Genomic DNA, 111854 nt, shown 5'->3' with positions numbered 1-111854 from the left:
GACGATCTTCGGCGATCAATTGACCCAGACTTGGTGAAAGCTGCCCATCCGGATCAGAAATGCGTTCATACACCAAAGCCAGACCCTTGTCTGTCGGTGCGGTGCCGAAAACCCTACAGACAGGCATGGACTCTGGGCTGTCCTGATGGCGGACCATCAGAAAAAAGGCTTCGTCAAACTCACGCATAAAACCCTTGAAAGCGGTCGCTCGGCGAAACGCCCGGTCATACCACTTGTCGGTTACAAGCCTAGAACCAGCAACCATCGTATGCGGCTGCGGAATCTTTAACAGTAACCCCTTGTCAAAGGGGTGTTCATACACGAATTGCCTGTTTCCCTTCGCTATGACGGGACTATTTCCAAGTTCGAGCAGATTGGGGGTTTGTTGGCAGTTCATTTTTTCTGTCTAAGTGGATTCCAGACCAAAGCAAGTCGATAATTCGCCGTTGACTATGTTTCGTTGTCCGCTGAAAGCGACTTGGACCATTACGCTTGAATTACAACTGCTCAGACGCGCTTATCTTTAGTGTTACCGTGAACCAATGGAGTCACTGCTGTATTCATCGTGTGCCATTGATTTCAGTTCAGGGATCTAGGCCTCGACCACGCCGATGATCCGGTCGATCAACGCCACGGCTTGCGCCCGGCCCTAGGGTTGCGAAAACAGCTCTGGCAGGTTTTCCACCGCGCTCTCACGGTTCAGTGTTGCGAAAAGCGAGTGTTCACGAAGCGGAGTCTGTCAGTGTTCAACCGGCAGGCCTGAAAAGGGCAAGCCCTGGGCAAAGTCTTGCGATCACCAATTCACTGTCTCAGAGCGATAGGTGTGGTTGCTGGTCTCCAGCAGGATCAATATCCGTAAAACTGCCCCAGCCAGTTCGTTATGAATATTGCAAAGTTCCCGACGAACGCACAGATCTCGCCATCATTTCATGGGATCAATTGCCTAGACAAATCTTTCTGCGCATAAGAACCTGTGCCCAAACATAAACAGGGAGAAGATTGATGAAACTGATTACTGGCTCAGCTCTGGCCTTGCTTTTCTCAACAACCTCGGTGCTGGCTGCGGGCGACGGGACCTGCGCCAATGGTAAGACCCTCACAGAGGGCACCCTAACAATTGCGACAGGTAATCCGGCCTACTATCCTTGGGTTATGAATGACGCGCCCGAAAGCGGCGAAGGGTTCGAAGCCGCCGTTGCTTATGCCATCGCCGAGAAAATGGGTTTCGGCCAGGACAATGTCACTTGGGTCCGCACCAGTTTTGACGAGGCGATTCAGCCTGGCGCGAAGAACTTTGATTTTAACATGCAGCAATACTCGATTACCCCAGAGCGGGAGGAAATGGTTGACTTCAGCCTGCCATACTACACCTCGGCCATGGCAGTGCTGACCACGCAGAACGTTGTTGATTCCGGTGCCGAAGCGACGTTGGACGGCCTCAAGGCTTTGAAATGGGGGGCTGTTGCCACGACAACTGCAATCCCGATGCTCAACGATGTGATCCAGCCTTCGGGCGAACCGCTGCTTTACAACGACAATGCCGATGTAAACGCTGCCATCATGGCAGGTCAGATTGATGCGGCACTCTATGACTTGCCAACGGCTCTCTACCTGTCGGCGGTCGTGGTCGAAAACGGTGCGCTATTGGGCCAGTTCCCTCCGGGACAATCCGAAAGCCCAGACCAGTTTGGCCTATTGATGGAAGAAGGAAACGCGTTGAAGGAGTGCGTCAACGCCGCCATCACAGAGTTGACCGAAAGCGGCGAGCTTGCGGCGATAGAAGCGAAATGGCTGGCTGAGGCTACGGGCGTTCCGGTCATCGAGTAGATGGAAGAAACGTCATTGCAAGAAGACTCGGTTAAGCACTCTGCCAAGACGCCCACACGTCGCGAAATTTATGAAGCCGAAGTAAGGCGACGCTCAAATCGCATCGCGCTGATCTCAACGGTCAGCGTGGTTCTCTCCATCGTAGTCCTAGTCCCGCTCGCCCCAGGGTGGGAGGCCGTACAGCGCTCGTTCTTCAACGGCAGGGTCTTTGCCGAAACGTTTCCCGGATTGCTCGAAGCCTTTCTTATGAACGTGATGATTTTCGCTTGGTCTGCGCCGCTGATCGCGATCACAGGCCTTGCCATCGCGCTGTGTCGGGACACGCGTACGCCTGCGCTTTTCCCGCTGCGGCTATTCGGCATTGCCTATACTGACATTTTTCGCGGCTTGCCGGTTGTTCTTGTCATCTACATCATCGGATTTGGCGTGCCCGGCTTGGGCCTGCCAAGGCCTTGGAACAGCCCTTATATCTGGGGCACGCTGGCTCTGGTTCTGGTCTATTCGGCCTATGTGGCCGAGGTTATCCGCTCGGGTATTGACTCAATCCACCAGTCGCAACGATCCGCCGCGGCCTCGCTAGGGTTGAGCAATCAGGACACCATGCGCTTTGTTGTCCTGCCGCAGGCCATTCGAAACGTCGTTCCCGCCAATATGAACCTGTTCATTGCCTTGCAGAAGGACGTGGCGCTTTTGTCCTTTATTGGCCCGGTTGAGGTCTTCAGACAGGCAGGCGTATATAAGTCGCTCTATGCCAATTTCACACCTTATGTGGGTGCCGCGCTGATCTTTCTGGCATTGACCATACCTGCTACGCGATATGCGGATTACCTTATGAACAAGCAGAACAGGGCGCGCACATGACGGCGAAGTTATCCTTACGTGGGGTGCGCAAGCGGTTCGATGATCACGAAGTATGCAAAGGCATTGATCTGGATGTGGCTGAGGGCGAGATGGTGTGCCTGATCGGCGCTTCAGGCTCTGGCAAGTCCACACTTCTGCGTTGCATGAACCTTCTTGAACCTGTCGACGATGGGACGATATGGCTGGACGGGAAGGACATTTCTGAGCCGGGGCTGGACCCCCAACCCGTGCGTCAGCAAATCGGCATCGTTTTCCAGAGCTATAACCTCTTTCCTCATATGACAGCTGCAGAGAATGTAATGCTGGCCCCTCGTCGCGTTCGTGGGCTGAGCAGAGAAGACCTGCGCCCGCGTGTGACCCGGCTTTTCACACGTTTTGGACTAGGCAACCGGATGGAGCACTATCCAGACCAACTTTCAGGCGGTCAGCAACAGCGCGTCGCAATCATTCGTGCATTGGCGATGGAGCCGCAGATCATGCTGTTCGACGAAATTACAAGCGCGCTGGACCCTGAGCTGGTTGGCGAGGTTTTGGATGTGCTGAGGGACTTGCGAAAGCAGGGCATGACCATGGTGCTTGCCACCCACGAAATGGGTTTCGCACGGGAATTGGCAGACAAAGTGTGTTTCCTCGATGCCGGCCGCATCTTGGAACAAGGCCCGCCCGAGGTGCTTTTTTCCCAACCACGCGAACCGCGCACTAAGGCCTTCCTGTCGCGCGTGTTGTGATATCGAATGGTCTTGCGGAGGCATGTAAAGGGAACATGTTCAGTGTGGTAGCCGCAGACCAATTCGATTTTCACCTGCGTTTCCACCCCAAGTCTAACGCGTGGTAGGTGGCAACACCTATCTGAATTAATCAGTCCTTATCGCTGCGCCGCGAAGGTAAAGCAACTATTGGGGACTTCGGTTTCAAAACCCTGGTAGAAACAGTTTCGCGCTTGTTTTCTGGTTCCACGATGCCGCGGCCGGTGACCGCAAGCAACGCGACACCGACATGCGGTTTTATCGGCACCGGTCATTGCCCCTAGTTGCTGTAATAATTGTTGGCGTAGCTGCCGTATGAATAGCCATAGTGTTTGGCACTGCGCGCGTTGATCTGGCCCAGAACAAGACCAGTCAGGCGCTGGTTGTCGGTGTGGAACAGCCGCATGGCCTCGGTAACATCTTGTTCCGAGGTAGCGTTCCACTTAACCGTCAGCAACACCGCATCTGCATTTCGCGCAATCAGGCGAGCGTCAGATACCAACAGCGTCGGCGGCGTATCGATCAAAATGATGTCGTAAATCTTACGCATCTCCTCCAGAAAGAGCCGGAACCGTTCCGAAGCGATTAAGTCCGCTGCATTCGCCGAAGTCTTCTCGCCTGCCAATACGTCGCAACCCAACAGGGGATCATTAAAGATCGCCTCTTGCGCACTTACATCACCTGCCAGAACCGAAACGATCCCCTTCTTCGGCGCCGCCTTTAACTGCGCAGTCATGGTCAGGCGGCGGATGTCACCTTCAACCAGCAGCACCTTTTTGCCGATGCCGACAAAGTTCTGTGCCAGTGCCATCGAATTTGTCGTCTTGCCTTCCTCTGGCAACGAAGATGTCATCACAACAACCTGCGGAGGACGGTCAACATTGGACAACATCAGCGACGTGCGTAAGTTGCGCACTGCCTCAGCAGTGGCGGAAGAAGGCTTGCTGACCAGATATTCCAGAACATTGCGGCGCCCGCGCACGGGGAATACCGGGATTTGACCCAAAACACTGTATCCGGTCTTACGTTCCAGCTCGTGCGCCGAGCGATAGCCCTTGCGCCTTGTCTCGTTCAGCAAAACAATGGCGGCACCGAGAACAACGCCAATAATGGCTGAGAAAGCAAGGATCAGTGATTTCTGCGGTTCCGAAGGATCGCTGGGGACCACGGCGCGGGACAGTTGACGGCTGTCCGCTTTCTGAATTCCTTCCTGCGCTGCGGTCTCTTTCAGGCGTGCCAGGAAATATTCATACAGCAACCGGACCGCTTCTGCCTCGCGTCCCAGCTGCTGCAGCATGATCAAGTCAGCATTTTGTAGCGCGATACGTTCGCCCAGCTCTTTAGATGATTGCGTCAAAGCCTGAACTTGCTGGGTCGCGCGCCTAACTTCTAGTTCTGAGCGCGCAAGCAGGCGCGCAAAAGCGGAATCGAAGGCGGCTTCACCTGTGTTGGATTCGTTGATCTGCGAGAATAAACGTTTCAACTGCGGGTCTTGACTGGCTTCGACCTGGGCAGCACGGGTATCAGCGGAATCAAGTGCTTCATACCGCGCCTGAGCAGTATCTCGACTAGCTTCAGCCGAGATGCGGCGTTCGCGAATATCCTTAAGCTGAACTTCCTGCAGCTGAAGCGCCTCGGGCGAGATCAACGCTGTCGTTGCATTGAATTCATTGAACTGCCCTTCGGCAGTTTCCAACTCAACCTGCAACTCAGCCACACGCTCAGTCAGCCACGCGGTGGCCTGTTCGGTGGCTTCGAATTTCACTTCGATTTGGTTCAGGACGTAAAGCTCGACAATAGTGTCTGCTATCAAGGCTGATTTGCGCGCCCGTTCGGTCTCGACCGTGACCGTGAAGACCAAACTTTGCCGCACGTTGCTCACTGAAACCTTTCGGAGCAAGGCCGAAATCACACCGTCCCGAGTTTGCTGCTCGGCCAGATCCGCATGGATCTGTTCACGCCCATCTCCGAGCCCCATAACGGATTTGATAAACTGCTTTACCGCGTCTAGCGCAGATACTGGTTGAAGCGCGGTGTTAAACTCGGGGTCCGATACAAGATCCAGCTTGTCTACAACCTTGCCCATCAGGCCACGCGATTGAAGAACTTGAAGTTCTGAATTGACCTCAACCGTGTCTCCGGCCAATCCGCCCACTACACTTTGCAGATCAACAACGCTGGCTTGTTCGGTTTCCAAAATGACAACTGCCGTGGACCGGTACAGCGGAACAGAGGCTATAAAAGCGTAGTACGCGCCGCACACAATTGCAGCTGCTGCGCAAAGGACGATAATCCACTTGTCGCGCCAAAAAATGCCCGACAATTCACCAAGGTTGATCGTTTTTTCTTCCGACGTGTCACTTATCGGGGAACGGCCGGATATACCCACCGCATCGTGTATCGGAGTCTGCTTCATTTCGAGCTAAAAGTCCCTGATGTCAAATGTTCGCAAAGCGCGCGCGTTTTCGCTCTCTATATCTCTGCGAAGCATAAATAAAGGTGCCAAAACGCTTTACATCCCACCCTTACAAACATGGCTGAAACTGACGTCTGGGGGATGCAGAATTTAGGCTTCTCGTCCTTCAACAGAGGGCGCAAGGATCATAGTGCAGCCGTCCAAACCCTGTAACGTCCCTGCCCTGTTACCTCTCGGATCAAACCCCGGCTCATGAAGCGGTCGATATTGCGTTGCACCGCAGCACGAGAGGCTTGCGTCAAGTCTTCGGCAAGTGGTGCAGACACCATGGGCCATGCGGTCAGCGCGTCAATCAAACGCGGTGGTGTGCGTCCGCTCAAGTCATTTGTCGCCTCGCGGGCGCGCTGATCCCAGGCACTGACACGGTCCAGATGCAACAAGGCGGCCAGGATCGCCTGCCCCGCCCCCCTGATCCAGGCCGATAGTTTTTCCTGCGGCTCACCAACACCGCGTAGCGCACCCGGACCCGATAGCGCCAGCGGCATGAAGAACGCCCCACCTCGGCCCATCGACGCGGCATGACGGGCCGCAATGATCGCGGCTTCGGTGTCCTGGCCTACGCCTTCCGACAGGGCGCGCCAGGCGTGAAAGCCAATAGCGGCTTGTGTAACAGGATGCAGGCCTTCCGCGTTTTGCATAACCTCGGCCAGATCGGCGATAGCCTCTGGCGTCTCTTCGATGCCTTGTGCCATGCGATCTAGAAATGCAGTCAGGCCATTGGCCCAGCCGCCCTCGGCCGGTCCGGGCCCAGAAGTCAGGCGGCGCACGGCCCAGCCTGCCCGGAACATAGCCTGGACATCATCGCCGGTCGCACCGATCCGCAACCCGACCCAGAGAGCAAGCCGGTCGACACCAATTCGATCCCCGGTCCACCAGCCCAAATCCGACACATCCATCAGCGCCAGTCGATGTCCCCACCCGTTCGGCCCTGCACGCAAACGTTCGTCCAGCGCTCCGAACGTGACTGCCAGTTCGGCTAATTCACAAGACAACTCGGCCTGCGCCGCGCGCCAATCCCTTGGATCGAACAACAGGCGACGATCAACCACCGGACCAGGCGGCAAAAATTCGTCCGACGCCATACCTTCATCCGGTGGGAGGAACCAAAGATCATCATCCTCGGGCGGGTCGGTATCATAGATGCTGGGTGGGCCGACTGAATCGTCGTCCTCGTCCGGGTCCGGCATCACAGGTTTAATTGTCATGACCGCTATATTTCGGACATTTCGCGGGGTTCACAAGACGTATTCCGCCCTGACCCCGGTCAACCCGCGAATGTTGTGGTCAGAATGTCCAGTTGCGGCTCCAGATCGGTCTGTTCACTGCTGCCGATCAGCATATAGCCGTATCCATCTTGCGCCCATGTCGCTGTCGCGACGCCACTTATCGCCGCAAGTTTGACATCCTTCGCCGGAGCGCCCTCGCCCTGCCGGATCACGCAAAACGCCAAAGGCTGACCCTGACTGTCCGCAAAAACGACCTGAATCAGAGGTTTTCCTTTAAACGACAAAACCTGAGCGCGTTTCAACTCCAACCCGGGCAAAGCCTCAAGCGCGCCCTGGTTCAGAGACCGGCCGAGCTGTGCTTCGGCCTGTGCGAACTGCGCATCAAGCGCACCTCGAGAATTGTCCAGCGATGCAATCGTGTCGGGCGAATAAAGCGACTGATAGATCGCCGCCTGCTCGGCCCATCCCATTGGCTCGGGGCGTGTGGCCCAGAATGTTGCAGATACAGCCACGACAGCCACTGACGCCGCAACTGCCATCATTCGCCAAAGACCGCCCGAGGTATTGGCCGTATCAACCGGGGCCGTTTCCGGCAATTCGATCTGCGGCGCATCAGTAGGAATATTTTCGAACACCGACTGAACCACCGGTGCCAGCGGGTCCAGCGTCATCAGGCGCTGTTCCAGCGCAAGATCGGTTTCAATCGCCGCTTCGATTGCGGCGGCATCGGCCGCATCCGCATTGCCTTCCAGATACGCCTTTAGCGTTTCGTCGGAAAACTTCATTTGCCACTCCGTCGAACGGCGTCTGCCGCATCATGCTGCATCACGTTTTTCAGTTTCTGCCGGGCGTTGGACAGCCGGCTCATGATAGTCCCGATTGGCACTTCCAGCAACGCGGCGGCTTCGCGGTAGCTGTATCCTTCAACGAACACAAGCATAACTGTCTCCCGCTGCGCTTCTGGCAACTGCATCACTTGTGTAAACACCTCAGCGGCGAAAATATTCGTTTCTGAATCCGGTCCAGCCGAAATTAATTCGGCTTCTGGTGTAACGGACAGCGCCTGCGCTTTACGCACCGAACGTGCCCGAACCTCATTCAGCCAGATGGAACGGCAGATCGTCATCAGCCAACTGTCCAGCCGGTCATACGATGTGACCTGATGATGACGCTCCAACGCGCGCAAACACGTCGATTGCAATAAATCATCGGCAACATCCGACGCCCCCGAAAGTGCAAGACCAAACCGCCAGACCCGTTTGGAATGCGTCTGGATTGCGCCGCGCACGGCCTGTTCGGAGGAAATATCGGGACTCATCGAATAAATCGCGACCTGTGTGTGTTTGTCATTCACGGACCGGGCCCGCGAGGTCAGGACTGACATAACCCGAGGAGGAAAGAAATGAAACTTCTGTTGAAGGCAGTCACGATTGCGTCGGCAATTGTTGCAACCCCGGTTCTGGCGCAAACTTGGACGCTGGACCCTGAAGGCTCGCATCTGGCCTATGGTTCGATCAAAAAAGACACCGTGGGTGAGGTAAACTCTTTCACAGGTCTCTCCGGTCAGGTTGGACCCGACGGGAAAGCCGATATTGAAATTGACCTGTCATCGGTGGAAACCAATATCGACATTCGCAATGAACGGATGATCGAATACGTGTTCCAAAAAGCGGGTACAGCATCACTGACGGCACAGTTCGACATGGCAGAGCTATCGGCCCTGAGCGTTGGCAAAACCACGACCGTCGACGTCGAAGCGATGCTTTCGCTGGCAGGCGCAGATGTTGAATTCGATGCCGAGATGTTTGCGGCGCGCCTGTCTGAAACTGCAGTCATGGTTTCAACAAATGACATGGTGTTCATAAGCACAAAGGACGCAGGCGTGGATGCAGGCATAGACAAGCTGATGGAGTTGGCCGACCTGCCGGGTATCACCCGGACCGTACCTGTCACAGCACGCCTGATTTTCAATCTGGACGACAAAAAAGCCGAAGCTGAACCCGCTGCTGCGGTAGCAACCGCAGCCGTTTCCGTTGAGGGTGATGTCAAAGCTGGCAAGAAAGTCTTTCGCAAATGCAGTGCATGCCACAAGCTGGACGAAGACCGTCATACAGTGGGGCCGTCGCTTTACGGCATCATCGGTGCCACGGCTGGTCAGGCCGAAGGATTTAGGTTCTCAAAACAACTGCAAGAGTCCGGTATCGTCTGGACACCGGAAACCCTGACCACCTTTTTGGCGGATCCTAAGGGCACAGTTCCAGGCAACAAGATGCAATTTCGCGGCTTGAAAAAAGAAGCCGATATCTTGAATGTCATTGCCTATTTGCAAGCCGAAACACAGGGATGAACCTGATCCCCGAGCAAAAGCGGGTTCCCTTTACGCGCACTGCCGCGTTATCCCTTGTCTCATCTCAGACAAGGGAGACGCAGCATGGGCGACATGGTTGAACTGACATTGGATGATATCCGGAACCTTAGCCTTTCCATCTTGGCCAAATCGGGATTTGGTCCGGAACATGCGGCAGCAATTGCCGATACATTGACAACTTGTCAGGTCGACGATTGCCAATCTCATGGGCTGTTTCGCCTGTTCATGTGCAACGACACCATGAAAGCGGGCAAGATTGACGGGCATGTGGCCCCGGTCGTTGCGCCTTCCGACAATGCCATTGTTCGCGTCGACGCGCGGGGGGGGATGTCGTTGCTGGCGTTCCGCGAAGCGTTGCCTGTACTGATCGAAAAGACCCGCACCCACGGTATCGCGGCAATGGCAATCAACAGATGTTTTCACTTTTCGGCGCTCTGGCCCGAGGTGGAACAATTATCCTCCAATGGTCTGGCTGCCATGGCGATGGTGCCCAGCCACAGCTGGGTCGCACCAGCCGGAGGAACACGGGGTAGTTTGGGTACGAACCCCTTGGCATTCAGCTGGCCGCGTTTGGGAAAAGATCCATTCACGTTTGATTTTGCAACCAGCGCCTTTGCCCGCGGTGAGATTGAACTTTATCGCCGGGCGGGGAAACCCCTGCCCGAAGGCGTCGCCATAGACAAATATGGAAATCCGACCACTGATCCGCAGACCGCGATGGAGGGCGCGATGCTCACCTTCGGCAGTTACAAGGGCTCGGCCTTGTCGATCATGATCGAGTTGTTGGCCGGTCCGTTGATCGACGACCTGACCAGCCTGGAAAGCATGGAATTTGCGGAAGGCCAAGGCGGAGCGCCCTATCATGGCGAGGTCATTCTGGCGTTTGACGCCGCACAGTTCAGCGGTGGTCGTGCCGCAGCAAATGATGAGCGCGCCGAACGCTTGTTTGACGACATCGTCGATCAAGGCGCGCGTCTGCCGTCGCAAAGACGTTTCGAGGCGCGAGCGCGCAACACGACCCGCGGTTACGTTGAGATCGCAAAATCCCTGCACGACGATTTGCTGGTTTTGGCCGAACAGGCTTAACGACTTCGATCTTCTCTTTCCCTTGGCGGTACGGCTGGCTAAGAAGTTCCTCCCAAGTGAATTCAGGAGGCCCCTTTGGACCGCATCGCCCGCACCATCGCCACCGAAATCAACGCCCGTCCCGAACAGGTCGGTGCAGCGGTCAAATTGTTGGACGAAGGGGCCACGGTTCCGTTCGTGGCGCGGTACCGCAAAGAGGCGACGGGTGGGTTGGATGACACGCAGCTTCGAACTCTGTCGGAGCGCCTGACTTATTTGCGCGAATTGGAAGCGCGGCGCGAGACCATCCTGAGCTCGATCAAGGATCAGGGCAAGTTGACGGATGATCTGACGAAATCCATTGCACGAGCGGACACCAAAGCGCAATTGGAAGACATCTACCTGCCCTACAAACCCAAGCGTCGCACCAAAGCGATGATCGCACGCGAAAACGGCTTAGAGCCTCTTGCCGACGCAATTCTGCAAGACCGTTCAGCTGATCCCGAAGGGCTGGCAAAAAGTTACATCGGCGATGCGGTTCCCACGACAAAAGATGCGTTGAATGGCGCGCGGGACATAATCACTGAACGGCTGACCGAAAACGCCGCACTCCTGGGTGAATTGCGCGGCTTCATGCAGCGCGAGGCGTTGCTGTCCGCAAAAGTGATCGAGGGAAAACAGCAAGAGGGTGCAAAGTTCAGTGACTACTTCGATCACTCGGAGCTTTGGTCAAAGACCCCATCGCATCGCGCGCTGGCAATGTTGCGGGCATCGAAAGAGGGTATCGTAACGCTGGACATCGCCCCCGAACCCGAGGCTGGCGCTGCTCGCGCCGAAGCCATGGTGGCCGCTCATCTTCAAACGCGCAGCGATGCGCCGGGCGACAAATGGCTGCGAAAGGTTGCCGGCTGGACCTGGCGGGTAAAGCTGTCCCTTTCAATGATGGTCGAACTGATGTCCGAATTGCGCAGCCGCGCCCAGGACGAGGCAATTCTTGTTTTCTCTCGCAATCTCAAGGACTTACTGTTCTCAGCCCCTGCCGGAGCACGAGCCACATTGGGCTTGGACCCAGGGATTCGCACAGGCGTTAAAGCCGCTGTTGTTGATGGCACGGGAAAGGTGATTGCGACGGACACCCTGCACCCATTCCAACCCAAAAATGATTTGCGCGGATCACAGGCGGCGATCCTGAACCTGATCTCAACTCACAAGATTGAACTCATCGCAATCGGCAACGGCACGGCGAGCCGCGAAACCGAAAAAATGGTTGCTGACACCCTGAAGCTGTTACCGAAAACCGTCAAAGCCCCAACCAAGGTTGTAGTTTCCGAGGCCGGAGCTTCGGTCTATTCGGCATCAGAATTAGCGGCGCGTGAATTCCCGGATCTGGATGTATCGCTGCGGGGCGCTGTTTCGATTGCCCGGCGCTTACAGGATCCTTTGGCAGAGCTGGTAAAGATCGAACCGAAGTCCATCGGCGTCGGACAATACCAGCACGATGTTGACCAGCATCGCCTGTCACAGTCGCTGGCGTCGGTGATTGAGGATGTGGTGAATGCTGTGGGCGTAGATCTGAACACGGCTTCTGCCCCCCTCCTCTCACATGTTTCAGGTCTTGGGCCCGGGCTTGCAGAAGCCATTGTCACGCATCGTGATCTGAACGGGGCATTCCAGTCCCGCAGTCAGTTGCTGAGTGTCGCGCGCCTTGGACCGCGCGCTTACGAGCAATGCGCAGGCTTTTTGCGAATTCGGGACGGTGTGGAGCCTTTGGATGCGTCCTCGGTGCATCCAGAAGCCTACGATGTTGCGAAACGGATCGTATCCGCCTGTGGCCGGGATATCCGCCAAATCATGGGACATGATGGAGCGTTGAAGGGACTGCGTGTCGAACAGTTTGTGGATGAAGATTTTGGTCTTCCGACTGTACGGGACATTTTCTCAGAGTTGGAAAAGCCTGGTCGTGATCCACGCCCCAGTTTTGTTACTGCATCATTTACCGATGGGGTCGAAGAGATTACTGATCTGAAACCCGGAATGGCGCTGGAGGGGACGGTCACCAACGTCGCCGCGTTCGGCGCCTTTGTCGATGTCGGCGTTCATCAGGACGGTCTTGTCCATGTCAGTCAGCTTGCAGATCGATTTGTTAAAGACCCGCACGAGGTTGTAAAAACGGGTCAGGTGGTTAAGGTTACAGTTGTCGAGGTGGACGCGCAGCGCAAGCGCATTGGTCTGACCATGCGTAGGGATGGCGGGGCTTCGTCGCGTCAAAGAGACGTTGCTAAGGGCTCAGACAAACACTCCCGCCGCGCAAAAGAAAATAAAGCGCAATACGCAAAATCCAGCAATAATGCGCATCACAGCGCGCTTGGTGACGCTCTAAAATCAGCGTTAAAAAGACAGTAGTCTAATAAGGGCTATTCTGAGTCACCGATTATGTAAATGCGTCTGGTTCCAGTTCCTCCCAGAATTCAAAAATCTTTGTAGCGTTCAAGCCTGATCGCCACCCGTGAGCTCGGAAATGTTCTCGGTCGAGATCATTATCCAGGCCAGACAAGAACAATCGCTTGTCGGCGTCGCGTTGCGTTGGGTTTCGCCGCGAAACCAACTCCTCGACAATTTCCAACCGCCGTGCACGTTTGGTCCGCTCTGCAGCCCTCGCTTCATATTCCTTGTCCTGTAGCTCCAGTTCGGCAGCTCTGCGTTTTGCAGCTTCGATAACCGCTGGTTCAGGATCAACTGGCATTTCTTTTTCCGGCACCTGATAGTTGTCCCTCAAGGCAGCGGACAGAAAACCCAGGGTCGACTTTACGCCATCCTTTCCCTGGACGTAGTTCAGCTTTTCCCGAACGTAGTCCGCGCCGTGCTCGGATATCCACTGACGCGCCAACCTGTCAGATACGCCCTGCTTACGCAGTGTTTTGTAAATCGTCAGATTGCGAACGCCATCTTCGTCATCAATCTCGAACATAGCTTTTTGCGGGTTCCCCTTAATCAAGAACCTAATATCTGTGACTGTGCGTCCCTTTTTTTGAAACTCCGGCTCAATGAGAATGTCTGAGCTTTTATTCACTTCAGCGACGGCTGGCTTGATGATCTTGGCGTTAAGATGTTTGAAGCTGCCATAATAGTCACTCCCGTCGACGCCCATAAGCTTTCTGAAGACGTCCAACGCCAGCCACCCCGTCGAACCTGTCCGCACAAACCGATAGCAGTTCTCATAGAGCGCTAAGCCATGCCCAGAACTGAAATTTCGTTGGATCTGAACATTTATCAGGGCATAAATTTTCGGATCATAAAGTTTCTGTGCCAGAGCTGGTGAGTAGGCATATTCGCAAATACCATTTTTAAGCTTTGCAAAACTCAACAAGGACGAAACACCCCATTCTTGGCGCCCCTGCTCGTCCAACATATCCCATTCAGCAACCGTTTCGGCCAACGCGCGCAGGCTTGCACGCAGGGTGTCAAAGTCGTTTGAATTGTAACCCACCATCATCGCCAGTGTTCGAGCGTCAATTGTATGGGTTTGCGCGGACGTCAGCGCATCATACGCGTTCAGCAGCAACACGTTCGACAACTTGCGTTGTAGCAGTGTCAACTTGCCGCTGATGTGAATCGCCGCGACGTTCTTCTTAACGGTCTCACGGCGCAACGCGCCTGTGAGACTATCCATATCTGTCTGTGTATCCGGCATGATTCTGCCTGGCTGCTCGTTTGCTTATTAGTTGCATGATAGGTACCTGAGTTGCAAACTAATTTGGGTGCCCAAATTCAGGATGGGTGTAATCCTGTGAACGGGTACCTTTCTTAACGGGGCCTAGAGTTATCCACAGAAACGCGTGATCTGAGATTCTCTCGAAGCGAAGGGAACGGAAAGTTCCTCGCACTGGCCCCCTATTTAGAGCCGTTTTCAGCGCGATTTGCACCGTCCTGAGAATCGGCTCCCAGAAAACCGTAGTCTGGTACTACAGGACCTGCAATTGGGCACCTATGGACCTGCAAATAGGTACCCTAGATCCTGTAAGTGGTTACCTTTTGGTATCTAACGAATTGTATTTATTATGTTTTCCAGACCTAAAGATTCTAAATATTACAAATAAACTAAACGATTTGTTGCGTTCTTTTCCATTAATTCTTCGAGTTTCGTGGCGAAACCAGCTGATAGCAGCAATTTCTGTGGAAAAACCGACGCTGAGGATAGCCACCCGTGCAAATGTTCGCTACATTCCGCCATATACGCTGGCAAAGCGAACATTATATGAGGCACCGACAGTGAATAAAACCAACCAACCTCCCCTGCCCCCTTACCTTAATCTCGATCCGGAAAGTGCCGCAGCCAAGTTACCTGATCCTATCGGAACTTCACGATTCGCCAAAGCAGCGACGTTCTGCGCTAAAGGCCGGGAAGATTTAGCTCGGAGAGGTTATGCGCCGGACGGCGAGAAACGGTTACGTCGTTTCTCCATCTGGGAGATCACTAAGTACCTAATTCCGGTAGCGCCTGCTCACCTGAGACGGGTTCTCAAAGCTAACCCAGACCTTCCTCAGGGAGAAGGAGAAGCAGGATCCAAATGGTTTACTCTTGAAGAAGTACTAACCCTCCGGAAGCACTTTGCTGCGGAAGGTGTTAGCACCAAGGAGTACTTACCATATCGCCCTGATGGCCTGCCTGCCAAAGTGGTCTCAGTAGCGAACTTCAAAGGGGGTGTCGGTAAAACGTCAACCGCAGCACACCTGGCTATGTCTGCAGCGCTGGATGGGTACAAAGTTCTTGTCGTCGATTTGGACAGCCAGGGATCAATGACATCAATTCTCGGCGGAAGAGTAACAGACGAGTGGCAAACCGTGTTTCCTCTTATAGCCAAGGATTACGCGAAGGCTGTTCAAGAAGAGAACCGCGTCAGACAGGTCGGTGGCCAGGCCGAAATTCCCTTGGATGAGACGCTGCAGGAAGCGTTAAAGACAACGCCAAGTGACGTTATTCAGAAAACACATTGGCCTAATATCGACCTCATCGGTGCTCAATTGAATTTATACTGGGCTGAGTTCCAGATCCCAGTGTGGCGCATGGGGCTCAGAAGTTGGCCTTTGTGGGATGGTCTTACAAATTTTCTGGAGGATGAGGGTGTCCTCAACGATTATGACATCGTTTTCGTTGATACCCCTCCTGCACTTGGGTACCTAACAATTAACGCTTTGGCTGCTGCGGACATTCTTCTGGTCCCGCTAGGTGCGTCTTTCCTTGAGTTCGACTCAACGGGCAGGTTCTTCGACATGCTCTACACGACTTTTGCAAGCATAGAAGATGGAGAAAACGCTGCACAACGGGCGGCTGGGTTACCAGAGTTGAAGTTCGAATGGGATGTAGTGCGGGCAATTATCACACGATTTGATGCGAGCCAGCAAACGGATATGGCCAACGTCATTCAGGCGTACTTCGGAGACTTCATGAATGCCTACCGGCAAGACTTCACCGCTTTGGTCGGTCAGGCTGGCGAACAGGTAAACGGGATTTACGAGGCCGACTACCGCGATTTTAACCGCGAGACCTATGTTCGTGGGCGCGAAACTTTTGATCGCACCTATGCCGAGTTCAAAGAAGTTCTCATAGGCTGCTGGTGGCGTGATGCCCAAGTGGGAGGAGAGTCGAATGGCTAAACGTAGAAGACTTGCTGTTCCAAAAACAGAAGAATTGGAAGAGTTGGAGGCGGGTTTCGCGGCGAAACCTTCATTGAACCCGTTTGAAGGTACAACATCGGCACCACCGATTGCTCAGGTGGCCGCTGAAGCTGCCAGCTTAAGCGGAATGACAACAGTCACGGATCGGGTCGAATTGGCCAAAGATCAAAACGACGCTGCACGCTGGCGGGACGCACAGGATGCTGGTTTGGTGGCCGAAATGCTGCCAATTGACTTGATTGATGCCGAGTATATCCGCCGCGATAGGATGGTCGAAGACGAAGAAGCTATGGCTGAACTCCTAGAATCTCTTCGAAATAACGGGCTTCGAACACCCATTGAGGTGACGCGTGAAGGCGACGGCTTTGGTCTTATCTCTGGGTTCAGGCGTTTGGATGCATTTCGTCGACTGGCCAAGACCGATAGTCAGTTCGCGTCCATTCCGGCCTTCGTACGGGGAATAGGGTCGGGGCAGGGGGCATACGTCTCGATGGTTGAGGAAAATGAGCTGCGCTCCAACCTCAGTCCCTATGAGCGCGGGCGCATAGCAGTATTGGCGGTAGGGCAGGGCATATTCGAGTCAACGGAAGCCGCAGTCGACGTTCTATTTGCGGCAGCCTCAAAGGCCAAAAGATCGAAAGTTCGCAGCTTTGCTATGGTCCATGAAGCGCTTGGTGATTTGCTGAAACATCCTGTTGCGCTTTCAGAAAAAGCGGGTTTGAAAATCGCGTCTGCGCTACGCGGAGGTGCTCAGACTAGACTTCGCCAGGCTCTTGCAGAAGCCGATGTAATGGACCCAAAGACTGAATGGGACGTTCTTGAAAACGCGATGAACTCGTCCCCATCGCCTGCGACCAAGAAAGCCCGTGGAGGGCGTCCGCAGCAAGTCAAACCGTTGATCCCGGTTAAGTTGGCCGGAGGCGGTACCATTCAGGCCGAGCTGTCACCAGATGAAGTTCGTATTCGGGTTCGTTTACCGGGAGTTTCTGAAGAGGATGCTCAGGAACTGATCGAACAAGTCGCGCGTCACCTCGGCTAATCTTGTTGCGAAACCGAGAACAGCAGCGGTTGTTGTCGGTTTTCACTCATAGTTTCCTTGTAGACCGGGTAGAACAGCTTCATGGATATCTATGTTGTGCGCAAAAGTACCATTTAATGATCATTGCGATTTTGGAGTGCATACTTTACAAGGTTTGGCGCAAGCTGTTGAATAGGCCAGCGCCAGCCTAATTCTTGACACCAGGCTCAGACGCAAGCTTTGGCCATTGGCGCTCGGGAATTCAGAGAGAAAATAGCCGTGGGTGTATTTCCGCTGAAAGTCAGTTCATGATTTCCGTCAAGAGTGCGCAGGGACCGGAAGACGTTTTCGGCATTGTCAATTTGTTTGGTTGATCTCCGTTAGTCAAAAATTAGGACGTGAAGAAACCGGCCTGTATGTCGCGCCTGAAAGACTACTGCTCCCTCGCGAGATTAACGTCACGCAATCTGGCCCTGCCATCGCTTCGCCCTCAGTAAAACGGATCTTAAGTATCTCCTCTTCGAACGTGGCCTGTCAGTAAATCGCGAAACAATTCAGAAAACGGCAAATCACCTTGGCCACCATTTTCCAGTTCCATCCGGCGAAAGAGGTCCGGAGCGGTCGACAAATGGTATCTCGATGAAGTGGTCATCCTGATCCGTGGCGGGAACTAATAGCTCTTGCAAACGGTGAGAGCAAAAGGGGATGTACTCGATGCCCCCGTTGATCAAAGCTGAAACGCGAGAAGTCAATGAACTGCTTCAAATCACCCGGTCATGCCCAGAGGTGTCTTGCCGCTCACGAACAACTCAATACAGTATTTAGCCTCCGCCGCTACCGTCCCTCCAGCATCTCCTACTGCTACGCGAGGACAGATGCGCTCGGCCTCTGGGATATAGATGCATCGAAAAGGCCGCCTGAATGAATTGGCTTCTAGCTTCGCAAAATTCGTTGCATATGAAACAAAGCCGTCTTATAGTTTCGTATGCAACTAGACTCCTTTTTCCCGTATCGTCTCGCCGTGGCATCTGAGGCGTTCTCAAGAAAGCTGACTGAAGTTTACCAGCGCGAGTTTGGGTTATCGCGGGAGGAGTGGCGCCTGCTATTTCTGCTTGCCAACGCCAAAAACCTGACTTCTCTTGAACTTACCCAACGCACTACTCTGGATAAGGTCCAGGTCAGTAGGGCGGCGCAGAGGCTTGACGATAAAGGTCTGATAACCCGCGCGATCTCCGAAGAAGATCGTCGGATCAGGGTCTATCACTGTACGCCGGAAGGTCTCCGACAGTTCGAAAAGCTACTGCCACAAGTCGATGCTTGCGCGCAGGGGATGCTAAATTCTATGTCAGCCGAGGATCGAGCTGCACTTGATCGAGGCGTTACTGCGCTTCTCAAAGCCGCAACGGAAACATAGTAACCCTTCAGGCTCCGCCAAGGCCGTTCTGGCGCACTTTAATCCATCCTGAGTGCGGGGTGTAACCTTCCGATGCGGGCCACATTTTACTGTCTTAAGTGCGCCGGATGAGCGCCCTAGTCATGTCATGGGGCGTCGGGCTGGTTTTCTGGTCGGGCAGCGTCAAATGCAGGATGCGCCAGAGCGCGCTCCTCAATCTCAAGAAGCCGGGGAAATGGGTTCATGTCGACGCCCCAGCGATGTGCGTTGTACAGCTGTGCGACAAGGCAGATATCGGCCAGGTCCGGTCTTTCGCCAAAACTGAAGGTGGAGTTCTCAGCCAAAAGCGCCTGGTAGGCATGGAATCCTTCGGTCATCCAATGCCGGAACCACTCGATACCGTCCTCGGCCGTAAGCCCGTAGCGAGTCTTCAGATGCGTGGTCACCTTAAGATTGTTAACCGGATGAATGTCCATTGCGATCGTATGGGCGGCAGCCTGGACCTGAGCGCGTTTGAACGGATCTGCCGGTAGGAGCGGGGGGTCGGGTATGGTGGCGTCAAGATAGTCGATGATCGCAAGCGATTGGGTAAGCACACGGCCATCCTTGAGGGCCAGCGTAGGAACGCCCTTGCCGGGATTCAGCGCGACGTAATCCTGTGCGCGCTGTTCTCCGGCAACAAGGTCGACGGGGATCGTTTCGTAGGAAACACCTTTGAGATTCAGCACGATCCGGACCCGGTAAGAGGTCGTTGAACGCCAATAGCTGTATAGTTTCATAACGCTTTTGTTCTATTGTTGACCGGTTCAGGTCCAGTAGAAGGTCGGTCCCCACGCCGGAAAATCATCCGGCGCGGGCAGCCAGTCAGGCGGTTTTGTTGAGCTCTTTCGCGTGCAACCAATCGGCGTGTTTCGGAGCTTTCTTGGTTTTTGACCAATCCTCCAACATCAGCCATTTTACTTCGTCCATGCGTTTCAGCATCACTTCTTCTTCCGGATCTGGGCAGGCCAATTCGATACGATGGCCGGAGGGATCGAAAAAGTAGATGGAATGGAAAATCGAATGGTCGGTCACGCCGAGCACTTCGACACCGTTTGCCTCCAGATGGTCTTTGAACTGAATCAGCGTTTCGCGATCTTTTACCTTAAAAGCGATGTGCTGCACCCAGATGGGGGTATTCGGGTCCCGGCCCATCTCTGGCTTGGTCGGCAACTCAAAAAACGCGAGCACATTTCCGTCGCCGGCATCCAGAAACAGATGCATGTAGGGGTCGGGTTCATGCGTCGAAGGGACATGATCCTCGGCGATGGCCAGGATGAAGTCCATATTCAGCATCTTTCCATACCATTCGACCGTCTCTTTCGCGTCTTTGCAGCGGTAAGCAACGTGGTGGATCTTCTCTATTTTCATCGGTTTCTCCTTTCCGAGGCAGCAGTTTTTGGCGTCGGGGCGGCGCACGGGGCAGCCGTTCACATAAGCCCCACCAACCAGAGCGAAAGCGAGGGGACCAAGATGAGCAACGTCAGCCGCAGGATGTCCGCGATCCAGAAGGGCAGCACGCCGCGGAAGATGGTCCCGAGTGAGACATCCTGCAGTACACCCTTCAGCACGAATACATTCATGCCCACTGGCGGTGTAATCAAACTGATTTCTGTGGCCACGACGACGACAATTGCAAACCAGATCAACGCGTTTTCCGGATCGAGAAGCAGTTCGTTTGCAAACTCAAGCTCGAACATCAACGGGTAGAAGACCGGCACCGTCAGAAGGATCATCGACAGACTTTCCAGAACGCAGCCAAGCACCATGTACGTTGCGATGATAAACAAGATCACAGCCCAGACTGGTAACTCATTATCGATGATAAAACCCGACAGTGCGTCCGGCAAACCGGCATAGTTGATGAAGTTAGTGAAAAGTTCTGCGCCGATGATGACAGCAAAGATCATTGCCGTCGCTCGGATCGAATCCAGTGTGGCCGTGAAAAAGCCGCGCCATGTCATTGTCCTGAGGGCCAATGCAATCAGCACGGCTGCGCCTGCGCCCATCCCGGCGGCCTCGGTCGGAGTGAAGAAGCCACCATAAATGCCGACCATGATGAAAAGGAAGAGGCCCAACACGCAAAAGACACCCACGACGTCGGACCGGCTCATCGGTTCGGTGTTCTCTTCCTCCGGAGCCAGAGCGGGGTTGATCCGTACGGCCACCATAACCGCGCCAAGATAGAGCAGGACGCCAATGATGCCGGGCACGATTCCAGCGATGAAGAGCTTGGCGATATTGGTTTCGGTAAGCAGGCCATAAATGATCAGGATCACCGAGGGAGGGATCAGAATACCCAGCGTACCACCAGCGGCGATGGAACCTGTCGCCAGCCGATCATCATAACCAAAACGGCGCATGGAAGGCATTGCCACTTTTGACATCGTCGCTGCCGTGGCCAGCGACGAGCCGCAGACCGCAGAAAAGCCTCCGCAGGAAAAGACCGAGGCCATGGCTAGCCCGCCGCGCAATCTGCCAAAAAGCCGATCAGCACCTGCAAACAGGCCGTGAGCTACGCCTGAACCGGCCAATACGTTCCCCATGAAGATGAACAGAGGGATGACCGAAAGGGAATAAGACAAAGAAGTGTCAAAGGCCACTTGACCTGTCATAGCCCAGGCCGGTTCCCAGCCGCGCATGAAGGCGAAACCGAAGCCACCAACGGCCGCCATTGCGAATGCAATGGGTACGCGCAGCAGAATGAGACCCAGAAGGATCGCAAAGCCGATCAGAGATTCAATCATGGCGCGCTCTCCAGGTGGTCTTTGTCAGTCTCGTGCTCGACGGGTGGCTGCAATCCACGCAGAAAAGCGATGAATGCCGAAACCATGCATGAAACGCCGGCCAGGTAACCGAATGGCGCCAACGGAATCTCTAGCGCATTGGTCACCGCGCCATCATGGGCCGCCTTGGCCGCATGGGTGAAAAGACGCCAGGCGAAGGTGGCCAGCAGCGCCGCGGAAAACAGGCCCGCAAAGGCCGACATGAGACGTTGGGCCTTACGTCCAAGCGCAAGATTCAGCAGGTCTACTTCGACATGCTCGCGGCGTTCTGTTGTAAGTGGCAGAGCCAGAAAAACTAGTGCTGCCAGCAGAATTTCAGTGAGTTCGAAGGCGCCGGAAAGCGGCGCGTTGAACAGGTAGCGGCCAACCACATCCACACAAGTGATGAGGACGATGCTGAACAGGATCAGCGCAGCTCCGACACCCAGCGATCTGTCGAGCAGCAATCCGATGTCCAGCCCCTCTTCGGGGGGCTGGTCGGGGAAACGATGGCGAAGCCGCTCCATTGATCAGAAGTCCACGCCAGCTTGCTTGCGCATTTCTTCCAGTGCTGCCGCCCCGTCATAGCCGTCCGCCGAGATGGCTTCGGACCACGCTGTTTCGGCATCTGCTGCCTGGGATTTGATCGCATCAACGACTTCGGCTGGCGCTTCGTAGATTTCGATCCCGGCCTTTTCGGCCGCGGCGCTGCCTTTCTCGTCTGCACCAACCCAAGCTTCGCCAACTAGTGTGGCAAAGGCTTCGCCGGAAATCGCCTCGATGGCCGCCTGATCCTCTTCAGAGATCTCGTTCCATTTGTCTTCGTTCATGACCATGAACCAAGTGGTGTTGTAGATGCCGCCGGGGACTTGCATCGTGTACTTGACGTCTTCGGTCAGCTTGAACGCAGCCAGAGCATCGTACGGGAACGTCACGCCGTCGATCACACCGCGCGAGAGCTTTTCATAAACCTCACCCGAAGACATGAAGAGCGTTGTGGAGCCGAGACCGGACATCAGATCCGAGATATAGCCGCCGGGTACGCGGATCTTCAGGCCTGCGAAATCGTCCGTTGTCTCGATCTTGCGGACATTGTTGTGCAACATGCCTGGGCCGTGCACAAAAAGCCCGAGAAGCTTGGTGCCTTCATGTTCTTTCTGCGCCTCCAGTGGGCCGGAATAGACATTCCAGAACGCCTTAGACCCGGCAACAGCGTCGTCACCGATGAACGAAAACTGCCCGATCCGCGAGCGGGTGAAACGGTCGTCGGTGGTGAATGAATGAAGGCCGTAGGTGATGTCGGCAATACCTTCGGCAGCCATGTCGTAATGCGCCGGAGGCGGGCCCATGGGCTTTGCAAGAACACGTACAGTTACGCGACCATCGGTGACTTCTTCCACCTGTTTGGCCCAGGGTTTGATCGCGTCAACCACGATTGGGTGGCGTGGCGGCAGCCAACTTGAAAGCGCCAGCTTGGTTTCGGCCGCGGCCGTTGTCGCGATGGACATTGCAACGGTTGCAATGCCGGCGAGCAGCATGGTGTTGCCCTTTAGTTTGATGTTCATGGTTTCCTCCCTTGGATTACGTGATGTCTGCGGTCCTCAGCGCCTGGCTCAGGACGTCGCGGTCGCCGATATGGTTGGCCAAAATCAGAATTAAACGCGCGTTGATCGCATCGCTTTCTTCCTTGCTCTTGCCCTCGTGGGTGGCCAAAAGTTCGGCGTAGAAATCGTCAGTTCCGTCAATATTGGGGGTCAGGATCAGGTCGTTCATTGGTTTGCCTCCTTGCCAATGGCACGGTGCAAGGCCGCGCGCATAAGGGGCTCGTTGAATTCTGCTCGACGGGCCGCGACATGCTGGTCGGGGCGGATCAGGTAGACTGCAGAAGTGGCTTCGCCGAGGTAGCGTTTCTTGAGTTGACCAGTCGGGTCGTCGCGGGTCGAGAGCGCCAGCCGACGCGCGACGACCCCATCTTCTTCCAGAACGTCCGGTGCTTCTGTATCGATTGTCAAAAGAATGAACTTGTCGCCAAGTTTAGAGAGCAGGAATTCGTCGCCTAAAGGCGCATCAGGGCAGGGAGCCCCTGGCTGGGTCCGCTCGGGACCGCCCGCAAGTGCATCGGCTGAATTGAGCCGTGATCCACTGTAAACACAAGGGACCGAAAGCCTGCCCGAATTCACCATCGGTCGCGCGAATTCATAGGTTCCGCTCAGGCTTAGGACCGCATCGCGGAAAATCTGGCTGGTTTCAGATTTCGGTGTGATGAAATCGGTAGAGCGGGTGGAGTTCAGGATGTTCTCATCCGCGCCATGGATGCGTTCGTCGTTGTAAGTTTCAAGCAGGCTTTCCGGCGCTTTGCCTTGAATTACCAACCCTAGTTTCCAGCCGAGGTTGTCGACATCCTGCATACCGGAATTGGCACCGCGCGCACCAAAGGGCGAGACCTGGTGTGCCGCATCGCCAGCAAAAACCACCCGACCAGAACGGAAGCTTTCCATTCGTTTGCATTGGAATGTGTAGATCGAGGACCAGACCATTTCATAGTCCACGTCCCCCAGCATCGCATCCAACCGTCGGCGGATATTCTCTTCTTTCAGTTCTTCCTTTCGGTCCACATCCCAGCCAATCTGAAAATCGATCCGCCAGACATCGTCAGGCTGCTTGTGCAAAAGGGCAGAGGCACCCGAACCGTGTGTTGGCTCGAACCAGAACCAGCGTTCGGTGGGAAAATTCAGATCGCCTTTCAGTTTGATATCGGCGATCAGAAAGCTGTCCTCGAAGACGCGGCCGCTGAAATCAAGTCCGAGCATCCCGCGCAGCGGTGAATTTGCACCATCACAACCGATCAGCCAATCGGCTTCCAGCGTATAGGGTCCGTCTGGTGTCATCACCGTCAAAACGACGTGATCGTCGAGCACCTGGACCTTGTCGACACGGTTTTTACCGCGCAACTGGATCGGGGCACCCTCGTCTTGCAACTCGCGCAGGCGGTCGATCATATACTGTTCGAAATAAGGTTGTTGAAGGTTGATGAAGGCGGGGTATTTATGCCCGTCCTCCGGCAGCAGATTGAATTCGAACACTTTATCGTCGCGGTGGAAAACCTTGCCGAGATTCCAGACGACTCCCTTGTCGAGCATCGGCTCACCACAGCCATAGCGATCCGCGACTTCCAGGCACCGCTTTGCGAAACAGATGGCCCGGCTGCCCATACCGATACCTTCATGGTCATCAAGAACCACGACAGGAACATCCTGACGACCGAGGTCAAGCGCGGTGGCGATCCCGATCGGGCCCCCGCCCATGACTACGACCGGGTAGCGTACCGGCGCGTCCAGATCCTGATCCGGCGACTTTTCGTATGGATAGCTTTTGTAAGCCAGCTTGTAACGGTCATCGAACATCGAAGAATCCCCTCCCTTCAGGCGTTCAACCCTGCAGTTGCTCCCACATTTCCAAGTCGCGTTGCGCCGTCCAGATGCGCGGCGTGTCGATGCCGCGCGCCTCGTCATAAGCGCGCGCTACGTTGAACGGCAGGCAGTGTTCGTAGATGGCGTAGTCCGCGAATTTCGGGTCGCAGGCGTCCCGAACAGCGTCCCAGGCCTCTTTCAGAGTTCCACCGCGCGCCGCAATTTTCGCCGCGGGAAGATAGGTGCTCTCGACGAAGTCCCGGGTGGACTCGATTGCCGCCTCAACCATGTCTTTGCCGATCAGCGCATCCCCGCGACCCGGTGCAATGGCGTCAACATCGAATGCAGCGATATTGTCGAGCGTGCCGCCCCAATCGTTGAAATGACCGTCACCGCAGTAGCAGGCCGAATGGTATTCGACGATGTCACCGGTAAACATGACATTCTGGTCAGGGACATGAATGACAATGTCACCTGCAGTGTGGGCACGTCCGAGATGCATCAGGTCAACGCGCCGGTTGCCAAGATAAACGCTCATGCGATCCCTGAAGGTGGTCGTGGGCCAAGTAAGCCCCGGAATGCTTTCATGGCCTTCGAACAGGCGCGGGAAGCGCTGAAATTCACTGTCCCAGTCTTCCTGACCACGCTCAACAACCTGTACCCGGGTTGTTTCGGACATTAGTATTTGATCCGCACCGTAGGCCGAAGCGCCAAGAACACGAACTGCGTGATAGTGGGTCAGCGCCAGGTGCGTGATCGGTTTGTCGGTTACCTCACGGACTTTCTCGATCACCTTGTTTGCCAGCCGTGGCGTTGCCTGCGCTTCGACGATCATTACGGCGTCATCACCGATGATCACCCCGGAATTGGGATCTCCTTCGGCAGTAAAGGCCCATAACCCTTCACCCACCTCGGTGAAGCTGATCGTTTTTTCAACCAAATCTCCCTGAGATGCGAATGCCTTAGCCATTGTGTTCTCCCAAAGTAATTTGCTTGCGACTCATGTCGTTTCATTTGCAACGACTATCGTTACAAATGAAACTAATGTCAATGCTGTTTCGTTTTGGAGCCATCGGTTTGAACGCCTCACTCAGAGAACAATCGAGTAGGGTTTCGCGAAGTATCTGGCCGAAAAACACGTTTTTTAGTTCGAGGTTCTTTGGAAGCCAGTACGCGCCTGGCCATTATCGAGTTTGCCAGTACGTCGAGATGGCTGAGTAGTCAGTTCTTTCCCAGTTACCCAAGGGTCTCGTGACCTGAAGATCTTCGTCGGGCAAAACCGGAATAGAAACGCCGGTGGAAATTCTACATGTTTGCACAATGTGAGTCAGAGGCTACCTCAGGGTGTCAAAGGTCTGCGTCCACCCGCATCCAGAACCCAGCAGTTGGTGCCTTCAAACACGGCAGCTGTAAGGGCGTGGCCATAGCCTGCTCCTGTATCCAGATTGATACGGTTGCCGTGATGTTCCGGCTCGGCCACATGGGTGTGGCCGTGAACCACCAGCCAGGGGTGAGGGGCCTTGAAGTCCAGAAACTCGTCGCGGATCCAAATCATGTCGTCTGGGTCCTGCTGGTTCAGCGGAACGCCGGGCCGGATGCCAGCGTGAACAAATAGCAGATTGTCCTCCAAATGGCGGGGCAGCAGCCCTAGCAGAAAGTTGATATGGGCCTGCGGAACCGCCGCTTTGGCGCGGGCGTGGATCTGAAAGATGCGGTCGTCCTCGACCACGTCGACCCCATAAGACTTCAACGTTTCGACCCCGCCGATCCGTGGATGCAGCCAATGATATCCAACGAGCAGCCGTGCGTCATTGCGAGGGTATTCCTCCAGAAACATGCCGCACATCTGGTCGTGATTGCCGCGCAGGAAGATCCAGTTACGGCCTTCCATCTTTCCCTGATTCAGTAAGTCCAGAACCCCACGGCTGTCGGGGCCCCGGTCTGTATAATCACCGATAAAGATAATTCTTGCGTCCGGGCCGCCATCCTGTTCGATCCGCGCCAGCGCATCCTGCAGCATTTCGAGCTGCCCATGTATATCTCCGATGGCATATATGGGATCGGGCATCGCGTTCTTTCCGGTTCAGAGGCTGATCTTCGGACTATCTGGCCCAGTCGATCCTGAAATCTTCGCGGAAGGCGAAACGGACCAGGTGCGCCTCGATCACTTTTTGCCATCGGGCCAAATCACCACGCGGTCCCGTTTCAGCTTCGATTGACAGGCGTTCTGCTGTGGCCGTCAACGTAACCCGATCTCCGTCGGGAAACGCAACACGGCCCTGATTGTCATCGAATGAGACCTCAGCTTTGTGGGACCAGTGTTTACACAATTGCTTCAGGTACTTGCTGGCGGCATCGGTCTGGGCAGTGCCCGTCACGCTCTGATCCGGGAGCAAAGCCAAGGCAGCATCCGCCGCTGCGCGGACGGTCTTTGCGAACAGGACGACGTCAATATTGGTGGCCAGAAAAGTAACGCCCAGATCCAGACACTTGCGCTGCATTGCCGGATCCATCGTCAGAATACCTGCCGCCTTGCCCGATGCGACGATCCGTTTTAGCGCGTTCAGAACAGCAGCCTCGACCTCGGGGTGGGCGGCGTTGCCGATATGCCCCATGTCGGCGGCCAGATCCGAGGGGCCTATGAACACCCCGTCTACGCCAGAAGTCAGAATATCGTCCAGCGCGTCCAGCCCGGTGCGATTTTCCACTTGTACCAACAGGCAGATCTGATCGTCCGCGGTTTTCAGATAGTCAGGGATTGCAGCAAAGTGCGAAGCGCGCGCCAGCGCCGAGCCGACACCGCGCACCCCATGCGGCGGGTATTGCACGGCGCGCACCAGATTGTGCGCCTGATCGCCGCTTTCGACCATCGGAACCAGAATATTCTGAACGCCGGCATCCAGATACTGCTTGATCATCCAGGTCTCGCCAATCGGGAGGCGCGCGACGGGTACGCTGCCAGAGCTTTCGATCACGCGCACCTGTTCCAAAACTGTGCGCAGGTCGTTCGGCGCGTGCTCCCCATCGACCAGCAGCCAGTCGAACCGAGCGGTTGCGGCGATTTCCGCAGCGTAGGCATCGGCCATTCCAACCCAACAGCCTATCTGAGGCTGCCCGGCGGCCAGCGCGGCCTTGAACGTATTCTTTGGCGCAGGCATCAGGGCGCTCCTTCAGGCAAAGTTGATATCGACCGATCCGAACGGGCCGAAATCCGCGTGGATTTCTGTGCCCGAGGGGCATTCGACGGGGCGGATGAAGCTGCCCGACAGGATCACCTGACCGGGTTCGATACTTTGGCCGTATTGCGCCATACGTCGGGCCAGCCAGACTACGCTTTCCACTGGGTCATTCAGCACGCCTGCGCCCAGACCGGTCTCTTCGACCTCGCCATTGCGGAATGTCAACGCGCCGACCCAGCGAAGGTCGAACGCATCACAGGCGTGACGCTCGTTACCCAAAACAATGCCCGCATTGGCGGCATTGTCACTGATGGTGTCAAAGACAGTGCGTGTATTGCCGGTTTCGGGGTCTACTCTCTGAATTCGGGTGTCGAGAATTTCGATAGATGGGGCGACGTAATGTGTGGCTGCGAGTATATCCTCGCGGGTGACATGTTCACCGCCCACTGCCGACTTCAAGACAAAGGCGATTTCTGCTTCGATCCGAGGCTGGATGAAACGGCCTGCAGGCACAGTACTGCCGTTGTCGAACGCCATGTCATCAAACAGAATTCCGCTGTCGGGGATGTCGATGTTCAACGCATATTGCATAGCCTTCGAGGTCAGCCCGATTTTCCAGCCAATCACTTTGCGGCCTTCGCTCAGCTTTTGTCGATAGATCGCGTTCTGTACCCCATAAGCGTCATCCATCCCCATTTCGGGGTGGCGCAGGGTAAGCAGTCCGATCTGTTCGCGCGTGCGCTCGGCCTGCAGCAAGTCCATGGCGGCGCGGGCGTGATCTTCGGGCGTCATACCTGCTCATCCTCAACGGTGTTGCGCAGGGTGCCGATCCCGTTGACCGAAACCTCGACGACGTCGCCCGGAGCCAGATACCTTGGCGGATCAAACCGCGCGCCTGCGCCGGTGGGCGTTCCGGTGACGATAATGTCGCCGGGCTGCAGCGTCATGAAGGTCGAGATGTATTCGATTTCGCGCCGGATCGGAAACATCATGCGGTTCAGCGTGTCGTCCTGGCGTAGTTCGCCATTCACGTGGGTCTGTATGCGGGCATCGTCCAGTTGTGCCGCATCAGTGAACGGCACCAGCCACGGGCCAATGGCCCCCGAGTTGTCCCAGTTCTTGCCCTGCGTGACATTAAACTTGGCGTGCCGTACCCAGTCACGGATCGTGCCTTCGTTGCACAGTGTCAGCGCTGCAATGTGGTCATAGGCATCTTCCTGCGAAATCCGACGCCCGGCCTTTCCGATCACTATGGCCACCTCGCCCTCGTAATCCAGCGTGTGGTTTTCCGGCGGACGGATCAGCGGGCGGTTGTGACCGGTGAAACCGCTCGCAAAGCGCGGGAACAGCGACATGTATTTCGGCTGTGTGCTGCCATCCTTGTATTCCGCATTGCGGTCGGGAAAGTTCACTCCGACACAAAGGATGCGGCGGACATCCGGCATTACCATTTCATACGTGAACTCCGCGTGGGTCACTTCGCGCCCCTCTGATGCCCCGGCCAGTTTGTCAAAGTCGCCTGCGGCGATCACCTCATAGAGGCTGGCCTGATCAGGGAAAGCGTCGTTCAGTGCGATTGCGCCGTCATCGGTTATGGCACCGAAATAGGTTGCTCCTTTGGCGGTGTAAGTTGCAAAACGCATCAGGCCTCCTCGGCGGCGTCAATGCCACCCATGCAAAGATATTTCAGTTCCATGAAATCATCGAGCCCGTGGCGCGATCCCTCGCGGCCCAAGCCGGACATCTTAACGCCGCCAAATGGCGCTTCGGCGGTCGAGATCAGGCCGGTATTGATCCCGACCATGCCATATTCCAGCGCCTCAGACACGCGCCAGACGCGGGCCATATCACGAGAATAGAAATATGAGGCGAGGCCGAATTCAGTGTTGTTGGCCGCCGCGACGACCTCAGCTTCCGCGTCGAATTTGAACAGGGGTGCAACTGGGCCAAAGGTTTCTTCTGTGGCCACGGCCATCTCCGATGTTACGCTGGTCAGAATTGTGGGTTCAAAGAAGGTGCCGCCCAATTCGTGGGCCTTGCCGCCAAGGGTTACAGTTGCGCCTTTGGTCGTGGCGTCAGCGATATGTTCGGTCACTTTTTCCACGGCGGCCTGATCGATCAGGGGACCAAAAATGATGCCTTCGTCAAACCCGTTTCCAGTTGGCAGGGTCGCCACCTTCGCGGCCAGCTTTTCGGCAAAGGCGTCATACACACCGGCCTGCACATAAATGCGGTTGGCGCAGACGCAGGTCTGACCGTTATTGCGGAACTTGGCAATAACGGCGCCTTCGACGGCGGCATCCAGATCCGCATCGTCGAACACGATGAACGGCGCGTTGCCGCCCAGCTCCAACCCTAGTTTCTTGATCGTAGGAGCACATTGCGCATAAAGCAGTGCGCCGATTTCGGTCGATCCAGTAAAGGTCAGCTTCTGTACGATCTTGCTGGAGGTCATCTCTCCGCCGATCCCGCGCGCTGATCCGGTTAGGACCGAGAACAGACCGTCCGGAAGACCCGCCCGCTCGGCCAGAATGGCGAGCGCGATGGCCGAGAAGGGCGTCTGGCTGGCAGGTTTCAGAACCATCGAACAGCCTGCGGCAAGGGCCGGGCCGGCCTTGCGGGTAATCATCGCATTGGGGAAGTTCCAAGGCGTGATCGCGGCCACGACTCCGATGGGCTGTTTTATGGTGACGATCCGCTTGTCCGGCGCATGACCGGGCGTCACGTCGCCATAAGCTCGGCGCGCCTCTTCGGCGAACCATTCGATGAAACTGGCCCCATAAGCGATCTCACCTTTGGCTTCGGTCAGTGGTTTGCCCTGTTCGGCGGTTAGTATGGCGCCCAGATCGTCCTGATTTTCCATCATCAGGTCATACCAGCGCCGCAGAATCTGACTACGCTCTTTTGCTGCGCGCGCGGCCCACGCCTTTTGAGCGGTTTGCGCTTCGGCGATGGCGGTGGCGGTTTCTTCAGCTCCCAGATTGGGGACTTTGCCAATCACTGCACCCGTGGCCGGATTGGTGACGTCGATCGTGTCTGTAACGTCGGTAATACTAATCCATTTGGTTCCCACTTTAGCTGCCTGAGCTAGCAAAGAAGGATCGTTGAGACAAAGCTCTGTCATTCCGGTGGTTCCTGTGTTTCGGTCTTAGACCGAAAAGCTAATATTTGCCTGTCCTGTTCCGGAGCTTCCGAAATAGGGCGTGTAAATATCGATTTCGCCTTGGTAGCTGCCCCAGCCCAGAGCTCCGAACAGCAGCGCCGTGTCGTTCATCGCGCATTCGCCGGTACACTTCTTGGCGTAGTCGGGCAGGAGTTCGAGGAATTCTTCAAATCGTCCTTGCTCCCACAGCTCCAGTACACGCAAGTCCATCTGACGGTTGAACTCGCCATTGACCGCATTCAACCCATCGACTGAGCGTTCGTTTGGAGTGAAATCGTGACTAAGTGAGCCCGACGCCAGGATCGAGACATTACGATCCGAACGCCGGATGCCTTCTGCGATGGCCTCGCCCCAGACACGGTTTTCGGCAATTGAGGAAAACTGGTTGACCGCCACCGGCAGCACCCGAGCATTGACGCCGTCGTTGATGAAATGCATCGGCAGCAGCGTACCGTATTCCATGCCCAGATCGGGCTGTGCATGCCCCAGTGCGCGTTCGCCGCGTTCCTTCATCACGTCCAGAATGCTGTTCGCAAGCTCTGGGTCACCGCGATAATCGAATTCCATATCTGCCAGCATATGCGGCAGCTCGTGGCTGATAAACCGGCCTTTGTGGTGTTGCTTGGCGTTCAGGTGAAAGCCCTGATTGGTGATCCAATGCGTGTCGAAAATGATGAACGTATCAACGCTGCGGTCAATCGCGTCCTGACGCAGGCGCGCGTATCCATCAATAGCAGGTTGCCGGATGCCTTTGTACTTGGGCATTGTGTGGGACATCCAGATGCTGGGCACATGCGTGATCTTGGCCGCTTGTACAATCTTTCCCATAACAATTCCTCCTTATTAAAGGTGTCGTCTAACCGCCTCGAAGGGAGAATTGGCGGTTGGACGACATTTGGTCAGACCCAAAGCGGGTTTTCTGAACCATAGGTGTTTGCGCGTATCCTAACTTAGTTCGATGTGCGGCCCACTGTTGGGATACCGTAGCTTCTGAGTTATTTGCCCAGCTGTACGATCTTGTGTTGGCCAGTAGCAAATCCGACGTGTTTCTGCTCCATGTAGAACTCGAACGACCAGTCGCCGCCGTCACGACCGATGCCAGAGGCCTTAACGCCGCCAAAAGGTGTCGGCAGGTGGCGGACGTTTTCCGAGTTCACCCAGATCATTCCAGCTTCGAGCTTGTCTGTAAAACGCAACGCGCGGGTCAGATCGTTGGTCCAAACGTAACCGGTTAGTCCATAAGGCGTGTCATTGGCGATCTGCAACGCTTCTTCCTCGGTCGAAAAGGGGATGGAGGTGAGAACCGGGCCGAAGATCTCCTCGCGCGCGATGCGCATCTGGTTTGTGGCATTGGTGAACAGGGTCGGGCGAACGAAGTAACCCTCGTCACCCACTTTGACGCCGCCGGCTGCCACGGTCGCACCATCCTCTTTGGCGATGTCGAAATAACTGGTTACCTTGTTATAGTGTTCTTTGGTCACAAGAGGGCCGATCTCGGTCGCCGGGTCCAGCGGGTGGCCGACCTTGATGTTGTTTACGCGTTCAATCAGTTTGGCCTCGAACTCTTCCTTGATCGTGTCATGGACCAGCAGGCGTGAAGAAGAGGTGCAGCGCTCGCCGTTGATTGAGTAGATCATGAAGATCACCGCATCCAGCGCCCGTTCCAGATCGGCGTCATCAAAAACGATGACCGGGTTCTTGCCGCCAAGTTCCAGATGCATACGCTTGAGCGTATCGGCACCCTGTTTGGTGATGACCGACCCGGTGCGGCTTTCGCCGACAAAAGCGATGGCCTTGATCAGGGGGTGCTCGGTTAGCGCCTTGCCCACATCAGGGCCAAATCCGTTGACCGTATTCAGCACTCCTTTGGGCAAGCCGGCCTCTTCGGCGATTTCTACGAGCAGGCGCGCAGTAAGGGGGCTGTCCTCGGCCGGTTTATGGACCACAGTGCAACCGGCGGCCAGTGCCGGAGCTATTTTCCAAGTCGACAGCATGAACGGTGTGTTCCAGGGGGTGATCACACCCACCGGGCCGATCGGCACGCGGGTGGTTATATTCATCAGCGTAGGCGACTTCAGATGCTGGCCATCGCGGGCCTGGACCACCTGATCGGCGAAATAGCGGAAGTTCTCGGCCCCGCGCAGTGCTGCTTTGGACATGAACCGCAAGGTTTGTCCTGTATCCCAGCATTCGCACAGGGCGATTTCCTCGGCGCGCGCCTCGATGGCTTCGGCTACGTTCAATAGGATGCGGCGACGCTGGGTTGCGGGCATGTCGCGCCAGTCGGCGAACGCGGCATGGGCGGCCTTGGCCGCAGTATCGATGTCATCGGCGGTACCATGCGCGACATCGCAAATCACTGATTTGTCTACCGGCGAGGTGGACTGGAACACGCCTGCACCGCCATCCCGATCCTCACCTGCGATGCGGTTCTTGATGCCCGTCTTTTTGAACCGCGCCAAGAATCCCGCTAGTTTCTCGATATTTGTGTCCAGTGCACTCATGCTTCAGGTCTCCTGCGTGGTCGCGCTCAAGTGTTCTCGGATCGTGCCGGTCTTGGGCGATAGATCTGGGTCGATGTCGCGCATCTCAAGCGAAAGCGCGATCGAGTATTGTGACAAGGCGGGTGCCAGATAAGCTTTGACTGCCGCAAAAATGCGCTGCGTGGCATCCTGCTTGACGTCATCGGGGCGGCCGCCACGCAGGCGTATCGAGATATCAATAAAGCTATGGTCTGGGTTGCCGTCGGCGATCGCATAGTGGTCAGCACGCATTGCGCGAACACGAATGCCTGGCAGGGGGAAGGTGTCAATCTCCGCCGCCGTCGCGCGAATGCACTCGCACAAGCCAGTCATGTCGACACGGTCGTCCAGATTGCTGGAATATTCGACGTGAAAATGCGGCATGCTTCCTCCTTTATTGTTAACATGTTTAGTAAATTGCGTTGCGCCCGTCAAGAGCTTGCTTTGTTAATCTTTGCAATTCCCGAATTGGGGCTCTAGAAGTCGGGCATGAACACTCAAAGCCACACCCAGAGCACGTCTCGATCCCTTCCGATTGCTTTGCTGCGCGCGCGCGAAACCGTTATGGCCCCGATCCGGGATATGCTGCAGGGCATTCAGCTGACTGAACAAAAATGGCGCATCCTGCGTGTTTTGGACGAATTGGGCGAAGTCGAACAAAGTGCCATCGCCAACGAGGCGTGTCTGCTGTTGCCTAGCCTGACGCGCATTCTGCGCACGATGGAGGCCGAAGGCCAGATCACCCGCCGTCAGGACAACCAGGACAAGCGTCGAACCATGGTGAAGATCACGGATGACGGGCGCCGGATTCTTGAGGATAACCTCGCGACCTCATTGGCGATCGCCAATAATATCGAGGCGCAGATGGGGCGCGAAAAACTGAGCCACCTGCTAGACCTGCTTGAGGAGTTGCAGGCCGTAAAAGTCTGACCCCGGCCTCTAAAGCCAGAGTCAGAACTGCGATCAAAGACTTGCCAAGCCGGTGTCGAGGGCCGACAGGATCTTGGAAACATCGTCAGATGTGATGATCAGAGGCGGCGACAGGATGATGTTGTTGCCCGATACACGGACCATCACGCCATCTTCATAGGCCGCCTTCTGAACCTGCAAAGGCAGATGCTTGGCGATTGGTGCTTTGGTGGCACGGTCTGACACCAGTTCCAGCGCGCACATCAGACCCTCGCCGCCGCGTACATCGCCAATCGCATCGTATTTCTCAGCCAGCTTTTTCAGACCGGCGAACAATTCATCCCCACGAGCGGACGCATTTTCCCAAACCCTTAGGCGGTTGATTTCCGACAGGGCCGCCAAAGCTGCTGCCGCGCCGACCGGGTGGCCGGAATAGGTATAACCCTGATCAACTGACGCCTTGCCTGTGGTGTCACTTTCAAACACCTCGGCGACTGCGCCCGAGATCATGGCCGCACCAAACGGGAAGTAACCATTGGTGATTGCCTTGGCGGTGGTCATGATGTCGGGCTGCACGCCCCAATGCCGCGCGCCACTTTCGCTGCCAGTCCGGCCAAAGGCGGTGATGATCTCGTCCGATATCAGAAGAATGCCGTGTTTCGAGCAGACGTCGCGCACCATGGGCATGAAACTTTTGTGCGGTGGGATCACACCACCGGCGCCAAGAACGGGTTCCATTATGAAAGCGGCGACGGTGTTCGCGCCCTGGAACGTTGTTTCTGCTTCCAGCGCTTGGACGCAGAGCTGCGCCAGACGTTCGGGGTCGGTCTCATCAAACGGGTTTCGGTAGGTCCACGGAGCGGGCACATGGAAACATCCTGGCATCATCGGCTCATAAGCCGCTCGGAACTTCTGGTTTCCATTTACCGAGGCGGCGGCGAAATGGGTGCCGTGATAGCCTTGTTTCAGGCTGATGAATTTAGTGCGCCCCTCTTGACCACGTACTTTGTGATACTGCCGCGCCAGTTTCAGCGCGATCTCAACAGAATCTGAACCACCCGAAGTAAAGAACGCACGGGTCAGCCCATCGGGGGCAAAAAACTGTGCCAACTCGTATGAAAGCTCAATTGCCTTGTCATTGCTGGTGCCGCGAAAGGTCGAGTAATAGGGCAGGGCGTTCATCTGATCGGCGATGGCCTGTTTCACCGGATCACAGGAATAGCCCAGATTGACGTTCCAAAGACCACCTACGGCGTCGATAGCCTTGTGCCCGTCAATATCGACGATGCTGACCCCTTCGCCTCCGGTCAGGATTGTGGGCGGGTTCTTCTGGCTGTCGGCAGGGTGCGCCATTGGATGCCAGAAATGTCGAGCGTTATTTTCCTTCAGAAAGTTGGAATCTTTCATTTCGGGGTTCTCCGGGTATTGAGTCCACTGCCTTTCACGGGTGGAATTCGGTTGGAAATGTCTCGGGTATCTGGCCGCCAAAATTTGCGGTCAGCTCATGCGTTAATGTGTGAAGCGAACTGAGGATTGCGGGCAGCCGTTCACGCGTGGCACGACTTTCGGGAACGGCAATCGCTATTGTTCCGATTGCGATTTGGTCAATGCCGAAGATGGGCGAGGCAAAGCCATAAACGCCATCCTCGTAGCTGCCATTGCTGTTGGCCCATCCTGCGCAACCGACCAGCTTGACGCGTTCGCGAATTGTATCCGGGTCGGTAAGGGTCTGGTCCGTATAGCGGGTAAGCGGATCAGAACCGAGACGGTCGAAAAGAAAAGTCGGGCCAAAGCTAAGCATGCACAGGCCCGATGCCGTAGCATTTATCGGGATGATCTCGGTCGGATCCAGGCTAACTCGCACGCTATGTTGCATTGCCTCGACCACAAGGGCGGTTTTTAGCGTGTCTTTTTCAAGGAGGGATAAGTGCAGGCTTTCTCCAACGGCTTGCATTGCGGATCGCATCTGTGAACGGGCACCCTCCAAGCCAGGCTTGGCAATCTCGCGCAGCGCCGCCAAGCGCAGCGCCGCGGGCCCAATCATGTAGGACTTGGACATCGGATTCTGCTCGATCAATCCAAATTCTTCCAACGCCCGCAGATGCCTGAGTGTGGTTGCCTTGTTGGCTCCTGAAAGCCGAGAAAGTTGGCTCAGGCCGATCTCTGGCCGCGAGTTCGAAAAGTATTCTAACATTTTCAGGGCGTTAAGGGCGGTCCCCATTCTTCATACCTCCTTAGGCACACCATATACTTGACAGATACAATTTAACAAAGCAAGATATTTATTGTTAACACGGTTCAATAAATGAACCACGCACTGGGAGGTGTCAATGAAGAAATTTCTAGCAACCGCCGCCTTTGTAGCTTCTGCAACAGCTGCACTGGCCGAGTATCCCGAAAAGCCGGTTTCCTTTGTGGTTCCGTGGCCTCCGGGCGATCTGGAAGATGTTCTGACGCGGATGATCGCGGACGAATTCCAGGCGATGTACGGTGTTCCTGCGGCCGTGGTGAACAAGCCCGGCGGCGGTGGTGGCCCGTTTCCCGGTGCCGTAGAAGTGGCCACCGCCCCAGCGGACGGCTACACAATCGGATCGTTCGTAATTGGTGTGCCGGTTATTGGGCCGGAAATAGGCATCCCAGAACTTAACCCGAACCCGTTTGACCCCATCGGTATCTTTCTGACCTATCCTTTCGTGATTGCAGCAAGCAAAGACGCGCCTTTTTCGAACTGGGAGGAGCTCGTGGCGCATGGCAAAGAAAACGACCTGGCGCTCGGACATTTTGGTTCGGTCTTGCCCCCAACTCAGGTGACTTTTGCAGCGGCGGTCAGCAGCGGTTTCGACTTCGCTAGCGAAGCTGCATTTGACGCGTTGGATTGCAATACATTGGCCTCAGGCGATGTGGATGTAATCAACACCACGCTTCAACTTGTGCTGCCCTGTCTAGATCAGGTGAATGTTCTGGCCAGCATCGGCGGCGAACGAATTTCACTGGTGCCGGACACACCTACGATCGTCGAACTTAACCCGGACCTGCCGCTGGCGCTTTGGAACGGTTTGTTCGTTCACAAGGACACACCCCCTGAAGCCCGCGAAAAGATCACTGCCGCCGCGCAAAAGGCACTGCAATCAGACAAGGCCAAGGCACTGGCTGAAGAAACCGGAGCGCTGATCTACTGGCAGGACCCGGATGCGTCCAACGCGCAGATTGAAACTGACAAAGCGTCCTTCGCAAAAATCGAAGAGATTTTGGGCGAATAAGGCTCAAAAAGGGGCGCGAGACACAGTTTCGCGCTCTTTTTTCTGGGTGGGAGGAAGACGATGATCGCTAAGACACTACAGGACATGTTCAAAAGATATCGCCGTCCGGGCGATGTTGTTTTCGCAGTGCTGTTTTTAGCCTTCGCGGTTTTTCTCTTATCCCAGCTGGGTGATCAGACCAAGGTTGTCAAAAGGACCAAATGGTTCGCGCAACCGGGTCTGTGGCCTACGATTGCTGTCTGGTGCATGGTGGTGTTCGGGTTTCTACATTGGCTCAGTTCAGCCTTGTCCGACCGGATCAGCGGGCGCTGGACCGAGGTCGGGTTTTGGGCCCGGTCGTTCGAATATGTCGTTTATTTTCTGATTTATGTCCTGTTGGTGCCACAGCTTGGCTATCTGCCGTCGACGATGCTGTTCGCGGTCTTTTTGACCCTGCGGGCTGGGTTCCGGGGGTCAGGCGCGGTCGGCATAGCAGCGTTGTTCGGCTTCGTGGTTACGATCGTCTTCCGCGGCTTTCTTCAGGTCAAAATCCCTGCCGGAGCAATCTATGAATATCTTCCCGATTCCGTGCGCGCCTTTGCGCTGACCTACCTGTAAGGAGGGCGTCATGGAAACGCTTCTGTCCGGAGTTTCTATCCTGCTGCAATGGCAGGTCATTGTCGCCCTGCTGATCGGTTCGATCGGTGGCGTCATCATCGGTGCTTTGCCCGGCGTGGGTGCTGCGGTCGCCATCGCAATCCTTTTGCCGGCCACTTTTGCCTTTGAACCAATCGTGGGTCTGACCCTGTTGTTGGGCATCTATGGCTCGTCCATGTATGGCGGAGCCATTCCGGCGATCCTGATCAACACGCCGGGCACTGCCGTCAATGCGCTGACCACGTATGATGGTTATCCCATGACGAAACGAGGACAGGGGCATCGCGCTCTGGCGTTGGCCTATTCGGCGTCATTCTTTGGCGGCGTCTTTGCGATCATCTGCCTGATGGTGTTGTCCCCCGTGCTGGCCCTGGTCGCCCCACATTTCGGAAGTCGCGAGATTTTTCTGGCCGCGCTGTTGGGTATCGTTCTGGTGGTACTGGCCCATCGGGGGCAGATCTTTGCAGCCGGGATGCTGGCGGCCTTCGGCGTTTTTCTGAATACTGTGGGACTGGAGCCGGTGAAATATACCCGCCGGTTCACCTTTGATCAAAGCTGGCTGGCGTCAGGCATTGATCTTATCGTTGTCGTGCTGGGCCTGTTCGCGATCAGTCAGGCATTTCTGCTGTTGCTGGAAAAAAACCACGCGCCGGGCGACACGCATGTAAACGGCAACATGTTTTCTGGTCTGAAAGAGCTGTTGGGCATCAAGCGTATCGCCACGGTATCGTCCAGCATTGGTGTGCTCATGGGAATGGTGCCCGGCACCGGCGAATTCACATCGCAGTTCCTGTCCTACACCTATGCCCAAAAAACCTCGAAAGAGCCGGAGAAATTTGGTGACGGATCGCCCGAAGGGCTGGTGGCGTCCGAGGCGGCGAACAACGCCGTCCCAGGGGCTGCGATGATCCCACTTTTGGCGCTTGGTATCCCGGGGGAAGCACTGACCGCGATGATGCTCTCGGTGTTTTATGTTCACAACGTGATCCCCGGGCCGCAGCTGTTCGAGACCCAGATGGATTTCGTTATGGCGTTGTACATGGCGCTGATCCTGCTGAACGTGATCGTTCTGGTGTTCCTGCTGTTCTCGACCAATTTGCTGCTCAAGATCATTCAGATACCGACACGGTTCCTTGGGGTAATGATTCTGATCCTGGCGTTTGTCGGGGTGTACAGCCTGCGCAACTCGATCACAGATTGCGCGATTGCCGCCGGGTTCGGGGTGTTCGGCCTGATACTCAAACGGCTGGACCTGCCGATTGTTCCAATCATTCTGGGCATGGTTCTGGGCGGTATCATGGAGACCAAGCTGCGCAGCGCCATGGCGCGGGTAAAATCGCCATTGGATTTCATCGACCGCCCCATCGCGGCCATTCTTTTCGGGCTGATTGTGCTGATTGTGATCCTGCACTTCCGCACGTTGTACTTCGAATTCAAGAACAAACTACGACCAGAACCCAATTTGCCTGCAGTGGATTCTGACCATCCGAACCAGCAAGGATAAGCGACACATGGATCAAATTTCCATCGATGCCCTGCGCAACGAATCTGTATCTGCTCGTACGCATCTGATTGACGGACAATGGCAAGCTTCGGCCGGGGGCGAAAACCTGGATGTGATCTCTCCCATAGATGGCTGCGTGTTGACCCAAATCGCCGCCGGTACTCCCGAGGATATGGAGCGGGCCATCGCGGCTGCCCGCGCAGCGTTCGAGGACGGCCGTTGGTCGCGTCAGGCCCCTGCCGCGCGTAAGAAGGTGCTGTTGAAACTGGCTGATCTGATCGAAAAACACGCGCTGGAGCTGGCAGTTCTAGGGGTGCGGGACAACGGCACGGAAATCAATATGGCCATGAAGGCCGAGCCGATGTCGGCGGCAGGCACATTCCGCTACTACGGCGAGGCAATTGACAAAATCTATGGCCAGATCGCACCCACGGCGGAAAACGTTCTGGGGCTTGTACATCACGCGCCGGTAGGTGTTGTGGGCGCGATTGTGCCTTGGAACATGCCGATGATGATCGGCGCGTGGAAAGTCGCGCCTGCGCTGGCGGCTGGCAATTCGGTGGTTCTGAAACCGGCGGAATCGGCGTCTTTGAGCCTTCTGCGTCTGGCGGAACTGGCGCTTGAGGCAGGTGTGCCGGACGGTGTTCTGAACGTGGTCACCGGCAAGGGCAGTGTCGTGGGAGAAACGCTGGCACTTTCGATGGATGTAGACGTCATGGTTTTCACCGGGTCCGGTGCGACGGGTCGGCGGCTGCTGGAATACTCGGCGCGCTCGAACCTGAAGCGGTGCTACCTGGAATTGGGCGGCAAATCGCCCAATATCGTCTTTAACGATGCCCCCGATTTGGCGCAGGCAGCCAAGGTCTCTGCCGCAGGTATCTTCCGTAATTCAGGACAGATTTGCGTCGCAGGATCGCGCCTGCTGGTGCAGGAAGATATCCACGAAGACTTCGTTGCCGAGATTGTTAAACACGCACAGGAATTCCGCGTTGGAGATCCGTTGGATCTGAACACCCAGATCGGTGCAGTGCACTCGTTGCCGGAACTGGAAAGCAATCTGGGTTTCGTTGCCAGGGCCGAAACAGAGGGTGCAGAGCGCCGCACCGGCGGCGAGCGTATCTTGCTCGAAACCGGAGGCTACTACATGTCGCCCACGGTGATGAACGGGGTCAAACCCACCGACAATCTGTTCCGCAACGAGGTATTTGGCCCGGTTCTGGCCGTCACCCCGTTCAAAGATGAGGACGAGGCCATGCGCCTTGCTAATGACAGCGACTATGGTCTGGCTGCTGGCGTCTGGACCGCGAACCTGAGCCGAGCTCATCGTATGGTGGCGGGCATCCGTTCGGGCGTCATTCACGTCAATACCTACGGCGGCGCGGACGGCACAGTGCCTTTGGGTGGTGTAAAGCAGTCGGGCAATGGCCACGACAAGTCGCTGCACGCAATGGAGAAATACTTCGATCTGAAAACGGCCTGGTTTCAGCTGTAAGACAAAGACCTGGGAGGAGAAGAAAACCATGGGCAAAAAAACGATTTTGCTGATCGGCACCTATGACACAAAAGACCCCGAGATGCGGTACATCGAAGAATGCATCAAGGCGCAGGGTGGCAATGTGCTGACCATGGATGTCTCGGTTCTTGGAGACCCGTCTGCTGCTACAGACATTTCCAAACACGATGTGGCCGCGGCCGGTGGCATGACCATAGAAGAGGTGATTGCGCTCGGCGACGAAAACAAGGCTTTTCGTGTGATGTCGCAGGGCGCAGCAGCAGTTGTGGCACAGGTCTACGCCGAAGGCAGGTTCGACGCGATGCTGGCAACTGGGGGCACGATGGGTACTGATCTGGCGCTGGATTGCGCGCAGGCTTTGCCGATGGGTGTGCCAAAATACATCGTCTCGACCGTCAGCTTCTCACCGTTGATCCCACCGCATCGTTTGGCACCGGATATTCAGATGATCCTGTGGGCAGGCGGGCTTTATGGTATGAACTCGGTTTGCCGTTCATCGCTGAGCCAGGCGGCAGGCGCTGTGTTGGGTGCTGCCCGGGCCGTACAGTGCCCCCTGCGTGATCGCCCGATGATCGGAATGACCTCGTTGGGTTCATCCTGTCTGCGATACATGAAAACTCTGAAACCCGCGTTGGAAGAACGGGGTTACGAAGTGGCTGTGTTCCATTCAACGGGCATGGGCGGCATGGCCTTCGAGAAACTTGCGGGTGAGGGTGCGTTCTGCTGTGTAATGGATTTCTGCATGCAAGAATTCGCCAACATGCTGGCAGGGTCATTGGTGTCTTCGGGACAGGACAGGCTGACAAATGCCGGGCGTGCGGGTGTGCCACAGATGGTGGCACCGGGCGCGCTGGATCTTTTGGATTTTGCCGGTTGGCAGGACATCCCCGATCAATATGCTGATCGCCCGTTCCATGAACATAACCGCCTGATCAAAAGCGCGGTATTCAACGCAGAAGAGCGACGAGCGACCATCCGGGAAATCGCAAACCGCTTGTCAGCGTCCGCCGCTCCGGCACATTTTTTTCTGCCCCTTGAAGGCATTGAGGAATGGGACCGAGTCGGAGGAGACGCCTACGATTCCGAGGCGCGTGAAGCCATGATAGATGAAGCTCGCCTTGTCATGCCGGCCGTAACGCCGGTGACCGAAGTCACGGCTCATATCAACGACGTGGCATTCGTTGACGCAGTTTTGGACCAGTTCGACACATGGGTTGCTGAAGGTGTGGTTGAAAAAGGCAACGTTCCCGAAGCTGTTTGACCAAGGCGGACGGCGGCTTTTCTGGAAGTTACCGGCAAACTATGACTCGACATGGTTTTGTGGCGTAAAATTTTATTGGGGATCTACTGTTCGAATACAGGGTGGTCGCTGGTGAAGATGAGCAGTTGGGCCCGGACAAAGTACAACCCAGGAACTGGCCTTAGCATAACACAGTATTAAAGCCGCGCCGATCGCTGTTGCACTAGTTAAGTGGTGAGAGGGTCAGCCATGCCGCCAAATCGCGCCCAGTCTCGAACTGTACGGCAGGAAAATTTGGTGTTTCCATAACTGATCCTCCGTTCCGCCGGGCCTTCCCAGAACGATAACCAGACGTTGGCTGAAACACTTTATCAAAACATGCTGCGCTGCCTCCGAGGTCAGCAAGGAGCCTAGGGCCACAGCCAGTATCGATGTCTGCGATGTGCAGATAGCGGCTATGTCAAAGCTGCGGCATCTGAACTGCAGCACAGAACAGTATTGGCTATGCTGGGAATTATTCTGACGATTGCATTTAAATACGAACGTATTTAAATGTCGCTTTGAGGGATCATGGACCCTGTCAGAATATGGAAAAACGATGATGCAAACGACTGACCAAGAAAAATACCGCTCCGACAAAATCAATGAAGGGCGAAGGAAGTTCTTTGAAAACACTCTGCCATTTGCGGCCGCGGCAGCAGGAATTACTGCGCTACCAACCGGCGCTTCTGCTGATACCCCCAACGCCTCAATTGATCGAAAACTGATCGAGCCATTGCCTTGGCAGGCAGGTTACGGCTTTGTCACAGGCAACGTGGTGTCGGGACCGCACCGCTCATTCTACATGGCAGGACAAGGTCCGACCGATGAGAATGGAGAAGTGCAGCACCCGAACAGCATCGCCGGTCAAATTAATCAGACGCTCGACAACATGGAAAAAGCGCTGTCAGCGGCCGGCATGGATTGGAGCAATCTAGTAACCTTGAATGTTTTTACCACGGACATGCAGGGGTTCTTTGAGGTTTTTGAGGAGACGATCCATCAACGCGTGACGGTTGATGGCGGTGCGCGGTTTGGAGGCGCTCTGCTACAAATCTCTGGCTTTGCATTCCCGGGCATGAAGGTTGAACTTGTCGGTCATGCGGTGGGCGCCTAAGGGTTTCCAGATCCAAGAGAGCAATCCGACCGGGGCAAGTTCGCCCCCGGTCTTTTTGTCCATCTTCTTGATGATATCCGCCTGCATTTCTGGTGACATCAATATCCCCAAAACGTTATGAAGCGGGTGTTTCTGGAGGCAATCATAAATGGCAAGGCATCAAAAACTAAACAAGGATATGCTACTGGATGCGGCCGAAAAGCTGATCTTGGAGAAAGGCTCTCATGCGCTTTCTATTGCCAATGTGGCGCAGATGGCTGGTGTTTCCAAGGGCGGTATTCAATCTAATTTCGGAACACGAGACAAGCTGATCTCAGATCTGCTGGAGCGTTGGGAAGCAACACTTCAAGAAGCAGTACAGCGAGTTCGGGCAGCGTCACCCGCCTCTACGAGCGAAGTCGAAATCCAAGTTCAGGCAACTCGATTGGCGTATGAGAACAAGCCCAAACATCACAGCGCTATGATGATCCTTGTCACGCAAAGCAATGACCTCAGGGCGCGATCACGTGATTGGTTCGACGGAAAACTTGCTATGGTTAAAACGAGCGAGGAACTCGGAAAAGGTCCAGAAGTCGCTTTGCTGATCAATCAAGCGTTAATAGCAATTAGGTCGCTGGGTTTTGTGTCGCTTGCCGATAAGGAATGGGATCAGCTGTTCAAAACGATAGACAAAAGTTAATTCTGTCGCCTCAAAACCGGCACATGTTTGTTGCGTATCTTGCTGTCCACGACGAGTAACCGCACGGGCACAATATTGGTCAACGACAAATGCCCTGTTTGATCGTCTGGATGTAATTACGTCTGAAGGTCGGTGAATTCAACGAGGCCAGGCTGGCAGACACCTCAACCCGACGTTGACCGGAGCACCTAAACTCAAAGTGCTGCACCGCCTCCGAGCTCGGCTTCAAGCCCGATATTTCCGATGCTGCACCACGCAAAAATGGCGGTTTCGCAGCAGAAGAGCACATGCCCGGACTAGTTCACGATCCTGATAATAAAACGGCCATCATCGCGTCATTTAGCAACACTTTTAAAACGTCATCATTGTCTGCCGATAGAGCGTCGGCGTCCACTGAAACACGACCAACGAACGTTCCTGAGACGATGCTGAGTAACATCCCAGCCTTTTGATCAGCGTCGTTGCCGCCGATCAAAGCAGCAAGTTGCTTGACCATCGGGTTACCGAGCTTGTTGCGAATAACGTCGTGCGCTTCCTCGGAGCCGGAAGACTTGATAGCGATGACCATAGGATCAAAGTCATCGTTTGGATCAGCTTTTCCCAAAGCGATGTCGGCCAAGGTCGCAACCATCTCATTTGGTGACAAACCGCTAAGGGGGGCAAGATCAATGCATTCTTCCATGACAGCTTCGAATAAGCCGATCTTCGAGCCAAAGTAACGATTGATGAGCGCAGCATTGCACCCGGCATCTGACGCGATATTGCGTGTGCTTGCCGCCTCATACCCTATCCGCTGAAATTCTGTTCGCGCTGCATCAAGCAGAGCGTCTTTGGTTGCGGCTGGGTTGCGCTTCTTCGCGCTGGACTTGGTTGGTTGGTCTATTTCAATACTCAAGTAATCACCCGTTGACTTACCGTTGCGCGTCATTGTAATCACCCGATTACAACTAAAGCCCGCCAATTCCAAGTGAGCCAGCAAGATGTCAGATGAGATAAAAATTATCGATCATAGTGATCGTGTTGAAAGCCTGTTTGCCCCTTACCGCGACATTATTGGCGACGATTACCCAGCGTATCGGGGGCACGTGTATCGTGTGATCACCTATACCATGCATTTTCTCGAAGGTGATGAAGAGGCAAGACCCTTGGTCGAGACCGCATTTGTCTATCACGACATCGGCCTTTGGACAGAAAACGAGCTTGCCTATTTGGAGCCGTCAGAAGAGCATGCCTTAGCAGACAACGATAAATTTGGCTGGGGGTTCGACCCTCACTTACTGCGGGACGCGATTCACTGGCATCACAAGGTTTTCCCCTATCGCGGGCCAAATCAGCGTATCATAGAAGCCGTTCGTAAGGGCGATTGGATCGATGCAACCGATGGCAAAATTCGGAAAGGTTTGAGCAAGGCTCAGGTTAAGGCCGTGCAAGATGCAATCCCGAACTATGATTTCGGCAACGTACTCCAGAGGCTTGCGGGTGATCTCGGCGGAAACAAACTGAGTGGCAACCTGCGTGTCTTGAGGCGCGTGTTTAAGTGGTAGTTGGGCGTGGGCGGCCGTGATGAAAAAGACCAAAGATCGCTTCACATAAAACCGCCACCGCGTAATTCATTGTTTGGCACAGCAGGAGCGTTTTCGTCAGAGTTGCGGTGCACATAGCAAAGAGCGGGGACTGGCTTGGGGGCTCAAAAAAATTTTGGAGAATTTAAAAGAAGATCTGAGATGTCATTCGCACTTCGATGACGGACTACTTGCCTGCGATCTTCTTGCAAATTCGTATGATGTCGTCTGCCTCATGTTGAGTAAGGCCAATTTGGGAAAAGACTTCAGATGAAATTCCGCAGCTTTTTATCCAGATGCTGCGCCCCGTTTCAGTTAGAGTGACAATCTTTTGACGCTCGTTCCCGTCCCGAGTTTCACGCCGCAACAGGTCTTTTTCTTCGAGGCGCCGCAGTAACGGCGTCATCGTCGCTCCGGAAACGTCAAGCCGTTTCGCCAAAGTAGAAATGGAAACACCATCTTCTTCGGATAATGCCATCAAGACCAAGTACTGGGTGTAGGTTAGCCCCTGGGCCTTTAGAAGCATCTGATAATGCTGCTCTATTTTATGCGAGGCGGCGTAGACCGCGAAACACAATTGATTGTCCAGCCGAACATCTCCGCCGGTCTCTGACTTTTTCGTCTTGGACAAGGTGGCCACTCTCATTGGTTTGATCTTGTTGACTTTAGCACATGAAGTTTTTACTTGCAAATAGTTAGGTAGCTAAGCAATAGCTAGCTAATAAAGCAAAAGGAGGATGCAATGATCAAACGCAGCGTATTGACTATAGGGTTATGTTTGACGGCGACGGATGTTGTTGCTGAAGAAGGCTTCGACTTTGAGAAGGGTTTCGCCGCCTTCGAAAACTTGTTTGGTGTGACTGAGGGTAAACGTCGCAACCACACCAAAGGATTTTGCGTTGAGGGCACGTTTGCGCCGGTAGATCAGGCAATCAAGGCATATTCCAATAGTCCTTTGTTCACTACTGAATCTTCGGTTATTGCGCGAGTGTCGCATAAAGGTGGAAAGTCAGACCCGGCCGACAACAAATACGGGCTACTTGGGTTATCGATGGAGATCACGACGCCGGATGATGACCTGCACGTGATTGCAATGAACACCGAACACTTCTTTCCGGTGCCGACGAGCGAAGCGTTCATCGAACTTTTGCGTGCCAAGGCCGCAGGAGCGGAAGCAACCAAGGCGTTTGCGGCGGCCAATCCTTCATTGAAAGCCTACAGCGAATATCATGGCGCGTTGGACAAGTCGCTTCGACCCCATGAGGGTACAACCTACTACAGCGTGAATTCTTTCATTCTTGTGAACGATGCGGGGCAAGAGACTGCGATGCGGTTCTATTTCCGACCATCGGGGCAACAGGGTATCGTTGTTGACACCCACCCCGACTTCTTCATCGAAAACATGCAAACCAATATCGCCAATGGTGGCGTGTCTTGGGATATGGTTATCGTTCTGGCCAACACTGATGACAATGTAGTAGATCCCTCTGTTCAGTGGACCGGCGATCACATAGAAATTGTTGTGGCGCGTTTCACGGCGAATGCTGCGATGACCGAAGTCGACGGGGGCTGTGACGAGATCAACTTTGACCCGCTGATCTTGAGCGAAGGCTTTGCTCCGTCCGATGATCCTATGTTGCAAGCGCGATCGTTGATCTACGCACATGGTGTGGGAACGCGGTTGTCTGAAAAAGATTAACTTCGGATCCGCTAATCCAGTGGATCAATTGATTTCCTGTGATGCCCTGCGCTGCCGGAAATACGTATTCTCAATGAGCAAAATGCATGGGCAATACAGCCTCTTTAAGAGGGTTTTCCCTGCCTGCTCGATAACTGACCAAGGAGCAACTCATGTCACAGGCAGTAAAGCTGATCGACGCATTGAATGGAACGTTTGGCCGTCACTATGGCTACCGCGCGTCACACGCAAAGGGGTTTACAGCACAGGGACGATTCTGTCCTGCTGCGAAAGAGTCGAGAGTTCAGATCCCGATGTTGAAAAATGAATGCAAGGTTACGGCGCGTTTTTCCGTTGGAGGTGGAAAGCCGGGCATCAGTGACAAAAGCCCCACGGTGCGTGGGATCGGACTGGAGATCAGAAAAGGATCGGAAGCTTGGGTTCTGACGCTAATTTCCAACCCAGTCTTCTTTGCCAACTCTGCTGCACAATTCCGGACTTTTCTTGCTGCGCGTATTCCTGATCCGGACACCGGTGTTCCGGATCCTAAGTTGGTAGAAGTCTTTAATGAGGCAAATCCCAATACTGTGCCGCATCAACAATATCTTAAGTCTGTTGCGCCCTGCCGCTGTTATTCGTCCGAATGCTACCATTCTGGTCATGCCTATCGGTTTGATTTGATTGGAAAGGATATCTTTGCCCGAATTCTGCTGGAGCCAGAGAGTGGGCGATTGGGATTGACCAAGGAAGAGGTGGAAATCCTCGCGGATGACTTTCTGCATGACAGGTTCCTGGAAAAGCTCTGCGATGGACCCGCCCGCTGGTCGTTGAAGTTGGTGATCGCGAACGACTCTGACAACGTGTCTGATCCGACTGTGCCGTGGGGTGGGGCACATACCACAGTTGATCTTGGGACAATTCAGGTTGAGCTACCGGATGATCGCGCAGAAAGCACCAAAAAGGTGTTCGACCCATCCCGCATGCCGGAAGGAGTTCGAGCGCCCCTGGATGGCGTTTTTTCCTTGCGAAGTGGAGCCTACGCGGAATCTGCGGCGAGGCGATCCGTCTAAGGGGCCGGTTGGGCTCCTCAGGTGGGCTGGCGTCTCCAATAATAGGTATTGACAATACCTATTATTGGAGACAAAACAGGAGCCTGAAATGGAGTAGATTCTGATGTCAGCTGCAACGGTTTCCAAACCACAGATGTTTGAAATTTCCGTCGAAGAAATAGGGATACTGGTTTGCAGGTTTTATGTGCAGGTAAGAGCACATCCCGACTTGGGACCTGTGTTCAATGAGGTCATTCAGGATTGGCAGGCTCATGAAGAAAAGATCGCTTCGTTTTGGCGCGGTGCGATCCTAAGGGAACCTGGATATTCCGGAAATCCGATGCAGGTACATTTGGCGAATTCGGATGTTCTTCCTGAGCATTTCCCCATTTGGCTCGACCTGTTTGAGAAAACCGCGCATCAGGTTTTGCAGCCAGATACCGCCCAAGCTTTTACACATTTGGCCAACCGGATTGGTAAAGGTTTGACCTTTGGGATCGAAAACTTTCGTCGCGAGGCGGGTGCCCCTCCGGTGTTGTCATGACCATTTCGTTGTATTCAAAAGCGCAGGTCATTCCCGAGCCGCCGATCCAAGTCGTGAAGCGTTGGTTGCGAGCGGGGTGGCGCGATTTCAAAGCGAACCTTGTTTATTCCCTATGTTATGGCGTCGCGCTTGTTCTGTTGGGATGGGTGTGTGTTGCGGGCCTTGTATTCAGTGGTCAAGGTTGGGTTCTGCTGCCACTTTTGGCTGGTGGCATGCTTGTTGGGCCCATTGCAACCGTTGGTTTGTATTCGATCGCGAACGGTGACACTGGACCAGGCGTCGCGAAAGGTCAGATTGCTCTGGTCGGCGCGATCCTCATGGTGTTTGCCCTGACTTGGATACGTGCCGCGACAATCATGTTCGCCATCGTATATGGTCTGCGCCCGTTCTCTGGCTTCGCTGATACTCTACTGCTGATGATCAGCACACCGTCGGGCTGGGCTTTGTTGATCTCTGGATCTTTGATCGGCGGATTGTTTGCGTCCTTGGGGTTCGCTGTCTCAGCCTTTTCGCTACCGATGCTCGTAGATCGCAAGATCGATGGCTTCTCAGCGATGGGGCTGAGTTTTAATGCCACCACTCACAATTTTCGACTTTGCCTGTGTTGGGGCGGTGTGATTACCGCGCTGACTTTGTTGGGGGTTTTAACAGGTCTGATAGGACTGGCCGTAGTTTTCCCTTTGCTGGGATACTCAACCTGGCATGCCTATGCCGAGCTTTTCCCTGGAGACGCGAAATGACAGAAGCCCTTCCGAAAGGCGTGGTGCACTATGCGACTTCACAATTCACGCACGACACTCTGCCAGAAAAATTGCGCAAGGATCACAGCACGAAAGCCGGTGTCTGGGGTCAGTTGGCCGTGCAATCGGGCCAACTCTTGCTGCGTCGGAACAACAAAGATGACTTGGTGTTGGCTGCGGGCGAAACGGCGGTCTTTGCGCCTCAGGAAACTCACTCCGTGAACCCCATCGGGGAGGTCACATTCGAAGTGCGTTTTCACCGGCAGGAGAGTCCAGATGCCGAATAATAATACCGTCGAAAACGTTTTGGTCCTGTGTGCCCTTGCCATTGTTTTGGTCGGCGGAGTGGCCATTCTTGGTTGGGGTGTACCTCTTGCCTATGTGCTCCATGGTTGGATGATTGCCATCTTCGCCGGTTGGGGGTTGCTCTGGATGATCACCCGAATGAGCGAAGAAGTCCGGGACATCCCGCTTGAGTATAACGACCAGGTCACGCGTTACGGTGTAATAGCTGCGCTATTTTGGGCCTTGGTCGGTTTTACCGTTGGAGACATTCTGGCTTGGCAGCTTGCCTTTCCGGCATTGAACGGGGATGTGTTCTGGTCGAATTTTGGCCGGTTGCGTCCGGTACATACGTCTGCGGTAATCTTTGGATTCGGCGGCAACGCACTAATCGCGACTTCATTTTACGTGGTGCAGCGCACCTCACGGGCAAGACTGGCCAGTGAAACACTGCCTTGGATGGTGTTTTGGGGCTATAACCTTTTCATGGTCCTTGCGGCGACCGGCTACCCCTTGGGGATTACCCAATCCAAGGAATATGCGGAACCGGAATGGTATGCGGATCTTTTGTTGCTGGTTGTATGGGTAGGGTACCTCGCGCTTTATCTAAAGACCCTCTCGCGCCGGGCAGAGCCGCATATCTATGTGGCCAACTGGTACTATCTGGCTTTCATCGTCGTGATCGCGATGCTGCACACGGTGAACAACCTCTCGGTCCCCGTCTCCATCGCATACCCCAAAAGTTACTCGCTTTTTTCGGGAACACAGGATGCCATGACGCAGTGGTGGTACGGGCATAACGCAGTTGGATTCCTGCTTACGGCAGGGTTCTTGGGGATGCTCTATTACTTCCTGCCCAAATCTGTGAACCGGCCGATCTATTCGTACCGCATGTCGATTGTGGGGTTCTGGGGGATCACTTTTCTGTACCTCTGGGCCGGATCGCATCACCTGCACTATACGGCCCTGCCTGACTGGGTTCAGTATCTTGGCATGACCATGTCGATCATTCTGCTGGTCCCCAGCTGGGCCTCTGTGTTCAACGGCATCCTTACGATCAACGGGGCTTGGGATAAAGTCCGGACGGACCCGGCGGTCCGGTTCATGATGGTCGCAATTTTGTTCTATGGGCTGTCGACATTTGAAGGTTCGTTTATGGCGATCCGCCCGGTAAACTCGCTAAGCCACTATACCGACTGGACGGTTGGGCACGTTCATGCCGGCGCCTTGGGTTGGGTTGCCTTCATCACCTTTGGTGCCCTGTACAAATTGGTGCCCTGGATATGGAAGCGGGAAGGCGTATATTCCTTGCGGCTGGAAGCCTGGCACTTCTGGCTCGCCCTGAGCGGAACGCTGATTTACGTCGGCGCGATGTGGAACAGCGGCATCACGCAATCGCTGATGTGGCAGACCTATGATGCGGACGGCGCTTTCCTCTATTCCTTCCTCGACAGCGTGATCGCGATGCATCCCTACTATGTCGCCCGCGCGATAGGAGGGCTGTTGTATCTGATCGGAGCCTGCATCGGTGCATACAACATCTACATGACTGTGAGCGGGCCGAAGATCGCCCAAACCCGGGAAGCTGGACCTTTGATCCAGCAGCCGGCGGAGTAAGTCCCGATGAGCACTCAGCACCAAAAACTCGAACGCCATTCACTTGGGTTTGCAATGGCAATCCTGATGGTTGCATCGATCGGTGGCATTGTCGAAATCGCGCCGTTGTTCACGATCGAAAACACGGTGGAAAAGGTCGAAGGCATGCGGCCTTACACGCCGCTGGAACTTGCCGGGCGCGATATCTATGTGCGCGAGGGCTGCTATGCCTGCCACAGTCAGATGATCCGAACCCTACGGTCGGACATCGAACGCTATGGGCACTATAGTCTGGCTGCCGAAAGCATGTATGACCATCCGTTTCAATGGGGTTCGAAACGTACAGGGCCGGACTTGGCGCGCATTGGCGGCAAATACTCCGATGCATGGCATGTAGCGCATCTGGAAGCGCCGCGAGAGCTGGTCGAGGGGTCTATCATGCCGGGCTATGGTTTTTTGTCCGAGACGCGCCTTGCGACTGGGCATTTACCTGCCTCGCTGACAGCGCTCAGCCGGGCTGGTGTGCCTTATACGAACGCCCAGATCCAAAACGCCGAAATGGACGCCGCGTGGCAGGCGGATGCTGAGCAGTACTTTGAAGGGGAGTTGCAGGCAAGTTACGGGGAAAATGTTCAGGTTCGGGATTATGACGGGCAACCGGGCAAGCTGACGGAAATGGATGCCCTTGTGGCCTATCTTCAGGTTCTCGGCACATTAGCCGATCTGGACTCGTTGAACCTTGAGGAGGTCCAACGATGACACATGATACAGTTCTCGTCTTCTCCAAGACTTGGGGCGCAATCTACCTGCTGGTCGTCTTTTTAGCTGCAGCGATTTGGACTTATTGGCCCTCGCGTCGGAAAGTTTACGACGATGCCGCCCAATCCCCATTGGACAGTCGGGAGGATCAGCCGTGGCGATGAAGGAAAAGGATCCCGTTTCCGGCACCGATCTGACAGGCCATGAATGGGACGGCATCAAAGAGCTGGACACACCCGTTCCCTGGGCTGCCCGATGGGCGCTTTGGATCAGTATTTTCGTAGCAGCGCTGTATTGGGTGTTTTACCCATCTTTCCCGAGTGTGCGTGACTACGCGAAGGGAATGCTTGGCTATTCCTCGCGCGCCGAAGTTACGACGGCACTTTTGCAAGCTGATGCAGATCGAGAGGTAACGTTCGCGCCCTTCGCACTCGGGGATATTGAGGAACTGGCCGCAGACCCCGCGCTTGAGGCGCGGTATAGCGCGTCGATTTCCAAGCTTTACGCCGACAATTGTGCCGCTTGTCACCGGAATGACCTTATAGGGCAGGTCGGCTTTCCCAATCTGGCGGATGGTCATTGGCTTTGGTCAGGCTCTCCGGAAGAGATAGAGGCGACTATTCTATATGGGATCAATGCGCAGCATGACGATACACGGATCGCACAGATGCTTGCCTTTGGTGCGGATGGGATGATCGATAAGCAGCAGGTCAAGGAGGTCACGGAATTTGTCTTGTCTCTGTCTGGACGACAGCATGATGCGGCGGTGGCCGAAAATGGGAGATTGGTTTTCGAAGAAAATTGCGCGGCGTGTCACGGTGATGACGGCCGCGGGGGCTATAAAATCGGCGCGCCGGATTTGGGTGATGAAAGTTGGATCTATGGGGGCGACCGGGACGCTATCTATCACAGCATCTATTTTGGTCGACAAGGTGTGATGCCGGCGTGGGACGGACGCTTGAGTGACGCTCAGATCCGAATGCTGACATTGTACTTACTCTGGAATTCAGAAGATGCACCAAGCTGAAGAAAACCTAAGATTCCGCAGGGCAATGTACCTGATGATCCTGCTCCTGGTGATTGGGTACATCGGATTCAAGGCATGGCATCTTTCCATGGCATTCGAGGCATGGGACGGGCAGGCGATTGAAGGTATACTGCCGGGCGCAGCTAAATGAAAATCGTGATTTTATACGATTTCAATTTGCGTATTAATGATCTGAAGCCAGTGCATGGCTAACTTCTAGCGCCCGGATCAAGTTTTTCATTCCGCGATTTCCTTCTAATACATCCTGCAATGTCTTGCTATCCAAGGCAGCAAAGAACGCCTCCTGAGCTTCGTTCAGAATTGGTAGCAACCCACAAGCGGGCGTCATCACACAACAGCCACCGTCTTCCTTCATGCATTCCACCAAAGGGGTTCCGCGTTCGGATTTACGCAGCAGGCCGCCAATCGATATCGCATCAGGAGGTAAGGCCATACGCATGCCCCCGTTACGTCCACGCACCGATTCTACATAGCCCTCGTGTGTGAGCCACTGGGAGATCTTGGCCAGGTGATTGAAGGGTAAGTTCTGCATCGCCGCGATTTCACGGGTCGACATTAACCCTTCTTCATGGGTGGCGAGGTGGATCAGGATGCGCAAGGCATAGTCGGAGAACTTTGTAATTTGCATAGCTATATCTCCCATAAAAAATAAGCTTTGAAAATGCCTATTTTGTTGACATCTTTTTCCAACAATTTTAATAGGTATTATAGATGCCTAATAAAGGAGATGGCTCATGCAGCCTGTTGTACTTTTGATCTCGTTGATCCTGATGGCTGCGCTGTCACTTGTCTTCTGGTTGGCTGCGCGTGCCTCGAACGGGCCGGAACCCGGACCTAAGTCGAACTCGAAACGTGCAGGCTTGATCTGGGCAATGATGATTGTTGGAGTAGTCGTGGCAGTCGGCTCATTACGACCATGGCCGCATGCTTTGGCCAGTACAGACGACGCCATCACCGTTTCTATCACTAGTGGGCAGTGGTGGTGGGATATCGACATAGTTGAGATCCCTGCTGGAACGCCCATCAATTTTAGCGCCACGACCGAAGATGTTACCCACGGATTGGGGATTTACACTTCAGACCTACGCCTTCTGACGCAGGTCCAGGTGATCCCCGGTTACACAACCGAAGTTTCTTACACGTTCGATGAACCCGGCACTTACCAAGTCCTGTGCATGGAGTTCTGCGGGGTGGCGCATCAGGACATGGTCAACGAATTCGAAGTCGTCGCGGTGGAGGAATAAATGAGCGCTGTATCTGAACTTGTCGCGGACAAATCAAACGCCACTGAACCCCAGGCCGGGGCAGTTAAGCTTACCATGATCCTCTCTGGCGCGGTCTTTGCCTTGATGATGGTCTTTGGCTTGATCATGCGCGCGGCACAGGGCCAATGGATCGAAGTGGATCCGGCTTTGTTTTACCAGTTGCTGACGGCCCATGGCGCAGGGATGGTAGGAACGGCCGCACTGTCTGGCGCTGCGATCATGTGGTACTTTTGCGGACGTCACATTGTTCTGACGGCTGGAATATTCTGGGCTTTCCTTGCGCTATTTCTATTGGGCGTCGCCTTAATCCTGAGTTCGATTTTTATTGGTGGATATGGTGGCGCATGGACATTCCTGTATCCGCTACCCGCAATTTCCGGCGGAGCGTGGGAGGCGGGTGCAGCGGCTGCGTTTTTGCTTGGATATGTTTCGATCGGCGTTGGCTTTCTGTTGTACTATCTGGAGCTCGGTCGCCAGATTCATGCCCGCTATGGTAGCCTTGTACGAGCGCTGGGCTGGAACTTAATCCTTGGGCGCGAGGACAAAAACCCTCCACCACCAACGATCGTCGCAGCAGCTGCGGTGACTATTTTCAACTCGATCGGTATCATACTTGGTGCGGCAGTATTGGTGGCGAGCCTTGTCCACCTGCTGGTGCCAGGATTTGAAGTAAACGCGCTTTTGGCCAAGAACCTGATCTACTTCTTTGGCCACGTTTTCATCAATGCTTCGATCTATATGGCGGTGACCGCGGTTTATGAAATCCTGCCGGAATACACCGGCAAGCCTTGGAAATCGAACCGTCTTTTTGCGATAGCCTGGAATGCCGTACTGATTTTCGTAATGGCCGTTTACTGGCACCATCTGCTGCAAGATGTTGTCATGCCACCATGGATGCTGGTGGTTGGACAATTGGTCTCGTACTTCAGCGGCATTCCCCTCATCGCGGTCACGGCGTTCTCTACATTCCTGTACGTGCGCGGCTCGAAAATGACCTGGGATCTGACGTCCTCGCTATTGGTTTTGTCTGTGGCAGGCTGGTCTGTAGGGTCGATCCCCGCGTCTATCGACGGGATGATCAGCGTGAACAAGGTGATGCACAATACAATGTGGGTCCCGGGGCATTTCCACACCTACCTGCTGTTGGGCGAAGTGGCGATGGCTTTTGGTTTCATGGCCTGGCTGGTCCGTGGCAAAACCATCGCCCAGATGAGCGGGCTGGACCGTGTTGCATTTGTGACCTACCTCGCGGGTGCCGCAGGTTTTGTGACGGTGTTTCTGTTCTCTGGCGCGGCTTCGATCCCCCGTCGCTGGGCAGTGCACTATGAAGAATGGCTGCCCCATGACCGTATCGGTACTTTGTTCAGTGTGCTGATTGTGCTGGCAACATTGGCTTTTGTTCTGCGCTTTGTTTTGCGTCTTGGTCGAAGTAACCACTGATGTTGGTTCGTGTTCTCCCTTCGGTTCTGGTCGCGAGCATCGGTCTGGGAACTCTTTGGCATGCCACAGACAGAGGGCAGGCTTTCACCAGCGAAGCCGCACGGAGATTGGATGTGGTACGCGCACCACGTCCAGTTCCCGCCCTGCAATTGGAAGATATGTCAAGTCAGTTGGTGCCCCTGTTGCCGCAAGGCGACGAGGTGGTTCTGGTCGAGTTCATCTACACTGTGTGTGGCGACATTTGTCAGGTTGCAGCGGCGGATTTTGCCACGATCAGGGATCAATTGGAGGTGCGTGAAGTGCCCGTCCGGATGATCTCGGTCAGCTTTGATCCCGAGCGGGACACGCCGGAGCAGATGGCGATTTACGGAGAAGCCCACGAGGTGGATGGCAATATGTGGACTGTCGCCCGCCCGATGTCAGAAGACCTGCCGTTGTTGTTGGAATTGTTCGACGTAACAGTCATTCCCGATGAATGGGGCGGATTTCAGCACAATGCGGCAATCCATATGATTGACGGCGATGGACGCTTTTCGGCGGTGTTTGACACCGATGCGATCGACGCCGTTCTGGCCCATTTGGAGGAGCGCAGCTCATGAAGTTGCTTGGCCTTGCCTTACTCGCGGCGGCCGAGGCCGTTGCTCTTCGGTATGCGGTTATTGAAAGCCCGATCCGGCATGTCTTGGTGCAAATGCCATTGCTGGTTCTTGCCGGGGTTTTGTTGGTCTGGAACAGGCAAATTCGGCAAGACTTGGCGGTTCCATTGCTGTTTGTTGCCTTGACGGTCTTTCTATTCTGGATGCTGCCCCGAAACGTCGATTGGGCGCTGACATTACCGGGTGAAACGGTCAAATACCTGAGCTTGCCGCTAATGCTGGGCGTACCCCTGAGACTATCATGGCCCTGGTTGGGTCCGGTCCTGCGGGGGTTCCTGAAGGCGAATGCGCTGTCGATGTTGGGTGTGCTGGGCTTTCTGTACACGCACGCGCCGATCAGGATTTGCAATTCTTATCTGCTTTCCGCTCAGCAGGATCTGGGCACGGCCTTTCTCTACCTCGGTGCTGGTCTGGCCTGTCTCTGGGCCATCCCAATCCTGTTTGGAAATTCATGTAGCCGCAGGTCGAATTCGACCGGCTACGCAAGCTGTGGGGTGTAAAGTGCAATGACCTATGCTGATTCAGTCATCGGATTCGCGGAACTGGCGCAAAAGAAAGGCGCCAGCCTACGGTCTGATCCCATTGCATTTCTGATCCTCGCCTTGAAAGCTGGGGCCTTTGTCGGTGCCGGTATCTTGCTGATTTTTTCTGTTGGGCAGGGCGCGGAACCATCTATCCGTCCCATCGTCATGGGGGCTAGCTTCGGCATAGCCCTGACACTAGTGGTCTTTGCCGGGGCTGAGCTGTTCACGGGCCACACCATGTACATGACGCACGGATTGCTTGCCAAAAGTACTGCGTGGTCGGACGTGCTGCGGTGCTGGTTCGTTAGTTGGGCAGGAAATCTGATCGGGGCCATATTGCTGGCATTGCTATTCGTCGCGGGCGGCGGTGGACTTATCTTGGCAGCAGGCGAAGACGCTTTGATTTACAAGGTGGCCACCAAGAAGATGCACGGCACCGAGTTGGAACTGTTCGCCAAAGCGATCCTTTGCAATTGGCTGGTTTGTCTCGCCTTGTGGTGTTCGGCACGCGCAAATGACGACGTTACCAAATGCATCGTCATCTTCTGGTGCCTGTATGCCTTTATCGCTGCGGGGTTTGAACACAGCGTTGCTAACATGACCGTGTTTTCACTGGCGCTGCTCTCAGATCACCCCGACGGCGTCACCTTGGCCGGAGCCGCCCACAATTTGACGTATGTCACCTTGGGCAACGCATTCGCCGGCGCCGGGATCATGGGCTACGGCTACTGGCGAGCGGCGTCTAAGCCCACGGTTAAGGATGTCGCGACGCCCGCGTCAACCAAACATCCTGTCTAATGAGGGCGTGATCATGAGCGTGACACAACCTGTCAAAAACTCTGTCTCTACGAACCGACAGTCCCATGCCGAGCATCTTTTTGAGGCCGCTCGCATTGCAATGATTGCGATTATCTATTTTTGGATGGGCGCTGCAATTAGCGGTAACTTGATAGCGGCTCCGGCCAAGTTCCAAGCCCCGTCATTGACATTGCCGGTCGCCTTGGACGTTGGGCGGATGCAGTTCATGTGGATTGGCGTATTCGAAGCGTTTTGCGCGCTGTTGATTGCAGTTCTTCTTCTGTCATTCCGACAGAAACCGTCGTTGCCATTAATTTCCGCGCTATGCGTGTTCGGATTTCAAAGGCTTTGGCTCCTACCTTTGCTGAACGCGCGGACGCTTTTGATCATCGCGGGTCAACCAGTCGAGGACAGTTCATTGCATCTGCTCTACGTCGCGTCTGAATTTCTGAAGATCGGTTTTCTTTTTTGGGCAGGCATTCGGGAAATGAGAGGCCTGTTCCGAAAAACAAGACCGACCGCAGTTTCGGTCCAAGTCTGAACTCTCAACTATCTGCAATCAAAAGGAAGGGATGATCTCATGAGAGGTGTTCTTGTGGTTATCACATTAGTGCTGGCGGGTGCTCAAAGCGTTGCCGCAGAAGGCGACGCAGCGGCAGGCGAAAAAGTCTTCAAAAAATGTGCCGCATGTCATGCAGTTGACGAAGGTAAGAAAAAAGTGGGCCCAACGATGTTTGGTGTTTGGGGCCGAGAAGCTGGCGCTGTTGAAGGTTACAAATACTCGACAGCGATCGGGGAAGCCGGATTTGTTTGGGATGAAGAACACTTATCCGGGTTTCTCGCGTCTCCCAAAAAATACCTGCCGGGCACGAAAATGTCCTTCCCCGGTATAAAGAAACCGGAGCAAATCTCAGACTTGCTGGCCTATTTGGAATCCCTGCAGTGACAGACCAACGGCGTTTCTTTGATGGCGACTTACATGCTTGCCCTCAAAGAAACGCTAAATTGCCTTCTCCGTGGTTTGGTTGGTCAGGCTCTAAGCTTTTCCGTTCAAATACCGCGACATTTCCGGGGCAGCCATAAGGGTCTGAATGAAAGTCCCGAAATGTTCAAGCGATCCCGCACGCGGATCACTATCGCGCCATGTCAGTCTGATAGAACGGCCAAACACCCCGTCCGCAATGGGATGTATTGTTGCAAGGCCGCCGAAACGGTCGGGGCCGCTCACAGACAATGCCGGAAAAAGCGCGCAACCCTCTCCCAGCGCGACCATTTGCCGGAGCATCTCAAGACTGCTGGCCACTCTTTGTCCTGGTCGGTCAATCCGGTCGCAAAACGCAACGGTTTGATCCCGTAGACAGTGTTCCTGAGAAAGAAGAACGAGCTGTGATGATAAAACCTTGGACCAGCGAACCGTTTCATTGGGTTTGAGATCCAGATCTTTGGGACAGGCAAAAACAAATGGTTCATTAAACAGCGGAAGCGAACTTAGTGCAGGCTGTTTCGGGTCGGTTGCGATCAGCGCGGCGTCCAGCGCCCGATTGGTAAGCATCTCTTCTAGAACATGCGTGGGTTCTTCGAACAGTGACAGTCTTAACTTGGGATAAGCCGATTTGAGAGACTTTAAGATGAGCGGGAGCAGGTATGGCCCAAGCGTTGGAAGCACTCCAAATTTTAGTTCACCTTCCAGATTGTCACTCAGGCTCAGCGACAATTCCAACAGTTCTCGAGCCTCTGTCAGAAGGGTTTCTGCTTTTTGTAGAACTATCCGGCCATTTTGGGTCAAAGAGACATGCCGTCCCTGACGTTCGAAAATCGAGAATCCAAGTCGGGCCTCTAGCTTCAATACCTGTTGACTGATTGCAGGTTGTGAAACCCCACAGATATCAGCCGCCCGGCCAAAATGACCTTCTTCGGCAATGCTCTGAATGTACTCAAGATCTCTGAGTGAAAGACCGGCGACTGAGGTTCTTCTGACCATGCATCACCTCTGATTATCCATCGGATAATTTATATAAGTTGGAGTAAATTGGCCGTTTTCGGTTTTGTCCTGCCAATACCAACTCAGGAGATTGACATGACGAGCAAACCGAAGCTGACCACTGCGTTTGGCGCGCCAGTGCCCAACAACCAAAACACTCTGACTGCGGGGCCGCGCGGCCCTGCGCTGCTTCAGGATGTTTGGTTCCTCGAGAAGATGGCTCATTTCGATCGCGAAGTGATCCCCGAACGCCGGATGCATGCCAAGGGGTCCGGCGCTTACGGCACACTCACTGTGACCCGCGACATCACCCGCTATACACGCGCCAAATTGTTCTCTGATGTTGGCAAGAAGACTGATCTCTTCCTGCGTTTCTCGACCGTTGCAGGAGAACGCGGCGCAGCGGATGCGGAACGGGACATCCGAGGCTTTGCGGTAAAGTTCTACACCGAAGAGGGCAATTGGGACCTGGTTGGGAATAATACTCCAGTGTTTTTCCTTCGCGATCCGCTGAAGTTTCCCGATCTTAATCATGCCGTCAAACGTGACCCGCGAACGAACATGCGTAGTGCGGATAACAATTGGGACTTCTGGACCAGCCTTCCGGAAGCTTTGCTGCAGGTAACGATTGTCATGTCTGATAGGGGGATTCCTGCAACCTACCGACACATGCACGGCTTTGGTAGCCACACATTCAGCTTTATCAACTCGGGTAACGAACGTTCTTGGGTCAAGTTCCATTTCAAAACCCAGCAAGGGGTCAAAAACCTCACCGACGAGGAAGCTGCGCAGATCATTTCCGGCGATCGTGAAAGCCATCAGCGTGATCTTTATGACGCTATCGAAGACGGCGATTTTCCTAAATGGACGCTCTATGTCCAAGTCATGCCCGAGAAGGATGCGGGGACTTATCACCTCAACCCATTCGATCTGACCAAGGTTTGGCCGCATGGGGACTATCCGCTGATTGAGGTTGGCGAACTGGAATTGAACCGGAACCCCGAGAACTACTTTGCCGAGGTGGAACAGGCGGCCTTCGCACCCTCGACAATCGTGCCTGGCATCAGCTTTTCGCCGGACAAGATGTTGCAGGGGCGTCTGTTTTCCTATGGCGACACTCAGCGGTATCGGTTGGGTGTCAATCATTCCCAGATCCCGGTCAATGCGCCTCGCTGCCCGTATCATTCCTATCATCGTGATGGAGCGATGAGAGTCGACGGCAATGCCGGATCTCGGATTGGCTATGAACCCAACATGCATGGAGAATGGTCCGAGCAACCGGATTTCTCTGAACCACCTTTGTCCATCGAAGGTGCTGCGGATCACTGGAACCACCGCGAGGATGATGACTATTTCTCGCAGCCCGGTGATTTGTTCCGCCTGATGACACCGGAGCAGCAAAAAGTGCTGTTCGAAAACACCGCGCGCGCGATTGGAGCTGCAAGGAAGGAAATCCAGATCCGCCACATATCGAATTGCCTCAAGGCAGATCCCGCGTATGGCGCCGGCGTCGCAAAGGCACTTGGTTTGAGCATCGAGCGTGACCCTCCTGAGTAAAATCAATTGGCAAGTTCCCGACCTTCGGGAACTTGCGCGATGCCGTGTGGCGTTCATGAACGAACGACGCATAGCGGTTTTGGGTTTCCTGTCGCTGTGGTAGCCAAAGCCGGGTTCTTGCGACCGCCAATGGCGGGTTTTGTTCCGATGTCTGGGCACCATGGCCCGTTCAGACAATGCAGCGACCTGCTGTGTCTTCACTTTGACCGACAGTTACGGGGCCGCTTTTGACCGATACTGCGCCTCGCGTCAGAAGGCCGCCAATCTCTGATCCCAACTGCAGTTCAGAAACCTGGCCAAGGTGATGCGCAACGATCTGCCCCGCCTGATCCAACAGGACAAGGCTTGGTGTGCCGCGCATACCAAAGCGAGACATCGTGTTTGGCAATGGTCCTGCGCCCTGTTTGTCCACGCCAACAGGGAAGGTGATGCGATATTCATGTAAGAAAGCCTTCAGAGACACCGGCGTCATAGCATCGTGATGCTCGAAAACAGTGTGCAGGCCAGTCACGGCTACTTTTTCTTCAGGAAATATCTTCTGAATCGACTGTGCCAAGGGAATGCCGTGCAGGACGCATCCTGGGCATAACATTTGAAATGCCTCAAGGACGACAACCCGTCCTTTTAAGCCTTCTAAAGTCAGGGGTGTGTCTGTGTTAAACCATTCCGACACGTCTAGTTCAGGTGATTGCATTTTCCTCGTCCTCTTTAGCAAGCAGCTGCCTTGGGATCGGCGGCTGCAGGATCGAAATTCAGTGAAGTTTGCCCGGCAGGCTCAGGTTGCCAGAAGCGACGTCGAAAACATCTGTGACGCAAAGCAAGGGCGCATGGATATTCGCGTTAACCCTCAAGGCGGATGTGACGCCGTCATAAGCGACACCATCCAGCTCAACGTCGCTGGCGAAGCCTGCGTTCACCACAATTTCGGGTCCGTCGAACAGCGGTGTAAACCCTGGGCTGTCCAGAAAGATCGGAAACCCTGGCCATGTCGCAGGTAGCTTGGGTGTGGAACCTTCGGGGATATCACGTACGGCAAGCGCGTCGGGTCCGCACGCTTCGGTCGGGGTCAACACAACCCAGTGGCTGTGCCATTCGATGCCATCATTGGCCGGGTCTCCGTCGCCGTTTTCGTCAAAAAGCGGTGTGTCATCAAAATCCGGATGACTGGTTGCGGCCATTGCAAGGATACCTGTGCCGCCTTCGAACCCAACGGCCGAAGGGTCCAAAGACGTAGGCCAGACATATGACCAGACGTCTGATCCACCGACCTCTCCGGTTGCCACCGGAACCGAGGCGCCAGCCGATCCATTCGTTGTCATGTGAAAAGTGACCGTGTTTCCATTGCGGTGCGCGTGTGCGGCCAGAATGTCAAAATCCGCGACTTTACTGACGTCAGCAGAAGACATGATCGCGCCCTCCTGATGAATGGCATGATCTCCCCCTGCAAGGGCGGTGCTGCCAAGTATCAACGCAAGTGTTGAAGTGAACGTGGTGAGTTTCATGAGTGCCTCCAATTAATAAGATAGCGAGTCGCTACTATACGAAAAAACACATTGCAACTATAATTTCGACTCGCTACTAAATGTGTGATGAACACAAGCCACCGTATACGCTCTCTGATCAATCGAATGGCGCGCCTCGACGCTTCGGAAGGATGGGCAGGAGATTTGAATCCGACCCAGAAGATGGCGTTGGAGTACCTGGCAGAGGCCAACATGTATTCGCGCTCGCCGTCGCACGTCGCAGAGTACATCGGTACAACCCGTGGAACGATGTCACAGACGCTCAAAGCTTTGGCGCGCAAAGGCTATGTAGAAGAGCACCGCAAAGAACATGATCAGCGGTCGATTTCCTACGATCTCACAAAAGAAGGGGCCGAGATCGTACGTCAGCCAAACCCTGTTGCTCGGGCAATTGGAGAAATGTCCAAAGCAAACCAAGCCATGCTTGAACAGGGCCTGACGCAAGGCCTCAACTTCGCCTTGCTGGCTAATGGAGGGCGATCATTCGGCCAATGCAAATCCTGCACTCATCATGACGGCAAGACGAACAGCGGTTTTTGCAAATTATTGGGCGTCTCCTTGGAGGCCGGCGAAAGAGAAAAGATCTGCATCGAGCACGAGGAAGCTAGATGAACCATCCTGAACTGTCGGCTATCATCGACGGCATTTTCCTTGGGGCCATCAGAGATCGCTGGGAAGGTAAACCACCGTCTGCCATTCAGAAAGACTGGGTGGACGCGCGGCAAGCCGTTACCTCGCTTGGATTTTCCGGGGATGCTCAGGCGGACCTGACCGTGCATGGTGGCGAAGACAAAGCCATCCATCATTATGATTTTGAACACTATTCGGCTTGGCAAGCAGAAGGCCTAATGGCACCCGGCACAATGCCAGCGGCGTTTGGTGAGAACATTTCTACGACGGGATTGACCGAGGAAAACCTTTGCATCGGGGACATCCTGTCACTCGGGACGGCGGTAGTTCAAATTAGCCAGGGGCGGCAGCCGTGCTGGAAACTTGGGCTACATACAGGACGCAAGGAAATGCCTTATCAGTTTCAGAAAACGGGCCGCACCGGATGGTACTACCGCGTGCTCGAACCTGGCGAAGTTGGCGCCGGTGATCGGATTGCCTTGGCTGAAAGGCCAAATCCCAATTGGTCTGTATTGGCTGTCACACGCGCACGGCTGACTCGTCGCATATCGCCGGAAGATGCCGAGGTTTTGTCTCAGATGAAAGAACTTGCTGAAGGTTGGCGACAAGCCTTTGCCAGAATGGCTGAGGGCAACGCCAAGGAGGATACATCGGCAAGGCTTGGAGGCTCAGGATAAGACACCCAACGCGCGTTTAATCGTAACGAAATTTTCTCGAACTTAGCGACCATCGTAACTCCATTACGGTCAAATCCTTGTTTGTCATTCGGTAGCCGGAGCCGGCTAATAGTGAGGCTTAAACTCCAGCGTCAAGGAAATGCCACTAATCGCCATGGGCTAGAAAAGTTTGACGACTGGGTCAAAATAGAATGATAGGATTCATTCATTTACTGAAGTTTTAGCTGTCGATTAAGTGTAATATCAGTGACTTTCCACATTTCCAGTTAAACTACGCATAGATTTGCTTTTCACGACAGACCCCTTACCAATTTCAAGGTTCATTGGTCGGCCTTCAGGCTTGTTTTTGTGTGACCCTGATAGCTCACGTGAGTAATCAAAGATGATTTGAAGGGCGGAAGCCGTCTCTCACAAAAAAGTCGAAAAACATCTGGCGCCACAACTCAAAGACAAGCCAAATAGCGTCCTTGGATCAGTACCGGGTTACGACTACTGCAACCGCAGCAAAAACCACACCAATCAAAAGAGCCTTTGTGTTCATTGACGAACGGTTGGGCAGTTTTACCCGAAGAGACAGGGCTATGATCACGCCCCCTGTCAACCCAGTCGCAATTGAATAGATCATGCTACTTTTGTCCGTGTTGAGACCGATCAATATGCCGATTGCAAGCGACGCGACAAAGTATGCGCGAAGCCATCCAGACATATGTCTTGGATGAGTTTTGTAGAGATAAATATTCACTCCAAATAAATGCAGCGAATAGGCCAACGTTCCAATGACGTACAGTTCAGGCGAAGTTGAGGTTGCTTGCATAACTGTAATGGCAAGCAAGCAGTTATAGGTTCCGAGTGCCACTGTGTCCAAGCCAAGTGACAACCTGTTATCGGTCCCCATATCGCGACGGGTTTCCAGCAAGTAATAAATGAGAAATCCTAGCAGCGAATAACCGAACAGCGAGTTTTCCCATTTCCCGTTTGCAGCTAAATCGGCCGACAATTCACCGATTTTTGGCAGCAAGAAAAGGAAAGCATAGCCAAGTCCGATCCCAGATGAAAAATCAGATAGCCAGCTTGCCCGGGCGGGGAATTTCCGGAAAAAAGACACGCAGAAAACGTGAACAGTGCCGATGACTGCAATCGATGCTATCGCGAGGTATGTCGGCGCTTCGAACACGGCTAAGATCCAATGAACACATTACAATCCGATGAGACACTCGTTGGGATCGAAAGCACAACCCAGAAAGTGAAGAAGGTGCGATAGTGGTTTTCTCAGAGTACCCACTGACTAGGCTTCTTGACTGCCAATCGTATTGAACAATCGACGGCAGCTTTTGTCCGCTTAGCAGCCAATTTTTTAAATTTACCGAACATCTGCCTAGAGCCCTTTGCGACCAATGCTGCATGGTGTGGCAGCAGAAAGCGAACATTACATTGTTGAAGGCTTGCCCTGAAGCGAACACTTATGCTGGCGGTCGTGCTAGCTAAATTGAGCCATGAAGGCTCGCAAACGCATGGCTCTGGAGCCTGCGAGAAAGCCCAAACCTTGGGCTTATTTTACGAGCCTTGGCGCTATTGAACTGCATAATCACAGGTCAAAAAAAATCAGTTAGCTTCAAAAACCGCTTCGCCTTCGACAAACGTCTTTAATATCTGCGCCTCACTGACTTCCGCTATCGGGATTTCAAATAGGTTGCGGTCAAGCACGATGAAATCGGCAAGCTTGCCTTTTTCGATCGATCCAAGCTTCTCGTCCGCAAAATCCAAGTATGCAGAGTTGATTGTGCGTGCATCAATTGCCTGCTTTAGCGAGATCGCTTGGCCCACTGCAGGATCGGGTGGACTCGTGTCGGCCACAGGATCGATACGGGTCACGGCCGCCTCTATCGATGCCAATGGGGTTTGCATGAACAGCGGACCATCAGACGCGATAACCACCCGTCCTCCGGCATCAGCGACCGAGCGCATTGGGAAAACCCTTTGCGCGCGTTCCGGGCCAACCACGCGGTTGACGACATCGTTGTGAGGGTTCGAAAACCATAGAACGGGCGAGAACTCCGGGGTCAGATCGAGTTCCACCAGTCTAGACATGTCTTCTTCGGATATGAAAAACGAGTGAGCAAGCTGGTAGCGGCCTTTCAACTCACCCAGTTGATCCCGTGCGGTCTCCATTGCGTCCAGAACAAGCCGAGCGCCGCGGTCACCCACAGTGTGGAAGACCATGCCTTTCATGCCTTGTTCTTCAAATCGTATGATGTCGGCCACAAGTTCGTCTTCGGTGAAGAAGATCAGTCCGTAGTCCCCCTGACCAGAAGCAAGTGGATCATACTGTGAACCCGCGTCAGACTGGGACTGTTCCACTTCCGAGTTGTTCGTCAGGAAAGGTTCCAGCATCGCACCGGTCTCAGTCGGGATGCCATCGATATTGACCTTTATAAAGGTTGGGTCGAGCCGCGGTGCGATAAAGTCTTGAAACTTGTCAATTGCCGCACGTTGATCTTCGACAGATTGATAGGCGCGCGTCGGAGAATCGTAGGTCCACGCCATACTAACCCTGATCGGAAGACCTTCGGATGTCGCAAGCTGATGTAGTGCCTGAACATTAATCAATTCGCTGTGCATGTTCCTGGCAGATGTCACCCCATCGAGGCAAGCAAGTGTAACACGTCCCTTGTGCCGTCAACGTGGGTATCAAGTTCGAGACTACGAAGAAATGGCATCGCGTAGAGACCCATCGCGGCCTCTTTCATGTAGCCTGTTGCTTCTCCGGTTTCAGGGTCCCGTACGATGATCCCGTTCCGTGGGTCCGGCGTATCAGCATTAATACCGCTATCGATCATCGCCGGTGTATTCAGCACTGCCTCGTGCCCGGTTGCGGTGATAATGTAGGCCGGAATGTCAGAGACTGCCTCGTCAAGCCAGGCGGTGTCCGGTTCTCCGTCAAACAGTTCGTTGGCCAATCCATTTCCAAAAAGGAGTTCGAGGTTTGGTCGTGCAGCTACAAATTCGCGAATTAACTCTGCTGCTGTTTCCGGATCAGCATCGCCGGGCAGTGTGATTGCCTCGTCAGACAACGCTGCGGCAACATACCAATTGCGGAAATGAACATGGATGTCATAAAGGCCGGGCAAGACCATCGCACCCGCAAGGTCGATCGTTTCAGTGTCGTCCCCAGCCAGTGCAGCGACTTCTTCAGCTGAACCGACAGCAACAAAACGTCCATCCTCAATGGCAAACGCCTCGGCCCATTCTTGATCAGGGTTGACCGTATAGACCTGCGCATTGGTGTAAATGGTGTCAGCGGCTTGCGCGTTTACCGCTGTCGCCGCAAGGGCGATTGATGCAACGGACGCTGAAAGGAAGCCAAAAGAAAAGGTCATGGGTGCGATCCATTCATTGTACAAACATTTATCCTTGATAACTCAAGGATTGGCTGAACGGGTCTCTCAAGCAAGCTTCCAAGCAATGCACGCGCCCCATTTGATGCACAGCGTTGAATATCTTGATGCCATTAGTAAACTAAAAAAATACAATTCACCTCTGGAGTTTACACCCGCTATGTCCGCGAGTGGATCATTCAGGTCCGGGTCGACGAGGGTCAGCTTTCCTCAATCTGAACGTTTTTTTTGCCTTCTGCTTTGAGCTGAGAACAGACATCAAAGAGTTGGTCGCTGGTTGCAGCAAAGTCCGCATGGCAGCCGTTCGTCAGATCGGATCGAATGACCGCTCCGAGCGCTTCAACCTACATTGAGTTTTTTGCTCGTGCAGAAGGTTCTGAAACTGCGCATGCCGGACATTTAAAACCAGGCGGAAAATAGCAAATAAGCGGACAAAGCTTCCGTTCGCTGCGGTGGCTCTAATGTCCGCTCTGCTCACGTAAGTCAGCCTCAAGCAACTTTGACCAGTAGTTTCTGTGCCTCACCCCATTGCCTCGGCGATTGCCCATACATGCGCCTAAACTCGCGACTGAACTGGGACGGGCTGACGTAACCAACGTCCATTGCGGCTTCGTTCACAGGCATCCCGCCCGCGATCTTCATGGCGGCGTTGTTGAGGCGCATCGTCTTGACGAATTGGATTGGTGCCATCGTCGTGACCTGCTTGAATTTGCGATGGAAGACCGCCCGGCTCATGCCCGCTCGACTTGCCATATCCTCTATCGAGATCGGCGTATCCAAGTGTGAGGACACATGCGCAATTGAACGTGCGATAGCGTTGCCTGCACCAAATGCTTGCCGTGCGAAGGTGCCAGCCTCTCCCCTCAGGATCGCATAGAGCACCTCACGTAATCGCGCCTCGCCAAGAATTGCTGTATCCGTCTCGCTGTCTCCGAGCCGCAGTAGCCGCAGCATCGCTTCAGTGAACCCATCGTCCCATCTCGCGAGCCTAATTCCCGGCTCCCGCAGTTCTCCTTTGACCGAAGGAAGAATGCCCCCTGCATTTTCCATCTCCATCACCAGCTCGGTCATAGCGCGTTGCTCAAGAGTGATCATGACCCCGTAGAGTGGGAGGTCATGCGAGGCCAAAGGCGTCCCGGCCTTGACCGGCATCGACATTGGGCAGCAGAGATATTGACTGTTGTCGTATTCGTATCTTCTGCCATCCAGTACGGCTTCCTTCACCCCACTCACGATGGCTACGATGCAGGGCTCGTAAACGGCTGGAACACAGGGGATTGAACGCGTGGCGCGAAACAGCCGTACACCCTTGATGCCCGTCTCGGTCAAGCCGTCCGTTTCGGTTCGGCCTGCGATGATTTGCTTGATCTGATCCTTGCTCATAAGAGAGATGTAATGGCTCCAGATCGATGCAGGCAACTACCTTGATACAATCGGGCAAGTATTTGCGATGATCTCGCCTGTTCTCGCGTTCTGGTGAGAGCTATCTGCATTTCTTAGGCGAAACATAATTCACTCGGTCCCCGCGCCAACGCAGATAGGAGACAAAAGATGCCAGATACCACATTCGGACCCAAAGGCTGGATGCCCGAGCGCCTCGACGACCTCTCCGGCAAGACCTACCTCATCACGGGTGCCAACGCCGGTGCCGGGTTCCAGGCCGCGCGGACGCTCCTAAAAATGAACGCCAAGGTCGTGATGTTGAACCGCTCGTTTGAGAAGTCTCAGGCAGCTGTTGCGGACCTGAAAAGTGAGTTCGGCAGCGAGGCGGAAGTGAGCTTCATTCGCATGGATCTGGCCTCGCTCGCAAGCGTACGCGAAGCTGCGGAAGAAGTTCTGAATTCTGTTCCCCGGATCGATGCGCTCATCTGCAATGCTGCGATCGCGCAGGTGCCAACCCGCAAGCTGACAGAGGATGGGTTCGAGAGCCAGCTCGGCACCAACCATTACGGCCACTTCCTACTCTGTGGTCTTCTGTTTGAGCGTATCGAAGCCTCGAAAGGTCGGATCGTTGTTGTCGCAAGTCTCGGTTACAACATGGGCCTGAAGACGATCAAGTTCGACGACATGAACTGGGAAGAGGGTTACGGGCCTAACACCGCATACTCGCAAAGCAAGCTGGCACAAATGATGTTCGCTTTTGAACTACAAGACAGGCTTGCCGCCGCAAGGCGCACCGAGGTCGAAGTCTATGTCTGCCATCCCGGCTCGTCGGCAACGTCACTGATCAGCACAAGTGGCAGCCGGACGATGCGATTCATCTGGTGGCTCATGACCAAAACACCGATGGTTCAGACCGCCGAGCAAGGGTCCTATCCCGAAGTCATGTGCGCCGCCGAAAAGAATTTGACCGAACAACGCGCGCTCTACGGACCAACGGGTCGCCTTGAAGCCGTTGGCCCGGTCGGCAAGGGTACATTGAACCCACACGCGTATGACAAAACCGTCATGGCAAGGCTTTGGGAGGTCACTGAACAAGAAGTAGGCTTGAAGTGGGAGATTTGATCCAAAGGGTCCCGTGCGGCTTGTGAAGTTTCACCCACCATCGGAAATTCGTGCACCGTGCTGAATTTAGTAGAATCGGCTCAGTGCTGCCGTTCTAGGCAGCAGTCTTTATCGACTGGTGACAGCCAGAAGCGGACACCCGCAACCTGATTTTGCACCTTCCAAAAAGCGGGACAAAACCGCCTCTCGCGGCAACCGTGCTAAGGGCCGCTAAACAATCTCGTGTTTCAATGTCGGACAGACACGAATGTTGCCTGAGTTTCGCCACCCTTCTCTTACGCCAGACTGTTGCGAAGTCTTTCTGCAAACAATTGCGCAAATTGTTTTGTTGCAGCTGATCGGAACTGCGTGGGGGGGTAGACTGCATAGATACCTCCTGTTGGAAGCACCCAGTCCGGAACAAGCTGGATCAATCCGCCGTTTTCGATCTCTTTCTTAACGAAAAAATCGGGCAGAATTGAGATTCCAGCCCCTTCCTGCACCATCGCCTTGATTGCTGGTGTTACGTCTGCCCGAAGGGCGGGGTTCATTTGAACATCAGTGGTTTCACCAGTGGCACTCAAAAACTTCCAGTTTAGTGGGTTTGGCAAGGCTCTGTGTTCAACGAACGGAAAGGCTGCCAATCCTTGCGGATGTTCCGGTTTCCCAATTTGTTCAGCCAATTTTGGCGATGCCACGACGATTTGCTGAAATCCCGACAACTTACGCGCAACGTTGGCGGAATCTGCAAGCCAGCCTACCCGATATGCAATGTCAAATCGGGCCTCGACCGGATCAAACCGCGTATCGCTGAGCGTGAGATCAATCGTGACAGCCGGATACGCGATGCGAAACTCGGCAACGACCGGCGAAACGTACGTAACACCCATGTCGAGCGGGGCTGTGATGCGCAGGTTTCCAGTCGGTTCTGCACGCCCTTGTTTTACCATTTCATATGCTTCTTCGGCTTGCGCTACTGATGCACGTGCGGCTTCAAAGAAGGATTGTCCGGTTTCCGTAAGATTCAGGTGGCGAGAGTTACGCACCACAAGAGTTGCCCCAAGCTCTTCCTCCAGAAGCTGAAGCTGCTTGCTGACAACCGCCTTGCTAATACGCATGCGATCAGCGGCCGCCGTGATGGTTCCTTCCTCGGCAATGGCAACAAAATACTCCAGCCGGTTAAGATTTGGTTTCTTCATATTCGTCATCTTTTAGCTGACAGTATGTCTATATAAGTTGTCTTTAGTCTACAATACCGACGCCTTATTTGTGGTTCACCAAAACGGAGACTGCAATGACGCGCTTCACGTATATCTATGATAACTATTGCTGCTGGTGCTATGGCGCCGCCCCGGTGATTGATGCGCTGATTGAGAGTGGCGCTGATGTCACCGTTATGCATCGCCATTTGTTCCAGGGCGCAAATGCAGACCGAATGGGCGATGGCTTCGCGCGAATGGCTTTGCAAATTGACCGACGCATTGAACAGCTGACCAGGCAAACGTTCAGCGACGCTTATGTTCAAAACACTCTGGGAAACCCGGATGAAGTGCTGGATTCCAGCCTGACCGCATACGCCGCAGCTTTGGTTCATGACCAGGGTGCCAGCGCTGAGATGAAGCTGGCACATGTTTTGCAACAGGCACGTTATGTAGACGGCATTACTGCGGGTAACGGCGAAGCGGTCCGTAGTGCACTGATTGAATTTGGCGTGAACCGTCCGTTGGACGAAGGCAGAAACCACGCCCGGCAGATCAGTATGGACGCTGCAAATTTGCAATCACGGTTCGGTACGCAAGGTGTCCCGACACTGGTGATGCAAACCGACGGCGTAACAACCCAAGTCGACGTCTCAACCTACTACCACTTTCCTGAAGAGATAGCGGCATTAGCCGCATAAGTGCAAGGAGCACCCCTATGAAGACGATCCTCACTTCTACTGCAGCCATGCTGCTGTCCACCGCAGCCTTTGCGGCTGATCTCACCATCACCGCCTTCAGCCCGAATGAAGGCAGTCTGTTCCCGGTCTCATCGAACCTGATCGAAGGTCCGAATGAGGTGATCCTCGTAGATGCCCAGTTTGAAAAAGACGATGCACAGCAATTGGTGGATATGATCAAGGCAACCGGAAAATCCTTGACGACCGTCTTTATCAGTCACAAGGATCCTGACTTCTATTTCGGGTTGGATACGATTCGTGCAGCTTACCCGGATGTCAAAATTGTCGCGACACCTGAGACCGTCAAAGGCATCGAGAAAACGATCCAGCTCAAATATGACTTCTGGGGTCCGATCCTGGAAGGGAACGCGCCATCAGAACTGATTGTCCCTGACGTTCTGGAAGGCGACAGCTTGACGGTAGACGGTGAAACCGTGCAGGTGATCGGCCACGATCCGGTTCATACATTCCTGTGGGTCCCTTCGGAAAAGACCGTACTGGGCGGCGTTGTTCTTTATGAAAACGTGCATGTCTGGATGGCCGACAACCAAACTCCGGAAAGCCGCGACAGCTGGCGCGCAACGCTGGATCAGATTCTGGAATTGAACCCTAAACGGATTATTCCGGGCCACGTCATTGGCGACAGCGCAGAGAACGCAAGCATCGTTGATTTCACTAAAGAATACGTCGCCGCATTCGAGTCTGCGGCAGACAAGGCGGAAGGTTCAGCAGAACTCATCGCCGCAATGCAGGCAGCCTATCCCGAGTTTGAGAACGTGAGCGATCTGGAGCTAAGCGCTCGGGTTATCGCAGGCGAGCGTTCCTGGCCGTAAGCGTAAACCGACATCAGAAGCCGTCTAGCTCGGTTTCTGTATCACAAAGGGGGCGCTGGGCCATCAAATCCAGCGCCTCATCACCAACCGCACAAAGCATAGTCCGCTGAAAGCTAAACAGCATTCGCCACTAAAAAGAGAGGCAAATTATGTCTTGCAAGTTCAGGGACACCAAGAGCGCGCGATACAACCTTATTGGTGCGGCCCTGCTTGCACTCGGTTCAGCGGCACCGTTTGCGGCTAACGCCCAGGAGCAAAACATGACCCCTTTGGAAATTGTCAAAAGCACCTATGAAGGCGAATCCTCCGAAGAAAACGGTCGCAGCCTTCAGGCGTATCTGGCTCCTGACGCCAAATGGACCGAGGCGGCGGGTTTTCCTTATGCGGGAACTTATACCGGTTTTACCGAAATCGCGGAAAACGTGTTTGCGCGATTGGCTTCCGAATGGACCGACTATCGGTTTGTCCCTGAACACTATGTAGCCGATGGCCATCGCGTCGTCGCATACGGGACCTACTATGGAATGTACAATGCAACCGGCAAGGCATTTTCGGCGCGCGTTGCACATGTCTGGCAGGTCGAAGACGGCAAGATCGTAAAATTCGAACAGTTCGTCGACAGCGCGCCAGTAAAGGAAGCGATGGAGTAATTCGCCCCATCTCCTCTGAATACCGATTTCACTCAACGTCAGTCGGCGGACTCAAAACCGCGCCGCCGATCAAATCTCGGGAATGAAGAAAATGATAGCAGCTCTGAACAAACAATCTCTGCGGGTTCTCAGCATTCTGCGGATCATGACGGGCCTTCTGTTTTTGGCTCATGGAACCCAGAAAATACTGATCTTTCCTGCGCCGCCAGAGTGGGAAGTCGCGACATTCTCGATGCCATGGTTTGCTGGTATGCTGGAACTGTTCGGCGGCTCGCTGATCGTTCTGGGCCTGTTTACCCGTCCGGTGGCATTCCTTCTGTCCGGCTTGATGGCCAGCGCCTACTTCATTGCCCACGCTCCACAGAGCTTTTATCCGATTCTGAACAATGGCGACGCCGCAATTCTGTATTGCTTCGTTTTCCTGTACTTTGTGTTTGTAGGCCCGGGCCGCTGGAGTCTGGATGCGAAGATGGGTCGGGAATAGCTGAGGAGGAGTTTAATGGCTCATTCAAGATCTCGCCGAAAAGTTCTCGCTGGAATAACTTCTGCTACAGGAAGTCTACTCCTATCCAGGACCGCGTTTGCTGCAGAGCTGACACCGCGCGCTGCAGAAGGGCCATTTTATCCGACCAGATCGATGCGCAAGAGCGATATCGACAATGACTTGGTCAAGGTCGCAGGGCTTGTTCGCGAGGGAGGTGGGGAAATCATCACGCTCAAAGGCCAGATTACCGATCGCAACAGCACCCCGATAACCGGTGCGCGCATCGAAATCTGGCAATGTGATGTAAATGGAAAGTACTTGCACCCCGGCGATAATCGTCCGGTGCGCTATGACCAGGGATTTCAGGGCTTTGGCCACGATATCACGGATGACGCTGGCAATTATGCGTTCCGCACGATCAAGCCAACCAAGTATCCGGGGCGCACGCCACATATTCATGTGAAGGTCTTCGATGGACGTCGAGAGGTGCTGACCACACAGTTCTATATCGATGGTGATCCGGATAATTCAAAAGACGGGCTTTATCGCAGGATGTCGAAAGCTGAAGCCAAGGCCGTTTCTATGGCATTCACCGAAGGGCCGAAAGGCAAAGAAACCATCGTAAACATTGTTGTCTAACGGTGTCGACTGGGTCAGTAAAGGAACAGACTTTGAAAAACTCATTATCGCTGCGGCCATTGGCGCAGCCGCAGCGAAATGATGCTTTGTTCCGCGAGGTGACCTTTCATTTTTGTTCCACTGAACAGCCATCGCTCAACCAAAGATCGCTTCACAGAACACCGGTTCAGGGATGATCGCGGTTCGGTAGGATGCCAAAAAACACCCAATGGTTATGAACCCGCAATTCGAGGCGAATATCAACCTTAGCGGCCATATGGAATTACCAGCAATTCGATTGGCGGAATGTTTGGACTTTTCCCAAAAGAAGTGCGGACTGATAGAAGGGGTCGGCCGCCGACTCCAACCTTCCTGAAGTCAGCTTGTTAAGCTCATTGGAAGGTTTGGTGGATGTTTGTGGACGTCTCAAGCAGCGCTTGTTCGATGGTTGCTCTTTGCCGCGCAAATCGTGTCGTTGGCACTGGAATCGAGATCGCGTGCAGATCTCCGACCCAGTCAAAGAAAGAAAACCCGATTGCCGACACGCCGGCAGAATGCTCGTCCAAATCATAGGCAAGGCCCTGTTCGCGGACCGTATTCAGTTCGGAAAGGAACTCATTCAAATTCCTTTGGATACCATTCCGTTCCCATTCGTTCTGAATAAGCTTTGTCGCATCTCCTTCATCGAGCTGAGCGAGGCAAGCTTTCCCATTTGCAGTGGTGGTCAGCGGAAAAACCTCGCCCACTTGCGAAACGGTCGTTAATCGATAGACGCCTGGGACCTGATCTAAGAAAACCATGCCGATACCGCGCATGACGGCGAGGTCTGTGGTTTCCCCGGTCTTTTGAGTCAGTTCCGTCAAAAGCAGCCGGCAGTGTTCGACGATGCTGTACTGTGCGGCGCCCGCGAGAGCGCTTAGTTCGGGGCCGAGCCTCAAGCCACCTCCATTTGCATCTGCTATGACAAGTTTTTCTTCAGCAAGTGCACTTGTGATTCTCTGTACCGTAGAGCGGGGCAGGTCAACACGCTCGGCGATTTTTCCCAAGCTCATTCCGGATTGGTTTTCTTTTAGAACACGCAAAATCGAGGCCGCTCTGGAAATGACCTGAATGCCACCTTTATCCGCTTTTTCAGACATTTAACCTACCCCATTCTGTCTTGGCATCGTAGCTCGAGATGCCTGGCGATTGTTTAGTGTTGTATCACAATGCGGTGCAAGTCAACCGTATAGTGAGTTTTTAGTTGACCGTAATGCGGTGCGTATGCATCATCATACGGGACAGATGGGGAGGCCCCCAGACAATTGAAAAGCGAACACCGCCGCGTTGTCGGCGAACAGAGGAGATATGCCCAATGGTCGAAATCCGCGGCATTGAGTTTCAGGCAAACACCGACAATGACATGGGGCTTGAGTTTTACAACCTGAGCCACAGATACGGGTTTCAGTGCCCCAACTGGCCGTATTTCAAGGACGTCCAGATCGACCGAAAGCACTATATGGCCAAGTCCGGCGTATTGTCTCAGACGATTACCACGACGATGCACGTGACCACGCATATTGATGCGCCAGCGCATGTTGTTCAGGGAACGCCGTTCATCGACGAGGTCCCGCTTCCCCATTTCTTCGGCTCGGGTTTGGTGGTCTCTGTACCCAAAAAGAAGTGGGAGCAAATCACCGGAGATGATCTGGAGAAGGCTTGTGGTCACGCAATCCGCAAAGGCGATGTGCTGATCATCAACACCGGCTGGCACAAGCAGTATGAAGATGGCGACTACTTTGCTTATTGCCCGGGTCTCGTTCCTTCTGCCGCTGAGTGGATGATCGAAAAAGGTGTAAAAGTCGTTGGGCACGACACCCAGGCAAACGATCATCCGCTGGCAACTGCCATTGGTCCGCAGCGAAACGGTCCGATCATGCCACACCTCGAAAAAGAGTACCTTGAATGGTCAGGCGGTACGCCGTGGGAAGTTGATTTCCCCGAGTGGGAGCCAGTTCACAACATGCTTTTCTCAAAGGGCATTCTCGGCATCGAAAACGTCGGTGGTGATCTGGATGCGGTGACCGGCAAGCGGTGTACCTTCGCGTTCTTCCCTTGGAATTGGGACCGTGGCGATGGCTGCATTATCCGACTGGTGGCGATGATCGACAAGAACCAGTCCTACCGCATCGAGGCTGGTGAAGACTTCTGAACACTCACGGACCGGTCGCCGGTTCGCCGGCGGCCGCCTTTAACCTTGAGCGGAGACGGACATGCATTTGAAGCGTTTTAAAGACGCCCAACCCTACGAAGCACCGAACCATTTTGGGTGTCATGGGCTTCGTTTGCAGGGGTTTGAGGAAGGCGGGCCGACAAATCAGTGGATCGGCTTCAGTCAGTTCCTGCCGGGCGGTGGTGCAGGACCGGATTCTACGCCTTTTGAGAAAGTCTACGTGGTCTTGGAAGGCGAGATGACCGTCATCGTTGATGGCGCCGAAACCACGCTTGGTCCCATGGATAGCTGCACAATCGCGCCGGGCGAAGTGCGCAAAGTTGAAAACCGCGCCAACTACACCTGCAAAATGCTGGTGGTCATTCCGTATCCGCCAGAAAGCTGAGGACGAAAAGAATGTCTGATCCACTCAAGATGTTTGACGTAAAGGGAAACGTCGCGCTGATCACCGGAGCCTCGGGTGCCTTCGGGATGGTGGCCGCGCGTGTCCTCGCCGGGGCTGGTTGCAATCTGGTACTGGCTGCAGGCAACCAAGATGCGCTCGATGAGATTGCCAAAGAGTGCGAGGCACTTGGTGCAACGGTCGTTGCAATAAACACACGACCGACTGATGAAGCGTCATGTGCGGCCTTGGTCGACGAAGCCGTCAACAACTTTGGTAAACTCGACATTCTCGTTGTCGCGTCCGGTATGAACAAAGTTGCGCCGATCAACGAAATGGCGCCGGAAACCTTTGACGCCGTGATGGATACCAACGTGAACCAGAGCTGGCTTTTGGCGCGCGCGGCGGCGGCGCACATGAAGATGAGCGAATATGGCAAGATCATTTTCGTCAGTTCCGCTCGTAGTATCCTGGGCCACCCAGCCGGTTACACGGCGTATTGCGCGTCAAAGGCTGCCGTGAACGGGATAACCAAAGCCTTGGGATGTGAGCTGGGTCCAACAGGGATTACCGTCAACGCGATCGCGCCGACGGTATTCCGTTCGCCTTTGACCGCTTGGATGTTCGAAGAAACCGACGAAGCGAAGGCGGTGCGCGATGGCTTCCTGACCCGGGTTCCCAAAGGACGACTAGGTGAGCCGGAAGACCTGGCAGGTCCGCTCCTTTTTCTCGCGTCGCGGGCATCTGATTTTTACACCGGGCATATCCTTCATGCCGATGGCGGATACACGGCGGGTTAAAGAATGGTGCGCAAGAAGCAGCAAATGGCAGTGATTGGCGCGGGGCTTATGGGGCACGGTATCGCCCTGACCTTGGCAAAAGCAGGTCAACATGTCGCCATCACAGACCCCGTCGAAGAGGCGCGAGCCACCGTGCCTGACCGCATCCGCGCCAGCATGGCCGCGATGGGGGATGACGAGGTCACAATCACAAAAACCCTCAAGATGATTGAGATCGTTGCGACGACTAAAGATGCGGTTCAAAATGCCGACGCTGTATTCGAAGCCGCGCCCGAAAAACTGGAGCTTAAGCAAACGATTTTTGCTGAGATTGAAGCGCACGCACCAGAGACCTGCATACTCGCGTCCAATACTTCGGTGATGCCGATCACTCAGATCATGTCTGGGCTGCGGCTGAAAAATCGGGCCCTCGGAACACATTGGTGGAACCCCCCGCACATGATTCCGTTGGTCGAAGTCATCAAGACGGAATGGACGGACCCCGAGATCGCACAGACGATGTTCGATCTGCTGAAGGACGCTGGAAAAACTCCGGTGATGGTCGAAAAGGACGTGCCCGGCTTTATCGGCAATCGAATCCAACACGCGTTGTGGCGCGAAGCGGTTAGTCTGGTTGAAAACGGAATTTGTGACGCGGAAGCTGTTGATACTGTGATCAAGTCCAGCTTCGGGCGACGCTTGGCTGTACTCGGTCCGCTGGAGAACGCGGATATGGTGGGCACCGATCTGACGCTCGATATCCACGAAAACGTGCTGCACGATCTTGAGGCGCAAAAGGGCCCTTCATCTTACCTGAAGTCGCTTGTCGAAGCGGGCAAGCTAGGCATGAAATCCGGCGAAGGGTTCAGGAAGTGGGCCGAGGGCGAGGCAGACCAAGTTCGCCAGCGCGTCGCGACACATCTGAAAAATCTCGAGAAGACTTTGTAAGATCAATCAAACACTGGCGGGAGGCCGGTGAAGGGAGGACGCAATGACAAGGACTTTTAAGACGGCCACAAGGCGCAGTTTCCTAGCCGGAGCCACTGCAGCAATCGCTGCTCCGGCCATCCTGCGGGCAACGCGCGCCTATGCCGCAAATCCGACACTGCGGATTGGCAACGTCAGCCCGCGCACCGGACCGCTGGCGGGTTTCGCCGAGGCTGATGAATATGTGCTTCAAGCCATTCAGCAGGTTTTCTCTGCAGGTTTGGACAACAACGGAAAGACCTGGAATGTCGAGATCATCTCAAAAGACAGCCAGTCCAACCCCAACCGCGCAGCGGAGGTCGCCGCCGACCTGATCCTAGGTGACGAGGTCGATATCATCGTGGCGGCGTCAACTCCGGACACAGTGAACCCGGTCGCCGATCAGGCAGAGATAAACGAAGTTCCTTGCATCACGACCGACTGCCCGTGGCAGCCGTATTTCTTCGGTCGCAATGGTGTTCCGGGTGAGGGGTTTGAAACCACCTATCACTTCTTCTGGGGCCTGGAGGATGTGATCGCAGCGTTCCTTGATATGTGGGACAAAACTGGCGTGACCAAGACAGTGGGTGGTCTCTTCCCCAACGATGCCGACGGTAATGCTTGGGGCGATGCGGAACTGGGCCTGCCTAAACCGCTCGCCGCAGCTGGCTACACGTTGACCGATCCCGGTCGCTATCAGCCTCTGTCCGACGACTTCTCAAACCAGATCGCTGCGTTCAAGGCTGCTGGTTGCGAAATCGTCACTGGCAACATGATCCCGCCAGATTTTGCTACCTTCTGGAGCCAGGCTGCCCAGCAAGGGTTCAACCCGAAGGTCGTTACCATTGGTAAAGCATTGCTGTTCCCATCGGTCATTGAATCGCTGGGCGACCGTGGTGACGGGTTGTCGACCGAGGTCTGGTGGTCTCCGCATCATCCTTTCTCGTCGTCACTCACCGGCATTTCTTCGAAAGACCTTGCCGAAGGTTATACGGCAGAGTCGGGCCGTCCTTGGACGCAACCGCTCGGCTTTAAGCACGCACTGTTCGAGGTCGTCGCGGATGTCATCAAACGGGCGGATGATCTGGAAGACCCGTCTTCGATCATTTCCGCAATCACGTCCACCAACCTGAACACAATTGTCGGGCCGGTGAACTGGGGTGATGGACCCATGAACAACGTCACCAAAACGCCGTTAGTCGGCGGTCAGTGGCAGAAGTCCGGCGATAGGTATGAGTTGCAAATCGTTGCAAACAGCACCGCGCCCGAAGTTCCGGTAACGGCAGACATGAAACTGCTGGGTTGACCAGACGTTCGGCGCCGATCTTGGTGCCGAACCCTCTATCCGAGAGAAGCATGACGACAATCTTGAGACTCCAAGACCTGAGCAAGGCATTTGGCGCGGTCACTGTCGCCGATGCTATGAGCTATGAGGTCCAGCAAGGAGAGGCGCTCGGGGTAATAGGCCCCAACGGCGCTGGCAAAACCTCGATGTTCAATCTGATCACTGGGACGCTCAAATCCAATTACGGGGTGATTGAATTCAATGGGCAGAACGTTACAAAGTGGAGCGCCGCAAGGCGTAGCCATGCAGGCATCGCGCGTTCTTTTCAGGTCCCGCAGCCTTTTTCGGGAATGACCGTTTTCGAAAACGCAATGATAGCCGCCACGCAATCGGCCGGCTTGCATGGGCATCAGGCTGAGCGCTTTTGTCTGGAGATTCTGGACCAAACGGAGCTGTTGCCCAAGGCAAACGTTCTAGCGGGCAGCCTGACTTTGTTGGAACGCAAACGCCTGGAACTGACACGCGCGCTCTGCGCCAAACCCAAACTGCTGCTGTTGGATGAGATTGCCGGTGGTTTGACCGAAGCTGAGTGCAAATCACTGGTTCAGACCATCAAGGACATCCACGCCTCTGACGTCACCATAATCTGGATCGAACATGTTGTGCACGCCCTGCTGGCCGTCGTGGATCGTCTGATCGTCATCGACTTCGGAAAGAAGATCGCCGAGGGCGAGCCGCAGGCAATCATGGAAAGCGCTGAAGTCAAAGAAATCTATCTGGGGATCGAAGCCGATGCCTGATCCCATTCTTCAAACACGCGGCTTAAATTCTTACTACGGTGATTTCCAAGCGCTCTACGATGTCGAATTGGACGTTGGCGAAGGCGAAGTTCTTGCCATCATCGGTGCGAACGGCGCAGGTAAGACGACCCTGATGCGATCTATCACCGGGCTGCTGACGAACGGACCGGATCAGATTCACTACCGGGGTCAGGATATCAGCCGCCTTCGCGCAGACCAGGTTGCAGAGCTTGGCTTAGCGATGGTCCCAGAGGGTCGTCAATTGTTCCCCTCTTTGTCAGTCAAAGAAAACCTGATGATCGGGGCTCAAGTTGGTCGCTCAGGCCCTTGGGATTTGAAAGCCGTCTATGATCTATTCCCGATCCTTGAAGAGCGAAAAGATCAGGCCTCTACATCGCTGTCGGGCGGTCAACAGCAGATGGTCGCCATAGGGCGTGCATTGATGGCCAATCCCGATCTGATCCTCTTCGATGAAATCAGCCTCGGGCTCGCGCCGATCATCATTAAAGACATCTACGAGGCTCTGCCCGGCATCATCGGTGAAGGCATGAGTGCGATCATCGTCGAGCAGGACATAACCAAGGCACTGTCGGTCTCGAGCCGGGTCTACTGCCTGCAGGAGGGGCGCGTTTCGCTGGAAAGCGCGTCTGACACCGTTTCGCGTGAAGACATTTCACGCGCTTATTTCGGGATCGAATAATATGGAATGGCTGAACGCTATCGTGCAGGGAACTTTGCTGGGTGGGCTATACGCACTGTTTGCCGCAGGCCTGTCGTTGATCTTTGGCGTCATGCGGCTCGTCAATATTGCCCATGGCGATTTGATCGTGCTGGCCGCGTACCTAGGGCTGACCGTGACGACCGCGACCGGGATGCACCCGATGGCGGCGTTGGTGATCGTTGTTCCCGCTATGGCGTTGATCGGGTATGCCCTTCAACGCGGTCTACTGAACCAAACTCTGGGCGATGATATTCTTCCACCGCTACTTGTGACCTTTGGGCTGAGTGTGATTATTCAGAATGGGTTGCTAGAGGTCTACACGGCCGACCCCCAAACATTGAATGCTGGTTCGCTGGAAACAGCCAGCGTCGCAGTAGGCGGTGTGACCCTTGGGATCTTACCGCTACTGACCTTCGGGATCGCCATCGCTGTGATCTGGGGGCTGCAATGGACCTTTTATCACACCGCGCTTGGTCGCGCATTTCGGGCTGTTTCTGACAATCAAGACATCGCCCAGCTTATGGGCCTCAATCGCCGGCACATCTTTGGGCTGGCCATGGCTCTGGCGCTGGGCGTGACAGCAATCGCCGGTATCCTGCTTGGCATTCGGACAAGCTTTGATCCGTCCATTGGCGGGGGCCGCCTGATCTTTGGCTTTGAGGCCGTAATTATCGGTGGGCTTGGCAACCTTTGGGGCACCCTCATTGGCGGCGTTATCCTCGGCGTCGCGCAAACCATAGGAGCCAAGATTGATCCGGGCTGGCAAGTGCTTGCCGGACATATCGCTTTCCTTGTCATTCTTGCCGTTCGTCCGAACGGCCTCTTCCCGAGGGTTTCCGGATGAACCTGCAGGACTACTCCGTATCTCGATCGTCAAAAGCAGCTCGGGTTGCCGCGATCCTAACCGCAATTGCTCTGCTTGTTCTGATTGCGGCGCCCTGGTGGGCAGGCCGCGCCGACATGCGCCTGATGGGAGAGCTGTTTCTCTACCTGTCCCTCGCAACTCTTTGGAATCTCATGGCGGGTTACGCCGGTCTCGTCTCTGTTGGTCAACAGGCCTATGTAGGCTTTGGCGGCTACATGCTCTTTGCACTTACGATGTTGGGTGGGCTGAACCCATTGGTTGCTATTGCAGCCGCAGGCGTGCTGGGGGCTTTGATCTCGATCCCGGTGGCTGTTCTGATCTTCAGGCTTCGGGGCGCATATTTTGCCATCGGCACCTGGGTCATCGCAGAGGTCTTTCGGCTGAGCTTCGCGCAAATTTCCGCGCTCGGCGGAGGCTCAGGATCCTCGCTTCCCGTTGCCATCGTGAAATCGTTGGCGTCCGGGCGCGCGATGCGAGAGGCGCTCAGTTATTGGCTGGCGCTCGGTGCCGCTGTGCTGGTGGTGACAGCCGTCTATCTCTTCCTGCGCTCGCGCCAAGGGTTGGCGCTGACGGCAATTCGCGACAATGAACTGGCCGCCGGAAGCCTCGGCATCGATATCTGGCGCACGAAGTTCATTGTGTACGTCGTCACGTCGGCGTTCACGGCGATGATCGGCGCTCTCATCTTTCTACAAAAGTTGCGCATATCGCCGGACGCGGCGTTCAGCGTCAACGACTGGACTGCCTTCGTCATCTTCATCGTCGTAATAGGCGGCATCGGTACCATCGAAGGACCGATCATCGGCACTCTCGTCTTCTTCGCTTTGCGCGAAACGCTGGCCGACCTCGGAACAACTTACCTGATCGTTCTCGGCGTAGTTGCGATTGTCGTCATGCTCAAAGCGCCGAAAGGTATCTGGGGCGTGATCCGCAGCCGTTATGACCTGCAACTATTCCCGCTGGGCTATCGCGTAAAGCACATCGGACAATCCAAGGAAAACTGAACCCATGGCCCGTCAGAAAAAAACGATCATTACATGCGCCATAACAGGGGCTATTCACACGCCCACAATGTCGGATGCACTTCCGTACAGCTATGACGACATCGCGCGGCAGGCGATCGAGGCCGCCGAGGCCGGAGCGTCGATCCTGCATCTTCATGCACGCAACCCCGAGGATGGTTCACCATCGGTTGACCCGAACGACTTCGCGCCTTTCTTGCCGCGCATCAAACAGGCCACCGACGCGGTTGTGAACCTATCGACCGGTGGATCGCTGACATTATCCATTCAAGACCGGATCAACCCGGCCAAGACTTTCAGCCCCGAAATGTGCTCGATGAATATGGGTTCGATGAACTTCTCGTTTCACCCTTTGGCCAACCGATACGATGATGACGATTGGAAGTTTGATTGGGAGAAGGACTACGTCGCGAATTCCGATCAGAACATCTTTCGCAATACCTTCCGGGACATTCGCGAGGCGGCGGAAACGCTTGCGCCTCATGACATCAAGTTCGAACACGAATGCTATGATGTCGGGCACTTGTACAACCTGAAATTCTGCATGGATATCGGGTTGTTCAAGGCACCCATTTTCATTCAGTTCATCTTTGGCATCCTCGGCGGCATTGGACCCGAAGTCGACAATCTGATCTTCATGAAACGTACTGCCGACAGGCTGTTCGGTGACGACTATCGGTGGTCGGTCTTGGGCGCAGGTGGAGCACAGATGTCGCTTGCTACGACGGCAAGCCAGATGGGCGGCAACCTTCGTGTTGGCTTGGAGGACAGCCTGTTCATCTCTCGTGGAAAACTGGCCGAAAGCAACGCTCAACAAGTCGCCAAAATTAGACGTATTGTAGAAGACCTGGGCAGTCAGGTCGCAACTCCTGATGAAGCGAGAGAGATCCTGGATTTGAAAGGAGGAGACCGCGTCGCATTCTGAGGCTAGGGTGACCGGCATCAACTCATATCGAGCGACTTGTTTGTTTGAAAATTTCGACACACTGAGGAGATTGAGCCATGCGACTGGAGATTTTGACATTCAGCGCGCTTCTGACAGGGTTTACGGCCGTTCAGGCTCCTGCGCAGAACGCAGCTCAGGACATCACCGATCTTTTGCTCAGCAACCGGTCTGCCGACTGTGCGGACTATGCGGGCGTGTATTCCGCTTCAGTGGAAGACGTCACCCGCCAGCAACGTTTTAACTCCGAAATCGAAATCTCTGCAGATAGCCAGCATTGCACCCTCAAGACCAACGGCATTCCTAACCATGATTTCAATGGGCCAACAGCCAACTTCGCCAACGATGTCCGAGAATTATCAGGCACATTTCGGATTCCTAGGAACCCAAAAAAAACGGACAGTCAAGCTGCGCTTTCACAACGTAGCTATGACGCAATACTGCTCAACGGTGTGCCGGTCGATTTGCTCTCGGCCGGGTGTTATCGCCCAAGCGGCCCACGTGCAGACAAGAATGGCAACGTTCTTGCAGGGTGTCGGGATACTGATCCCTGGTTACTCGACCCGCCGTCTTACGATCAGTACTTTGGCGTAGACCTCCACAATGCCCACGCCCAGCCAGACGGCAGGTATCACTATCATTCCAATCCAAATGCGCTGTTTCTGGATCACGACCTTGATAAGCCGTCACCAGTTATCGGCTTCGCGGCTGACGGATTTCCGATCTACGGGACAATATTCAAAGACAGCGATGGTACAATAAGACCTGCGATTTCCGGCTACCAACTCAAAACCACGCCTCGGCCTGCGCCGCCTAACGGGCCGGGTGGTACTCCGGACGGGACGTATATCGACGATTACGAGTTTACCGGGACGGGCGATCTGGATGAGTGCAATGGCATGACTGTTGATGGCCAGTACGGATACTATGTCACCACAAGCTACCCGTGGGTGCTCAACTGTTTGGTCGGAGAGCCTGACAACTCATTCGACAAAAGGTGATCGTTAGCCCGTATTTTTGGAGGTGCAGTTTCGACCTATCCTGGATTGATCCAGACACTTGGTGTTTCCCCCGCGATACTAACAATACGGCCAAATCGCTCGCAATTCTGATCTGACTGGGTTTCCCATTGGTTTAAAGCGGTCACAGTTTTTCATTTAATTTGCGACTGCTGCCTTGGCACTCATATCAGGTGTTCTTTGCAAGCATGGTCAAAGGATGAATTCAGGCAGGGCTGGGTGATTGTGCCGGCTATACTCTGACAAGCTGACCACTCAATCAGAGAACGCTTCAAATAATTCCCACAGGACGCTCGTGTTTCGGTGTTGTTCAGAAAACAGCCAGTGGTTTTGTACCCCGCCAAAGAAGGCTTCTGTTAACGATGATGTTTTTTTGCACCCAAGCCTTTTAGCCAAGCGTTCCTTTCAGCCTCTCTGATCAAGAGAGATAGAATACCGGGGCTTCAAATGACTCGGCTCCGGTAAACTGTGCGTTGCGACGAAGCGACAAAACACAAGGCTCGCTTCGCCGTGTGCTGTAGTTACTTCAGATAAGTGTTGAACCAATCTATGGTGCGATCCCAGGCTAGGTTTGCCATTTCCTCGTCATAACGAGGTGTGCTGTCGTTATGAAAACCGTGGTTAGCATTTTCGTATATATATGCCTCATAAACTTTTTCGTTGGATTGAAGAGCAGCCTCAAAATCTGGCCAACCTGCATTGATGCGCTCATCAAGCTCTCCCATCTGAATCAGCAACGGTGCCTGAATTTTGGCTACATCCTCAACAGCTGGCTGGCGACCATAGAATGGCACGCCCGCGGCCAATTCGGGGTAGGCCACGGCAATTGCGCTGACCACACCGCCGCCGTAGCAAAAACCCACAGCACCGACCTTTCCAGTGCAATCATCTCGGTTCAATAGGTATTCAAATCCATTGAAGAAATCGTTCATTAATTCGACCCGGTCCACTGTCTTTTGCAGCTCTCGCCCATCCGCGTCGTTGCCTGGGTATCCTCCCACTGACGTCAGACCGTCGGGGGCCAGTGCCATAAACCCGGCTTTTGCCAACCTGCGCGCCACATCCTCGATGTAAGGATTCAGGCCGCGGTTTTCGTGGATCACCAGCACCCCGGGCAGGGGCTCTTCAACGCCGGCGGGTCGGACAAGGTAGCCGCGAACATCACCGGTTCCATTCGGTGAAGGGTAGGTGATGTAGTCCGCGTGGATATCGGGATCGTTGAACGACACTTGCTGAGCCATCGCATAGTTCGGGCTGAGCAAGTTCAGCAGCGTGACCGCTGTCACGCCGCCGACCGCGAACTTGCCTGCGCGGTCCAGGAATTGGCGCTTGGTGATCTTGCCGTGCGCGTAAAAGTCATACAGGTCCAGAAGTTCCTGGTCGAAGTCTTTTGCCGTCATGCGAGTCATTGTGGATCTCCTGATGAGTTTGGCAGTCTGAAGGGTGGGTAGTATCCGATCTGAAGGTCTTGATTTGATTGAGCGTCTGGCTGGGCTTCCTAAGATAACGCCGGTGACCGTTCCTTGTTCGCGTACCGTTCGCGCAGCGCGTTCTTTTGAACTTTTCCCATAGTGTTTCGCGGCAACTCCTGGACGAGTTCGTAGCGGCGAGGATGTTTGAATCGCGACAGCTTGTTTCTGATGATTGACTCGATCTGTTCCACCTGAAGCTGTGCTCCAGGCTCGGCAACCAGAGCGGCAATGATTGCTTCACCGAAGTCTTTGTCGGGGACGCCGAAAACCGCCGATTCCTGAACGCCATCGACATCGTTCAAAACGTCTTCAATTTCTTTAGGGTAGACGTTGTAACCACCAGTGATGATCAGGTCTTTTGACCGACCTACAATCGACAGGTAGCCATCCTCGCTGTATTGGCCCAGATCTCCGGTGATGAAAAATCCATTTTCTCGAAGCTCTTCAGCCGTTTTTTCGGGCATTTGCCAATAGCCCTGAAAAACATTGGGGCCACGTACTTCGATCATTCCGATCTCGCCCTGGGGCAGCGGTTCTCCAGTTTCAGGGTTGGTTACGATCACCTCAGTGCCGGGTATGGCCATACCAACAGTTCCCGCGCGACGCTCACCGCCATAAGGGTTAGAGGTGTTCATGTTCGTTTCGGTCATACCGTAGCGCTCAAGGATACGGTGGCCCGTGCGCGTTTCGAACGCCACATGGGTCTCTGCCAGCAACGGGGCTGAGCCGGAAACAAACAGACGCATGTTCTCTGTGATCTCATCGGTGAAACCTTCATCGGCCAGCAATCGGGTATAAAAAGTGGGGACCCCCATTAGAAGGGTCGAGTGGGGCATTTCCTCCAAGATCATACGAGTGTCGAATTTTTCCATCAGCCGCACTTTGGAACCGGCGAGTAGTGATGTGTTCATCGCCACGAAAAGCCCGTGCGTGTGAAAGATGGGCAACGCGTGAATCAAGCGATCAGCGTCGGTGATACCCCACAAATCCACCAGGACTTGGGCATTGGACAGCAGGTTTCGGTGGCTGAGCATCGCTCCCTTGGACCGGCCCGTGGTACCGGATGTGTAAAGAAGCGCTGCGAGGTCGTCCGGCGCGCGATCCACGGTTTCGAATACACAAGGCTGTGCGTCCGCTTCGCGGCTCAAGCTTGGATTTTCGCCACCCAAGGCCAGCAGCTTTGCACCAGATCGGGTCGCCAATTTTTCGAATTCAACTTTGTCGTGGCTGTCGCAAACGATTAACGCAGGTTGCGCATCAGAGATGAAATAGTCCAACTCTGCCATGGTATAGGCAGTGTTTAGGGGCAGGTAGACAGCACCTGCCTGAACCGAAGCGGCATAGAGAGCAATCGTGTCGGCCAGTTTGGGGGCTTGCACAACGATGCGATCGCCGGGGGAAACTCCGCTGTTCTGCAAGACATGCGCGATCTGGGCGGTGCGCTGCAGAAACGCGTCATAAGAGACTACCTGGCCATTATCGAGTTGCAGGAATGGAGCCATGTTGCCCTCATGGCGGGCAAACAAACTGTCGTAAAGTGCATTAGTCACGCTGTATTTTCCCTAGGCTTTACCGCAAGCGTCGCAGTTGAAGCCGCGCGAATTGAACGCGAGGCTTGGATCGTGGCACGTGTCGCGAATTCTTCATGATAACGTTCTGTTTTGTTCGAATCGTAAAGGTAGTTGACCATCGCACCTCCGGACTGGACGCGTCCGTTTGGCGACTGATCTGCCTCGGCATGCAGTTCATGAAGCTCGGCGCCATTGCCCAAGTGAAAGCGCGCCACAGGATCCAGCGGCATCCCATCTTCGCGCTTGGCAAACATCAAGTACCTGGCGGCCATCGCGCGCACGTCCTGCGGTGCTGCTGTTTCTGCAAGTACGGCCTCGGCGGCATGCCCGTGTTCCGGGTGGTCTGTTTCACCAGCCAGCCACCGGTTTAGCCCCGGTATCGGCGACAATGTCACAAAGGTATCAAGCTCGCGAAGCTCTCGCGAAAGCTCGGTCACAACCTGCTTTATCAATAGATTCCCAAAGCTGATGCCCGCCAAACCCTTTTGGCAGTTTGAAATGGAATAGAACGCCGCGATCTTTGCCTGCTCGGCTTCGATCGGTTCTCGTGCTTCGGATAGAAGCGTGTCTATTGCATCCGGGATTTCAACCGTCAGAGCGACCTCGACAAATATCAGTGGCTCATCTGGCATCGAAGGGTGGAAGAACGCAAAACAACGACGGTCCGGCGGGTAGAGCCTTCGCCGCAAATCGTCCAGATCGTTGATCTGGTGCACCGCTTCATAGGCGACGATCTTATCCAGAACGCGGGCAGGGGTGTCCCAGCTGATTTGTTTGAGGACCAGAAAGCCCCGGTTGAACCAGCTGCGCAGTAAATGGACGAAATCGATATCCGTTCGCTTGAGTTCCGGTTTGGATTTGAGAAAGCGCAGCAGATCAACGCGCATGGCCACAAGTTCCTGCGTCGCACCAGACGGCTGGTTCAGCCGTCGCAACAACTCTTGCCGCCGTGGCTCTGAGACTTCACTAAGTCTTTGATAAAGATTGACACTTTGGTCACTGGCGTAGAGGCGGGCTGCTTCGGAAAGCTGATTTGCGTCCAACTCAAGTTGATCATTCAAATAGACAAAAAAGTCTAGTTTCTCCGCATCATTCAGGGTGTGGTAGCGCTCAAGGATCGTAGACGCGAGCGTGAAGCCTGATACTTCACCTTCGGCAGATAAAAGCGCCTCACATAGTTCGGCAATTGACCGTTTGTCATCCTTGCCGCGCCTTTTTTCGGGACGGTCCAGCAATTGGTTTAGCAGATCACCCAGAAACCAATTCCGCTGCATTTCAGGGCTCCATCTGGCTGCTCAGGTACTCACCTGTTCGACGGTAGTGATCGATCAAATGCCGAGTTGCGCTGTCTGCATCGTGATTTAATGCGGCGTCCAGGATTTGCTGATGTTCGGCGGCGATGTCTCGCTTTTTGTAGCTCGACCCGCCGGCCGCCAGATAGCGGTATCGAATGTTCAGGTCATAAAGCTGAGAGCAATACCGCAGCAGCAACGGCAGTTTCGAATTGTCCAACAAGGCCATGTGAAACGCCTTATGAGCGTCCTCAAAGTCGCGCGCCCCATTTTGGCCGGCCTTTTTCATATGATGGTGACGCAAGACAAGCCGATCTTCCCAGGCCGCATCCGCATTGCTGATGGAAGCACGCAACGCGGTTTCTTCAAGGTTGCATCGCAGCAGAAGGATTTCCTCAAAGTTACACTTGCTGACTGGCGCTGCCCGAAATCCGCGCTGATCAATCCGTTCGACCAACATGTCTGAAGTCAAAAGGCTAAGCGCTTCACGAACCGGACTAGCGCCAGTGTCTAAAAGCCCACGAAGCTGTTCGATCTTGAGTTTTTGACCCGGAGGTAATTCTCCGGTCAGGATCATTTCGCGCAGCCTTCGATACGCTCCATGAGTGGCTGATGTCTCTTTGCCCTCAGTATCAAGCATGGCGTCCATATCCGACTGTTCCTATTTCGCGGCAAATACTCTTGAGTGCACTTAACTGAAGGCACTCGTTCCAGTCGATAGACCAACTGAAAGGTTCAGCGAGCCTTCGTTGACCAACCAGCGCCGAAGTACAAAGCTACGCGCCCCGCTTTTGTGCATAGGATCGTCTTCGGCCAGCTTCCGGGCGGTTTCAAGGCTGTCGGCGCGATAGATGATCAGCCCCATCCCCTGCATATGCTCGCCGGTTTGATCCGACATGGGGCCTGCAAAAGCTAGCTGCCCCAAACGTTCAAGCTGCGCCTGATAAGCCAAGTGATCTGGCAGTAACGCCTTTACATCTTCGGGCGCTTTGGCTGGCGTGCTCAGCGCGACGTAAAGCTCCAAAGCAAGCGCACCGCGGCTTTTTGCTTCTGATTTGTAGTCTGCCCAAGCAACCATTTGCTGTCTCCAAAAATATCGATATTATTTGACATATGGCAAAATAGTCGGCAAAAATCAAGCGAACTGACATGGATGGTGAAAATGAAATACCTGGTGGGAGAGACTTCGGAAGGCACAGCGGTTTTTGCTGTAAATGGCGAAAACACAGTGAATCTAACGGCTTTGGACCCTGCCGTCGGTTCGGATTTGATGGGTTTGATAGCCAAGCCTGAACTGGCCGACTCACTTGCCAGCAAAATTGACGCCGCAGATACTGTGCCCGTGTCTTCCATCACTCCGGCATTGCCTGTTGCGGCTCCCGGAACGATCATTTGCATGGGGTTGAACTACACGGACCACATCAAGGAAGGCGGGTATGACATCCCGGAATATCCGACGCTGTTCATGCGCGGGAAGAACTCGATCATGGCGGCAGGGCAACCTATGGTGCGGCCTGCCTGTTCCGAGAAGCTCGACTACGAAGCCGAACTTATGCTGATCGTTGGAAAACGCGGCCGCCATATCTCGGAGCAGGACGCACTGGATTATGTCTTTGGCTACACTGTATTCAACGATGGTTCGCTGCGGGACTATCAGCGCAAAACCGTTCAGTGGACGCCCGGCAAAAACTTTGATGACACGGGCGCGATTGGTCCTTTCACCGTGACGCCTGATGAGTTGCCCGAAGGGGCATCAGGTCTAAAGATCGAAAGCCGTGTGGGTGATGAAATCCTTCAAAGCTCGAATACCGCCAACATGATTTGGGGAGTTCGTCAGGTCATCGCGACGATTTCGGAATATACCACTTTGGAGCCGGGGGATCTGATTGCGCTGGGCACGCCGCCTGGTGTCGGACACGCCAAAAAACCCAATCCCCGTTGGTTGAAGCCCGGTGAAACCGTTGAGGTCGAGATTGAAGGTATCGGAATTTGCGCCAGCCCAATAATTGACGAAAAGGACGCCAAGTCCAAGGTGGCTGCAGCATGAGCGCACCAACCGGAGCAGAGCTGGAGGCACTTCGCGCCAAGGCGCAGCAAGATCACCGCGATCTACGCGAGCGCATTCCACGCTTGTCGGATGACGCGATCGCCCTGATCCTGCGCGAATCCAGATCGCACTACGCGTGGACCAACAAGCCTGTTTCTGACGACCTACTTGAAGAGATCTACGACATCACGATCAACGGCGCGACCAGCATGAATACGTTGCCCGCGCGCTTCGTTTTCGTGAAAAGTCCCGAAGGGAAAGAGCGGCTTGCAAAGTCTTTAAAGCCGAAGAATGTGCCAAAGATGATGGATGCTCCGGTCACGGCGATCATTGCCTATGACATGGACTTCTGGAAGGAACTGCCCTTTCTTTTCCCGCACGAAGACCGCCGATCATTGTTCGAAAACAAACCCGACTACGTGGCAGACACGGCCTTTCGAAATGGCACGCTTCAGGGCGCTTACTTCATGATTGCGGCCCGGGCTGTCGGGTTGGACGTCGGCGCCATGTCAGGTTTTTCGAACAAGATCGTCGATGAGGAGTTCTTCGCGGGCACGACGCTCAAGTCCAACTTTCTTTGCAATCTGGGCTACGCGGACGAGACGGGATTGTTCCAGAAGCTTCCACGTTTTCCATTCGAAAAGGTTTGCTCTTATGCATGAGGAGGTGACGCTTTGGCTATTAAAGTAAAACCTGTCGTGACGTACCGCACGACAGCTCAATGCCCGACTCATGCGCGGACTGAGATACCAATTCGCGATCTTGATGTTGTTGTCGATGAACCCGTCGAACGCGGCGGGACAAATCTTGGTCCGTCTCCGACCGAAACCGCAATGGCAGCCCTGATCGCCTGTACGAATGTCATCGGGCACAAGAATGCACATCGGTTGGGAGTTGAACTCGGCACGGTGACAATCGACGCGAAATGCAGGCTGGATCGGCGCGGTGTCCTTATGGAGGAAGAGATCGATGTTCCGTTTCCGGAAATCGAACTCACCGTGAATTGTGAGACGCACGCCAGTCAGGAGGAGCTGACACGCGTGGGCGAGGAGACAGCTAAATATTGCGCCATCGCAAAACTGTTTGAAGCGGCAGGCACGGACCTGACCGTCAACTGGGTCAAAACAAACAATTAAAGACAAAGGACCCGACTTTCTGGGAGGAGAGAAATGAAAAACTGGACCAAACGCAGCCTAGTGGGCGCTGCTCTGGCAGGCATCATGGCGATGCCCCTCGCGGCAGAAGAGACCATCTCTGCCGTCGTAATTGATGGCTATCCCGACCGCGCGTTGTGGGTCAAAGAGTTCACCAACTTCTTCATTCCAGAAGTGGACAAACGGCTGGGCGATTCTGGCAACTATAAGATGAACTGGCAAGAGAACTACGGCGGTTCAATCGTTAAGCCGAAAGGCGTTCTGGAAGGGATTCAGCTTGGCCTTGGCGACATTGGTATCGTCACAACCATCTTTCATTCCTCCAAGCTGCCCAGCCAGGGTATTTCGGGATCGACACCCTTCGTGGCATCGGACTCCCGTGCCGTGGCTAAGGCAGTGGATGAAATCGCGCGCGAATACCCTGCGATGCAGAACGAGTTTGCTGCGCAGAACCAAGTTTACCTTGCCACGGGCGTTGTGCTCGACACCTATCAAATTTTCTGCACAGAACCTGTTTCTTCGGTCGCCGACCTTGAGGGCCGCAAAATCGCGGGAGCAGGCCTGAACCTGCGTTATCTTGAAGGGATCAAGGATGCCGCCGGTGTACGCGGGGGTCTAACCGATTTCTACAACATGCTTCAGACCGGCCTCGTCGATTGCGGCATGCTTTGGCCCGAAGCCGCAAAGACCTTTAAGATCGCGGAAGTGGCGCCTTACATGCTCAAGGCCGATCTGGGAGCGGTGAATTCCAAGACCATCACCGTCAATGCCGACTACTGGGCTAGCCTCCCGGACGAAGTCAAAGACGTGTTGAAGGCCGTCGCCATCGACTACCGTGACCATGTCGCCGGCATCGCGATGGACCGCGCCGCTGCTTCGCGGGATGCGTATGTTGAAGCGGGTGGAACAATCGTTGAGGTTTCGGACGAAGACCGTGCCGCTTGGGCAAACGCCATGCCGAATGTCGCGCAGGAATGGGCCGCGACGCTCAACGACAACGGTGAGCAGGGCACAGAGATGCTGGCCGCTTACCTCGGCAAGCTTCAGGATGCCGGATTCACCGGCGTGCGTGACTGGACGGCTGAATAACTGTCTGGCGATCCACGAAAGGGGCCTTTGATGCTGAAGACCGCAGTTGCTGGCCTGTCGCGGGTCGCCAATTCGCTCGCAATCGCCGCCAACGCCTTGGGTACGCTCGTCGTCCTTGCGTTGGTGGTCATTCTGAATGTTGACGTCATTGCGCGTGGTCTGTTTTCAGCTCCTCTGCGCGGGACCTACGAGATGGTGCAGTTTTCGGTCGTGATGATCGTATTCTTGCAGTTGGCCGACGTCGTCAGAGTGGATCGGCTGACGCGCTCCGACGGGTTCCTGAATCTGCTGCACCATCGCCGCCCGGGTCTGACAGCCAGCCTGAGGCGCATCATCAACGCCATATCGGCAATCTTTATGGCTTTGATTGCGTATGTAACCTTCCCAGAATTTCTTCATATGTGGGAGACACAGGACTACTTCGGAGTACCCGGTCTTTTCACATTACCATGGTGGCCGGTCAAACTGGTCATCGCGTGCGGTACTGCGCTTGCCTGCGTGATCTTCCTGCTTAAGGTCGTCACGGCGCAGGACCGCCCGCAGCTTGTCCGAACCCCTGAACATGACGAGGCTGCAGAATGACGCCGATTGAGATTGGCCTGATCTCGGTCGTTGCCATCGTCTTTTTGATTTACGCGGGCGTCTACATTCCGATTGCTTTGGGCGTAGTCTCCTTCGTGTCGATCTGGCTGATGCGGGACAACTTCACACTTGCGCTCAACCTGCTGAAGGTTGCGGTGGGCGACAGCGCGATGGAATACAGTTTCGCGACAATCCCGCTGTTTACCTTTATGGGGCTCATCGTTTCAAAAGCGGGACTAGGCAGGGATATTTACGAGGTCATGACCATGCGATTTCGCAAGGTCAAAGGCGGTATCGGAATGGCGACCGTCGGAGCAAATGCCGTGTTTGCGGCCGTTACCGGGTCGTCCATTGCGTCCGCATCAGTGTTCACCAAGGTCTCGGTCCCGCAGATGATGGCGCAGGCATATAATCCACGTTTTGCGGTTGGGGTTGTGGCCGGGTCGTCGGTTTTGGGGATGATTATTCCGCCCTCGGCGATGCTGATCATCTATTCCTTTGTCGCCGAACAGTCCGTAGGGGACATGTTTCTGGCGGGAGTAATACCCGGTATCATGCTGGCGATAGCTTATGTGGGCGCGATCTGGTTGATGGGCCGCTTCACACCTGCATTTGTGGGCGGCCGGGTCGTCGAAGACACCGAATGGATGTCCGGGCGCGAGATCGCATCCAAGACCCTGCCGACATTGTTCATTATCACGGTAGTGCTCGGTGGTATTTACACAGGATGGCTAACCGCTGTCGAGGCGGGTGCCGCCGGGGCACTGGTTGCGCTCGTGATCGCAGTCGTGCGCAAGTCCATGACACCACGAGCGTTCTGGGACGCGTTGCTGGAAACCGGTCACATTACAGCGGCGATCTTGTTCTTGATTACTGCTGCTTCGATTTACAGCCGCATGCTGGGACTGGCCGGGTTGCCCAATCAGTTGCAGGACCTGCTTGCAGGGAACTCGGCGTCCTTCTGGTCGATAATGTTGCTCTACGTTTTGTTGATGCTTTTTCTAGGGACTTTGCTGGATACTGCATCGATCATCCTGATCGTCGTCCCGTTGTTCTTGCCCATGGCCGAAGCCCTGGACATGTCGCTGATCTGGTTCGGGATCATCACCGTGGTCGGCGCCGAAATCGGACTTTTGACCCCGCCGCTAGGTATATCCTGTTTCGTCATCAAATCGACGATCAACGATGACCGAATATCGCTCAAGGATGTGTTCATGGGCGCACTTCCCTTTGCGTTCGTGATGCTGATCGTCCTGTTTATTCTGATCGAGTTCCCGATCCTCAGCCTTGCCCTGATTTAAGGAGGCCAAGATGCGTTCTGTCAGCAAAGACAATATCACTGACGTGTTCATGGGATACCTGTCCAAGGACACCGATCCGCGGATGAGAGAAATCATGGGGTCTCTGGTCAAACACCTCCATGACTTCGCGCGAGAAACCAACTTGACACATGACGAATGGCGCGCCGGGATTGCGTTTCTGGAAGGATGTGCCGCCGTGGAATCCGAGGACAGGCATGAGTTCGTGCTCGCCTCGGATGTGCTGGGCCTTTCGTCATTGGTGGACATGTTGCATTCTAGTTCTGATGCAACAAGTTCATCAGTACTTGGCCCTTTCCATGTCTCTGGCGCGCCGCCTCTGCCATTCGGTGGAGATATGAAGCGCCACTACGGTGGACCTGTGCTGCTTGCTGAAGGCGTGATCCGGGATACCGATGGTAATCCGATTTCCGGTGCAGAGTTGGATATCTGGCAAACCGCACCGAATGGAATGTATGCAAGCCAGGACGAAGAACAGGATACCTATTCTTTTCACGGCCTGATGACTACCGGTGACGACGGTAAATATGCATTCACGACCGTCAAGCCAGTTGAATACACGGTACCGTCAGATGGGCCTGTCGGGGACATCCTGCGCGCCTGCGGCCGCCATCCCTGGCGACCTTCGCACCTGCACTATATCGTCAAAGCTCCTGGCTACCGTTCTTTGGTCACTGAGATTTTCCCCGACGACGATCCTTATTTGGATCAGGATACAGTGTTTGGTGTTCGGGATGATCTGGTGATGACCTATGTTGAAAGGCCAGTTTCAGAATTTCCTGATGGCATGGAGCTTTCTGGTAAGATCACTGAACCATTCTTGCACGTGAAGTTCGATGTGAAGCTTGCCAAAGTCTGAACGATATTGAGGAGGCTTGAGGTGCTGAAACATATCTTCATATTAGGTGCCGCGCTGATTTGCAGTAGTGCTATCGCAGAAGAGCGCCCGATCTTTGACGCGCATATTCATTACAGCCACGATGCCGTCAAACTGGTTCCTCCTGAACAGGTGGCCAAAATCCTTCGGGACGCGGGCGTTCGTAAAGCCCTGGTCTCCAGCTCGGATGACAATGGTACTCAGTTGTTGTTGGCCGCAGCACCAGATATCGTTGTTCCGGCACTGCGCCCTTACCGGCGTCGCGGTGAAATCAACACCTGGATGCACGATGAAACCGTAATCGACTATTTGGAAGCAAATCTGGCTAAGAACGACTACGAAGCCATCGGCGAGTTTCACGCTTACGGAGACGACATTAAGACGCCGGTTATCCAGCGCATGATTGCACTGGCGAAAGAGCGGAACCTCATTTTACACCACCACGGCGATCGAGAGGCCGTTGACCTGATCTTCGAAACCTGGCCTGAAGCTCGGGTACTGTGGGCCCACTCTGGCTTTGATGATCCGGCGAGTGTTGTTGACGCGCTGGACACCTATCCCAGGCTTTGGGCCGATTTGGCATTTCGTTCGGACATGGTCTCACGAGGCAGTATCGACCCGAATTGGAAGGCTGCGTTCGAAGCCCATCCCGATCGGTTTATGGTCGGTACGGATACATTTGCGCCGGAACGCTGGTACTATGTCGGCCCCCACGCAGATTTTTCGCGTGAATGGTTGGATTTGCTGCCGGACCAGATTGCGGACAACATTGCCTATGCCAACGCAGAACGTTTGCTGGCATCAGAATGATCCGCTGCGCTGTCTGGTTTCTGATTTGGTCCAGCACGGCTTTTGCTTGTGATGTAACTGGGCAACGTATGAATTCGGAAGTTCAAAACGCACCCGAGGTTTATCTGTCCGTCGATGAGATTCCGTTGGCTCAACCGTTTTCCGTACTGGTTTCTATTTGTAGTGAAACTGCCGTGGGCCAAATGCGTGTGGATGCAATCATGCCCGCTCATCGACACGGTATGAACTACACCCCCAAAGTTACCGCATTGGGCGGCGGAGCGTTCCGCGTTGATGATATGCTGTTTCACATGCCGGGTTTGTGGGAGCTGCAGGTCAATGTCGACATCAATGGCCAATCAATTTTCTACTCGTCAGAAATTACGCTGAAATGAAGCTGTGGTTTACAGCTGCGCTGATAGCCCTGACAGGTGCAGTGCGTGCAGAGGTCTTGTTGTCTGCAGACGAAATTGAACAAACGCTTTCCTTTGGGCCTTGGCCACCATCCTTCCAGTCGGACCCAAGCAATAGGGTTTCGAACAATGCCAGAGCGATCGCGCTTGGAGAGGCCTTATTCAACGATCCGGTGTTGTCCGTCGACGGTGCATTTTCTTGTGCAAGTTGTCATGATCCTGAACAGGCATTTACAACGCCAGAGGCGCGGGCGCTCGGCCGTGTACTGTTAGATCGAAACACTCCATCGCTGCGGAACCTGGCTGGACTCCGCTGGTATGGGTGGGGTGGCAAAAGCGATAATCTTTGGGCAGCCAGCCTGCATCCGATCATCGAAGAACAAGAGATGGCCCACAGTGCCGATAGCCTTAAAACCGCTATCTCAGAAAGCAACTACATTGATGAATTTGAAGCCATGTTTGGCGACATTCAGGTTCAAGATTCAGAGCTTGTGCTGGTGAACATTGCCAAAACTCTATCCGCTTACTTGGAAACTTTGGCTACGGACCGGACACCCTTTGACGAATTCCGCGATGCATTGGAGAACCAAGATTTAGCAGCGGCTGCGAGCTACCCCGAAGCTGCACAGCGAGGTCTTCAGTTGTTCATGGGGCGTGGAAACTGTGTGTTGTGCCACAATGGTCCGAGATTTTCCAACAACGAGTTCCATGACGCTGGTGTGCCATATTTTCTGAATGAAACCGAGGTCGACGAAGGGCGGTTCGGTGGACTGAACTTTTTACTCTCAAGCCCCTACACATTGGACGGCGACTGGAATGATGATCCGAACAGACAAGGTGCTTGGGCGGTTCGAAATGTACGAAGGAGCCATTCTGATTTTGGAACCTTCCGCACGCCCAGCTTGCGGGGAGTGTCTGAAACCGCTCCGTACATGCATAACGGCAGCCTAAGTGATCTGAACGCAGTGATCCGGCATTACAGTAAGATTGATACGGAAAGACTGCACGCCGACGGTGAAGCCATTCTCTCGGAATTGAATTTGTCGGAGCAGGAGATTGCAGACTTGGTTGCATTTTTGGTGACGTTGTCGAAGGAGCTTTACTAGAGCGTCTTTGTTCACAGCTCGGGAATAGGCTATTTGGCTTGGTCAAATTCCGCGGGCTCACAAAAATAAATGCGGCGAGACTGGCTATACCGTCACCTTAAGTCGACAAGTCAGTTTCATCGGACGAAGTTAAGGGTGGGAAGCCGCTATTCGCTGCGACTACGACTAAGTCTCCGGTCACTGAAAAAGCTGAGTTTGTAGTAGTTGTAGGAGGCAGGGGCTCCCAAGGACGCCCCTCTGTTCCAGTTAATTTTCGCTACGGTTTCAGTTGGTCGTTGATTGCAGCAATACCTGCTTCGGCGCAGATGTCGTCGAATTCCTTTCCATTTGCATCCTCGCCAGGAGACCCAGCAATTCCGATGCCACCGATGACGGCACCTTCGTAAATTATCGGGATGCCCCCGGAAAGTGTAATCAGACCGATTTCATTGAAGACAGCACCCAACGTGGGCTCATGCTCGTTTTCGGCCTCAATCACCGAAGTCGCTTCGCGGCGCGACGCGGCCGTGATTGCTTTTCGGCTACTGGTGTGGATGGTGTGCGGAAATGCGCCTTCGCGCATGAGTTGGACGCGGGGTTGAGCACGCTGATCCACAACAGTGACCGTTGTCGCAAATCCCATATCAGCGCAAGTCTGAGATGCGACGGTGGCGGCGGTTTGTGCCCACTCGAGAGGGATGCTCATTTCCACGTGCGGCTCGGCGTACGCGGCGCTGGCCAGTAAAACGGAAGAAGCGCAAAACGTTTTAGTAAACATCTTCATTTTGGTTTCCTTTTCAGAGAGGTAGGAGGAATTGCAGGTGCATCGCACAGGGGACTGGCCGTTGTTGACCAGTTTGCGATACGCTTCGTCTTCGTTGATAGGGTGAGCCCTTGTGGGCATTCGGACATTAACCGTCCGGATCTTCATCGTCTGTTTCACCGGGGTCATCACTGGGGTCGTCATCGGTCCAGGTAGAAAGAATCTCACCACTCTCCGGATCGAGGTGGAATTCGATTTCGTCTCCGTCGTCGTTGATAACTTCGATATCGATCACAACTTTATCATTGGAGTGCTCCAACGCGATTTCTGCGATTGTGCCAGGTTGCTCTTCAAGCGCGATTGCAATCGCTTCGTTGAATGTCAGCGAAGACCTCAGAGATGGTTGGCCAGCCGCCAATTGTGCGCTGCTTGCCGTGCACAGCAGGGCAAACGTCATTGCGCTTGCCGTTAATACCGCTAAATTTTTCAAGCGTGGTTTCCCTTTTCATCTGCGAAGCGGTTCATTCCGCCTGCAACACTAATTAGGGAAGGCGTGCTCTCCGCGACTTTGCCTGCAGATGACAGATTGTTCAGGTTTGAGAATCTCCAACAGCTCTGCTTGGCCGCAGGAAAAACGTATGAAGGCATCACGTCAGGTCGCTTCAACTAGCCCTGGCCTCTCTCTGTTCGGAGGCGACGCCCTTTTGGCATGTTTCGCTTGAACCCGTGGCCTACTCTCTGGAGGAACGTAGTCGTCGCGACACATGCGCAGCGATCTGCGCCTTCCAAACACCAAACCGGACAACACCAGAGGGAGTTCTTCGACCGAAAGCGCAAGCCGTTTCAGCTTGGCGCCAATCCAGGATTTGTTGCTAAAAACCTTGGTAGTCTGGTGTCCCGTGTCTTGCTCACCAAAGCTGGCATTTGGATCGAAGACATCAAGCTGCACAGCCTGACAGGGTTCAATCTGAAATTGTCGCATCCAGTGTCTCGTCCACAGAAAGGCTTCCATCATGTGATAGCCATTTGCTTCTCGCAGCAACCTCTGAGCGGCCTTTGGTCCCAGAACATAGGCCGCCGCGCCGCGTTTGTTTTTGTAGATGCGATGCGCTGCGACCTTTAAGCCGGCGTTTCGCCAAACCGGAGTTCGACTGAGTTTGTGCTTTAAAACTGCAAACTCAAGATCATAAACACAGCTCCAACTATCACGACGTCTCTCGATATAGTCGAGAACGTCTTTGAAATTCTCAGAGAGCAATACATCGTCTTCAAGGACGCAAACCTGTTCAGCCTGCTCCGCAATGACCTCCCAAGCGCGCCAATGAGAGAAGGTGCACGCCACATCTTGTGCCCGGATCGCTCTGGTCCATTCGTTGGCTGCGTTCTGCAATACGCGCGCCGGCAGATCGTCGACAGAAACGGCATTGATAAATTCCAGATCCAAGCCCAACCGCTTTGCTTGAGCCTGTTGAAAGGCCCGCCGAGAGGCTTTGTTTGGCGTATTGATTACGAGTATTCGCATATTGGGTTTTCCCTCTGGATCTTAGCGGCGAACGCGCGATTGCCGTCAGACCTACCGCAGGATTGCAACAAGACGGCGAAAGGCGGGCAAAGTCTGTTCTTGGTACAAATGTCAGCCAACCGTGAACTGCCCCATCATCCCACAATCCTCGTGTTCCAGAATGTGGCAGTGGTACATGTACGGGGCGTCGTTCGTTGCGGGATGGTCGAACCGGACCAGCACCTCGGACCATTCGTTTTCGACATGCACCATGTCCTTCCAACCCTGTGCGTAGGCGGTTGGTTCCGCGCCATTCTGCGACAGGATGCGGAATGAACATCCGTGAATGTGAAAGGGATGCAGCTGGTCGTCCGAGGCGATCCTCCAGATTTCTGTGTCGCCTTTGCGGACACGTTCATCAATGCGATCCATGTTCATGGGTTGGCCATTAATTCCCATTCCGCCGTCGCCACAAACGTTGCCCCAAAGGGTGGCAAGGGTCGCAAGTTCTTCGCTTCCACCCATATTTAGTTGAAAGGATCTGGTGATCGTTGCTGTGGTTCGATCTGCAGGGGAAAGGTTGGCCAGCCTGTCGGGTAACGACCCTGTAAACCCCGTCTCTGTGCGTCGGTTAAGAACCAAAGCAGGGAAGCTATTGCTGCCGCCGCCAAACAAGGAGCCCATGAATCCCATGAGCCCTTCGGCCTCACCAAAACTCACCATCAATGCATTGGTGTCAGTCGTTCTCGTGTCGATCAGAACTTCGTAGCGTTCGCCCGGCGACATCAGGATGCTGTCGGTTTGTACCGCCGATGCCAGAAAGCCGCCATCTGATGCGATCGCGGTCAGCGGCCCGCTTTGTAGGGACAAGGTCAGAAATCGCGCGTTGCAAGCGTTCAGAATACGTAGGCGAACCAAACCCTGCGGAACTGACTGAGCGACTGGAGCGATTGCTCCGTTCACGACGAGGGTGTCGCCGGTGAAACCTTCTTCGAACACTTCGCCTGTCAGGACATAGTCCATCTGACCAGAGCCGTTGAACATCTTGTCCTGCAGAACCAGCGTAAAGTCATCAACGCCATAGGTATTGGGAATATCCGCAGACTGGCTGGCGTCATCCTCGATCAACAGAACTCCTGCCAAACCAGTGTAGGTCTGCCTCGCCGTTTTGCCGTGCATGTGCGAATGGAACCAATTCATCGAGGCGTGCTGCACGATGGGCACATCCGGTGACCAGGTCTGTCCGGGTTCGATTTCCTGATGGGGGCCGCCATCGACTACGCCCGGTATGTGCAACCCGTGCCAGTGCAAAGTCGTAACTTCGCCGATCCGGTTCGTGACCTCGAAGGGGAGCGTCTGCCCCTGTTTCACCCGCAGCACCGGCCCGAGGTAGGAGTGGTTGATACCGAACGTGGCGCTTCCAGTACCGGTGCCAAAGTCATGAGTACCAGACCGCAGGTCCAACTTGATCCGGCCGTCGATTCCGCCGGTCACATCGGTGATCGGGATGATCGGCAAAGGACGAGGCGCGGCCTGCCCCCAAGCTGTGCCCGACAAAGGAAGCAATGCGGCTGAGCTTGCCGCAGCTAAGAAATCGCGTCTGTTCACCTGTTTCTCCGTAGTGTGCCAACGGACCGTCTTGGCCCCAGCTGACGCGTGGAGGAACGAGGTAAGCCTGCCAGCGCCGCTGGTGACACAAACAGCATCTCGGCTGCCCGTAAGATGTCTGGAACATTACCGATTGGTAATGTTGGCAGGAGGCTTGATCCGAGTTGCGCGCAGAAGGGTGATGTTGGCCCGCTTAAAGTCTGCGAAATACAATTCTAACTTTCAGGCCCGGTTCGTTATCGCTCAGCTCAACATCGGCTTCGTGCAGGGCTGCAATGGCTCTTACCATTGAAAGGCCCAATCCGTGTCCGGAACTGCTGCGGCTTTTGTCGCCTCTGAAAAAGCGTCGGAAAACGCGCTCGTGGTCTTTGGCTGGGATGCCGGGGCCATCATCCGCGACGATAAGTGTCGCGTGTTCGTCGCTTGCATCAACAATGACATCTATCGTTGTACCTGCCGGGCAATGGCGCAGGGCGTTTTCGATCAAATTCGACGCCAGCTGCAGTAACAAGGCCCGGTCCCCGAGCACCAGCGCCGCCGAAGGTGAGCGTGTCAAGCGTAACACCTGGCTCTGGTTTTCTGCTGAAGGCTCAAATACTTCGAACACAGTCTCTGCCACAGTGTCGAGGTCCACCTTTTCAAACCTGGCTCGCTGATCTCCAGCTTCGACTTGTGCGATCCTTAGCAAGGCATTGAAGGTCGTGATGATGTCTTCTACCTCGGCCAAAGCCGACCCGGCTTCGGTAGGTTCGGGCTGTGACTGGCTCTCCAACCGCTCCAGCCGCTGGCGTAACCGCTGCAATGGCGTGCGCAGATCGTGGGCGATGTCATTCGAAATCTGCTGTTGGGTCTCCAGCAAGGTTTCCAGCTGACCGAGCGTCGCATTGACGCTTTCTGAGACCCGGCTCAGATCGTCGCTGGCTCCGTTCGAGGTTGGGATACGCGCTTGAAGGTCACCGGTTGAAACGCGGTCCAACGTATTTGAGATATCAAGGATGCGTTTTTCGGTTATCTTGCCAACCCAGACTCCTGCCAGCAATCCGGCGGCAATCGCGAGCACAGACCCGATGAATAGCGCGACTCCCAAAGCTTCGACCACCTCACTGCCCACATGATCGCCAGTCCCCTGAATGAACTCAAACGGGCCAACGCGGGTTTGGGTAAGCCAGTAACCGGTGACTTCGTCTTCGAGATCTCCATCGATTTCGATGTCATCAACCGGGATGAACTGCACATCGTCACCTGTCACCGCAGCCAGGTCTATCTCCAATATGTTTCCAGAGACAGTTCGACCGTTCCCATCAAGCAGCAGGAAAATCCGTGAGTTTTCGAAGTTCACCGTTTGCAGTGCCTTGACGTGCTCGGTCAAACGGTCCGCCCCGTGGTCGGCATAAACGCCCATCAAGGTTTGGGCATCCGCACGCATCTGATCGAACGTGCGATCCCGAATTTCATAGATTGAAAGGCGATAGGCCCCGAAGAACATCAGCGCGACCAGCACCGAGTAAAGCAAAGCAAACTGCAGTGACAGTTTCGTGGATGTGCTGCGAAGACCAGACCAGGGAATTTTCATGTTAAGCATGCAGGCTATAGCCAAAGCCACGAACCGTATGGATCAGATCTTTGATGAACGGTTTGTCGATTTTCTGTCGCAGGCGGCTGATATGAGTCTCGACCACGTTGGTCTTTGGGTCGAAATGGAAATCCCACACCGCCTCCAGCAACATTGTGCGCGTTACAACTCGACCTTCGTTGCGCATCAGATGTACCAACAGCCGGTATTCGCGGGGTTGTACGGCGATTTCTTGACCCCCGCGGGTGACCGTATGTGCAATCAAATTGACTTCGAGATCGGCGACTTTGAGCGTGGTTGGCTCTGATTGCATTGGCGGGCGTCGCGTCAGTGCCATCAGCCGGGCCGACAGTTCCGAGAACGCAAACGGTTTCACCAGATAGTCATCCGCACCGGCTTCCAACCCATCAATACGGTCATGCAGGCCGTTCATGGCACTGAGGAATATGATGGGTGTCTTTACATCAGCACTGCGAATGGATTTGACCAATGCCAAACCGTCGAGTTTGGGAAGCATTCGGTCAACAATCATCACATCAAAATCGCTGTCTAATGCCTGCAAGAAGGCCTGTTTGCCGTCAGACGCGACTTCGTAGGTGTGTCCCAGCGCATTCAAGCTGGAGCTGATGTATTCCGCCGTCTCGGCATCATCTTCGACAATAAGTACGCGCATTGCTTGGGCCTGCAGATTGGTTTTGACCACTCTATTGGATTCCCACCCCCGCCTGCTAGCACATTACCAAATTGTATAATTGCGCCCATGATCCGAGGATTTCGAGAACCTTAGTCGATCCCTACACTCACAGGATGGACCCATGGTTACTATCGACCCCAGCTTTCAGGCGCGCAGTACCCAGCCTGCGCCCTTTCACACATTCAGGCTCACGGCGTCTCAACGAAACATGTTGTTCGGTTGTTTGGTCGGTTTTCTGATACTTCGCGTTTTGCTGATTTTCTGGCTTCCGATTACGGACACGACCGAGGCCAGATACGCTGAGATCGCCCGCAAGATGTTGGAGACCGGGAACTGGATCATGCCTCAGTTTGATTACGGTGTGCCGTTCTGGGCAAAACCTCCGTTGCATACATGGGCTTCGGCAATCGGAATGAAGCTCTTTGGGGTTGGACACTTCGGCGCGCGATTTCCGATCCTGTTGTTGAGCATGGCTACGTTGGCTGTGACTTATTCACTGATGCGGTACCAGAGCGGGACCGATCAGGCCCTGATAGCAGTAACCGTCCTCACGTCATCGCTTTTGTTTTTCGGCGCGTCTGCCTTTGTGATGACGGATATGGCGCTTGTTTTGGGAACCACGCTCTGCATGGCGGGCTTTTTTGTCTGTGTCACTGCGCCCGACCGCGTTGGCTGGGGATATCTGTTTTTCTTCGGCCTGGCTTTTGGTCTGCTGGCGAAGGGGCCGGTTGCCGTTGTTCTGACTGGCATCCCGATCTTCCTGTGGCTGCTGATTGGAAACCGTTGGTCCATTCTGAAACGATTGCCATGGCGCATTGGTCTGTTACTGACGATTGTCCTATCTCTGCCATGGTATCTGGCGGCTGAGGCCGCGACGCCGGGATACCTGCGCTATTTCCTGATAGGAGAGCACATAGAACGCTTTCTGGTCTCCGGCTGGCAGGGTGATCTTTACGGCAACGGACATGCCGAACCCAAAGGGATGATTTGGATCTTCGCGTTGGGGGCGTTCTTGCCGTGGACCTTATTCGCAGCCGCGCTTCTACTTCGGCCAAAAGAAACGTCGCGACAGTTTCGAAAGGATGACAGCGGCTGGCACAGCTACCTTCTGCTTTGGTGTCTGTCACCGTTGATTCTGTTCACATCTGCTGCCAACATCCTGCCCGCCTACACGCTGCCGGCGTTACCGGCTGCAGCGTTGCTCTTGGTTTCGCTACGGACGAAAGACAGGGCGCGGAAGGACGGGGTTATACGCCTCGCCTTTATGGGCGCGCTGGTCGCCAGCGGTGCTGTTTATCTATGCCTTTTGCTCGTTGTTCTTGCAAATCCGGAGCGCGTGAAGTTGCGATCAGATAAAGACCTGATCGAACAGGCCGTTGCAATAGCACCGGACATGCATGTGACCTATTGGGGCAGCCGCAGCTATTCCGCTGAGTTCTATTCCGCAGGAGCCGTGCACACGACCGAGGACCCGGTCGTTATTGAGCATATGCTGTCCAATGCACATCCGGATGCTTTGGCCGTGGAACCTCACGACTTACCAAAGATCAAGCATCTGATCGGAAGCCGGTTTCAAAACCTTGGCCGCATTGGTCGTCGGCATCTTTTTGTCGAGTTTCCCCAGGTGGGGGGGCGTACATGAAACAGGAACGTATTGCGGCGTCCTATCGCTTGGCCAAAGATTTCAATCTGTGGAAAGCACCAATACCGACACTTTCCATCGTTATCCCCGCACATAACGAAGAACGAAATATCGGCGAAGCAATTAGCAGGGTTCACGCCGAAGTCATATGTTTGGTCGAAACCTATGAGATCATCGTTGTCGATGACGGCAGCACAGATACCACTTTGTCACGCGCTAAGGCTTTGGTCGCAGATTACCCGCTGCGTGTTTTGCGGCTTTCGCGAAACTTCGGCAAAGAGCAGGCAATCATGGCAGGCCTGAAGGTCAGCCGTGGAAAGGCTGTAGTGATCCTGGACGCCGATTTGCAAGAACCTTTGTCTTGTTTGAATGACATGTTGAAAGCCTATGAAGACGGCTATGAGATGGTCTATACGAGCCGGGCACATCGCGCAGATGAACCCAGATCCAAACGGCTTTTTACGCGGCTTTTTTACAAACTGTTGAACCTTGGCGCCGATGTAACCATCCCGCCAGACTCGCGAGATTTTCGATTGATGGACCGACGGGTCGTTGACGCGCTTTGCGACCTACCCGAAAGCAATCGCTTCATGAAAGGACTGTATGGCTGGGTGGGCTTTCGCAGCAAGGAAATCAAGATCGAGCTTGAGCCCCGCAGGCATGGTACGTCGAAGTTCCGATTGATCGAATTGATGAAACTCGCCCTTACAGGACTCACGTCTTTCACAACTTGGCCGCTCAGAATGTGGACCCTCATCGGATTTTCCATTGCGGCACTGTCCATTGTCTATGGTGCTTGGATCGCAGCCCGTACCCTTGTGTTCGGTATTGATGTCCCGGGATGGTCGACACTTGCTGCCGCGATATTCCTTCTCGGAGGCGTGCAGCTAGTTTCGGTAGGCATTCTTGGCGAATACGTTGCAAGAGTTTTCGGAGAAGTGAAAGGCCGCCCTGGCTTTATCGTTGCGGAAGATTTCGGCCCCAATCTGGACGGATCGCCATGATAGCTCAAGCCTGCCGGTTCGGAGCAGTTGGAGTTTTAGCTACAATGGTGCATATAGCGCTCGGTCTATTTCTGTTTCGCTGTGGCATCACACTTCATGTTGCACATGCATTGGCTTTCTGTGGCGCCTTTTTGTTCGGATTCGCAGCGCATTACTTCTTCACCTTTGCGGATAAGTCTGCCCCAATCCTAGTAGCTCTGTCGCGATATTTTGTAGTCGCGGTGACGGGTTATGTGCTGAATGGCGGGATACTGATCACCGCAGAGTCGACAGAGAGAATTTCAGCTGAGCCTGCCCTCGTGTTGGCTGTTGTTCTTGCTGCATTATTGTCCTTCTTCCTAAGTCGAAATTGGGCATTCTGATCGGTGGAAAAACAGTTCCCTTTTCGATCGAGAAAAGGTTGAAGATTGATTTAGGCGGGTGCAGCAATGCGAACACTGAGCCGACGTTGCGTTCGAATTAGAACGCTGCCGGAGCATTGGGTAACCGGCAGTACAGCTTCACAATCAGGTACTGATGGCACCATCATTGGAGAGAACTGGAAAAAAGAGGCTGGCTGAGGCAGTCTGAAGACCCACGCCTAAGCACGAGGTCTTGGAATGCCCCAGTACAATGACATGTTCGAACTATCGGTCGAGGACATTGATCTTATCGAAACCTCCTTGCGGCGCGCATTGGCTTCACTAGCTCATGAAGCAACCGGCGAGCTTGAGGCTGAAAGAATGGAGCGGGAAGAGTCACTACGCCGTATTCAGTCCCTGTTAGGCAGGCTTCATGACCAGAAGATTTTCTACCGGCCCAAAAGCGGTGTTTATGTGGGTGGATAAGATTGCGCACTTCGCCGCCGCGCCTGACGATCTGTTTGTTCAATGAGAACCCGCCTTCGCAATGGAGTCTCGAATACCGAGCCGGTGATGGCCGTTCGGCTGCCCCAAGGAGTTTGCTCGCGCAGCGCACGGTTAAGACACCTAGTGCGAACCTTGCCGGCGCAACCCACAGATGACAGCTATGACGGGCCGCACCACAGCATCAAAATCCCAGCTGGTTGTCGGCTTTGGGCCGAGTCCGCTTGCGGAATGCAAATAATCGTTTCGGCAGGTTTGTTGATTGACTCGCGTTCTCAAATTACTTGGTCATTCTTGTTTGACCAGAACATCCAAATGGCGGTTTAGAACTCTTGGGATGGACGGCTAAAACCTACTGTGATCCTATGCTGTCGCAGTTCATGGACATTCAATGCGATCAGCTTCGTATATTGTAGGTATTTTGGTAGCCATTGCCGCCAGCATTGGCCTTTATTTGGTTTCTTACCAGTATTTCGTTTCGGAGGAGCTTTCGAAAGCTCAGGGCCGGCTCTCTCTTTACCAAAGCTCGGTGAACAGCGAACTCGAGCGATTTTCCCACCTCACATATGTGCTGTCACAGGATTCCTTTGTAATTGGAACAGCCGAAGGGGACGGCACCGGAACTTTAAACCGACGCCTCGAGGATTTTGCGGCGCAGGCGGGGCTGGATGCGATCTACCTGATGGACGAAGACGGGATCACGATTTCCTCATCGAATTACCGCGACACTGGGAGCTTTGTTGGCCAGAACTACGCTTTCCGCCCGTATTTCCAAACTGCCATTTCTGGTAAACAAGGCCGCTTCTATGCCATCGGGGCAACGACTGGTCTGCCAGGCTACTTCATCGCCAACGCAGTGCTTGACGACGAGGGAGCTTCAACTGGCGTCATAGCGATTAAGATCGATTTCTCTAATCTTCAGGATAGTTGGAAAAACTCGGGTGAACAGGTTCTTTTGGCCAATGAAGACGGCGTCGTTTTGCTTTCTTCGAACTCGGATTGGCGATATCGCGCGTTGGCGCCATTGTCAGAAACTCAGCAAGAGCGGATTCGGGATGCTAGGCAGTTTCCGGGGCAAGACTTAGATGCGTTGGATTGGGTTGAGTTGCCTGGAGATCAGGCCAGAATTGCTGGAACGAAGCGCCTGCACCTTGCAGCAACGGATTTGCCCGATGGCTGGTCGCTTCACTATTTTGCAAGTGACGATCAGGCCGTAGCACGTAGTTGGCTTGTAACCGCAATCTTTGTCCTTTTAGCGGGGCTCGCATTTATCTTTTTCCAGATACAACGCGCAAGGCGCGTAAGCGCGGCCTTGGAGCGGTCCGAAGATGAAGAAGCAAAGCTGCGGGAGGCAAATGAAAGGCTCGCTATCGAAATCGACGACCGCAAGACAGCCGAGCGGAGCCTCAAACGCACACAAAGCGAGTTGGAACGCGCAAGCCGATTGGCGGCTCTGGGGCAATTATCCGCGTCGGTCACGCATGAACTGGGCCAGCCGATCGCAGCGATGCGCAATCACCTGGTGGCAGAAGAGATCTCATCTTCCGGTGAGTCCAAGCTACCGCAAAAAATTGGAAGTCTGGTCGACAGGATGGAAGGGATCACGCGCCAATTGCGGTTCTTCGCGCGCTCAGAGAGCGAGGCGTTCGACGACGTAGACTTATGCGCTTCGGTCAACGCCGCATTGGCTCTGGTTGCGCCAAACATCGAGCAGGGCAAGGTGAAAATCTCAGTTGATGCGCCGACCAGTCCGGTCTTTATCCGGGGCAGTGCACTGCGTATCGAACAGGTCATCACTAATCTTTTGCGCAATGCGATTGACGCGATGGACGAAGTGGATGCACCTGAAATCCATATCGCTGTCACAGCTTCTGATGATGAAGCAGTGTTGGAAATTCAGGACAACGGTCACGGGTTGGGTGAGGCAACGTTGGCTGAGTTGCAAGAGCCATTTGTAACCACAAGAGAGAGCGGGAAAGGCATGGGCTTGGGACTGGCCATTTCCACCAGCATTGTCAAAGATCACGATGGCACGATGACGGCCCGAAATCGTGATGGCAGCGGAACAGTTTTTCGTGTCACCTTCCCGATGGCGTCGATGACTGAAGAAATGAACGAATGACCCAGCAGCAACCTTTCAAAGTTCTGGTCGTTGATGATGACAAATCGATGCGACAATCGCTTGTCGAGTTGCTCG

Annotated in this window: 117 protein-coding genes (2 of these 117 cut by a window edge); 70 read left to right on the top strand and 47 right to left on the bottom strand. The window is 54.4% G+C overall.

The genetic code is table 11. The features are described from left to right. Positions 1–397: the 5' portion of a YrbL family protein gene (locus ACR0AK_RS18865; RefSeq protein WP_170560742.1), read on the bottom strand. It extends 257 nt beyond the left edge of the window; only the first 397 of its 654 coding nucleotides appear in the window; it begins with the start codon at positions 395–397; its stop codon lies beyond the left edge, outside the window. Positions 398–999: 602 nt separating this feature from the next. On the opposite strand from ACR0AK_RS18865, the gene ACR0AK_RS18860 reads away from it, so the two are divergent. From ACR0AK_RS18860 to ACR0AK_RS18850, 3 genes are read left to right on the top strand one after another with little or no spacing between them, the layout of a single operon-like run. Continuing rightward, positions 1000–1827, top strand: a complete 828-nt coding sequence (locus ACR0AK_RS18860; RefSeq protein WP_480794510.1) for an ABC transporter substrate-binding protein — start codon at positions 1000–1002, stop codon at positions 1825–1827. After that, positions 1828–2688, top strand: a complete 861-nt coding sequence (locus tag ACR0AK_RS18855; protein ID WP_170560740.1) for an amino acid ABC transporter permease — start codon at positions 1828–1830, stop codon at positions 2686–2688. After that, entirely contained in the window at positions 2685–3416 is a 732-nt protein-coding gene (locus ACR0AK_RS18850) for an amino acid ABC transporter ATP-binding protein (RefSeq protein WP_170560739.1), read from the top strand. The genes ACR0AK_RS18855 and ACR0AK_RS18850 overlap by 4 nt, the downstream gene beginning before the upstream one ends. A gap of 298 nt (positions 3417–3714) precedes the next feature. Here the strand turns inward: ACR0AK_RS18850 and ACR0AK_RS18845 are convergent, their stop codons facing one another. The 4 genes from ACR0AK_RS18845 to ACR0AK_RS18830 form a co-directional block, all read right to left on the bottom strand. Further along, positions 3715–5850 (bottom strand): GumC family protein, encoded by a 2136-nt coding sequence (locus ACR0AK_RS18845; RefSeq protein WP_480794509.1) that lies wholly within the window; start codon positions 5848–5850, stop codon positions 3715–3717. A 185-nt stretch (positions 5851–6035) separates the two neighbouring features. Further along, a complete protein-coding gene (locus ACR0AK_RS18840) occupies positions 6036–7115 on the bottom strand; it encodes a helix-turn-helix domain-containing protein (protein WP_480794508.1) in 1080 nt (359 codons plus the stop codon). Positions 7116–7174: 59 nt separating this feature from the next. Beyond that, entirely contained in the window at positions 7175–7921 is a 747-nt protein-coding gene (locus ACR0AK_RS18835) for an anti-sigma factor (RefSeq protein ID WP_480794507.1), read from the bottom strand. Further along, entirely contained in the window at positions 7918–8490 is a 573-nt protein-coding gene (locus tag ACR0AK_RS18830) for an RNA polymerase sigma factor (protein WP_368040277.1), read from the bottom strand. Before ACR0AK_RS18830 ends, ACR0AK_RS18835 begins: the two co-directional genes overlap by 4 nt. Positions 8491–8538: 48 nt before the next feature. On the opposite strand from ACR0AK_RS18830, the gene ACR0AK_RS18825 reads away from it, so the two are divergent. The 3 genes from ACR0AK_RS18825 (at position 8539) to ACR0AK_RS18815 (ending at position 12972) form a co-directional block, all read left to right on the top strand. Then, complete coding sequence (locus tag ACR0AK_RS18825; protein ID WP_480794506.1) at positions 8539–9483, top strand: c-type cytochrome; 945 nt, start codon at positions 8539–8541, stop codon at positions 9481–9483. An 84-nt stretch (positions 9484–9567) separates the two neighbouring features. Next, the gene (locus ACR0AK_RS18820) at positions 9568–10590 is read left to right on the top strand and encodes an Ldh family oxidoreductase (RefSeq protein WP_480794505.1); all 1023 of its coding nucleotides are present in this window, start codon (positions 9568–9570) and stop codon (positions 10588–10590) included. 75 nt (positions 10591–10665) lie between these two features. Beyond that, a complete protein-coding gene (locus tag ACR0AK_RS18815; RefSeq protein WP_170560733.1) occupies positions 10666–12972 on the top strand; it encodes a Tex family protein in 2307 nt (768 codons plus the stop codon). Positions 12973–13000: 28 nt separating this feature from the next. Here ACR0AK_RS18815 and ACR0AK_RS18810 read toward each other — a convergent pair whose 3' ends face one another. Next, positions 13001–14260 (bottom strand): replication initiation protein, encoded by a 1260-nt coding sequence (locus ACR0AK_RS18810; RefSeq protein ID WP_480794504.1) that lies wholly within the window; start codon positions 14258–14260, stop codon positions 13001–13003. Positions 14261–14556: 296 nt separating this feature from the next. Between ACR0AK_RS18810 and ACR0AK_RS18805 the strand changes: the two genes are divergently transcribed. The 3 genes from ACR0AK_RS18805 (at position 14557) to ACR0AK_RS18795 (ending at position 18677) form a co-directional block, all read left to right on the top strand. After that, positions 14557–16224 (top strand): AAA family ATPase, encoded by a 1668-nt coding sequence (locus ACR0AK_RS18805; RefSeq protein ID WP_480794503.1) that lies wholly within the window; start codon positions 14557–14559, stop codon positions 16222–16224. Continuing rightward, positions 16217–17284 carry a ParB/RepB/Spo0J family partition protein gene (locus tag ACR0AK_RS18800; RefSeq protein ID WP_480794502.1) on the top strand — a complete coding sequence of 356 codons (1068 nt, stop codon included), beginning with the start codon at positions 16217–16219 and terminating at the stop codon, positions 17282–17284. The genes ACR0AK_RS18805 and ACR0AK_RS18800 overlap by 8 nt, the downstream gene beginning before the upstream one ends. Positions 17285–18248: 964 nt before the next feature. Continuing rightward, positions 18249–18677, top strand: coding sequence for a MarR family winged helix-turn-helix transcriptional regulator (locus tag ACR0AK_RS18795; protein WP_170560729.1), 429 nt, complete (start codon positions 18249–18251; stop codon positions 18675–18677). Positions 18678–18802: 125 nt separating this feature from the next. On the opposite strand, the gene maiA is transcribed toward ACR0AK_RS18795, so the two are convergent. The 16 genes from maiA to ACR0AK_RS18715 all read right to left on the bottom strand — a co-directional run bounded on the left by maiA (position 18803) and on the right by ACR0AK_RS18715 (position 34118). Next, positions 18803–19435, bottom strand: a complete 633-nt coding sequence (gene maiA, locus ACR0AK_RS18790; protein WP_480794501.1) for a maleylacetoacetate isomerase — start codon at positions 19433–19435, stop codon at positions 18803–18805. A gap of 85 nt (positions 19436–19520) precedes the next feature. Continuing rightward, positions 19521–20066, bottom strand: coding sequence for a VOC family protein (locus ACR0AK_RS18785; protein ID WP_170560788.1), 546 nt, complete (start codon positions 20064–20066; stop codon positions 19521–19523). 59 nt (positions 20067–20125) lie between these two features. Next, positions 20126–21442, bottom strand: coding sequence for a TRAP transporter large permease (locus tag ACR0AK_RS18780; RefSeq protein ID WP_170560727.1), 1317 nt, complete (start codon positions 21440–21442; stop codon positions 20126–20128). Further along, positions 21439–21987, bottom strand: coding sequence for a TRAP transporter small permease (locus ACR0AK_RS18775; protein ID WP_480794500.1), 549 nt, complete (start codon positions 21985–21987; stop codon positions 21439–21441). Before ACR0AK_RS18775 ends, ACR0AK_RS18780 begins: the two co-directional genes overlap by 4 nt. A 3-nt stretch (positions 21988–21990) precedes the next feature. Then, positions 21991–23025: a TRAP transporter substrate-binding protein gene (locus ACR0AK_RS18770; protein WP_170560725.1), complete on the bottom strand. Its 1035-nt coding sequence runs from the start codon at positions 23023–23025 to the stop codon at positions 21991–21993. 16 nt (positions 23026–23041) lie between these two features. After that, positions 23042–23233, bottom strand: coding sequence for a DUF2783 domain-containing protein (locus tag ACR0AK_RS18765; RefSeq protein ID WP_170560724.1), 192 nt, complete (start codon positions 23231–23233; stop codon positions 23042–23044). Continuing rightward, positions 23230–24864, bottom strand: coding sequence for an FAD-dependent oxidoreductase (locus ACR0AK_RS18760; protein WP_480794499.1), 1635 nt, complete (start codon positions 24862–24864; stop codon positions 23230–23232). Before ACR0AK_RS18760 ends, ACR0AK_RS18765 begins: the two co-directional genes overlap by 4 nt. Positions 24865–24889: 25 nt before the next feature. After that, positions 24890–25840: an MBL fold metallo-hydrolase gene (locus tag ACR0AK_RS18755; RefSeq protein WP_480794498.1), complete on the bottom strand. Its 951-nt coding sequence runs from the start codon at positions 25838–25840 to the stop codon at positions 24890–24892. Positions 25841–26209: 369 nt separating this feature from the next. After that, entirely contained in the window at positions 26210–26938 is a 729-nt protein-coding gene (locus ACR0AK_RS18750) for a metallophosphoesterase family protein (protein ID WP_480794497.1), read from the bottom strand. 34 nt (positions 26939–26972) lie between these two features. Next, entirely contained in the window at positions 26973–28028 is a 1056-nt protein-coding gene (locus ACR0AK_RS18745) for an aldolase/citrate lyase family protein (RefSeq protein ID WP_480794496.1), read from the bottom strand. 12 nt (positions 28029–28040) lie between these two features. Further along, on the bottom strand, positions 28041–28841 hold the full coding sequence (hpaH, locus tag ACR0AK_RS18740; protein WP_480794495.1) for a 2-oxo-hept-4-ene-1,7-dioate hydratase: 801 nt from the start codon (positions 28839–28841) through the stop codon (positions 28041–28043). Continuing rightward, positions 28838–29692, bottom strand: coding sequence for a fumarylacetoacetate hydrolase family protein (locus ACR0AK_RS18735; protein WP_480794494.1), 855 nt, complete (start codon positions 29690–29692; stop codon positions 28838–28840). Before ACR0AK_RS18735 ends, hpaH begins: the two co-directional genes overlap by 4 nt. Continuing rightward, positions 29692–31173, bottom strand: coding sequence for an NAD-dependent succinate-semialdehyde dehydrogenase (locus tag ACR0AK_RS18730; protein ID WP_480794493.1), 1482 nt, complete (start codon positions 31171–31173; stop codon positions 29692–29694). Before ACR0AK_RS18730 ends, ACR0AK_RS18735 begins: the two co-directional genes overlap by 1 nt. A 24-nt stretch (positions 31174–31197) precedes the next feature. Then, positions 31198–32040, bottom strand: a complete 843-nt coding sequence (gene hpaD / locus ACR0AK_RS18725) for a 3,4-dihydroxyphenylacetate 2,3-dioxygenase (RefSeq protein ID WP_170560716.1) — start codon at positions 32038–32040, stop codon at positions 31198–31200. A 167-nt stretch (positions 32041–32207) separates the two neighbouring features. Next, positions 32208–33716, bottom strand: a complete 1509-nt coding sequence (gene hpaE, locus ACR0AK_RS18720) for a 5-carboxymethyl-2-hydroxymuconate semialdehyde dehydrogenase (RefSeq protein ID WP_480794492.1) — start codon at positions 33714–33716, stop codon at positions 32208–32210. A gap of 3 nt (positions 33717–33719) precedes the next feature. Next, the gene (locus ACR0AK_RS18715; protein ID WP_480794491.1) at positions 33720–34118 is read right to left on the bottom strand and encodes a 5-carboxymethyl-2-hydroxymuconate Delta-isomerase; all 399 of its coding nucleotides are present in this window, start codon (positions 34116–34118) and stop codon (positions 33720–33722) included. A gap of 105 nt (positions 34119–34223) precedes the next feature. On the opposite strand from ACR0AK_RS18715, the gene hpaR reads away from it, so the two are divergent. Continuing rightward, entirely contained in the window at positions 34224–34664 is a 441-nt protein-coding gene (hpaR, locus tag ACR0AK_RS18710; protein WP_480794490.1) for a homoprotocatechuate degradation operon regulator HpaR, read from the top strand. Between the two features lie 33 nt (positions 34665–34697). On the opposite strand, the gene ACR0AK_RS18705 is transcribed toward hpaR, so the two are convergent. Together ACR0AK_RS18705 and ACR0AK_RS18700 are read right to left on the bottom strand one after the other, a co-directional pair. Continuing rightward, entirely contained in the window at positions 34698–36050 is a 1353-nt protein-coding gene (locus tag ACR0AK_RS18705; RefSeq protein ID WP_480794489.1) for an aminotransferase class III-fold pyridoxal phosphate-dependent enzyme, read from the bottom strand. Positions 36051–36084: 34 nt separating this feature from the next. Beyond that, entirely contained in the window at positions 36085–36864 is a 780-nt protein-coding gene (locus ACR0AK_RS18700; protein ID WP_480794488.1) for an IclR family transcriptional regulator, read from the bottom strand. A gap of 109 nt (positions 36865–36973) precedes the next feature. On the opposite strand from ACR0AK_RS18700, the gene ACR0AK_RS18695 reads away from it, so the two are divergent. The 7 genes from ACR0AK_RS18695 (at position 36974) to ACR0AK_RS18665 (ending at position 44631) form a co-directional block, all read left to right on the top strand. Then, positions 36974–37903: a tripartite tricarboxylate transporter substrate binding protein gene (locus ACR0AK_RS18695; protein ID WP_480794487.1), complete on the top strand. Its 930-nt coding sequence runs from the start codon at positions 36974–36976 to the stop codon at positions 37901–37903. A gap of 60 nt (positions 37904–37963) precedes the next feature. Next, positions 37964–38500 carry a tripartite tricarboxylate transporter TctB family protein gene (locus ACR0AK_RS18690; protein WP_170560709.1) on the top strand — a complete coding sequence of 179 codons (537 nt, stop codon included), beginning with the start codon at positions 37964–37966 and terminating at the stop codon, positions 38498–38500. A 10-nt stretch (positions 38501–38510) separates the two neighbouring features. After that, on the top strand, positions 38511–40043 hold the full coding sequence (locus tag ACR0AK_RS18685; protein WP_480794486.1) for a tripartite tricarboxylate transporter permease: 1533 nt from the start codon (positions 38511–38513) through the stop codon (positions 40041–40043). 7 nt (positions 40044–40050) lie between these two features. Then, positions 40051–41535, top strand: coding sequence for an aldehyde dehydrogenase family protein (locus ACR0AK_RS18680; protein ID WP_480794485.1), 1485 nt, complete (start codon positions 40051–40053; stop codon positions 41533–41535). A gap of 28 nt (positions 41536–41563) precedes the next feature. Then, on the top strand, positions 41564–42817 hold the full coding sequence (locus ACR0AK_RS18675; protein WP_480794484.1) for a Tm-1-like ATP-binding domain-containing protein: 1254 nt from the start codon (positions 41564–41566) through the stop codon (positions 42815–42817). Positions 42818–43394: 577 nt separating this feature from the next. Then, the gene (locus ACR0AK_RS18670; RefSeq protein ID WP_480794483.1) at positions 43395–43952 is read left to right on the top strand and encodes a RidA family protein; all 558 of its coding nucleotides are present in this window, start codon (positions 43395–43397) and stop codon (positions 43950–43952) included. Between the two features lie 148 nt (positions 43953–44100). Continuing rightward, the gene (locus tag ACR0AK_RS18665; RefSeq protein ID WP_480794482.1) at positions 44101–44631 is read left to right on the top strand and encodes a TetR/AcrR family transcriptional regulator; all 531 of its coding nucleotides are present in this window, start codon (positions 44101–44103) and stop codon (positions 44629–44631) included. Positions 44632–44932: 301 nt separating this feature from the next. Here the strand turns inward: ACR0AK_RS18665 and ACR0AK_RS18660 are convergent, their stop codons facing one another. After that, positions 44933–45559: a TetR/AcrR family transcriptional regulator gene (locus tag ACR0AK_RS18660; protein WP_480794481.1), complete on the bottom strand. Its 627-nt coding sequence runs from the start codon at positions 45557–45559 to the stop codon at positions 44933–44935. Positions 45560–45611: 52 nt separating this feature from the next. Here ACR0AK_RS18660 and ACR0AK_RS18655 point away from each other — a divergent pair, with 52 nt between their 5' ends. Then, positions 45612–46175, top strand: coding sequence for a hypothetical protein (locus ACR0AK_RS18655; RefSeq protein WP_480794480.1), 564 nt, complete (start codon positions 45612–45614; stop codon positions 46173–46175). 205 nt (positions 46176–46380) lie between these two features. Here ACR0AK_RS18655 and ACR0AK_RS18650 read toward each other — a convergent pair whose 3' ends face one another. Then, the gene (locus ACR0AK_RS18650) at positions 46381–46839 is read right to left on the bottom strand and encodes a MarR family winged helix-turn-helix transcriptional regulator (protein ID WP_480794479.1); all 459 of its coding nucleotides are present in this window, start codon (positions 46837–46839) and stop codon (positions 46381–46383) included. Positions 46840–46935: 96 nt separating this feature from the next. Here ACR0AK_RS18650 and ACR0AK_RS18645 point away from each other — a divergent pair, with 96 nt between their 5' ends. The 9 genes from ACR0AK_RS18645 to ccoP all read left to right on the top strand — a co-directional run bounded on the left by ACR0AK_RS18645 (position 46936) and on the right by ccoP (position 53868). Beyond that, positions 46936–47892, top strand: a complete 957-nt coding sequence (locus tag ACR0AK_RS18645; RefSeq protein ID WP_480794478.1) for a catalase — start codon at positions 46936–46938, stop codon at positions 47890–47892. A gap of 152 nt (positions 47893–48044) precedes the next feature. Continuing rightward, positions 48045–48941 (top strand): catalase, encoded by an 897-nt coding sequence (locus tag ACR0AK_RS18640; RefSeq protein ID WP_480794477.1) that lies wholly within the window; start codon positions 48045–48047, stop codon positions 48939–48941. 103 nt (positions 48942–49044) lie between these two features. Further along, positions 49045–49464: a group III truncated hemoglobin gene (locus tag ACR0AK_RS18635; RefSeq protein ID WP_480794476.1), complete on the top strand. Its 420-nt coding sequence runs from the start codon at positions 49045–49047 to the stop codon at positions 49462–49464. Then, positions 49461–50204 (top strand): DUF2189 domain-containing protein, encoded by a 744-nt coding sequence (locus tag ACR0AK_RS18630; RefSeq protein WP_480794475.1) that lies wholly within the window; start codon positions 49461–49463, stop codon positions 50202–50204. Before ACR0AK_RS18635 ends, ACR0AK_RS18630 begins: the two co-directional genes overlap by 4 nt. Next, entirely contained in the window at positions 50201–50491 is a 291-nt protein-coding gene (locus ACR0AK_RS18625; RefSeq protein WP_480794474.1) for a TehB family protein, read from the top strand. Before ACR0AK_RS18630 ends, ACR0AK_RS18625 begins: the two co-directional genes overlap by 4 nt. Next, positions 50481–52103, top strand: a complete 1623-nt coding sequence (gene ccoN / locus ACR0AK_RS18620; RefSeq protein WP_480794473.1) for a cytochrome-c oxidase, cbb3-type subunit I — start codon at positions 50481–50483, stop codon at positions 52101–52103. Before ACR0AK_RS18625 ends, ccoN begins: the two co-directional genes overlap by 11 nt. Before the next feature lie 6 nt (positions 52104–52109). Further along, complete coding sequence (ccoO, locus tag ACR0AK_RS18615; protein WP_480794472.1) at positions 52110–52841, top strand: cytochrome-c oxidase, cbb3-type subunit II; 732 nt, start codon at positions 52110–52112, stop codon at positions 52839–52841. Continuing rightward, positions 52838–53005 carry a cbb3-type cytochrome c oxidase subunit 3 gene (locus ACR0AK_RS18610; protein WP_480794471.1) on the top strand — a complete coding sequence of 56 codons (168 nt, stop codon included), beginning with the start codon at positions 52838–52840 and terminating at the stop codon, positions 53003–53005. The genes ccoO and ACR0AK_RS18610 overlap by 4 nt, the downstream gene beginning before the upstream one ends. After that, the gene (gene ccoP / locus ACR0AK_RS18605) at positions 53002–53868 is read left to right on the top strand and encodes a cytochrome-c oxidase, cbb3-type subunit III (RefSeq protein ID WP_480794535.1); all 867 of its coding nucleotides are present in this window, start codon (positions 53002–53004) and stop codon (positions 53866–53868) included. The genes ACR0AK_RS18610 and ccoP overlap by 4 nt, the downstream gene beginning before the upstream one ends. 184 nt (positions 53869–54052) lie before the next feature. On the opposite strand, the gene ACR0AK_RS18600 is transcribed toward ccoP, so the two are convergent. Next, the gene (locus ACR0AK_RS18600) at positions 54053–54517 is read right to left on the bottom strand and encodes an RrF2 family transcriptional regulator (RefSeq protein ID WP_170560692.1); all 465 of its coding nucleotides are present in this window, start codon (positions 54515–54517) and stop codon (positions 54053–54055) included. Between the two features lie 106 nt (positions 54518–54623). On the opposite strand from ACR0AK_RS18600, the gene ACR0AK_RS18595 reads away from it, so the two are divergent. The 7 genes from ACR0AK_RS18595 (at position 54624) to ACR0AK_RS18565 (ending at position 59518) form a co-directional block, all read left to right on the top strand. Beyond that, positions 54624–55133, top strand: coding sequence for a cupredoxin domain-containing protein (locus ACR0AK_RS18595; protein WP_480794470.1), 510 nt, complete (start codon positions 54624–54626; stop codon positions 55131–55133). Continuing rightward, on the top strand, positions 55134–56594 hold the full coding sequence (locus tag ACR0AK_RS18590) for a cbb3-type cytochrome c oxidase subunit I (RefSeq protein ID WP_480794469.1): 1461 nt from the start codon (positions 55134–55136) through the stop codon (positions 56592–56594). A gap of 158 nt (positions 56595–56752) precedes the next feature. Further along, positions 56753–57193, top strand: coding sequence for an SCO family protein (locus tag ACR0AK_RS18585; protein WP_480794468.1), 441 nt, complete (start codon positions 56753–56755; stop codon positions 57191–57193). Beyond that, on the top strand, positions 57190–57750 hold the full coding sequence (locus ACR0AK_RS18580; protein WP_480794467.1) for a hypothetical protein: 561 nt from the start codon (positions 57190–57192) through the stop codon (positions 57748–57750). The genes ACR0AK_RS18585 and ACR0AK_RS18580 overlap by 4 nt, the downstream gene beginning before the upstream one ends. Positions 57751–57756: 6 nt before the next feature. After that, a complete protein-coding gene (locus ACR0AK_RS18575; RefSeq protein ID WP_170560687.1) occupies positions 57757–58572 on the top strand; it encodes a formate/nitrite transporter family protein in 816 nt (271 codons plus the stop codon). 13 nt (positions 58573–58585) lie between these two features. Next, a complete protein-coding gene (locus ACR0AK_RS18570) occupies positions 58586–59113 on the top strand; it encodes a hypothetical protein (RefSeq protein ID WP_480794466.1) in 528 nt (175 codons plus the stop codon). Between the two features lie 39 nt (positions 59114–59152). Continuing rightward, the gene (locus ACR0AK_RS18565; protein WP_170560685.1) at positions 59153–59518 is read left to right on the top strand and encodes a c-type cytochrome; all 366 of its coding nucleotides are present in this window, start codon (positions 59153–59155) and stop codon (positions 59516–59518) included. Positions 59519–59608: 90 nt separating this feature from the next. Here the strand turns inward: ACR0AK_RS18565 and ACR0AK_RS18560 are convergent, their stop codons facing one another. Beyond that, positions 59609–60553 (bottom strand): hydrogen peroxide-inducible genes activator, encoded by a 945-nt coding sequence (locus ACR0AK_RS18560; protein ID WP_170560684.1) that lies wholly within the window; start codon positions 60551–60553, stop codon positions 59609–59611. 96 nt (positions 60554–60649) lie between these two features. Here ACR0AK_RS18560 and ACR0AK_RS18555 point away from each other — a divergent pair, with 96 nt between their 5' ends. Continuing rightward, entirely contained in the window at positions 60650–62110 is a 1461-nt protein-coding gene (locus ACR0AK_RS18555; RefSeq protein ID WP_480794465.1) for a catalase, read from the top strand. A gap of 169 nt (positions 62111–62279) precedes the next feature. On the opposite strand, the gene ACR0AK_RS18550 is transcribed toward ACR0AK_RS18555, so the two are convergent. Then, positions 62280–62804: a redoxin domain-containing protein gene (locus ACR0AK_RS18550; RefSeq protein WP_480794464.1), complete on the bottom strand. Its 525-nt coding sequence runs from the start codon at positions 62802–62804 to the stop codon at positions 62280–62282. Between the two features lie 58 nt (positions 62805–62862). Beyond that, entirely contained in the window at positions 62863–63612 is a 750-nt protein-coding gene (locus ACR0AK_RS18545; RefSeq protein ID WP_480794463.1) for a hypothetical protein, read from the bottom strand. Between the two features lie 126 nt (positions 63613–63738). Between ACR0AK_RS18545 and ACR0AK_RS18540 the strand changes: the two genes are divergently transcribed. Together ACR0AK_RS18540 and ACR0AK_RS18535 are read left to right on the top strand one after the other, a co-directional pair. Next, complete coding sequence (locus tag ACR0AK_RS18540; protein ID WP_480794462.1) at positions 63739–64245, top strand: MarR family winged helix-turn-helix transcriptional regulator; 507 nt, start codon at positions 63739–63741, stop codon at positions 64243–64245. Further along, entirely contained in the window at positions 64242–64940 is a 699-nt protein-coding gene (locus ACR0AK_RS18535) for an MOSC domain-containing protein (protein WP_480794461.1), read from the top strand. The genes ACR0AK_RS18540 and ACR0AK_RS18535 overlap by 4 nt, the downstream gene beginning before the upstream one ends. 472 nt (positions 64941–65412) lie before the next feature. On the opposite strand, the gene ACR0AK_RS18530 is transcribed toward ACR0AK_RS18535, so the two are convergent. The 4 genes from ACR0AK_RS18530 to ACR0AK_RS18515 all read right to left on the bottom strand — a co-directional run bounded on the left by ACR0AK_RS18530 (position 65413) and on the right by ACR0AK_RS18515 (position 69718). After that, a complete protein-coding gene (locus ACR0AK_RS18530) occupies positions 65413–66114 on the bottom strand; it encodes a hypothetical protein (protein ID WP_480794460.1) in 702 nt (233 codons plus the stop codon). 428 nt (positions 66115–66542) lie between these two features. Then, positions 66543–67559 carry an amidohydrolase family protein gene (locus ACR0AK_RS18525; protein ID WP_480794459.1) on the bottom strand — a complete coding sequence of 339 codons (1017 nt, stop codon included), beginning with the start codon at positions 67557–67559 and terminating at the stop codon, positions 66543–66545. 14 nt (positions 67560–67573) lie between these two features. Continuing rightward, positions 67574–68317 (bottom strand): amidohydrolase family protein, encoded by a 744-nt coding sequence (locus ACR0AK_RS18520; protein WP_480794458.1) that lies wholly within the window; start codon positions 68315–68317, stop codon positions 67574–67576. 507 nt (positions 68318–68824) lie between these two features. Continuing rightward, positions 68825–69718: an AraC family transcriptional regulator gene (locus ACR0AK_RS18515; RefSeq protein WP_480794457.1), complete on the bottom strand. Its 894-nt coding sequence runs from the start codon at positions 69716–69718 to the stop codon at positions 68825–68827. Positions 69719–69886: 168 nt separating this feature from the next. On the opposite strand from ACR0AK_RS18515, the gene ACR0AK_RS18510 reads away from it, so the two are divergent. Beyond that, positions 69887–70840: an SDR family oxidoreductase gene (locus ACR0AK_RS18510; protein WP_480794456.1), complete on the top strand. Its 954-nt coding sequence runs from the start codon at positions 69887–69889 to the stop codon at positions 70838–70840. 275 nt (positions 70841–71115) lie between these two features. Here the strand turns inward: ACR0AK_RS18510 and ACR0AK_RS18505 are convergent, their stop codons facing one another. After that, on the bottom strand, positions 71116–72018 hold the full coding sequence (locus ACR0AK_RS18505; protein WP_170560673.1) for a LysR family transcriptional regulator: 903 nt from the start codon (positions 72016–72018) through the stop codon (positions 71116–71118). Positions 72019–72113: 95 nt separating this feature from the next. Between ACR0AK_RS18505 and ACR0AK_RS18500 the strand changes: the two genes are divergently transcribed. From ACR0AK_RS18500 to ACR0AK_RS18480, 5 genes are all read left to right on the top strand, one after another. Then, entirely contained in the window at positions 72114–72719 is a 606-nt protein-coding gene (locus ACR0AK_RS18500) for a hypothetical protein (protein WP_480794455.1), read from the top strand. A gap of 17 nt (positions 72720–72736) precedes the next feature. Continuing rightward, on the top strand, positions 72737–73591 hold the full coding sequence (locus ACR0AK_RS18495; RefSeq protein ID WP_480794454.1) for an MBL fold metallo-hydrolase: 855 nt from the start codon (positions 72737–72739) through the stop codon (positions 73589–73591). Positions 73592–73851: 260 nt separating this feature from the next. Further along, entirely contained in the window at positions 73852–74241 is a 390-nt protein-coding gene (locus ACR0AK_RS18490; RefSeq protein WP_480794453.1) for a nuclear transport factor 2 family protein, read from the top strand. A 91-nt stretch (positions 74242–74332) separates the two neighbouring features. Next, positions 74333–74725 (top strand): DoxX family protein, encoded by a 393-nt coding sequence (locus tag ACR0AK_RS18485; RefSeq protein ID WP_480794452.1) that lies wholly within the window; start codon positions 74333–74335, stop codon positions 74723–74725. Positions 74726–74740: 15 nt separating this feature from the next. Then, the gene (locus ACR0AK_RS18480) at positions 74741–75364 is read left to right on the top strand and encodes a dioxygenase family protein (RefSeq protein WP_480794451.1); all 624 of its coding nucleotides are present in this window, start codon (positions 74741–74743) and stop codon (positions 75362–75364) included. A gap of 371 nt (positions 75365–75735) precedes the next feature. Here ACR0AK_RS18480 and ACR0AK_RS18475 read toward each other — a convergent pair whose 3' ends face one another. After that, positions 75736–76482: an IclR family transcriptional regulator gene (locus ACR0AK_RS18475; protein WP_480794450.1), complete on the bottom strand. Its 747-nt coding sequence runs from the start codon at positions 76480–76482 to the stop codon at positions 75736–75738. A 215-nt stretch (positions 76483–76697) separates the two neighbouring features. On the opposite strand from ACR0AK_RS18475, the gene ACR0AK_RS18470 reads away from it, so the two are divergent. The 11 genes from ACR0AK_RS18470 to ACR0AK_RS18420 all read left to right on the top strand — a co-directional run bounded on the left by ACR0AK_RS18470 (position 76698) and on the right by ACR0AK_RS18420 (position 86319). Further along, the gene (locus tag ACR0AK_RS18470; RefSeq protein WP_155150267.1) at positions 76698–77534 is read left to right on the top strand and encodes a cyclase family protein; all 837 of its coding nucleotides are present in this window, start codon (positions 76698–76700) and stop codon (positions 77532–77534) included. Between the two features lie 61 nt (positions 77535–77595). Continuing rightward, complete coding sequence (locus tag ACR0AK_RS18465; protein WP_170560668.1) at positions 77596–77940, top strand: cupin domain-containing protein; 345 nt, start codon at positions 77596–77598, stop codon at positions 77938–77940. Between the two features lie 11 nt (positions 77941–77951). Next, a complete protein-coding gene (locus tag ACR0AK_RS18460; protein ID WP_480794449.1) occupies positions 77952–78737 on the top strand; it encodes an SDR family NAD(P)-dependent oxidoreductase in 786 nt (261 codons plus the stop codon). Positions 78738–78761: 24 nt separating this feature from the next. Next, positions 78762–79664 carry a 3-hydroxyacyl-CoA dehydrogenase family protein gene (locus tag ACR0AK_RS18455; RefSeq protein WP_480794448.1) on the top strand — a complete coding sequence of 301 codons (903 nt, stop codon included), beginning with the start codon at positions 78762–78764 and terminating at the stop codon, positions 79662–79664. A gap of 43 nt (positions 79665–79707) precedes the next feature. After that, positions 79708–80988, top strand: a complete 1281-nt coding sequence (locus tag ACR0AK_RS18450; RefSeq protein ID WP_480794447.1) for an ABC transporter substrate-binding protein — start codon at positions 79708–79710, stop codon at positions 80986–80988. A 50-nt stretch (positions 80989–81038) separates the two neighbouring features. After that, positions 81039–81767, top strand: coding sequence for an ABC transporter ATP-binding protein (locus ACR0AK_RS18445; protein WP_480794446.1), 729 nt, complete (start codon positions 81039–81041; stop codon positions 81765–81767). Continuing rightward, positions 81760–82467, top strand: coding sequence for an ABC transporter ATP-binding protein (locus tag ACR0AK_RS18440; protein ID WP_480794445.1), 708 nt, complete (start codon positions 81760–81762; stop codon positions 82465–82467). Before ACR0AK_RS18445 ends, ACR0AK_RS18440 begins: the two co-directional genes overlap by 8 nt. A 1-nt stretch (position 82468) precedes the next feature. Further along, complete coding sequence (locus ACR0AK_RS18435) at positions 82469–83332, top strand: branched-chain amino acid ABC transporter permease (protein ID WP_366550069.1); 864 nt, start codon at positions 82469–82471, stop codon at positions 83330–83332. Continuing rightward, complete coding sequence (locus ACR0AK_RS18430; RefSeq protein ID WP_480787743.1) at positions 83329–84357, top strand: branched-chain amino acid ABC transporter permease; 1029 nt, start codon at positions 83329–83331, stop codon at positions 84355–84357. Before ACR0AK_RS18435 ends, ACR0AK_RS18430 begins: the two co-directional genes overlap by 4 nt. Before the next feature lie 4 nt (positions 84358–84361). Then, positions 84362–85300 (top strand): 3,5-dioxohexanoate:acetyl-CoA acetone transferase, encoded by a 939-nt coding sequence (gene kce / locus ACR0AK_RS18425; RefSeq protein ID WP_480794444.1) that lies wholly within the window; start codon positions 84362–84364, stop codon positions 85298–85300. Positions 85301–85377: 77 nt separating this feature from the next. Further along, the gene (locus tag ACR0AK_RS18420; protein WP_480794443.1) at positions 85378–86319 is read left to right on the top strand and encodes a YHYH protein; all 942 of its coding nucleotides are present in this window, start codon (positions 85378–85380) and stop codon (positions 86317–86319) included. Between the two features lie 539 nt (positions 86320–86858). Here ACR0AK_RS18420 and yghX read toward each other — a convergent pair. The 5 genes from yghX to ACR0AK_RS18395 form a co-directional block, all read right to left on the bottom strand. Next, positions 86859–87746 (bottom strand): YghX family hydrolase, encoded by an 888-nt coding sequence (gene yghX / locus ACR0AK_RS18415; protein WP_480794442.1) that lies wholly within the window; start codon positions 87744–87746, stop codon positions 86859–86861. An 89-nt stretch (positions 87747–87835) separates the two neighbouring features. Beyond that, entirely contained in the window at positions 87836–89359 is a 1524-nt protein-coding gene (locus tag ACR0AK_RS18410) for a malonate--CoA ligase (RefSeq protein WP_480794441.1), read from the bottom strand. Further along, on the bottom strand, positions 89356–90654 hold the full coding sequence (locus ACR0AK_RS18405; protein WP_480794440.1) for a malonyl-CoA decarboxylase domain-containing protein: 1299 nt from the start codon (positions 90652–90654) through the stop codon (positions 89356–89358). Before ACR0AK_RS18405 ends, ACR0AK_RS18410 begins: the two co-directional genes overlap by 4 nt. A 1-nt stretch (position 90655) precedes the next feature. Continuing rightward, positions 90656–91312, bottom strand: coding sequence for a GntR family transcriptional regulator (locus ACR0AK_RS18400; RefSeq protein WP_480794439.1), 657 nt, complete (start codon positions 91310–91312; stop codon positions 90656–90658). Between the two features lie 51 nt (positions 91313–91363). Then, a complete protein-coding gene (locus ACR0AK_RS18395) occupies positions 91364–91750 on the bottom strand; it encodes a YciI family protein (RefSeq protein ID WP_480794438.1) in 387 nt (128 codons plus the stop codon). A gap of 84 nt (positions 91751–91834) precedes the next feature. On the opposite strand from ACR0AK_RS18395, the gene ACR0AK_RS18390 reads away from it, so the two are divergent. The 10 genes from ACR0AK_RS18390 to ACR0AK_RS18345 all read left to right on the top strand — a co-directional run bounded on the left by ACR0AK_RS18390 (position 91835) and on the right by ACR0AK_RS18345 (position 100048). Further along, positions 91835–92719 carry a fumarylacetoacetate hydrolase family protein gene (locus ACR0AK_RS18390; protein WP_480794437.1) on the top strand — a complete coding sequence of 295 codons (885 nt, stop codon included), beginning with the start codon at positions 91835–91837 and terminating at the stop codon, positions 92717–92719. Next, a complete protein-coding gene (locus tag ACR0AK_RS18385) occupies positions 92716–93381 on the top strand; it encodes a malonic semialdehyde reductase (RefSeq protein WP_480794436.1) in 666 nt (221 codons plus the stop codon). The genes ACR0AK_RS18390 and ACR0AK_RS18385 overlap by 4 nt, the downstream gene beginning before the upstream one ends. A 12-nt stretch (positions 93382–93393) precedes the next feature. Then, positions 93394–93855 (top strand): OsmC family protein, encoded by a 462-nt coding sequence (locus ACR0AK_RS18380; RefSeq protein ID WP_480794435.1) that lies wholly within the window; start codon positions 93394–93396, stop codon positions 93853–93855. 33 nt (positions 93856–93888) lie between these two features. Beyond that, positions 93889–94962: a C4-dicarboxylate TRAP transporter substrate-binding protein gene (locus tag ACR0AK_RS18375; protein ID WP_117870054.1), complete on the top strand. Its 1074-nt coding sequence runs from the start codon at positions 93889–93891 to the stop codon at positions 94960–94962. A gap of 30 nt (positions 94963–94992) precedes the next feature. Then, positions 94993–95544 carry a TRAP transporter small permease subunit gene (locus tag ACR0AK_RS18370; protein ID WP_480794434.1) on the top strand — a complete coding sequence of 184 codons (552 nt, stop codon included), beginning with the start codon at positions 94993–94995 and terminating at the stop codon, positions 95542–95544. Further along, positions 95541–96845: a TRAP transporter large permease gene (locus tag ACR0AK_RS18365; protein ID WP_010437378.1), complete on the top strand. Its 1305-nt coding sequence runs from the start codon at positions 95541–95543 to the stop codon at positions 96843–96845. Before ACR0AK_RS18370 ends, ACR0AK_RS18365 begins: the two co-directional genes overlap by 4 nt. Before the next feature lie 10 nt (positions 96846–96855). After that, positions 96856–97722 (top strand): dioxygenase family protein, encoded by an 867-nt coding sequence (locus ACR0AK_RS18360; RefSeq protein ID WP_480794433.1) that lies wholly within the window; start codon positions 96856–96858, stop codon positions 97720–97722. Positions 97723–97743: 21 nt separating this feature from the next. Further along, positions 97744–98550 (top strand): amidohydrolase family protein, encoded by an 807-nt coding sequence (locus ACR0AK_RS18355; protein WP_480794432.1) that lies wholly within the window; start codon positions 97744–97746, stop codon positions 98548–98550. A 68-nt stretch (positions 98551–98618) separates the two neighbouring features. Continuing rightward, positions 98619–98924, top strand: coding sequence for a hypothetical protein (locus ACR0AK_RS18350; RefSeq protein WP_480794431.1), 306 nt, complete (start codon positions 98619–98621; stop codon positions 98922–98924). After that, a complete protein-coding gene (locus tag ACR0AK_RS18345) occupies positions 98921–100048 on the top strand; it encodes a cytochrome-c peroxidase (protein WP_480794430.1) in 1128 nt (375 codons plus the stop codon). The genes ACR0AK_RS18350 and ACR0AK_RS18345 overlap by 4 nt, the downstream gene beginning before the upstream one ends. A 256-nt stretch (positions 100049–100304) precedes the next feature. Here ACR0AK_RS18345 and ACR0AK_RS18340 read toward each other — a convergent pair whose 3' ends face one another. The 6 genes from ACR0AK_RS18340 to ACR0AK_RS18315 form a co-directional block, all read right to left on the bottom strand. After that, the gene (locus ACR0AK_RS18340; protein WP_480794429.1) at positions 100305–100733 is read right to left on the bottom strand and encodes a GlcG/HbpS family heme-binding protein; all 429 of its coding nucleotides are present in this window, start codon (positions 100731–100733) and stop codon (positions 100305–100307) included. 205 nt (positions 100734–100938) lie between these two features. Continuing rightward, positions 100939–101247, bottom strand: coding sequence for a PepSY domain-containing protein (locus tag ACR0AK_RS18335; RefSeq protein ID WP_480794428.1), 309 nt, complete (start codon positions 101245–101247; stop codon positions 100939–100941). Positions 101248–101442: 195 nt separating this feature from the next. Next, positions 101443–102312, bottom strand: a complete 870-nt coding sequence (locus tag ACR0AK_RS18330; protein WP_480794427.1) for a glycosyltransferase family 25 protein — start codon at positions 102310–102312, stop codon at positions 101443–101445. Between the two features lie 111 nt (positions 102313–102423). Next, complete coding sequence (locus ACR0AK_RS18325; protein WP_480794426.1) at positions 102424–103899, bottom strand: multicopper oxidase domain-containing protein; 1476 nt, start codon at positions 103897–103899, stop codon at positions 102424–102426. Between the two features lie 193 nt (positions 103900–104092). Continuing rightward, on the bottom strand, positions 104093–105472 hold the full coding sequence (locus ACR0AK_RS18320; RefSeq protein WP_480794425.1) for a sensor histidine kinase: 1380 nt from the start codon (positions 105470–105472) through the stop codon (positions 104093–104095). Between the two features lies 1 nt (position 105473). Further along, positions 105474–106145, bottom strand: coding sequence for a response regulator transcription factor (locus ACR0AK_RS18315; RefSeq protein ID WP_170560640.1), 672 nt, complete (start codon positions 106143–106145; stop codon positions 105474–105476). 142 nt (positions 106146–106287) lie between these two features. Here ACR0AK_RS18315 and ACR0AK_RS18310 point away from each other — a divergent pair, with 142 nt between their 5' ends. The 6 genes from ACR0AK_RS18310 to ACR0AK_RS18285 form a co-directional block, all read left to right on the top strand. Then, a complete protein-coding gene (locus ACR0AK_RS18310) occupies positions 106288–107808 on the top strand; it encodes an ArnT family glycosyltransferase (RefSeq protein ID WP_480794424.1) in 1521 nt (506 codons plus the stop codon). After that, the gene (locus tag ACR0AK_RS18305) at positions 107805–108812 is read left to right on the top strand and encodes a glycosyltransferase family 2 protein (protein ID WP_480794423.1); all 1008 of its coding nucleotides are present in this window, start codon (positions 107805–107807) and stop codon (positions 108810–108812) included. The genes ACR0AK_RS18310 and ACR0AK_RS18305 overlap by 4 nt, the downstream gene beginning before the upstream one ends. Further along, positions 108809–109174 carry a GtrA family protein gene (locus ACR0AK_RS18300; RefSeq protein WP_480794422.1) on the top strand — a complete coding sequence of 122 codons (366 nt, stop codon included), beginning with the start codon at positions 108809–108811 and terminating at the stop codon, positions 109172–109174. Before ACR0AK_RS18305 ends, ACR0AK_RS18300 begins: the two co-directional genes overlap by 4 nt. A 237-nt stretch (positions 109175–109411) precedes the next feature. Then, a complete protein-coding gene (locus tag ACR0AK_RS18295; RefSeq protein ID WP_480794421.1) occupies positions 109412–109639 on the top strand; it encodes a hypothetical protein in 228 nt (75 codons plus the stop codon). Between the two features lie 409 nt (positions 109640–110048). After that, positions 110049–111779: a sensor histidine kinase gene (locus tag ACR0AK_RS18290; protein ID WP_480794420.1), complete on the top strand. Its 1731-nt coding sequence runs from the start codon at positions 110049–110051 to the stop codon at positions 111777–111779. Beyond that, positions 111776–111854: the 5' end (the start) of a sigma-54-dependent transcriptional regulator gene (locus ACR0AK_RS18285; protein WP_480794419.1), read on the top strand. The gene runs 1262 nt beyond the window's last position; the window shows 79 of its 1341 coding nt (coding positions 1–79); the start codon lies at positions 111776–111778; its stop codon lies beyond the right edge, outside the window. Before ACR0AK_RS18290 ends, ACR0AK_RS18285 begins: the two co-directional genes overlap by 4 nt.

The organism is Ruegeria sp. BI12, assembly GCF_056537985.1.
Note: the sequence above shows the minus strand (reverse complement) of the source record. Positions and strands in the feature narration are given on the sequence as shown.

What these genes read in the sequence shown, in the direction of transcription:
- ACR0AK_RS18625 (WP_480794474.1), top strand. Translation starts at nt 50,201, where the DNA reads ATGACAGAAGCCCTTCCGAAAGGCGTGGTGCACTATGCGACTTCACAA.
- ACR0AK_RS18340 (WP_480794429.1), bottom strand. Translation starts at nt 100,733, where the DNA reads ATGAGCATCCCTCTCGAGTGGGCACAAACCGCCGCCACCGTCGCATCT.
- ACR0AK_RS18545 (WP_480794463.1), bottom strand. Translation starts at nt 63,612, where the DNA reads ATGAAACTCACCACGTTCACTTCAACACTTGCGTTGATACTTGGCAGC.
- ACR0AK_RS18525 (WP_480794459.1), bottom strand. Translation starts at nt 67,559, where the DNA reads ATGCACAGCGAATTGATTAATGTTCAGGCACTACATCAGCTTGCGACA.
- ACR0AK_RS18360 (WP_480794433.1), top strand. Translation starts at nt 96,856, where the DNA reads ATGCGTTCTGTCAGCAAAGACAATATCACTGACGTGTTCATGGGATAC.
- ACR0AK_RS18315 (WP_170560640.1), bottom strand. Translation starts at nt 106,145, where the DNA reads ATGCGCGTACTTATTGTCGAAGATGATGCCGAGACGGCGGAATACATC.
- ACR0AK_RS18515 (WP_480794457.1), bottom strand. Translation starts at nt 69,718, where the DNA reads ATGAGCAAGGATCAGATCAAGCAAATCATCGCAGGCCGAACCGAAACG.
- ACR0AK_RS18510 (WP_480794456.1), top strand. Translation starts at nt 69,887, where the DNA reads ATGCCAGATACCACATTCGGACCCAAAGGCTGGATGCCCGAGCGCCTC.
- ACR0AK_RS18845 (WP_480794509.1), bottom strand. Translation starts at nt 5,850, where the DNA reads ATGAAGCAGACTCCGATACACGATGCGGTGGGTATATCCGGCCGTTCC.
- ACR0AK_RS18560 (WP_170560684.1), bottom strand. Translation starts at nt 60,553, where the DNA reads ATGGTCAGAAGAACCTCAGTCGCCGGTCTTTCACTCAGAGATCTTGAG.
- ACR0AK_RS18645 (WP_480794478.1), top strand. Translation starts at nt 46,936, where the DNA reads ATGATCAAACGCAGCGTATTGACTATAGGGTTATGTTTGACGGCGACG.
- ACR0AK_RS18400 (WP_480794439.1), bottom strand. Translation starts at nt 91,312, where the DNA reads ATGCTTGATACTGAGGGCAAAGAGACATCAGCCACTCATGGAGCGTAT.
- ccoP (WP_480794535.1), top strand. Translation starts at nt 53,002, where the DNA reads ATGAAGGAAAAGGATCCCGTTTCCGGCACCGATCTGACAGGCCATGAA.
- ACR0AK_RS18655 (WP_480794480.1), top strand. Translation starts at nt 45,612, where the DNA reads ATGTCAGATGAGATAAAAATTATCGATCATAGTGATCGTGTTGAAAGC.
- ACR0AK_RS18385 (WP_480794436.1), top strand. Translation starts at nt 92,716, where the DNA reads ATGAGCGCACCAACCGGAGCAGAGCTGGAGGCACTTCGCGCCAAGGCG.
- ACR0AK_RS18550 (WP_480794464.1), bottom strand. Translation starts at nt 62,804, where the DNA reads ATGCAATCACCTGAACTAGACGTGTCGGAATGGTTTAACACAGACACA.
- ACR0AK_RS18680 (WP_480794485.1), top strand. Translation starts at nt 40,051, where the DNA reads ATGGATCAAATTTCCATCGATGCCCTGCGCAACGAATCTGTATCTGCT.
- ACR0AK_RS18445 (WP_480794446.1), top strand. Translation starts at nt 81,039, where the DNA reads ATGACGACAATCTTGAGACTCCAAGACCTGAGCAAGGCATTTGGCGCG.
- ACR0AK_RS18665 (WP_480794482.1), top strand. Translation starts at nt 44,101, where the DNA reads ATGGCAAGGCATCAAAAACTAAACAAGGATATGCTACTGGATGCGGCC.
- ACR0AK_RS18505 (WP_170560673.1), bottom strand. Translation starts at nt 72,018, where the DNA reads ATGAAGAAACCAAATCTTAACCGGCTGGAGTATTTTGTTGCCATTGCC.
- ACR0AK_RS18775 (WP_480794500.1), bottom strand. Translation starts at nt 21,987, where the DNA reads ATGGAGCGGCTTCGCCATCGTTTCCCCGACCAGCCCCCCGAAGAGGGG.
- ACR0AK_RS18475 (WP_480794450.1), bottom strand. Translation starts at nt 76,482, where the DNA reads ATGTCTGAAAAAGCGGATAAAGGTGGCATTCAGGTCATTTCCAGAGCG.
- ACR0AK_RS18485 (WP_480794452.1), top strand. Translation starts at nt 74,333, where the DNA reads ATGATAGCAGCTCTGAACAAACAATCTCTGCGGGTTCTCAGCATTCTG.
- ACR0AK_RS18540 (WP_480794462.1), top strand. Translation starts at nt 63,739, where the DNA reads ATGGCGCGCCTCGACGCTTCGGAAGGATGGGCAGGAGATTTGAATCCG.
- ACR0AK_RS18570 (WP_480794466.1), top strand. Translation starts at nt 58,586, where the DNA reads ATGAGCGTGACACAACCTGTCAAAAACTCTGTCTCTACGAACCGACAG.
- ACR0AK_RS18850 (WP_170560739.1), top strand. Translation starts at nt 2,685, where the DNA reads ATGACGGCGAAGTTATCCTTACGTGGGGTGCGCAAGCGGTTCGATGAT.
- ACR0AK_RS18705 (WP_480794489.1), bottom strand. Translation starts at nt 36,050, where the DNA reads ATGAAAGATTCCAACTTTCTGAAGGAAAATAACGCTCGACATTTCTGG.
- ACR0AK_RS18405 (WP_480794440.1), bottom strand. Translation starts at nt 90,654, where the DNA reads ATGCAGCGGAATTGGTTTCTGGGTGATCTGCTAAACCAATTGCTGGAC.
- ACR0AK_RS18715 (WP_480794491.1), bottom strand. Translation starts at nt 34,118, where the DNA reads ATGCCGCATTTTCACGTCGAATATTCCAGCAATCTGGACGACCGTGTC.
- ACR0AK_RS18750 (WP_480794497.1), bottom strand. Translation starts at nt 26,938, where the DNA reads ATGCCCGATCCCATATATGCCATCGGAGATATACATGGGCAGCTCGAA.
- ACR0AK_RS18300 (WP_480794422.1), top strand. Translation starts at nt 108,809, where the DNA reads ATGATAGCTCAAGCCTGCCGGTTCGGAGCAGTTGGAGTTTTAGCTACA.
- ACR0AK_RS18730 (WP_480794493.1), bottom strand. Translation starts at nt 31,173, where the DNA reads ATGACAGAGCTTTGTCTCAACGATCCTTCTTTGCTAGCTCAGGCAGCT.
- ACR0AK_RS18805 (WP_480794503.1), top strand. Translation starts at nt 14,557, where the DNA reads ATGGACCTGCAAATAGGTACCCTAGATCCTGTAAGTGGTTACCTTTTG.
- ACR0AK_RS18555 (WP_480794465.1), top strand. Translation starts at nt 60,650, where the DNA reads ATGACGAGCAAACCGAAGCTGACCACTGCGTTTGGCGCGCCAGTGCCC.
- ACR0AK_RS18495 (WP_480794454.1), top strand. Translation starts at nt 72,737, where the DNA reads ATGAAGACGATCCTCACTTCTACTGCAGCCATGCTGCTGTCCACCGCA.
- ACR0AK_RS18440 (WP_480794445.1), top strand. Translation starts at nt 81,760, where the DNA reads ATGCCTGATCCCATTCTTCAAACACGCGGCTTAAATTCTTACTACGGT.
- ACR0AK_RS18780 (WP_170560727.1), bottom strand. Translation starts at nt 21,442, where the DNA reads ATGATTGAATCTCTGATCGGCTTTGCGATCCTTCTGGGTCTCATTCTG.
- ACR0AK_RS18375 (WP_117870054.1), top strand. Translation starts at nt 93,889, where the DNA reads ATGAAAAACTGGACCAAACGCAGCCTAGTGGGCGCTGCTCTGGCAGGC.
- ACR0AK_RS18650 (WP_480794479.1), bottom strand. Translation starts at nt 46,839, where the DNA reads ATGAGAGTGGCCACCTTGTCCAAGACGAAAAAGTCAGAGACCGGCGGA.
- ACR0AK_RS18800 (WP_480794502.1), top strand. Translation starts at nt 16,217, where the DNA reads ATGGCTAAACGTAGAAGACTTGCTGTTCCAAAAACAGAAGAATTGGAA.
- ACR0AK_RS18450 (WP_480794447.1), top strand. Translation starts at nt 79,708, where the DNA reads ATGACAAGGACTTTTAAGACGGCCACAAGGCGCAGTTTCCTAGCCGGA.
- ACR0AK_RS18390 (WP_480794437.1), top strand. Translation starts at nt 91,835, where the DNA reads ATGAAATACCTGGTGGGAGAGACTTCGGAAGGCACAGCGGTTTTTGCT.
- ACR0AK_RS18670 (WP_480794483.1), top strand. Translation starts at nt 43,395, where the DNA reads ATGATGCAAACGACTGACCAAGAAAAATACCGCTCCGACAAAATCAAT.
- ACR0AK_RS18310 (WP_480794424.1), top strand. Translation starts at nt 106,288, where the DNA reads ATGGTTACTATCGACCCCAGCTTTCAGGCGCGCAGTACCCAGCCTGCG.
- ACR0AK_RS18460 (WP_480794449.1), top strand. Translation starts at nt 77,952, where the DNA reads ATGTCTGATCCACTCAAGATGTTTGACGTAAAGGGAAACGTCGCGCTG.
- ACR0AK_RS18365 (WP_010437378.1), top strand. Translation starts at nt 95,541, where the DNA reads ATGACGCCGATTGAGATTGGCCTGATCTCGGTCGTTGCCATCGTCTTT.
- ACR0AK_RS18810 (WP_480794504.1), bottom strand. Translation starts at nt 14,260, where the DNA reads ATGCCGGATACACAGACAGATATGGATAGTCTCACAGGCGCGTTGCGC.
- ACR0AK_RS18480 (WP_480794451.1), top strand. Translation starts at nt 74,741, where the DNA reads ATGGCTCATTCAAGATCTCGCCGAAAAGTTCTCGCTGGAATAACTTCT.
- ACR0AK_RS18695 (WP_480794487.1), top strand. Translation starts at nt 36,974, where the DNA reads ATGAAGAAATTTCTAGCAACCGCCGCCTTTGTAGCTTCTGCAACAGCT.
- hpaD (WP_170560716.1), bottom strand. Translation starts at nt 32,040, where the DNA reads ATGGGAAAGATTGTACAAGCGGCCAAGATCACGCATGTGCCCAGCATC.
- ACR0AK_RS18290 (WP_480794420.1), top strand. Translation starts at nt 110,049, where the DNA reads ATGCGATCAGCTTCGTATATTGTAGGTATTTTGGTAGCCATTGCCGCC.
- ACR0AK_RS18585 (WP_480794468.1), top strand. Translation starts at nt 56,753, where the DNA reads ATGTCAAGTCAGTTGGTGCCCCTGTTGCCGCAAGGCGACGAGGTGGTT.
- ACR0AK_RS18565 (WP_170560685.1), top strand. Translation starts at nt 59,153, where the DNA reads ATGAGAGGTGTTCTTGTGGTTATCACATTAGTGCTGGCGGGTGCTCAA.
- ACR0AK_RS18755 (WP_480794498.1), bottom strand. Translation starts at nt 25,840, where the DNA reads ATGGCTAAGGCATTCGCATCTCAGGGAGATTTGGTTGAAAAAACGATC.
- ACR0AK_RS18610 (WP_480794471.1), top strand. Translation starts at nt 52,838, where the DNA reads ATGACACATGATACAGTTCTCGTCTTCTCCAAGACTTGGGGCGCAATC.
- ACR0AK_RS18320 (WP_480794425.1), bottom strand. Translation starts at nt 105,472, where the DNA reads ATGAAAATTCCCTGGTCTGGTCTTCGCAGCACATCCACGAAACTGTCA.
- ACR0AK_RS18455 (WP_480794448.1), top strand. Translation starts at nt 78,762, where the DNA reads ATGGCAGTGATTGGCGCGGGGCTTATGGGGCACGGTATCGCCCTGACC.
- ACR0AK_RS18675 (WP_480794484.1), top strand. Translation starts at nt 41,564, where the DNA reads ATGGGCAAAAAAACGATTTTGCTGATCGGCACCTATGACACAAAAGAC.
- ACR0AK_RS18685 (WP_480794486.1), top strand. Translation starts at nt 38,511, where the DNA reads ATGGAAACGCTTCTGTCCGGAGTTTCTATCCTGCTGCAATGGCAGGTC.
- ACR0AK_RS18660 (WP_480794481.1), bottom strand. Translation starts at nt 45,559, where the DNA reads ATGACGCGCAACGGTAAGTCAACGGGTGATTACTTGAGTATTGAAATA.
- ACR0AK_RS18465 (WP_170560668.1), top strand. Translation starts at nt 77,596, where the DNA reads ATGCATTTGAAGCGTTTTAAAGACGCCCAACCCTACGAAGCACCGAAC.
- ACR0AK_RS18770 (WP_170560725.1), bottom strand. Translation starts at nt 23,025, where the DNA reads ATGAACATCAAACTAAAGGGCAACACCATGCTGCTCGCCGGCATTGCA.
- ACR0AK_RS18520 (WP_480794458.1), bottom strand. Translation starts at nt 68,317, where the DNA reads ATGACCTTTTCTTTTGGCTTCCTTTCAGCGTCCGTTGCATCAATCGCC.
- kce (WP_480794444.1), top strand. Translation starts at nt 84,362, where the DNA reads ATGGCCCGTCAGAAAAAAACGATCATTACATGCGCCATAACAGGGGCT.
- ACR0AK_RS18785 (WP_170560788.1), bottom strand. Translation starts at nt 20,066, where the DNA reads ATGAAAATAGAGAAGATCCACCACGTTGCTTACCGCTGCAAAGACGCG.
- yghX (WP_480794442.1), bottom strand. Translation starts at nt 87,746, where the DNA reads ATGACTCGCATGACGGCAAAAGACTTCGACCAGGAACTTCTGGACCTG.
- ACR0AK_RS18635 (WP_480794476.1), top strand. Translation starts at nt 49,045, where the DNA reads ATGTCAGCTGCAACGGTTTCCAAACCACAGATGTTTGAAATTTCCGTC.
- ACR0AK_RS18735 (WP_480794494.1), bottom strand. Translation starts at nt 29,692, where the DNA reads ATGCGTTTTGCAACTTACACCGCCAAAGGAGCAACCTATTTCGGTGCC.
- ACR0AK_RS18760 (WP_480794499.1), bottom strand. Translation starts at nt 24,864, where the DNA reads ATGTTCGATGACCGTTACAAGCTGGCTTACAAAAGCTATCCATACGAA.
- ACR0AK_RS18490 (WP_480794453.1), top strand. Translation starts at nt 73,852, where the DNA reads ATGACCCCTTTGGAAATTGTCAAAAGCACCTATGAAGGCGAATCCTCC.
- ACR0AK_RS18690 (WP_170560709.1), top strand. Translation starts at nt 37,964, where the DNA reads ATGATCGCTAAGACACTACAGGACATGTTCAAAAGATATCGCCGTCCG.
- ACR0AK_RS18590 (WP_480794469.1), top strand. Translation starts at nt 55,134, where the DNA reads ATGAGCGCTGTATCTGAACTTGTCGCGGACAAATCAAACGCCACTGAA.
- maiA (WP_480794501.1), bottom strand. Translation starts at nt 19,435, where the DNA reads ATGAAACTATACAGCTATTGGCGTTCAACGACCTCTTACCGGGTCCGG.
- ACR0AK_RS18350 (WP_480794431.1), top strand. Translation starts at nt 98,619, where the DNA reads ATGAATTCGGAAGTTCAAAACGCACCCGAGGTTTATCTGTCCGTCGAT.
- ACR0AK_RS18345 (WP_480794430.1), top strand. Translation starts at nt 98,921, where the DNA reads ATGAAGCTGTGGTTTACAGCTGCGCTGATAGCCCTGACAGGTGCAGTG.
- ACR0AK_RS18295 (WP_480794421.1), top strand. Translation starts at nt 109,412, where the DNA reads ATGCCCCAGTACAATGACATGTTCGAACTATCGGTCGAGGACATTGAT.
- ACR0AK_RS18470 (WP_155150267.1), top strand. Translation starts at nt 76,698, where the DNA reads ATGGTCGAAATCCGCGGCATTGAGTTTCAGGCAAACACCGACAATGAC.
- ACR0AK_RS18820 (WP_480794505.1), top strand. Translation starts at nt 9,568, where the DNA reads ATGGGCGACATGGTTGAACTGACATTGGATGATATCCGGAACCTTAGC.
- ACR0AK_RS18765 (WP_170560724.1), bottom strand. Translation starts at nt 23,233, where the DNA reads ATGAACGACCTGATCCTGACCCCCAATATTGACGGAACTGACGATTTC.
- ACR0AK_RS18575 (WP_170560687.1), top strand. Translation starts at nt 57,757, where the DNA reads ATGACCTATGCTGATTCAGTCATCGGATTCGCGGAACTGGCGCAAAAG.
- ACR0AK_RS18420 (WP_480794443.1), top strand. Translation starts at nt 85,378, where the DNA reads ATGCGACTGGAGATTTTGACATTCAGCGCGCTTCTGACAGGGTTTACG.
- ACR0AK_RS18825 (WP_480794506.1), top strand. Translation starts at nt 8,539, where the DNA reads ATGAAACTTCTGTTGAAGGCAGTCACGATTGCGTCGGCAATTGTTGCA.
- ACR0AK_RS18370 (WP_480794434.1), top strand. Translation starts at nt 94,993, where the DNA reads ATGCTGAAGACCGCAGTTGCTGGCCTGTCGCGGGTCGCCAATTCGCTC.
- ACR0AK_RS18395 (WP_480794438.1), bottom strand. Translation starts at nt 91,750, where the DNA reads ATGGTTGCTTGGGCAGACTACAAATCAGAAGCAAAAAGCCGCGGTGCG.
- hpaR (WP_480794490.1), top strand. Translation starts at nt 34,224, where the DNA reads ATGAACACTCAAAGCCACACCCAGAGCACGTCTCGATCCCTTCCGATT.
- ACR0AK_RS18435 (WP_366550069.1), top strand. Translation starts at nt 82,469, where the DNA reads ATGGAATGGCTGAACGCTATCGTGCAGGGAACTTTGCTGGGTGGGCTA.
- ccoO (WP_480794472.1), top strand. Translation starts at nt 52,110, where the DNA reads ATGAGCACTCAGCACCAAAAACTCGAACGCCATTCACTTGGGTTTGCA.
- ACR0AK_RS18640 (WP_480794477.1), top strand. Translation starts at nt 48,045, where the DNA reads ATGTCACAGGCAGTAAAGCTGATCGACGCATTGAATGGAACGTTTGGC.
- ACR0AK_RS18600 (WP_170560692.1), bottom strand. Translation starts at nt 54,517, where the DNA reads ATGCAAATTACAAAGTTCTCCGACTATGCCTTGCGCATCCTGATCCAC.
- ACR0AK_RS18500 (WP_480794455.1), top strand. Translation starts at nt 72,114, where the DNA reads ATGACGCGCTTCACGTATATCTATGATAACTATTGCTGCTGGTGCTAT.
- ACR0AK_RS18535 (WP_480794461.1), top strand. Translation starts at nt 64,242, where the DNA reads ATGAACCATCCTGAACTGTCGGCTATCATCGACGGCATTTTCCTTGGG.
- ACR0AK_RS18330 (WP_480794427.1), bottom strand. Translation starts at nt 102,312, where the DNA reads ATGCGAATACTCGTAATCAATACGCCAAACAAAGCCTCTCGGCGGGCC.
- ACR0AK_RS18840 (WP_480794508.1), bottom strand. Translation starts at nt 7,115, where the DNA reads ATGACAATTAAACCTGTGATGCCGGACCCGGACGAGGACGACGATTCA.
- ACR0AK_RS18855 (WP_170560740.1), top strand. Translation starts at nt 1,828, where the DNA reads ATGGAAGAAACGTCATTGCAAGAAGACTCGGTTAAGCACTCTGCCAAG.
- ACR0AK_RS18700 (WP_480794488.1), bottom strand. Translation starts at nt 36,864, where the DNA reads ATGGGGACCGCCCTTAACGCCCTGAAAATGTTAGAATACTTTTCGAAC.
- ACR0AK_RS18430 (WP_480787743.1), top strand. Translation starts at nt 83,329, where the DNA reads ATGAACCTGCAGGACTACTCCGTATCTCGATCGTCAAAAGCAGCTCGG.
- hpaH (WP_480794495.1), bottom strand. Translation starts at nt 28,841, where the DNA reads ATGACGCCCGAAGATCACGCCCGCGCCGCCATGGACTTGCTGCAGGCC.
- ACR0AK_RS18335 (WP_480794428.1), bottom strand. Translation starts at nt 101,247, where the DNA reads ATGACGTTTGCCCTGCTGTGCACGGCAAGCAGCGCACAATTGGCGGCT.
- ccoN (WP_480794473.1), top strand. Translation starts at nt 50,481, where the DNA reads ATGCCGAATAATAATACCGTCGAAAACGTTTTGGTCCTGTGTGCCCTT.
- ACR0AK_RS18835 (WP_480794507.1), bottom strand. Translation starts at nt 7,921, where the DNA reads ATGAAGTTTTCCGACGAAACGCTAAAGGCGTATCTGGAAGGCAATGCG.
- ACR0AK_RS18305 (WP_480794423.1), top strand. Translation starts at nt 107,805, where the DNA reads ATGAAACAGGAACGTATTGCGGCGTCCTATCGCTTGGCCAAAGATTTC.
- ACR0AK_RS18580 (WP_480794467.1), top strand. Translation starts at nt 57,190, where the DNA reads ATGAAGTTGCTTGGCCTTGCCTTACTCGCGGCGGCCGAGGCCGTTGCT.
- ACR0AK_RS18745 (WP_480794496.1), bottom strand. Translation starts at nt 28,028, where the DNA reads ATGCCTGCGCCAAAGAATACGTTCAAGGCCGCGCTGGCCGCCGGGCAG.
- ACR0AK_RS18795 (WP_170560729.1), top strand. Translation starts at nt 18,249, where the DNA reads ATGCAACTAGACTCCTTTTTCCCGTATCGTCTCGCCGTGGCATCTGAG.
- hpaE (WP_480794492.1), bottom strand. Translation starts at nt 33,716, where the DNA reads ATGAGTGCACTGGACACAAATATCGAGAAACTAGCGGGATTCTTGGCG.
- ACR0AK_RS18630 (WP_480794475.1), top strand. Translation starts at nt 49,461, where the DNA reads ATGACCATTTCGTTGTATTCAAAAGCGCAGGTCATTCCCGAGCCGCCG.
- ACR0AK_RS18595 (WP_480794470.1), top strand. Translation starts at nt 54,624, where the DNA reads ATGCAGCCTGTTGTACTTTTGATCTCGTTGATCCTGATGGCTGCGCTG.